Annotated in this window: 94 protein-coding genes and 4 tRNA genes (1 of these 98 running past the window's edge); 59 read left to right on the forward strand and 39 right to left on the reverse strand. The window is 70.9% G+C overall.

Features of this window, described 5'->3' with window-relative positions; all coding sequences use genetic code 11:
• Nucleotides 1–481: 481 nt before the first annotated feature.
• The gene (locus IM770_RS14220; protein ID WP_203581821.1) at nt 482–2,098 is read left to right on the forward strand and encodes a DEAD/DEAH box helicase; all 1,617 of its coding nucleotides are present in this window, start codon (nt 482–484) and stop codon (nt 2,096–2,098) included.
• Nucleotides 2,099–2,321: 223 nt separating this feature from the next.
• Nucleotides 2,322–2,618, forward strand: a complete 297-nt coding sequence (locus tag IM770_RS14225; RefSeq protein WP_203581822.1) for a GIY-YIG nuclease family protein — start codon at nt 2,322–2,324, stop codon at nt 2,616–2,618.
• Between the two features lie 142 nt (nt 2,619–2,760).
• Here IM770_RS14225 and IM770_RS14230 read toward each other — a convergent pair whose 3' ends face one another.
• The 8 genes from IM770_RS14230 to IM770_RS14265 all read right to left on the reverse strand — a co-directional run bounded on the left by IM770_RS14230 (nt 2,761) and on the right by IM770_RS14265 (nt 13,442).
• Nucleotides 2,761–4,539: a GMC family oxidoreductase gene (locus tag IM770_RS14230; RefSeq protein WP_307785471.1), complete on the reverse strand. Its 1,779-nt coding sequence runs from the start codon at nt 4,537–4,539 to the stop codon at nt 2,761–2,763.
• On the reverse strand, nt 4,536–6,350 hold the full coding sequence (locus IM770_RS14235; RefSeq protein ID WP_203581823.1) for an aldehyde dehydrogenase family protein: 1,815 nt from the start codon (nt 6,348–6,350) through the stop codon (nt 4,536–4,538). Before IM770_RS14235 ends, IM770_RS14230 begins: the two co-directional genes overlap by 4 nt.
• Before the next feature lie 126 nt (nt 6,351–6,476).
• Nucleotides 6,477–8,033 (reverse strand): MFS transporter, encoded by a 1,557-nt coding sequence (locus IM770_RS14240; RefSeq protein WP_203581824.1) that lies wholly within the window; start codon nt 8,031–8,033, stop codon nt 6,477–6,479.
• 432 nt (nt 8,034–8,465) lie between these two features.
• Nucleotides 8,466–9,758, reverse strand: coding sequence for a kynureninase (locus IM770_RS14245; RefSeq protein ID WP_203581825.1), 1,293 nt, complete (start codon nt 9,756–9,758; stop codon nt 8,466–8,468).
• Nucleotides 9,745–10,725, reverse strand: a complete 981-nt coding sequence (locus IM770_RS14250) for an amidohydrolase family protein (protein WP_203581826.1) — start codon at nt 10,723–10,725, stop codon at nt 9,745–9,747. The genes IM770_RS14245 and IM770_RS14250 overlap by 14 nt, the downstream gene beginning before the upstream one ends.
• Entirely contained in the window at nt 10,725–11,573 is an 849-nt protein-coding gene (gene kynA / locus IM770_RS14255; RefSeq protein WP_203581827.1) for a tryptophan 2,3-dioxygenase, read from the reverse strand. The genes IM770_RS14250 and kynA overlap by 1 nt, the downstream gene beginning before the upstream one ends.
• Before the next feature lie 61 nt (nt 11,574–11,634).
• A complete protein-coding gene (locus IM770_RS14260) occupies nt 11,635–11,910 on the reverse strand; it encodes a glutaredoxin domain-containing protein (RefSeq protein WP_203581828.1) in 276 nt (91 codons plus the stop codon).
• Between the two features lie 74 nt (nt 11,911–11,984).
• The gene (locus IM770_RS14265; RefSeq protein WP_307785472.1) at nt 11,985–13,442 is read right to left on the reverse strand and encodes a M1 family metallopeptidase; all 1,458 of its coding nucleotides are present in this window, start codon (nt 13,440–13,442) and stop codon (nt 11,985–11,987) included.
• Nucleotides 13,443–13,599: 157 nt separating this feature from the next.
• Between IM770_RS14265 and IM770_RS14270 the strand changes: the two genes are divergently transcribed.
• Entirely contained in the window at nt 13,600–14,757 is a 1,158-nt protein-coding gene (locus IM770_RS14270) for a glycosyltransferase (protein WP_203581830.1), read from the forward strand.
• 75 nt (nt 14,758–14,832) lie between these two features.
• Here the strand turns inward: IM770_RS14270 and IM770_RS14275 are convergent, their stop codons facing one another.
• Nucleotides 14,833–15,306, reverse strand: coding sequence for an FAD synthase family protein (locus IM770_RS14275; RefSeq protein ID WP_203581831.1), 474 nt, complete (start codon nt 15,304–15,306; stop codon nt 14,833–14,835).
• Nucleotides 15,307–15,503: 197 nt separating this feature from the next.
• Here IM770_RS14275 and IM770_RS14280 point away from each other — a divergent pair, with 197 nt between their 5' ends.
• The 7 genes from IM770_RS14280 (at nt 15,504) to IM770_RS18205 (ending at nt 28,113) form a co-directional block, all read left to right on the forward strand.
• Nucleotides 15,504–16,733, forward strand: coding sequence for a polysaccharide biosynthesis protein (locus IM770_RS14280; RefSeq protein ID WP_203581832.1), 1,230 nt, complete (start codon nt 15,504–15,506; stop codon nt 16,731–16,733).
• A 43-nt stretch (nt 16,734–16,776) separates the two neighbouring features.
• Complete coding sequence (locus IM770_RS14285) at nt 16,777–18,357, forward strand: hypothetical protein (RefSeq protein ID WP_203581833.1); 1,581 nt, start codon at nt 16,777–16,779, stop codon at nt 18,355–18,357.
• Complete coding sequence (locus tag IM770_RS14290; RefSeq protein ID WP_203581834.1) at nt 18,344–19,618, forward strand: O-antigen ligase family protein; 1,275 nt, start codon at nt 18,344–18,346, stop codon at nt 19,616–19,618. Before IM770_RS14285 ends, IM770_RS14290 begins: the two co-directional genes overlap by 14 nt.
• 54 nt (nt 19,619–19,672) lie before the next feature.
• Nucleotides 19,673–20,329, forward strand: coding sequence for a hypothetical protein (locus tag IM770_RS14295; protein WP_203581835.1), 657 nt, complete (start codon nt 19,673–19,675; stop codon nt 20,327–20,329).
• Nucleotides 20,330–20,468: 139 nt separating this feature from the next.
• Nucleotides 20,469–24,656 (forward strand): LamG-like jellyroll fold domain-containing protein, encoded by a 4,188-nt coding sequence (locus IM770_RS18200; protein WP_203581836.1) that lies wholly within the window; start codon nt 20,469–20,471, stop codon nt 24,654–24,656.
• Between the two features lie 143 nt (nt 24,657–24,799).
• Entirely contained in the window at nt 24,800–25,369 is a 570-nt protein-coding gene (locus IM770_RS14305) for a CDP-alcohol phosphatidyltransferase family protein (RefSeq protein ID WP_372430679.1), read from the forward strand.
• 248 nt (nt 25,370–25,617) lie between these two features.
• On the forward strand, nt 25,618–28,113 hold the full coding sequence (locus IM770_RS18205) for a right-handed parallel beta-helix repeat-containing protein (protein WP_203581837.1): 2,496 nt from the start codon (nt 25,618–25,620) through the stop codon (nt 28,111–28,113).
• A gap of 120 nt (nt 28,114–28,233) precedes the next feature.
• Here IM770_RS18205 and IM770_RS14315 read toward each other — a convergent pair whose 3' ends face one another.
• From IM770_RS14315 to IM770_RS14350, 8 genes are all read right to left on the reverse strand, one after another.
• Nucleotides 28,234–32,958 (reverse strand): LamG domain-containing protein, encoded by a 4,725-nt coding sequence (locus IM770_RS14315; protein ID WP_203581838.1) that lies wholly within the window; start codon nt 32,956–32,958, stop codon nt 28,234–28,236.
• Nucleotides 32,959–33,018: 60 nt separating this feature from the next.
• Nucleotides 33,019–33,708 (reverse strand): hypothetical protein, encoded by a 690-nt coding sequence (locus tag IM770_RS14320; RefSeq protein WP_203581839.1) that lies wholly within the window; start codon nt 33,706–33,708, stop codon nt 33,019–33,021.
• Nucleotides 33,681–34,898 (reverse strand): glycosyltransferase, encoded by a 1,218-nt coding sequence (locus tag IM770_RS14325; protein ID WP_203581840.1) that lies wholly within the window; start codon nt 34,896–34,898, stop codon nt 33,681–33,683. The genes IM770_RS14320 and IM770_RS14325 overlap by 28 nt, the downstream gene beginning before the upstream one ends.
• The gene (locus IM770_RS14330; RefSeq protein WP_239066267.1) at nt 34,895–35,839 is read right to left on the reverse strand and encodes a hypothetical protein; all 945 of its coding nucleotides are present in this window, start codon (nt 35,837–35,839) and stop codon (nt 34,895–34,897) included. Before IM770_RS14330 ends, IM770_RS14325 begins: the two co-directional genes overlap by 4 nt.
• Before the next feature lies 1 nt (nt 35,840).
• Complete coding sequence (locus tag IM770_RS14335; RefSeq protein WP_203581841.1) at nt 35,841–36,950, reverse strand: Gfo/Idh/MocA family protein; 1,110 nt, start codon at nt 36,948–36,950, stop codon at nt 35,841–35,843.
• Nucleotides 36,947–38,104 carry a DUF1972 domain-containing protein gene (locus tag IM770_RS18210; RefSeq protein ID WP_203581842.1) on the reverse strand — a complete coding sequence of 386 codons (1,158 nt, stop codon included), beginning with the start codon at nt 38,102–38,104 and terminating at the stop codon, nt 36,947–36,949. The genes IM770_RS14335 and IM770_RS18210 overlap by 4 nt, the downstream gene beginning before the upstream one ends.
• 198 nt (nt 38,105–38,302) lie before the next feature.
• Nucleotides 38,303–39,877 carry a sugar transferase gene (locus IM770_RS14345; RefSeq protein WP_372430680.1) on the reverse strand — a complete coding sequence of 525 codons (1,575 nt, stop codon included), beginning with the start codon at nt 39,875–39,877 and terminating at the stop codon, nt 38,303–38,305.
• Nucleotides 39,878–40,135: 258 nt separating this feature from the next.
• Nucleotides 40,136–41,302, reverse strand: coding sequence for a polysaccharide deacetylase family protein (locus tag IM770_RS14350; protein WP_239066269.1), 1,167 nt, complete (start codon nt 41,300–41,302; stop codon nt 40,136–40,138).
• Nucleotides 41,303–41,450: 148 nt separating this feature from the next.
• Here IM770_RS14350 and IM770_RS14355 point away from each other — a divergent pair, with 148 nt between their 5' ends.
• Nucleotides 41,451–41,813, forward strand: coding sequence for a hypothetical protein (locus IM770_RS14355; protein WP_203581844.1), 363 nt, complete (start codon nt 41,451–41,453; stop codon nt 41,811–41,813).
• 111 nt (nt 41,814–41,924) lie between these two features.
• Here the strand turns inward: IM770_RS14355 and IM770_RS14360 are convergent, their stop codons facing one another.
• Nucleotides 41,925–43,622: a hypothetical protein gene (locus IM770_RS14360; protein WP_203581845.1), complete on the reverse strand. Its 1,698-nt coding sequence runs from the start codon at nt 43,620–43,622 to the stop codon at nt 41,925–41,927.
• A 335-nt stretch (nt 43,623–43,957) separates the two neighbouring features.
• Between IM770_RS14360 and IM770_RS14365 the strand changes: the two genes are divergently transcribed.
• Nucleotides 43,958–44,629, forward strand: a complete 672-nt coding sequence (locus IM770_RS14365; RefSeq protein WP_203581846.1) for a DUF305 domain-containing protein — start codon at nt 43,958–43,960, stop codon at nt 44,627–44,629.
• 62 nt (nt 44,630–44,691) lie between these two features.
• Nucleotides 44,692–45,204, forward strand: coding sequence for a glycine cleavage system transcriptional repressor (locus tag IM770_RS14370; protein ID WP_203581847.1), 513 nt, complete (start codon nt 44,692–44,694; stop codon nt 45,202–45,204).
• 35 nt (nt 45,205–45,239) lie between these two features.
• On the opposite strand, the gene IM770_RS14375 is transcribed toward IM770_RS14370, so the two are convergent.
• The 3 genes from IM770_RS14375 to IM770_RS14385 are packed head-to-tail and all read right to left on the reverse strand — an operon-like array spanning nt 45,240 to nt 49,794.
• Entirely contained in the window at nt 45,240–49,076 is a 3,837-nt protein-coding gene (locus IM770_RS14375; RefSeq protein ID WP_203581848.1) for an SCO7613 C-terminal domain-containing membrane protein, read from the reverse strand.
• Nucleotides 49,073–49,318, reverse strand: coding sequence for a helix-turn-helix domain-containing protein (locus IM770_RS14380; RefSeq protein ID WP_109209632.1), 246 nt, complete (start codon nt 49,316–49,318; stop codon nt 49,073–49,075). The genes IM770_RS14375 and IM770_RS14380 overlap by 4 nt, the downstream gene beginning before the upstream one ends.
• Nucleotides 49,318–49,794: a DUF2975 domain-containing protein gene (locus tag IM770_RS14385; protein ID WP_203581849.1), complete on the reverse strand. Its 477-nt coding sequence runs from the start codon at nt 49,792–49,794 to the stop codon at nt 49,318–49,320. The genes IM770_RS14380 and IM770_RS14385 overlap by 1 nt, the downstream gene beginning before the upstream one ends.
• Before the next feature lie 134 nt (nt 49,795–49,928).
• Between IM770_RS14385 and IM770_RS14390 the strand changes: the two genes are divergently transcribed.
• From IM770_RS14390 to IM770_RS14455, 14 genes are all read left to right on the forward strand, one after another.
• A complete protein-coding gene (locus IM770_RS14390) occupies nt 49,929–50,486 on the forward strand; it encodes a dihydrofolate reductase family protein (protein ID WP_203581850.1) in 558 nt (185 codons plus the stop codon).
• 99 nt (nt 50,487–50,585) lie between these two features.
• Nucleotides 50,586–51,626: a LacI family DNA-binding transcriptional regulator gene (locus IM770_RS14395; RefSeq protein ID WP_203581851.1), complete on the forward strand. Its 1,041-nt coding sequence runs from the start codon at nt 50,586–50,588 to the stop codon at nt 51,624–51,626.
• A 157-nt stretch (nt 51,627–51,783) separates the two neighbouring features.
• A complete protein-coding gene (locus IM770_RS14400; RefSeq protein ID WP_203581852.1) occupies nt 51,784–53,154 on the forward strand; it encodes an ABC transporter substrate-binding protein in 1,371 nt (456 codons plus the stop codon).
• Between the two features lie 59 nt (nt 53,155–53,213).
• Nucleotides 53,214–54,251: a carbohydrate ABC transporter permease gene (locus IM770_RS14405; protein WP_203581853.1), complete on the forward strand. Its 1,038-nt coding sequence runs from the start codon at nt 53,214–53,216 to the stop codon at nt 54,249–54,251.
• A complete protein-coding gene (locus IM770_RS14410; RefSeq protein WP_239066270.1) occupies nt 54,248–55,144 on the forward strand; it encodes a carbohydrate ABC transporter permease in 897 nt (298 codons plus the stop codon). Before IM770_RS14405 ends, IM770_RS14410 begins: the two co-directional genes overlap by 4 nt.
• Nucleotides 55,141–55,887, forward strand: coding sequence for a hypothetical protein (locus IM770_RS14415; RefSeq protein ID WP_203581854.1), 747 nt, complete (start codon nt 55,141–55,143; stop codon nt 55,885–55,887). Before IM770_RS14410 ends, IM770_RS14415 begins: the two co-directional genes overlap by 4 nt.
• Nucleotides 55,884–57,992, forward strand: a complete 2,109-nt coding sequence (locus IM770_RS18215) for a glycoside hydrolase family 36 protein (protein ID WP_203581855.1) — start codon at nt 55,884–55,886, stop codon at nt 57,990–57,992. Before IM770_RS14415 ends, IM770_RS18215 begins: the two co-directional genes overlap by 4 nt.
• The gene (locus IM770_RS14425) at nt 57,985–58,884 is read left to right on the forward strand and encodes a family 43 glycosylhydrolase (protein WP_203581856.1); all 900 of its coding nucleotides are present in this window, start codon (nt 57,985–57,987) and stop codon (nt 58,882–58,884) included. The genes IM770_RS18215 and IM770_RS14425 overlap by 8 nt, the downstream gene beginning before the upstream one ends.
• Nucleotides 58,881–59,864, forward strand: coding sequence for a hydroxyacid dehydrogenase (locus tag IM770_RS14430; RefSeq protein ID WP_203581857.1), 984 nt, complete (start codon nt 58,881–58,883; stop codon nt 59,862–59,864). Before IM770_RS14425 ends, IM770_RS14430 begins: the two co-directional genes overlap by 4 nt.
• Nucleotides 59,865–59,893: 29 nt before the next feature.
• Entirely contained in the window at nt 59,894–61,483 is a 1,590-nt protein-coding gene (locus tag IM770_RS14435; protein ID WP_203581858.1) for a glycoside hydrolase family 43 protein, read from the forward strand.
• A 108-nt stretch (nt 61,484–61,591) separates the two neighbouring features.
• Nucleotides 61,592–65,080 carry an alginate lyase family protein gene (locus IM770_RS14440; protein ID WP_203581859.1) on the forward strand — a complete coding sequence of 1,163 codons (3,489 nt, stop codon included), beginning with the start codon at nt 61,592–61,594 and terminating at the stop codon, nt 65,078–65,080.
• Between the two features lie 157 nt (nt 65,081–65,237).
• Nucleotides 65,238–66,470, forward strand: a complete 1,233-nt coding sequence (locus tag IM770_RS14445; RefSeq protein ID WP_203581860.1) for an MFS transporter — start codon at nt 65,238–65,240, stop codon at nt 66,468–66,470.
• 30 nt (nt 66,471–66,500) lie between these two features.
• Complete coding sequence (locus IM770_RS14450; RefSeq protein WP_203581861.1) at nt 66,501–66,974, forward strand: SRPBCC domain-containing protein; 474 nt, start codon at nt 66,501–66,503, stop codon at nt 66,972–66,974.
• An 11-nt stretch (nt 66,975–66,985) separates the two neighbouring features.
• Complete coding sequence (locus IM770_RS14455; protein WP_239066271.1) at nt 66,986–67,303, forward strand: ArsR/SmtB family transcription factor; 318 nt, start codon at nt 66,986–66,988, stop codon at nt 67,301–67,303.
• Between the two features lie 66 nt (nt 67,304–67,369).
• On the opposite strand, the gene IM770_RS14460 is transcribed toward IM770_RS14455, so the two are convergent.
• The 4 genes from IM770_RS14460 to IM770_RS14475 form a co-directional block, all read right to left on the reverse strand.
• Nucleotides 67,370–68,362, reverse strand: a complete 993-nt coding sequence (locus IM770_RS14460) for a methyltransferase family protein (protein ID WP_372430681.1) — start codon at nt 68,360–68,362, stop codon at nt 67,370–67,372.
• Between the two features lie 229 nt (nt 68,363–68,591).
• Nucleotides 68,592–68,664 (reverse strand) — tRNA-Phe (locus tag IM770_RS14465).
• A 78-nt stretch (nt 68,665–68,742) separates the two neighbouring features.
• Nucleotides 68,743–68,816 (reverse strand) — tRNA-Asp (locus IM770_RS14470).
• Between the two features lie 20 nt (nt 68,817–68,836).
• Nucleotides 68,837–68,909, reverse strand: a tRNA-Glu gene (locus tag IM770_RS14475).
• 219 nt (nt 68,910–69,128) lie between these two features.
• Here IM770_RS14475 and IM770_RS14480 point away from each other — a divergent pair.
• Nucleotides 69,129–70,535, forward strand: a complete 1,407-nt coding sequence (locus IM770_RS14480) for a M23 family metallopeptidase (RefSeq protein ID WP_203581862.1) — start codon at nt 69,129–69,131, stop codon at nt 70,533–70,535.
• Nucleotides 70,536–70,619: 84 nt separating this feature from the next.
• Here IM770_RS14480 and ppa read toward each other — a convergent pair whose 3' ends face one another.
• Nucleotides 70,620–71,153: an inorganic diphosphatase gene (gene ppa / locus IM770_RS14485; RefSeq protein ID WP_203581863.1), complete on the reverse strand. Its 534-nt coding sequence runs from the start codon at nt 71,151–71,153 to the stop codon at nt 70,620–70,622.
• Nucleotides 71,154–71,302: 149 nt separating this feature from the next.
• On the opposite strand from ppa, the gene tilS reads away from it, so the two are divergent.
• Nucleotides 71,303–72,298: a tRNA lysidine(34) synthetase TilS gene (gene tilS, locus IM770_RS14490; protein ID WP_203581864.1), complete on the forward strand. Its 996-nt coding sequence runs from the start codon at nt 71,303–71,305 to the stop codon at nt 72,296–72,298.
• Nucleotides 72,299–72,304: 6 nt separating this feature from the next.
• Here tilS and IM770_RS14495 read toward each other — a convergent pair whose 3' ends face one another.
• Entirely contained in the window at nt 72,305–72,865 is a 561-nt protein-coding gene (locus tag IM770_RS14495) for a DUF937 domain-containing protein (RefSeq protein ID WP_307785473.1), read from the reverse strand.
• Between the two features lie 86 nt (nt 72,866–72,951).
• Between IM770_RS14495 and hpt the strand changes: the two genes are divergently transcribed.
• The gene (gene hpt, locus IM770_RS14500; protein ID WP_203581865.1) at nt 72,952–73,503 is read left to right on the forward strand and encodes a hypoxanthine phosphoribosyltransferase; all 552 of its coding nucleotides are present in this window, start codon (nt 72,952–72,954) and stop codon (nt 73,501–73,503) included.
• A gap of 31 nt (nt 73,504–73,534) precedes the next feature.
• On the opposite strand, the gene IM770_RS14505 is transcribed toward hpt, so the two are convergent.
• Entirely contained in the window at nt 73,535–74,593 is a 1,059-nt protein-coding gene (locus IM770_RS14505; protein ID WP_203581866.1) for a hypothetical protein, read from the reverse strand.
• 194 nt (nt 74,594–74,787) lie between these two features.
• Here IM770_RS14505 and ftsH point away from each other — a divergent pair, with 194 nt between their 5' ends.
• The 11 genes from ftsH (at nt 74,788) to IM770_RS14560 (ending at nt 84,570) form a co-directional block, all read left to right on the forward strand.
• The gene (ftsH, locus tag IM770_RS14510) at nt 74,788–76,794 is read left to right on the forward strand and encodes an ATP-dependent zinc metalloprotease FtsH (protein WP_203581867.1); all 2,007 of its coding nucleotides are present in this window, start codon (nt 74,788–74,790) and stop codon (nt 76,792–76,794) included.
• Nucleotides 76,795–76,803: 9 nt separating this feature from the next.
• Entirely contained in the window at nt 76,804–77,394 is a 591-nt protein-coding gene (gene folE, locus IM770_RS14515) for a GTP cyclohydrolase I (protein ID WP_203581868.1), read from the forward strand.
• Nucleotides 77,391–78,224: a dihydropteroate synthase gene (folP, locus tag IM770_RS14520; RefSeq protein WP_203581869.1), complete on the forward strand. Its 834-nt coding sequence runs from the start codon at nt 77,391–77,393 to the stop codon at nt 78,222–78,224. Before folE ends, folP begins: the two co-directional genes overlap by 4 nt.
• On the forward strand, nt 78,197–78,592 hold the full coding sequence (gene folB, locus IM770_RS14525; RefSeq protein WP_203581870.1) for a dihydroneopterin aldolase: 396 nt from the start codon (nt 78,197–78,199) through the stop codon (nt 78,590–78,592). Before folP ends, folB begins: the two co-directional genes overlap by 28 nt.
• A complete protein-coding gene (gene folK, locus IM770_RS14530) occupies nt 78,589–79,143 on the forward strand; it encodes a 2-amino-4-hydroxy-6-hydroxymethyldihydropteridine diphosphokinase (RefSeq protein ID WP_203581967.1) in 555 nt (184 codons plus the stop codon). The genes folB and folK overlap by 4 nt, the downstream gene beginning before the upstream one ends.
• Nucleotides 79,140–79,640 (forward strand): DUF3180 domain-containing protein, encoded by a 501-nt coding sequence (locus IM770_RS14535; RefSeq protein WP_203581871.1) that lies wholly within the window; start codon nt 79,140–79,142, stop codon nt 79,638–79,640. Before folK ends, IM770_RS14535 begins: the two co-directional genes overlap by 4 nt.
• 115 nt (nt 79,641–79,755) lie before the next feature.
• Nucleotides 79,756–80,256: a PH domain-containing protein gene (locus tag IM770_RS14540; RefSeq protein WP_307785478.1), complete on the forward strand. Its 501-nt coding sequence runs from the start codon at nt 79,756–79,758 to the stop codon at nt 80,254–80,256.
• Nucleotides 80,253–82,193, forward strand: coding sequence for a PH domain-containing protein (locus tag IM770_RS14545; protein WP_203581873.1), 1,941 nt, complete (start codon nt 80,253–80,255; stop codon nt 82,191–82,193). Before IM770_RS14540 ends, IM770_RS14545 begins: the two co-directional genes overlap by 4 nt.
• Nucleotides 82,190–82,906 carry a Rossmann-like and DUF2520 domain-containing protein gene (locus tag IM770_RS14550; RefSeq protein ID WP_203581874.1) on the forward strand — a complete coding sequence of 239 codons (717 nt, stop codon included), beginning with the start codon at nt 82,190–82,192 and terminating at the stop codon, nt 82,904–82,906. Before IM770_RS14545 ends, IM770_RS14550 begins: the two co-directional genes overlap by 4 nt.
• Complete coding sequence (gene panC, locus IM770_RS14555; protein WP_203581875.1) at nt 82,903–83,748, forward strand: pantoate--beta-alanine ligase; 846 nt, start codon at nt 82,903–82,905, stop codon at nt 83,746–83,748. Before IM770_RS14550 ends, panC begins: the two co-directional genes overlap by 4 nt.
• A gap of 27 nt (nt 83,749–83,775) precedes the next feature.
• Nucleotides 83,776–84,570, forward strand: coding sequence for an MBL fold metallo-hydrolase (locus IM770_RS14560; RefSeq protein ID WP_203581876.1), 795 nt, complete (start codon nt 83,776–83,778; stop codon nt 84,568–84,570).
• A gap of 27 nt (nt 84,571–84,597) precedes the next feature.
• On the opposite strand, the gene IM770_RS14565 is transcribed toward IM770_RS14560, so the two are convergent.
• Nucleotides 84,598–85,809: an MFS transporter gene (locus tag IM770_RS14565; RefSeq protein ID WP_239066272.1), complete on the reverse strand. Its 1,212-nt coding sequence runs from the start codon at nt 85,807–85,809 to the stop codon at nt 84,598–84,600.
• 243 nt (nt 85,810–86,052) lie between these two features.
• Between IM770_RS14565 and lysS the strand changes: the two genes are divergently transcribed.
• Entirely contained in the window at nt 86,053–87,585 is a 1,533-nt protein-coding gene (gene lysS / locus IM770_RS14570; protein WP_203581878.1) for a lysine--tRNA ligase, read from the forward strand.
• Nucleotides 87,586–87,637: 52 nt separating this feature from the next.
• Here lysS and IM770_RS14575 read toward each other — a convergent pair whose 3' ends face one another.
• Nucleotides 87,638–88,960 carry a DUF4192 family protein gene (locus IM770_RS14575; RefSeq protein ID WP_203581879.1) on the reverse strand — a complete coding sequence of 441 codons (1,323 nt, stop codon included), beginning with the start codon at nt 88,958–88,960 and terminating at the stop codon, nt 87,638–87,640.
• Nucleotides 88,961–89,166: 206 nt separating this feature from the next.
• Between IM770_RS14575 and IM770_RS14580 the strand changes: the two genes are divergently transcribed.
• The 3 genes from IM770_RS14580 to IM770_RS14590 all read left to right on the forward strand — a co-directional run bounded on the left by IM770_RS14580 (nt 89,167) and on the right by IM770_RS14590 (nt 91,823).
• Nucleotides 89,167–89,358, forward strand: a complete 192-nt coding sequence (locus IM770_RS14580; protein WP_203581880.1) for a hypothetical protein — start codon at nt 89,167–89,169, stop codon at nt 89,356–89,358.
• A 133-nt stretch (nt 89,359–89,491) separates the two neighbouring features.
• Nucleotides 89,492–90,958: a cardiolipin synthase gene (gene cls / locus IM770_RS14585; protein ID WP_203581881.1), complete on the forward strand. Its 1,467-nt coding sequence runs from the start codon at nt 89,492–89,494 to the stop codon at nt 90,956–90,958.
• 130 nt (nt 90,959–91,088) lie between these two features.
• Nucleotides 91,089–91,823: a hypothetical protein gene (locus IM770_RS14590; RefSeq protein WP_203581882.1), complete on the forward strand. Its 735-nt coding sequence runs from the start codon at nt 91,089–91,091 to the stop codon at nt 91,821–91,823.
• Nucleotides 91,824–91,868: 45 nt separating this feature from the next.
• Here the strand turns inward: IM770_RS14590 and IM770_RS14595 are convergent, their stop codons facing one another.
• From IM770_RS14595 to IM770_RS14605, 3 genes are read right to left on the reverse strand one after another with little or no spacing between them, the layout of a single operon-like run.
• On the reverse strand, nt 91,869–92,099 hold the full coding sequence (locus tag IM770_RS14595; protein ID WP_203581883.1) for a helix-turn-helix domain-containing protein: 231 nt from the start codon (nt 92,097–92,099) through the stop codon (nt 91,869–91,871).
• Nucleotides 92,096–92,701: a DUF2975 domain-containing protein gene (locus IM770_RS14600; protein WP_203581884.1), complete on the reverse strand. Its 606-nt coding sequence runs from the start codon at nt 92,699–92,701 to the stop codon at nt 92,096–92,098. Before IM770_RS14600 ends, IM770_RS14595 begins: the two co-directional genes overlap by 4 nt.
• On the reverse strand, nt 92,701–93,327 hold the full coding sequence (locus IM770_RS14605; RefSeq protein ID WP_203581885.1) for a hypothetical protein: 627 nt from the start codon (nt 93,325–93,327) through the stop codon (nt 92,701–92,703). The genes IM770_RS14600 and IM770_RS14605 overlap by 1 nt, the downstream gene beginning before the upstream one ends.
• A gap of 224 nt (nt 93,328–93,551) precedes the next feature.
• On the opposite strand from IM770_RS14605, the gene IM770_RS14610 reads away from it, so the two are divergent.
• From IM770_RS14610 to IM770_RS14620, 3 genes are all read left to right on the forward strand, one after another.
• A complete protein-coding gene (locus IM770_RS14610; protein WP_203581886.1) occupies nt 93,552–96,077 on the forward strand; it encodes an ATP-dependent Clp protease ATP-binding subunit in 2,526 nt (841 codons plus the stop codon).
• Nucleotides 96,078–96,291: 214 nt separating this feature from the next.
• Nucleotides 96,292–96,795, forward strand: a complete 504-nt coding sequence (locus tag IM770_RS14615) for an amino-acid N-acetyltransferase (RefSeq protein WP_203581887.1) — start codon at nt 96,292–96,294, stop codon at nt 96,793–96,795.
• 134 nt (nt 96,796–96,929) lie between these two features.
• Nucleotides 96,930–97,637 carry a hypothetical protein gene (locus tag IM770_RS14620; RefSeq protein WP_203581888.1) on the forward strand — a complete coding sequence of 236 codons (708 nt, stop codon included), beginning with the start codon at nt 96,930–96,932 and terminating at the stop codon, nt 97,635–97,637.
• A gap of 205 nt (nt 97,638–97,842) precedes the next feature.
• On the opposite strand, the gene IM770_RS14625 is transcribed toward IM770_RS14620, so the two are convergent.
• Complete coding sequence (locus IM770_RS14625; RefSeq protein WP_203581889.1) at nt 97,843–99,411, reverse strand: amino acid permease; 1,569 nt, start codon at nt 99,409–99,411, stop codon at nt 97,843–97,845.
• A gap of 186 nt (nt 99,412–99,597) precedes the next feature.
• Between IM770_RS14625 and IM770_RS14630 the strand changes: the two genes are divergently transcribed.
• The 6 genes from IM770_RS14630 (at nt 99,598) to IM770_RS14655 (ending at nt 105,178) form a co-directional block, all read left to right on the forward strand.
• The gene (locus IM770_RS14630) at nt 99,598–100,953 is read left to right on the forward strand and encodes a glutamine synthetase family protein (RefSeq protein WP_203581890.1); all 1,356 of its coding nucleotides are present in this window, start codon (nt 99,598–99,600) and stop codon (nt 100,951–100,953) included.
• A complete protein-coding gene (locus tag IM770_RS14635; protein WP_372430682.1) occupies nt 100,934–101,734 on the forward strand; it encodes a gamma-glutamyl-gamma-aminobutyrate hydrolase family protein in 801 nt (266 codons plus the stop codon). Before IM770_RS14630 ends, IM770_RS14635 begins: the two co-directional genes overlap by 20 nt.
• Nucleotides 101,731–103,104 (forward strand): aldehyde dehydrogenase family protein, encoded by a 1,374-nt coding sequence (locus IM770_RS14640; RefSeq protein WP_203581891.1) that lies wholly within the window; start codon nt 101,731–101,733, stop codon nt 103,102–103,104. Before IM770_RS14635 ends, IM770_RS14640 begins: the two co-directional genes overlap by 4 nt.
• Before the next feature lie 12 nt (nt 103,105–103,116).
• Nucleotides 103,117–103,890, forward strand: a complete 774-nt coding sequence (locus tag IM770_RS14645) for a 3-oxoacyl-ACP reductase (protein ID WP_203581892.1) — start codon at nt 103,117–103,119, stop codon at nt 103,888–103,890.
• Between the two features lie 116 nt (nt 103,891–104,006).
• Entirely contained in the window at nt 104,007–104,723 is a 717-nt protein-coding gene (locus IM770_RS14650) for a FadR/GntR family transcriptional regulator (RefSeq protein WP_203581893.1), read from the forward strand.
• Between the two features lie 44 nt (nt 104,724–104,767).
• Nucleotides 104,768–105,178 carry a dehydrogenase gene (locus IM770_RS14655; protein ID WP_203581894.1) on the forward strand — a complete coding sequence of 137 codons (411 nt, stop codon included), beginning with the start codon at nt 104,768–104,770 and terminating at the stop codon, nt 105,176–105,178.
• A 365-nt stretch (nt 105,179–105,543) separates the two neighbouring features.
• Here IM770_RS14655 and radA read toward each other — a convergent pair whose 3' ends face one another.
• The 4 genes from radA to IM770_RS14675 form a co-directional block, all read right to left on the reverse strand.
• The gene (gene radA / locus IM770_RS14660; RefSeq protein ID WP_203581895.1) at nt 105,544–106,914 is read right to left on the reverse strand and encodes a DNA repair protein RadA; all 1,371 of its coding nucleotides are present in this window, start codon (nt 106,912–106,914) and stop codon (nt 105,544–105,546) included.
• Nucleotides 106,915–107,099: 185 nt separating this feature from the next.
• A complete protein-coding gene (locus tag IM770_RS14665) occupies nt 107,100–108,278 on the reverse strand; it encodes a serine hydrolase domain-containing protein (protein ID WP_203581896.1) in 1,179 nt (392 codons plus the stop codon).
• A gap of 63 nt (nt 108,279–108,341) precedes the next feature.
• Nucleotides 108,342–109,295, reverse strand: a complete 954-nt coding sequence (locus IM770_RS14670; RefSeq protein ID WP_203581897.1) for an L-lactate dehydrogenase — start codon at nt 109,293–109,295, stop codon at nt 108,342–108,344.
• Between the two features lie 39 nt (nt 109,296–109,334).
• Nucleotides 109,335–110,750 carry an MFS transporter gene (locus tag IM770_RS14675; protein WP_203581898.1) on the reverse strand — a complete coding sequence of 472 codons (1,416 nt, stop codon included), beginning with the start codon at nt 110,748–110,750 and terminating at the stop codon, nt 109,335–109,337.
• A gap of 105 nt (nt 110,751–110,855) precedes the next feature.
• Here IM770_RS14675 and IM770_RS14680 point away from each other — a divergent pair.
• From IM770_RS14680 to IM770_RS14690, 3 genes are all read left to right on the forward strand, one after another.
• Nucleotides 110,856–110,946: transfer RNA gene (locus IM770_RS14680), tRNA-Ser, on the forward strand.
• A 145-nt stretch (nt 110,947–111,091) separates the two neighbouring features.
• Nucleotides 111,092–111,679 carry a hypothetical protein gene (locus IM770_RS14685; protein WP_203581899.1) on the forward strand — a complete coding sequence of 196 codons (588 nt, stop codon included), beginning with the start codon at nt 111,092–111,094 and terminating at the stop codon, nt 111,677–111,679.
• Nucleotides 111,680–111,738: 59 nt separating this feature from the next.
• Entirely contained in the window at nt 111,739–112,938 is a 1,200-nt protein-coding gene (locus IM770_RS14690; RefSeq protein WP_203581900.1) for a DUF4232 domain-containing protein, read from the forward strand.
• A 36-nt stretch (nt 112,939–112,974) separates the two neighbouring features.
• Here the strand turns inward: IM770_RS14690 and IM770_RS14695 are convergent, their stop codons facing one another.
• The gene (locus tag IM770_RS14695; RefSeq protein ID WP_203581901.1) at nt 112,975–114,180 is read right to left on the reverse strand and encodes a glycosyltransferase family 4 protein; all 1,206 of its coding nucleotides are present in this window, start codon (nt 114,178–114,180) and stop codon (nt 112,975–112,977) included.
• Between the two features lie 301 nt (nt 114,181–114,481).
• Here IM770_RS14695 and IM770_RS14700 point away from each other — a divergent pair, with 301 nt between their 5' ends.
• Nucleotides 114,482–114,691, forward strand: a complete 210-nt coding sequence (locus IM770_RS14700; RefSeq protein ID WP_203581902.1) for a heavy-metal-associated domain-containing protein — start codon at nt 114,482–114,484, stop codon at nt 114,689–114,691.
• A protein-coding gene (locus IM770_RS14705; RefSeq protein ID WP_239066273.1) for a DUF8832 domain-containing protein crosses the window boundary here: on the forward strand, nt 114,691–115,343 show its 5' portion. 358 nt of this gene lie beyond the right edge of the window; only the first 653 of its 1,011 coding nucleotides appear in the window; the start codon lies at nt 114,691–114,693; its stop codon lies beyond the right edge, outside the window. The genes IM770_RS14700 and IM770_RS14705 overlap by 1 nt, the downstream gene beginning before the upstream one ends.

The following is a 115,343-nucleotide window of genomic DNA, read 5'->3' on the forward strand; positions in this document are numbered from 1 at the left end:
GAAACGCCCCGGCGATCTCGAAACCTCCTGGCGTTTCGTCTGCGGGCGCCAGAGCGCCCTCCGCTCAACGACCGGGAGACCCGGTGCCGGTATCGGGCCGTTGAGCGAGCGAGGCGAACGTCCTCGCCCCCCCGGGTCTGGTCGTTGAGCGAGCGAGGAACGAGCGAGACGAAACGCCCCGGCGAGCCCGAAACCTCCTGGCGTTTCGTCTGCGGGCGCCAGAGCGCCCTCCGCTCAACGACCGACTTCCGGTCCCGTCCGCCCCGACGGGGCCGGCCGCACCGGCGAACGCCCAGGCGGGCCCTGATAGGGTGGTGGATCTTGCAGCGCTCCGTTGCGCTTCTCGCGTCGTAGAACGCTTCCCCTCCCGCCGCCGCCCGGCCCTCGCCGCGCGATGCCGGTGATGACTTTCGTACGGCGACCCGTGGGCGAGATCCGCCCCGGCCACCGACAGGGCACCACCGTGCCCGGAGATGTACCCATGACCGAAACCTCGTTCGGCGCGCTCGGCGTGCCGCAGCCCCTTGTCGACGCGCTCGCCGCGGGCGGCAAGACCACCGCGTTCCCGATCCAGGTCGACACGCTCCCCGACACGCTCGCCGGCCGCGACGTGCTCGGCCGCGGCAAGACCGGCTCGGGCAAGACCCTCGCCTTCTCGATCCCGATGGCCGCGCGCCTCGGCGGCAAGCTCGCCGGCGGCAACCGCCGCAAGGGCCGTCCGCTCGGCCTCGTGCTGGCGCCCACGCGCGAGCTCGCGACGCAGATCGACGCGACCCTGGCTCCCCTCGCCAAGGCGTACGGCCTCACGACGACCACCATCTTCGGCGGCGTGAACCAGAACCGCCAGGTGAACGCCCTCAACGCCGGCGTCGACATCGTCGTGGCCTGCCCGGGCCGCCTCGAAGACCTGATGAAGCAGGGCTTCGTGCACCTCGACGCCGTCGAGATCACCGTCATCGACGAGGCCGACCACATGGCCGACCTCGGCTTCCTGCCGGGCGTCACGCGCATCCTGAACGCCACGCCCGCCGGCGGCCAGCGCCTGCTGTTCAGCGCGACCCTCGACAACGGGGTCGACAAGCTCGTGAACCGCTTCCTGCAGAACGAGGTGCTGCACTCCGTCGACGAGGCGCACTCGCCCGTCGCCGCGATGACCCACCACGTCTTCACGCTCGCCGATGCCGACGCCAAGAAGGACGTCGTCAAGGCGCTCGCGTCGGGCATGGGCCGCCGCATCCTGTTCATGCGCACGAAGCACCAGGCCAAGAAGCTCGCGAAGCAGCTGACCGGTCAGGGCATCCCGGCGGTCGATCTGCACGGCAACCTCTCGCAGGCCGCCCGCGACCGCAACCTCGCGGCGTTCTCGTCGGGCGCCGTCAAGGTGCTCGTGGCGACGGATGTCGCCGCCCGCGGCGTGCACGTCGACGACGTCGAGCTCGTCATCCATGTCGATCCGCCGATGGAGCACAAGGCGTACCTGCACCGCTCGGGCCGCACGGCCCGTGCGGGGGCGGAGGGTGCCGTGGTCACGCTCGTGCTCCCCGAGCAGCGACGGGACGTCGCACAGCTGCTGCGCAAGGCCGCCATCTCGGTCGAGCCCATCGCCGTCACGGCGACCTCGTCCGAGGTCGTCGAGCTCGTCGGCCAGGTCGCGCCGTACGTGAAGCCGGTCCCCGTCGCCGAGACGCCGCGCGGCACCAGCCAGGGTGCGAACGCCCAGCGGAAGCGCGCTGCGCGCGAAGCGCGGGAGACGGATGCCGCCACCGCCGGCCGCCCGGGCGGCTCCGGTTCGGGCGGCGGCGGTCGCCGTCGTCGCGGCTCGGGCCAGGGCGGTTCGGCCCAGGGCGGTTCTGCCCAGGGCGCCGGCCGCCAGCAGGGTGCCGGCCGTCAGCAGGCGGGTCAGCGCCGGGATGCGGCATCCGCTCACGACAAGGCCTCGCACCAGCGGCACGACCAGAGCGCGGGCCACTCGCGTGCGGGTCAGCCCGCAGGCAACCCCCGCACCCCGGGCCGTCGCGCCTCGTCGTCGGGCACCGGCAAACTCATGGTCGGCTCGGTCGTCCGCCCCAACGGCACCAACCGCCGCGGCGGCCGCTGACCCGGCACTCACTGGTTCTGCAAACGCCCCGCCGCTTCCGCGGCGGGGCGTTTCCGCGTCCCCCCGGTCGTTGAGCGAGGGAGCGCCAGCGACCGAGACGAAACGCTCGAGGTTATCGAATGGCCTGCAACGGTATTCCTCCCCAGCCTTGCTCCCTGCTCGGTGATTCACAGATAGCTGGACTCTTGCCCGCGTCGACGTGATGCCCCGCGACACTGCAACAGTGGCGTTCCTCTATCTCCTCCGCTGTGCCGCCGGCACCTACTACGTGGGCAGCACCATCAACCTCACCCGGCGACTCGAACAGCACCGGGCAGGGGAAGGCGCCGCATACACGCGTCGCAGGCTCCCCGTCGAATTGGCGTGGCTAGGCGAGTTCGAGCGCATCGACGAGGCGTTCGCGTGGGAGAAGAGAATCCAGGGCTGGAGCCGCGCCAAGCGTGAGGCGTTCATGTCGGGAGGTCTCGAGGCCGTGACGGGGTGGAGCAAACGGGAGCGCGAGCGTCGTGCAAAGCCGTGAGGCGTTTCGTCTCGCTCGTTCCTCGCTCGCTCAACGACCGGGTGCGGGGTTCCGGTCGTTGAGCGAGTGGCGTCGGTGTATCGCCGCCGGGGCGCGCGTTTCGTCTCGCTTCGCTCGCTCAACGACCGGAGCACCGGCGGGGTCAGACGCGGCGGCGGAGGATGAGGTCGGCGGCGACCTCGCCGATGACGATCGACGGGGCATTGGTGTGGCCGCGGATCACGGTGGGCATGACCGAGGCGTCGGCGACGCGCAGGCCCGACACTCCGCGGACGCGGAGCTCGGGGTCGACGACGGATGCGGCATCCGTCCCCATTCGAGCCGTGCCGACGGGATGATAGAGGGTGTGCGAGTAGCGGCGGAGCGACAGCTCGGCGCGCTCGGCGGGCGTCAGGTCCTCGCCGTGCTCGGGGACCACCCAGCCGCCGGTCGTGATCTCGCGGAGCGCTGCGGTGTCGAGCAGGCGTTCGCATTCGGCGATGCCGGCCCGCAGCGTGGCGGCGTCGACGCCCTCGGCGTCGGACAGGTAGGCGGGATCGATCAGCGGCGCCGCCATCGGATCGGCCGACGCGAGGCGGATGGTGCCGCGGCTGAGCGGCCGCAGCAGGATCGCGGCCACCGTGAGTCCGTGCGCGGGCATCGGGGTCAGCCCCTCGCCGACGAAGGGCCCGGGGACGAAGATGATCTCGATGTCGGGGAGACCGTCGGGCACGCCGGCTGTATCGGCGACGGCGGTGCGCACGAACCCGTAGGCCTCTGCCGCGTTCGAGGTCAGCATCCCCTTCCGCGCGGTCAGGTACCTGACGAGCTCGACCGGTTTCGTGGCGTTGTACAGGGTGCCGCCCGCGGCGGCGGGCGCCAGGCCGGCGACGAGATGGTCCTGGAGGTTCGCGCCGACGTCCGGTGCATCGACCACCACGTCGATGCCGTGCTCGGCGAGGTGCGCGGCCGGGCCGATGCCGCTCAGCATGAGCAGCTGCGGCGTGTTGACCGCGCCGCCCGCCAGCACGACCTCGCGGCGCGCGCGGAGGTGCCGCGTGACGCCGCCGATGTCGACGTACACGCCGGTCGCCCGCGGCTCGGCCTCGTCGCTGCCGGTGGCGAACGTCACGCGCCGCACGTGCGCGTGCGTCACGACCTCGAGGTTCGGGCGCTTCTTCGCCGGCCGCAGGTACGCGTCCGCCGTCGAGGCGCGCGACCCGCGCCGCTGGCTCACCATGGTCTGCGAGAAGCCCTGGTCGGCGGGTAGATTCGGGGGGGTCAGCGGATGCCCCGCCTCGTGCGCCGCTGCCAGGAACGCGGCGGTGTGCGGCCGAGGGTCGCGCTGGTGCTCCACCGACTGCGGACCGTCCACGCCCTGAGTCGGGTCGGCGGGGTCGGCGGTGCGTTCCACGCGCCGGAAGTAGGGGACCAGGGCGTCCCACGACCACGTCGGGCCGGCGGCATCCGCCCACTCGTCGTAGTCGGCGGCGAAACCGCGAATCCACATCAGGGCGTTGAGCGACGACGACCCGCCCAGCGTCTTGCCGCGGGGCCAGTACACGGTGCGACCCTCGAGCTGAGGCTGCGGCACGGTGTCGTAGTTCCAGTCGAACGGCCCGCGGAACAGCTTCGAGAAGGCGGCGGGCACGCGCAGCTCGAGGGAGGTGTCGGGGCCGCCGGCCTCGAGCAGCAGCACCGAGACGTTCGGGTCGTCGCTCAGCCGGGCCGCGAGCGCAGCACCTGCCGACCCTGCGCCGACCACGATGTAGTCGGCCTCGAGACCGTCCGCACCGAATCCCGTCGCTCGGGCACGCGAACCCGGGCGACCCGACCCCGAGCCGCCGCGCCCGCGCGACCCCGAGCCGCCGCGCCCGCGCGACCCCGGGCCGCCGCGCGACCCCGAGCCGCCGCTCGCGCGGCGGCCGAACGCGGCGCTCACGCCTGCAGGGCCTTGGTCAGCGTCTTCACGAGTCCCGGAAGCTTGCCGTCGACGAGGTAGCGCGTCAGCCCGCCGCTCACTTCGGCGCCGGTGCGCGAGTTCACGAACCAGGGCGGCGTGGGCAGGATCGTCGCCTTCGCCGCGCGGCGGCGCCGGACGGTGTCGCCGACCGACCGCGGGAACGGCCGGAATGGTCCGCGTGCGACCGACCGCTCGACCCGATCGAGCAGCAGCGCGTTGTGAACGACTCCGATGCCGCTCGAGACGTCGGCGAGGGTCGCGCCCGGGAAGCCGCCCCACGTGAGGCGTGCGGTGGTGAAGATGAACGCCGTCCACGTGTTGATCGTGACCGCCCCGTAGCGCAGGTCGGCGATGGCCCGTTCGAAGCCGTCGCCGAGCGCCTCCTCGGTCGCGGGATCGATGAGGACGTTGGCGCCGAGGGTGCCCGCGAGCCGGTCGTTGGCGTGCGCGACCGCCGCGTCGAGGAACTCCTGCCCGGTGCCGGCGACCTCCGCGATGCCGAGGATCGGAGCGAAGTACTCGGTGGTCTCGACCGGTGCCGGCTCATCCCCGTCCACCCGCACGATCGCGCGGGTGCGGTCGGCCGACCATACGGCGCCGGGATACGCGGATGCCGCGTCCTCCAGCCGCTGCTCGCTCCGGGGATACCAGACCGGCCGCGGCGGCGCGGCGGCGTACGCGGCCTGCAGCTCGCGGAGGAACTCCTCGCGCTGCGGCCAGTCGGAGCTCACGATCACGACCTGGCCGGCGATGCAGTTGTGGCCGGCGTTGACCAGGCGCATGGTGGCGACGTGCGCGGCCTGGTACTTCAGGTCGGCGTCCGACCAGCGGCCAGGCACCACGATGATCGGCGAGACGCCGCCGAGCTCCGCCGTGATCGGGACGGTCAGCTGAGGGTCGTCCGATGCGCGGCGGGTCGCGGCATCCGTTCCCGTCCCCCACACGATCGCGTCGAAGGTCGCCGCCGATCCCGTGATGTGCACGTGCGAGAAGCCCGGGTGCGCCGTGAGGTAGGCGCCGGTCGCGGGGCCGCCGCGCACGATGCGCACGAAGCCGGGCTCGATGAGGGCCGCGAGCGCGCGCTCGAAGACCGGCACGAGCGCGTCCTGGGTCGGATTGACCTTCAGCAGCGCCACGCGGTTGTGCGCGAAGAGCTCGTAGAGCACGTCGCCGACGGGGATCGAGGTGACGTTGCCCGCGCCCAGCACGAGTCCCACGCCGCCGGGCTCGGTGGGGTGCAGCTGTCCGAGCCCCGCCGTGCGCCGGGCCTCGGCGGCGGTGACGCCGGGCTCGAACCACACCTCGCCGGTGAATCCCGAGAGCAGGAACTTCTCGGTGCCGTTCAGGGGGAAGGTGTGCGCCCGGAGCCGGCCGCCCGGCGCCTGGTCGAGCTTCACGCCGTCGAGCGGGCTCTTCCCGGCGGCGATCGCCTCGAGGGTCTCGCGCAGCGCGTCGAGGATTCCGATGATCGACCAGGGTCCGCCGAGCCACTCCTCTCCGGAGAGCGGATGCCCCGGCTCGAGGCCCTTCGACATCGTGGCGGCGTCCACCCATTCCTGGGCCACCGCTCCGACCGCGTCGCGCACACGCCCGAGCAGCCGCGCGCGCTGGTCGAGCGTGAGGGCGGTCCACACGCGGGAGCCGCGCCCGAGCTCGCCGACCGCGGCGTCGAGCGCCGCGCGCTCGTCCGCGGGGAGGGTCGTCGCGGCCGCGCGCTTCGCGGTCGACGTGCGCGGCTTCTTCGCGCTCTGGGCGGGCGTCGCCGGGGTTGCCGAGGAGGCGGGGGACATGTGTTCTCCTTCGAACTCGCACCCGCGACTCGGATCGGGTGAGTCCGTCTCGGGGCATCCTACGTCAACGGCCTCGGGCCGCGGCACGTGGTCTCATCCCACGTGCGACTCCGTCTCACCCCGACGTCAGTGGTCGACGTCGGCGCGGCGCAGCGGGTACCGCGCGAGCGTCACGAGGCTCAGGGCGATCAGGGCGGCCGGCACCAGGCTGAAGCTGACGACGATGCCCGTGATCGCGGCATCCGGCTGCTCCACCACCTGCCCGCCCACCGACGAGACGTACCCCGTCAGCGTGAGGATGAGGGTCAGCGTGGTCGCGCCGAGGGCGAACCCGACGGTCTCGCCGGCGGTCCAGATGCCGCTGAACGACCCCGCGCGGCCCGCCCCGTGCGTGCGCTCGTCGTGCGAGATCACATCGGGCAGCATCGCCATGGGCAGCGACTGCATGCCCGCGTACGCGATGCCGGCGATGCCGACGGGCACGTAGATCCAGTCGCCCGGTGCCCACAGCATGCCGAGGATCGACAGCGCGGCGACCGCGAACACGACGCTCGCGATCGCGAAGGTGCGCTCCTTGCCGAGGCGCCGCGCGGCGACGCCCCACGCGGGTGCCGCGAGCAGCGCCGGGGCGATGAGTGCGACGAACAGCAGCTCGACCGCCGCCTGCGAGTGCAGCACCCAGGTCGCGACGTACTGCGCTCCGGCGAGCATCAGGCCCGTCGCGAGCGCTTGCAGCACGAACGTCGAGAGCAGCAGCCGGAACGGACGGCTGCGCTGCAGCGCACGGATGCCCGACGCGAAGTGCTCCCGGACTCCCGACCCCGTCTCGCTCGTGGCGGCATCCCCGACGACTGCCGGGGCCTCGCCGCCGTCCGCCGGGGCTCCGCGTCCGTCCGCCGGTGAGGGTACAACCGGTCGCCGAGATGCGGGATGGTTCCCTCCCTCTCGTCCGTCAGCTGTACCCTCACCGAACGAGATCAGGCCCGAGGGCGAGGGCGAGGGCGACGGCGAGGGGACGGATGCCGCGGCGCGGGCGACGCCCGTGGCCACCAGCATCCCGATCCCGATCACCAGTCCGCAGACGACGCCCACGACGACGTACTGGACGAAGGGGTCGTCCGACACGCGGCGGAGCGCGGGTCCGCCGGCGCCGAACAGCAGGATCGCGAGGGTGAGCACCACCACCCGCCACGTCAGCAGCCGCGTGCGCTCGTCGTAGCGGGGTGTGAGCTCGGCGGGCAGGGCGATGTAGGGCACCTGGAAGAGGCTGAACGCGGTCGCCGTGAGCGTGAACGCGACCAGCACCCAGATGCCCGCGACGACCGGACCGAGCGACGGCGGCACCGCGAACGTCAGCGCGAACAGCACGGGCAGCGCGAGCGCTCCGATCAGCATGAGCCGACGGCGGCTGCCGTGACGGGCGAGGTCGCGGTCGGTGAGCGCCCCGATGACCGGGTCGATGACGACGTCCCACACCTTCGCGACGGTGATGACCGCGCCGGCCGCGAGCGCCGCGACGCCCAGCGAGTCGGTCAGGTAGTACGTGAGCACGAGCCCGGGCAGCGTGGCGAAGCCGCCGGTGCCGAGCGATCCGGTCGCGTAGCGCGCGATCGTGCCGCGGCTGAGACGGCCGACGGAGACGGATGCCGGAACCCCAGTCGCCGGCGGAGCCTCATTGCTCATCGCGCCAGTGTAGGTCAGCGGCGAAACGGCGTGAGCCCGCCTGTGGAGTGCGGGTGCTCAGCTTGGGTTGCTCGTCGGTGCGGGGCGTTTCGTCTCGCTCGTTCCTCGCTCGCTCAACGGCCGGGGCCCGCCGACGGGTCGTTGAGCGGAGGGCGCTCTGGCGCCCGCAGACGAAACGCGTCGGGGCTGCCCGTCGGTGCGGGGCGTTTCGTCTCGCTCGTTCCTCGCTCGCTCAACGGCCGGGGCTCGCGCCGACCGGTCGTTGAGCGGAGGGCGCTCTGGTGCCCGCAGACGAAACGCGTCGGGGCTGCCCGTCGGTGCGGGGCGTTTCGTCTCGCTCGTTCCTCGCTCGCTCAACGGCCGGGGCCCGCCGACCGGTCGTTGAGCGGAGGGCGCTCTGGCGCCCGCAGACGAAACGCGTCGGGGCGCGGGTCAGGACTCGGCGCGCACGGCCTCGGCGACCGCCTCGAGGCCGGCCAGGGTCTCGGCGAACGAGGTCGACAGCGGCGACAGGCCGATGCGCAGCCCGTCGGGGTCGCGGTAGTCGGGGATCACGTCCTGCCTCCACAGGCGCGCGGTGACCGCCCGCATCGCGGGGTGCGACAGGGTCAGGTGCCCGCCGCGGGCGTGCGGGTCTCGCGGCGAGGCCACGACCACCCCGAGGGGAGCGAGCAGCTCGTCCGAGACCTGCACCGCGAACTCGGTGAGGGCGATCGACTTGTCACGCACGGCCTGGATGCCCACCTCCTCGAGCAGGGCGACCGTGTCCTGCATGGCGAGCATGCCCACGATGGGCGGCGTGCCAGACAGGAAGCGGCGCATGCCGTCGGCGGGCCGGTACGACGGCCCCATCGCGAAGACGTCGGCGGCGCCCATCCAGCCCTGGATCGGCTGGGCGAGGCGATCCTGAAGACGCTCCGCCACGTAGGCGAAGGCCGGGGAGCCGGGCCCGCCGTTGAGGTACTTGTACGTGCAGCCGACCGCGAGATCGACCTGCCACGCGTCGGCCTCGACGGGCACGGAGCCGGCGGAGTGGCAGAGGTCCCACAGGATGAGCGCCCCCGCGTCGTGAGCGATGCGGGTCAGGGTCTCGGCATCCGCCAGATAGCCCGACCGGTACGCGACGTGCGACAGCAGCACGACCGCCGTCTCCGCGCCGACGGCGGCCCGCAGTGCATCGGCGGTGACGCCGCCGGCGAGGTCGACGTCGATCCACCGCACCCGACCGCCCCGCTCCGCGGCGATGCCCTCGACGAGGAAGCGGTCGGTGGGGAAATTGTCGCGGTCGACCACGATCTCGACCCGCGATGGATCGGCCGCCACGGCCGCGTCGAACGCCGCGCGCACGAGCTTGTAGAGCAGCACCGTGGTGGAGTCGCCGATGACCGTCTGACCGGGGGCGGCGCCGATCGCCGCGCGGCCGAGGGCGTCGCCGATGTCGAAGGGCAGCTGCATCCACGACTCGTCCCAGCCGCGGATGAGGCGGCCGCCCCATTCGTCGCGCGCGAACGCGGCGAGGCGCTCGACGCTCGCGCGCAGCGGGCGCCCGAGCGAGTTGCCGTCGAAGTACACCAGCGACGTCTCGGCGTCGACGAACGCGTCGCGGTGGGCGCGCAGCGGGTCGGCATCATCGAGGACGGATGCCGCAGCCGCGAGTCGCGCGTCAGCACCGGCGGCGGCGGAGCGCACGGCGGGGCGGGTGGTCACGGGGTCAGAGGTCGTCATGGACCAGCTCCTCGGTGGGGACGACGGTCGCGGCGCGCAGCCACTCGGGCACGTCGTCGAGTCGGGTCGGGGGCGCGCCGGGCACGAACGTGCTCACGCCCGACGGCCGCTCCGTCGCCGGCCACGGGTCCGCCATCGCGGCGACGAGCGCGGCACCGCGCACGCCGGCGCGGTCGAGCGCCGCGACCTCGGCGGGGTTGACGCCGACGGGCTGGTCGCCGTTGCCGAGGTCGGTGCCGTACAGCACACGCCCGCCCGCCGCCGCGAAGCCGGCGAGGTTCACGCGTGCGAACTCCGCGGCCTCGGCGTCCTCGTCGTGGATCGCGAGCGTCGAGATCCACACCTGACCCGCGGTGACGGCGTGGGCCGTGAGCGTGCGGCCGACGAACTCGCCGAACGGCGTGTGTGCGAACCCGTCGATGCCCGCGTCGAGCGCGAGACGCGGCATCCCGTCGCCCTCCGCGTGCGCGATGACGGGCAGCCCGCGTTCGCGCGCGACGTCCACCACGGCGCCGAGCGTCGCGGCGTCGAACACCGGGCCGGCGGTGCTGTTGAGCGAGATCTTGATGACGGATGCCCCGAACGACGCCTGCTCGTCCACCGCCGTGGCCGCGCCGCCGGGGACGCCCGGGTGCGTCGAGGGATCGGTGATCTCGCGCGCGATCTCGGGCGGCGCCCACGACCGCCCGACCGGATAGCCGCCCGGAGCGGTGAGGAAGGCGCCGGCATATGCCACGCGCGGAATGCCGTGGTTCTCGCGTCGTGCGAGTGCGACCGGGTCGCCGCCGAGGTCGACGACGCCGGCGATGCCGCCGGCGGCGAGGCCGGTCTCGTCGATGAGGTGCAGGTGCACGTGGTGGTCGGTGAACGGGGGCAGCGACACCCCGTGCTCACCCGTGATCGCGCGGCGGCAGAGGGCGGCCTCGGGGCCGAGCAGGGCGCGCAGCGCTTCGGGATCGTGCGACATCACAGCTCCGTCCGCACCGCATACAGCTCGGGGAAGAAGGTGAGGTCGAGCGCCCGCTGCAGGAACGGCACGCCGCTCGAGCCACCGGTGCCGGTCTTGAAGCCGATGATGCGCTCGACCGTCTTGAGGTGGCGGAAGCGCCAGAGCTGGAAGTTGTCCTCCAGGTCGACGAGCTCTTCGCACGTCTCGTACGCCGCCCAGTGCGTCTGCGGATCGCGGTAGATCTCGGTGAACACCGGCACGAGCTCGGGGGAGTAGGTCCAGGCGGCGGTGACGTCGCGCTCGAGCACCTCGGCGGGGATCGGGTAGCCGGAGCGCGCGAGCATCCGCAGGAACTCGTCGTAGAGGCTCGGCTGCTCGAGCGCGCTCTTCACAAGTTCGTGCGCGGACGGGTCCGAGGCGAAGACCCGCAGCATGCCGGCGTTCTTGTTGCCGAGGGTGAACTCGACGGCGCGGTACTGCGCGGACTGGAAGCCGCTCGCGTTGCCCAGCACGCCGCGGAACTGCCCGTACTCGGCGGGAGTGAGCGTCGCCAGCACCGACCACTGCTCGGTGAGCGTCTTCTGGATGTGCTTGACGCGCGCGATGCACTTGAGCGCCGGCGCGAGCTGGTCGTCGCGGAGCAGCCGGCACGCGGCGCCCAGCTCGTGGAGCACCAGCTTCAGCCACAGCTCGGTGGTCTGGTGCTGGACGATGAACAGCAGCTCGTCGTGGTGCTCGGGATCGCTGAGAGGGCGCTGCGCCGACAGCAGCGTCTCGAGGTCGAGGTAGCCGCCGTAGCTCATACGGTCCGCGAAGTCGGTGACGACGGATCCCTCGATCGCCCGGGTATTGCCTTCGACGCTCACGCGCTCAGCCTAATTCGGACGGATGCCGCGCCGTCAGGGCCAGGTGCGAACCGGACAGGCCTCAGATGAGGGAGAGCTCGCGGAGCTTGGCCTCGACGTCGGCGTTGGACGGCTCGACGTGGTGCGAGGCATCCGGATACACGACCACGGGGATGTTCGTGCGACCGGAGATGTCACGGGCGACGTCGGCGGCGGAGGGGTCGGCCACGAGGTCGACGTAGGTGTACGAGATGCCGAGCTCGTCGAGCTGCTTCTTGGTGCGGATGCAGTCGCGGCACCAGTCCGCGCCGAACATCGTGAGGGTGGACGGGGACGTGGGGGAGGTGGGGGAAGTCATCCTCTCCATTGTCCCCCGCCGATCCTGGGCAGGGGCCGGGCGCCCGCCGGGCGTCCGTCAGCGGCGAGTCGGGACTACCAGCTCGTGGGCTTGGGCGGCTGGTAGGCCCACACGTCGAAGAACGACGTGAGGTCCTGGCGCGAGATCTCCTCCGACAGGGCGATGAAGTCAGCGGTGGTCGCCGTGCCGCCGGAGAAGCGGGCCACCCACTCCTTGGCGACGTCGAAGAACGCATCGTCGCCGATCTTCACGCGAAGCGCGTGCAGCAGCGCGGCGCCGCGCGTGTACACCGGCGTGCCGAACAGCCCCGTGGGTCCGGGGTCGGCGAGCACGGTGTTCCATGGTGCCTGCGACGCCGAGGTCATCACCGCGTCGAACCGCGCCTGTGCGGTCAGCCCGCCGTTGTGCTCGGTCCAGAGCCACTCCGAATATGTGGCCCATCCTTCGTTGAGCCAGATGTCGGCCCAGCGACCCGGGCTCACCTGGTTGCCCATCCACTGGTGCGCCAGCTCGTGCGCCACGGTGCCGAGGCCCGCAGAGCCCGAGAAGAACGAGCGCGTCTGGGTCTCGAGGGCGTACCCCACGGAGTCGTTGTCGACGATGGCCCCGTACGAGACGAACGGGTAGTCGCCGTACAGGCCCTCGAAGAGCGTCAGCATCTCAGCCGTCCGCGCGAGATTGGCGTACTGGTTCGGCTGGCGCGTCACGTCGATGGCGTCGATGATCGGCGTTCCGTTGGGCGCGGTGTACTGCTGCAGCCGGAAGTTCCCGACGGTGGCCGTGGCGAGGTAGGCGGCCATGAGATCCGGCGCGTTCCACCGCCACGTCGTCTTGCCGTCCGCCGTCTCGGATCCCTCGAGCAGACCGTTCGCCACCGCCACGCTGCCCTCGGGCACGGTGATCTCGAACGTGTACGTGGCCTTGTCGGTCGGGTGGTCGCTGACGGGGAACCAGGTCGACGATCCGTCGGGCTCACTCACCACCATCGCGCCGTCGCGTGTCGTCACCCAGCCGTACAGCTCGCCCTCGATGTCGACCGGACGAGTCGTCGTCCCGCCGTACGAGACGACCACACTCGCCGCCTGGCCGGCCTTGAGCTTCGGGCGGGGGCTGACGACGAGCTCGTCGCCCTCGTGCGCGAACGCCATGCTCTTGCCGTCCACGACCACCGACGAGACGGTGAGCCCGCGCAGGTCGAGGTTGAAGCGGTCGAGGTCGGCGGTCGCGATGAGGTCGATCGTCGCGACTCCGGTGAGCTGTCCCTCCAGCGGCGCCGGCGCCGGAGCCGGAAGCGTGTAGTCGAGATCGAGGTCGTAGTGCTGCACGTCGTAGCCGCCGTTGCCGGCCAGCGGGAAGTACGGATCGCCGGCGCCGTCGGCCCCGGGCGCGTAGCGCGGTCCGGGTCCGTCGGGCGCGGCGGTGGCGGCGCCGGAGCCGGCGAGCGTGGCCAGCACCACCCCCGCGATCACGCCGCCGACGGCGATCGGCCGTGCGACTCTTCCAGACGGGCGGTGGATCAGGCGAGCGGGCACGGCATCCTCCCCGGAATTGCGAGCGTTATCGACGCCAGCATCGTCGCCTTTCCGCCGCGTGTCGAGACTTCGAGGCCGATCCGTCGTCCGCGTGGCCCCTCCCCGTCGAGGAATCCTCTTCACGATCCGTTCATCCCGCCGTGCGAGGATGATCGCGATGCAGCTGTCCATCGTCGTCCCGACGTACAACGAGGCTCCCAACATCGCGGAGCTCGTCCGGCGCGTCGCCGCCGCGGTGGCGAACCTCCCGGGCGACGTCGACGCCGAGATCCTGTTCGTCGACGACAGCACGGATGCCACGCCCGCCGCGGTCCGCGAGGCGGCGGCCACCGCCGCGCTGCCGGTGCGGCTCATCCACCGCGAGAAGCCCGAGGGCGGCCTCGGCGGGGCGGTGCTCGAGGGGCTGGCCGCTGCCCGGTCCGACGTGTGCCTCGTCATGGACGGCGACCTCCAGCACCCGCCCGAGGAGATCCCCGCCCTGTGGCGCCGGTTCTCGGCCGGAGACGTCGACGTCGTCATCGCTTCCCGGTACGCCGGGGGCGGAACGGCTCACGGTCTCGCCGACCGCACGCGGGTGCTCGTCTCGAAGGCCTCCACCTCGGTGACGCGCGCCATGTTCCCGATCCGGCTGCGGGATGTGACCGACCCGATGACCGGGTTCTTCCTCATCGACCGCCGCAGCGTCGACCAGGCGCTCCTCCGCCCGCGCGGCTTCAAGATCCTCCTCGAGATCCTCGCACGCCGCCCCATGCGGGTCGCCGAGGTTCCGTTCGACTTCGCCGACCGGCACGCCGGCGAGTCGAAGGCGTCGGTGCGGCAGGGCCTGCACTTCCTCGCGCAGCTGACCGCGCTGCGCTTCGGCAAGATGTCGCTCTTCGCCGTGATCGGCGGCCTCGGCGCCGTCGCCAACGTCGCGATCGTGTGGGCGCTCACGCAGCTCGGCGTGGACTACATCATCGCCGCGATCGTCGCCGCCGAGGCGACCATCATCGGCAACTTCCTGCTGCAGGAGCGCTTCGTCTTCGACGACATGCGCGAGAACGCGTCGGGCGTGTGGCTGCGCTTCGCCAAGTCGTTCACGTTCAACAACGCCGAGGCGCTCGTGCGCATCCCGATCGTGGCCCTCATGGTCTCGAGCGGCCACATCTCGGCGGTGGTCGCGACCGCGATCACGCTCGTGCTGGCGTTCTTCGTGCGTTTCCTCTTCCACTCGCTGGTCGTCTACGCGCCCCGCAAGCCGGGGGTCGAGCCGTCGCGTGCGCGCCGCATCCTGGAGGACATCGACGAAGAGGTCATGCAGCCCGGCGAGCTGTAGACGACGGATGCCGGGGGTCGCGGCATCCGTCATCCCCTGCGCGTGAGGGTGCCGCCCGCGCCGCCGCGTCCGAAGCTAGCCGTGCGTGACGGTGACGCCGTCCGGGAGCGCATCCTCGCGCGGATGCGTCGCGGCCATGATGTCCAGCGCGTGACGGAGGGCCGTGCTCGAGGTGTGCACCGTGTAGGGGAAGTAGACGACCTCGACACCCACCTCGGCGAACTCGCGCTCGAGGCGGGCTCCCTTCTCGGTGCCGCGCCAGTCGTCGCCCTTGAAGAAGTGCGTGAAGCGGAGCTGCCGCCACGTCTCGAGCTTGTCGGGCACGTCCTCGACGTGCACCTGGTCGACGTAGGTGATGCTCCGCACGATCTCGACGCGCTCGGCGGTCGGTATGACGGGCTCGACGTGTTTGACCAGCCGCAGCATCTCGTCGCTGACGACGCCCGCGATCAGGAAGTCGCAGTTCTCCTTCGCATGTCGGAGGACGTTGAGGTGTCCGACGTGGAAGAGGTCGAATGCCCCGGCGGCATAGCCGATGCGTACAGCCATGATTCCCCCATGTGACCCGCAGTGTCCCACACACCGGGTCTGTAGCGGTCACGATACCTCTCGCTTCCCCGGAACGGGAGGGGCATCGTCGGGATACGTGCGCACCATGACGCCACTCGCAGATCGGCTGATGGCGGTGGGGCGCGCGGGCGCATGCCTGGCAGGATGAGCCACGGATGCCGCGGAGAGGCGGGACGATGAGAAGCAAGGCCGTCGGTGCCGTCGCGGCGCAGTCGACGCAGGCGCTGATCAGCCTGACGCTGCAGATCATGGTGTCGCGGATCCTCGGCATCGCGGAATTCGGCCAGTTCGCGATCCTGTACGGCGTCATCGTCCTCGCGACCGCCGTCATCACGGGGCTGGTCGGAGACACGCTGATCGTCCTCGAGAGGTCACGCCGCAGCATCCGGGCGGCACTCGAAGGCATCCTCGCCGCCGTGACGGTCGCGGTGGCGGTCTTGGCGGGCTTCATCGCCTCGGTGACGGGGTTCGTCTCGACTCTCGAAGCCGTGGTCTTCGCGGCGGCGCTCGCCGTCTTCGCCGTCGAGGAGGTCGTGCGGCGCCTGCTGATGGCGTCCATGGCGTTCGGCCGCGTCATGGCGGCAGACCTGACGGGGTTCGCCATCGCGCTGATCGCCCTCGGCGCGGTATGGCTCGTTCGGCCGCTGACGCTCACTGCCTTCCTGGGTGCGATCGCGGCGGGGCAGGTCGTGGCGACGATCGTGGGATGGCTGCTGGTGCCGCGTGAAGACCGGTACCTGGTGGGGCTGCGAGGCGCGGACTACGCCGCCGTCTGGAAGTACGGCTCGTGGCGCGGCGTCCAGCAGACGCTCCGGCCGGCGATGTTCACGGTCACGCGGCTGCTCGTGCTGGGGTTCGCCGGACTGGTCGCCGTCGGCCAGCTCGAAGCGGCGCGGACGTACACGTCTCCGCTCATCCTCGTGGTGGGCGGGTTCTCGTCCTTCCTGTTCGTGCGGTTCGCGGGCAAGCGCCGGGAGGGCGCGGGCGGCTCGCTGCGCGAGGCGGATCTGACCGTCCTCGTGCTGCTCGGCCTCACCGTGGTGATGGGCGCCGTCGCGGTGCTCTGCGCGCCCTGGCTGGGGCCGCTCCTCTTCGGCGTGCCGCTCGATGTGGTCGCGGTCGTCGCCTGGATCGCGTACGGCACCTCCGTCGCGATGGTCACGCCGTACGGTGCGCTGAGCGCCGTGTCGGGGAGGCAGGCGGCGGTCTTCGGCATCCGTCTGGGCGACACCGTTCTCGGCCTGATCGCCGCGGCGCTGCTGCTCGCAGCGGGAGGAACGCCGTCCTGGGTGCCGATCGCGCTCGCGGTCGCGTCGCTCCTCGGCGGGATCGGCCTGCGCTGGCTCGCCGCGGCAGCGGATGAACCGCCCGTGCCGCGTTCTGATGACACTCCCCCCTCGGGGTGATATCATTCGTCCCTCACCTCGGCTGTCGAGTGGGGAGTAGACGGTGGAGGACGTTCCCTACGGGCGCATACTGCGTGAGGGCTGGCTGATCATGGTGATCGCCGCTCTCCTCGGCGGCGTGGCCGCCTTCGGCATCGCGAAGCTGCTGCCCGAGACGTACAGCGCGAATTCGACGCTCCTCCTTCAGGTCGAGTCGAGCGAGGCATCGCTGTTCGAGCGGAACCAGTTCAGCCTCGCGCGGATCAAGACGTACCCGGCGCTCGTCGACAGCCCGGACGTGGTCGACGGAGTGCGCGCCGACCTCGACCTGAGCGTCGACGCGTACAGCGACCGTGACATCCGCCGGATGCTGGTGGCCGAGAACGCCACCGACACCGTGCTGCTCACGATCCGGGCGGACGCTCCGACGGCATCCCTGGCGGCGGGCATGGCCAACTCGGCGGCACGCAACCTGTCGGAGTTCATCGAAGACACCGAGAACTCGGCGGGCGACGACCGCTACGACGTGAGCCTCGACCAGATGATCCCCGCCGTCGAGCCCGCCTCGCCGTCGTCGCCGCAGGTGCTCGCGATCACGGGGCTGGGCCTCATCGCCGGCTTCGCCCTCGGGGCGATCCTCGCGGTGTACCGGACGACCACGAATCGCCGGCTGCGGACCATCTCCGACGTGCGCCGGGCGGCGGGACTCTCGGTCGTGGGGCGGATCCCGCGCCGCCCGCGGCGCTCGCGCGCGCGGCGGCAGGGCCAGGAGGAAGTCGCGGAAGCGGCTGCCTACGCAGACGCGATCAACAGCCTGTTCGCGCTGGGCGGCACCGCGGTCTCGCGGTTCGTGCTGATCCCGGTCGCCGGTGCGATAGTCGACGGCTCGGTGCTGCAGGGCTTCCTCACCGCGTTCGCCGCCACCGGGCGACGGGCCTGCGTGCTCGACCTCCGCGGCGACACCGGCACGCCGGCGAACGCCCGCTCCCTGTCTGAACTGCTCGTGGGCGACGTGCCGCCGCGGACGCATCCCGCGCCACCTCATCCCGCACCGCCCCTCCCCGCGGCCGTATCGGACATCTACGCGATGACGACGGACATCCCGATGTCGACGCTCGAGAGCGAGGTGCCCGCCCTCGTGGTCAGCCTCGGCCTGGACTTCGACATCGTCCTGGTGGTCGCACCGCCCAGCGCGTCGGCGCTGGTCGAGGCGACGGCGCGCACGGGCGCGGGGGTCGTGCTCATCGTCCGGCACAACGCCACGTCGGCGACCGATCTCGTGGCGATCGCCACGAGGCTGCGCGTGATGGGCGTGCGCCCGCTCGGCGTGCTCATGACACACGTCGGCCCGCGTGACGTCGGCGTCGCGGCGGAGAGCTGGCGGGAGTCGGACCGCGTCGGAATCACCCCGACCGGGGCGCCGGAGCCGCGCGGAAGACACGACCTCGCCATCCCCGTGCCGTCGGAGGAGCCGATCACGCCCACCGATGCGCGCGACGCTCGGGATGCCGACGCCCCGGGGACCGCCCCAGGCGCCGTCGGGCCGGAGCCGACGTTCGGCGTCGACCCGGCGGGCGGGCTCGGCGGGGCATCGCCCGCACCGGCGTCCTATCGCGGGAGCCGCAAGGGCCGTGCTGCGCGCTGACCGCCCACCGCACGAGCACGGCGACGGCCGTCGCCCCAGCCGGCAGCGCGTCTTCATCGTCGGACTGCTCTTCGTCATGGTCATCCTGAGTGTCATCCCCTGGCGGAGCGACACGATCTACCAGGGCGGCGTCGATGCTGTCGTCGTCGGCAAGGCCGTCGTCGCTCTCTTCACGCTGGGTGCGGCGGTCATGCTGTGGATCCGCACGAGGGTCAGGATCCCGATCGGGCTCGGTCCGGCCGGCGTCCTCTGCGCGGTCCTGCTGGTCTCGCTGCTCGCCGCCCTCGTCGCCGGCAACGGCGTGCCCACCTTCGTGCTGGTCGTGCGGGTGCTCATCGCGATGGCGACGATCCTCCTCCTGCTGTCGTCGGTGCGGTGGGAGTTCGCGCTCGGCGGGCTCATGGGGGCGATGGCGTTCTGGGCGCTCATCGCCGCGGCGACGGGCGTCGGCTCGCTGCCGGCCGAAGGTCGCCTGGGCGGCGACGTGCCCGAGATCCATCCCAACGAGGTCGCGGGCCTCGCCGGGGCGCCGCTCGTCGCCCTGGTGGTGTGGATCCTGCGCACGAGGGCGCGTCCCTGGCGGGTGGCCCTCGCGGTCGTGCTCCTGGCCGTCGTCGTGGCGAGCGGATCGCGCACGGCCCTGCTCGGCGTCCTCATCGCGATCCTCGTCGCCTTCGTCGTGAACGGCGTCCACGATCGCGGCGTCGTCTATCTGCTCCTCGTGAGCCTGCCTGTCGCCTACGGCATCGTGTTCTTCACGGGGATCGTCGACAGCCTGGCGACCCGGGGCGGCTCGACGGATACGACCTCGGCGCTGGATGCCCGATTCGACGCGTGGCGCGTCGTGCTCGCGTGGGACTGGCGATCCTGGCAGAAGTGGATCGGGATGGGCCTGTCGGTCAAGAAGATCGCGGTCGACATCCGGTGGCGGGACGAGCAGGTGCTCGACAGCAGCTGGGCGTCCCTGCTCGCCCAGGCGGGACTCATCGGCACGATCCTCGTCGCCGGACTGGTCATCTGGTGTCTCATCGGTGCGCTGGTCTCGTCCTCGCGCCGCGGCGCGATCCTGCCCCTGCTCGTCCTGCTCGTGCTGCGGTCGACCACGGAGAGCGGGCTCGTCGACAGCGCGGTGCCGTTCGCACTCCTCGTCGTCATCGCCACGCTCCTCACGCGCCGATCCCGCCACGACGAAGACGGCGGCGTCGCCTCACCGCCTGTCGAGGACTCCCATCGACGGGCATTCGCCCGTGACTTAGGATGACCGTGATCACGCCGCTTGGGGAGGCGCGACGACCACGGTGCAAGGGATGCACTCATGTCTGACACTGACTCGTCATCCGACCGCCGCAACGGCTGGATGAGATGGCTCGGTCTCGGGGCGGTCGCGTTGCTGGCCGTCGTCGTCGTGGTCTGGGCGCTGCTGGCCACGCGCCCGGCCGCCGAGTCCTCGGCCCCGGTGCCCACCGTCAGCGAGACGCCGACGACCTCTCCGACGCCGACGACCCCGACACCGCAGCCCACCGAGTTCGAGACGCCGGAGCCCGGCGCGACCGAGCCGGTCACCAAGCCGGAGGAGGCGCCCGAGATCCCGCTCGATGCCCGCGCGACGGCGGGCGATGACGTCGTCGTCGAGGTGACCTCCATCGAGGCGGTGACCGCCGGACGCGACCTGCCGGGCGAGCAGAGCGGCGCCGCTCTGGCCGTCTCGGTGCGCATCACGAACAACGGCGATGAGGCCGTCGACACATCGGGATCGAACGTGAACCTCACCTTCGGCGGCGACGAGCGCGTTCCCGGCGCCGCGCTGACGGGGGACGAGACGGCGGACTGGCCCGCTTCCATCCCGCCAGGGGAGAACGCGACGGCGGTCTATCTCTTCTCACGATCCGGGGTTCCATCCGGCGAGATCCGTGTTATCGTCGACCTGCTGGCCACCGAGCCAGACGTCGTTTTCGTAGGGCCCGAACCCTGAGAACGCGACGCGCACTGGCCATCGAGCCAGATGTCGAGATCTCGGGACCCGAACCCTGAGACCGACGCACATTGGGGGAATGTAGTCGCTGGACTACACGGACGTAGTCCGAGCGACACCGCATCTGGGGAGATGTAGCGTGGGCGCCTTCACCACGACGCGCTTCGGCCGTACCCGCTCGGCGATCACCGCCGTTGCCACGACCATGGCAGTCATCATCGGTTCACTTGTCACACTGGCTCCGGCACGCGCCGACGTCAGCCCGCCGGAGGGTGTGCCGCCGACCCTCACCGCCGACGCCCTGCCGACGGTGCAGATCAACGGCATCGTGTGGGATCAGGCGATCGTGGGCAATACGGTCTATGCCGCCGGATCCTTCTCGAGCGCGCGCCCCGCGGGCGCCGCCGCCGGGACGAACGAGACGCCGCGCTCGAACCTGCTCGCCTACGACCTCACGACGGGTGCGCTGATCACGACGTTCGCGCCCACGATCAACGGCCAGGTGCGACAGGTCGAGGCGTCCCCGGATGGCTCGCGGCTGTACATCGTCGGCGACTTCACGATGGTCAACACCGCCGCGCGCAATCGCGTCGCCGCCTTCGATCTGCCGGGCGGCACGCTCGCGAGCTTCAATCCGAACTCGAACGGCGCGACGCTGGGCATCGACGCCACCGACACGACGGTCTACATCACGGGCACCTTCGGCCGGATGAGCAACCAGGATCGCTTCGGCGCGGCCGCCGTCACGCGCGCCGGTGCGCTCCTGCCCTGGGCTCCTGTGCTGGAGGGCCGGCAGGGGCGCGTCGTCGTGGTCTCCTCCGACGGCTCCAAGGTCGTCCTCGGCGGCAACTTCACGACACTCAACGGCAGCGGCAACCCGGGGTATGGACTCGCAATGGTCGACGCGACCAGCGGCGTGCTCCTTCCCTTCCAGACCAACGACGTCATCCGCAACGCGGGCAACGACGCAGCGATCCTCTCGCTCAAGTCCGACGGCGACGACATCTACGGCACCGGCTACGTCTTCGGCACCGGCGGCAACCTCGAGGGCAGCTTCCGCGCCTCGTGGAGCACCGGCCGGCTCACCTGGGTCAACGACTGCCACGGCGACCTCTACGACGTGCACCCCTTCGGCGAGGCCGTCTACCAGGCAGGGCATCCGCACTACTGCGGGAGCCTCGTCGACGGCTTCCCGCAGAGCGACCCCTGGACCTTCTATCGCGGCACGGCGGTGTCGAAGGCCGTCGAGCGGATCACCCCGTACGGCCTCAACCTCGGCTACTACGACTTCGGCGGCAATCCCGCCCCCCGGCTGCTCCACTGGTACCCGACGTTCAACGCGGCCAATGTGAGCGGCGCGTCCCAGGGCCCGTGGACGGTCTCGGCCAGCGGCGACTACGTCGTCTTCGGAGGCGAGTTCACGCGGGTCAACAACACCGGCCAGCAGGGGCTCGTGCGCTTCGCGATCCCGTCCAAGTCCACCAACGCGCAAGGACCGATCCTCTGGAACACGGCCTGGCCGGCGACGGCGCTGTCGCTGGGCGGATCCATCCGCGTCAGCTGGCCGCTGAACTACGACCGCGACAGCGAGTTCCTCAAGTACGAGGTGCTGCGCAACAACGTCGTGATCAAGACGTTCGAGAACGTCCGGTCCAAGTCTCCCGACTGGGGCCTTCCCCCGATGGCGTTCGTCGACACCAACGTGACCAGCGGAACGTCGTACACCTACCGCGTCCGCGCGACGGATGCCCAGAACCACTCGATCCTGGGCGGCACCGCAACCATCACGGCCTCCGGCACGACGACCGCAAGCGCCTATCGCGACGCGGTGCTCGCCGACACCCCGCTCGACTACTGGCCCCTGGACGACTCGTCACCCACGATCTCGTACGACTGGGCCGGTGCGTCCGACCTGGCGGTGCGCAGCGGAGTGACCCGGGGCGCCGATGGCGCGATCCTCGGCGACGCGCGTGACGCCTCTTCGTTCAACGGCGGCTCGCAGGGCTTCGCATCGACCACGAGCGCCATCGCAGGACCGAACACGTTCGGCCTGGAGGCGTGGTTCAAGACAACGACGACTTCGGGCGGCAAGATCCTCGGCTTCGGCAACAGTGCGACGGGCACGTCGAGCAACTACGACCGGCACATCTACATGGAGCCGAACGGGCGGATCACGTTCGGCGTCTGGATCGGATCCACGGCGACCGTGACCTCACCGGGCACGTACAACGACGGTCAATGGCACCATGTCACCGCCGGCGAGAGTGAGAGCGGTCTGGTCCTCTACGTGGACGGCGTCCGCGTCGGTCAGCGCACCGATGTGACCACGGCACAGCCCTACAACGGCTACTGGCGGGTCGGAGGCGACAGCCCCTGGTCGGGCGACGCCTTCTTCCGGGGCGACATCGACGAGGTGGCGATCTACGCGGCACCGCTTTCGAAGCAGCAGACGCAGGCGCACTACACCGCCTCGGGTCGCACGATCGCCGGGGCGACGCCGCCCCCGGCCGATGCGTACGGCCAGGCCGTGTACGCCCTCGAGCCTGCGCTGTACTGGCGCCTGAACGAGACGACCGGCAGCATCGCCGCGGACGCCTCGGGCTCGAACCAGCGGGGCACCTACTTCGGTGCGGTCAGCAAGGGTGCCGTCGGAGCACTGGTCGGCGTCAACGACAAGGCGGCCACCTTCGCCGGCGGACAGGTGATCAGCCAGGGCTCGTTCACCAACCCGCGCTCCTACTCGCTGGAGGCGTGGTTCAAGACGAGCACCACGACCGGCGGCAAGATCATCGGCTTCGGCAACAGCCCGGACGGCAACTCCTCGGGGTACGACCGGCACATCTACATGACGCCGGACGGCCACCTGATCTACGGGGTATGGGTCGGATTCACCGACACGCTGCAGACCTCGGGCTCGTACAACGACGGCCAATGGCACCACGTGGTCGCGACGCAGGGTCCTCCGGGCATGAGGCTCTACGTCGACGGCGCCCTGCAGGGCTCCAACGACCACACCGACGCGCAGGACTACACGGGCTACTGGCACGTGGGCGGCGACGTCACGTGGGGTCCCGGCGACTGGGAGTTCGACGGAGCGATCGACGAGGTCGCGGTGTACATGACCCCGATCCCGGCGGCCGACGTCGCCTCGCACTACACGCTGGGCTCCAACGCGCAGCCGCAGAACGCACCGCCGACGGCGAGCTTCGTCTCGTCGACGGCCAAGCTGCAGGCGAACGTCGATGCCTCGACCTCGACCGACGGCGACGGCACGATCACGGGCTACAGCTGGAACTGGGGCGACAACACGCCCACCGGTTCGGGGGTGACGGCCAGCCACACCTACGCGGCGGCGGGCGACTACGCCGTGACCCTGACGGTGACGGACGACGACGGCGCGACGGCGACCAAGACCGCCACGGTGACCGTGGCCGCGAACCAGCCGCCGTCAGCCTCGTTCACCGCGACCGCCACGAACCTCACGGTGGCCCTTGACGCCGGTGCGTCCAGCGATCCGGACGGGACCATCGCCACGTATGCGTGGAAGTACGGTGACGGCGCGACCGGTACGGGGGTGACGTCTTCCCGCACATATGCCACAGCGGGCACATACGTCGTCGAGCTCACGGTGACCGACGACAACGGGGCGACCAACAGCACCACCCGGTCCGTCACCGTCACCGCTCCGCCGGCCGGCACGCCGTTCGCCCTGGATGACTTCGGCCGTCCGAACGGGGCGCTCGGCACGGCTCCGACGGGCGGCGCGTGGACGCAGACGGCGGGCACGACCAACGTCGCCATCGAGAACGGGTCGGCGCGGTTCACGACGCAGTCGGCGGGTCAGACGCGCAGCGCCACCCTCAACACCGCCACATCGACCAGTACCGACCTGACCTTCTCGTTCACGACCCAGGCGACGCCGACCGGTGCGCGGATGTACATCTCCGCCCTCGGCCGCGTGGTCGGGGCGAACGACTACCGGGCCCGGTGGCTGATCGGTGCGAACGGCGCCGTCCAGGCGCAGCTGTCGCGCGGCGGCACCGTGATGGTGTGGCAGGACCTTCCCGCAGCGAACAACATCGTGCCGGGTGTGAAGTACAACGTCCGCCTGCAGGTGTTCGGCACGGGCACCACCACGATCCGGAGCAAGATCTGGGCACAGGGCGCCACCGAGCCGGTGGCGTGGCAGCTCACGACGACCGATACGACGGCGGCCCTGCAATCCGCCGGCTACACCGGGATGACGACGTACGCCGGCGGCGGGCTGTCGAGTCTCCCCTACATCGTCCTCTTCGACGACTATCGAGCGACGGGGGTCACGCCCTGAGCTTCACGGACTCGTACCAGCGCCTCGCGGCGGCTCAGAAGGGTCGCGCGCGGGGAGCCCCGGCGTACTCGGTCTACGTCAACCGGCCGGCGGGCCGGATCTTTGCGGCCGCCTCCCACTCGATCGGGCTCACGCCGAATCAGGTGTCGCTGATCAGCGCCGGATTCACGTTCACGGGGATCGCGCTGCTGGCTCTCGTGCCCGCGAGCCTGCCCCTCGGCGCGCTGGTGTGGCTGCTGCTCGCGGTCGGGTACGCGTGGGACAGCGCCGACGGCCAGGTCGCGCGGCTGCGAGGCGGCGGATCGCTCGCAGGGGAGTGGCTCGATCACATCCTGGACGCCGCGAAGCTCGTATCGCTCCACATCGCGGTCGCGATCGGGTGGTACCGGTTCTTCGACCTGGCGGACGTCGCATGGCTGCTCGTGCCGCTCGGATTCGCGGTCGTGTCGACCGTGACGTTCTTCGGCATGGTCCTCAACGATCTGCTCCGAGGAAAGCGCGGAGTGCCTCAGGCGGCCGAGTCCGGAGGCTCGTCTCCCGTGCGCTCTCTGCTGGGCCTGCCCATGGACTACGGCGTGTGGTGCCTGGCGTTCGTCTTCTGGGGCGCGACCGGGTGGTTCATGGCCGTGTACACGCTCCTGGCGCTGGCCGCGCTCGTGCATCTGGCGGCCGCCGTCATGGTGTGGTTCCGGAAGATGAAAGCCCTGGGATAGCTCGCCCTCCGGTGTGGCGCCTTGGCCCGCCCAACCGCACGCCGCCGTGAGAATCGTCTCATCCGTACCGGGTTACGACGCGCCGACTGTTATCGTTTTGCAACATTTCCTTTCCCCGGTATGCCTCCTCGCCCCAGTGCGCCTCGTCGTACGGCATCCGGGATACCCGATCCCGGAGTTCCATCCTTTTGCGTTCCACCCTGCCCAGAATCGCCACTGCCCTCACACTCGCCCTCGCGCTCTCCGGCGTGGCTGCTGTCACCGCGGTGCCGGCCGCCGCGGCGGACGCCACGACCTTCACCTCGACCCCGGTGTTCTCCGATGAGATGAGCCGCACCGTCTCGTCCGGCCTCGGGACGTCGACGAGCGGCGGCACGTACGCCGTGACCGACGCCTCCGCGTTCTCGGTGTCGAACGGGACCGCGCGCGCGAACGTCCGCACACCCGGCACCTCGGCCTCCGCCGTCGTCGCAGGGGTCTCACTCGCCGATGCGGCGACGTCCGTCGAGTTCACCCTCGACCAGCTGCCCCAGTCAGGAAGCGGCATCTACCTGAGCGTCCAGTCCCGCCAGACGAGCGCCGGCTACTACCACGTCCAGGTGCGCGTCGACCCGCAGGGGCGCACGCTCCTCGAGATCATCCGGGTCGCGGGCGGCCAGCAGACCTCGCTCGGCCGCCTCTACGTCCCCGGGTTCACCGCCGCCGCCGGAGTCCCCCTCCGCCTCGACACGCAGGTCACCGGCACCTCCCCGGTGTCGGTCGATGCCCGCGTGTCGCCGGTGGACGCCGTGCGGTCCGACTGGAACCTCTCCGTGGAGGACACCGGCGCCGCGCGCCTGGCCACGTCCGGCTCCGTCGGCGTGCGCGCGTACGTCTCGTCGAGCTCGCCGGCGCAGGCCGCACGCTTCGACGACCTGAAGGTCGCCCGGCTGACGGAGGTCGACGAGGGCACCGAGCCCGCCCCGACTCCCACGCCGACGCCGACGCCGACGCCGACGCCGACCCCGCCCACGTCGCCGGTGCCGCCCACGACCGGCACCGGCACGGCGCCGGTGTGGAACGAGGCCGGCGCTCGCAACAACGCCGGGGCGCCGCAGATCGGATCGACGAGCTATCCGGTTCCTGCCGGCGCGGTGTTCGTCGACGCCGCCGCGAGCGCGGGCGGGACCGGCTCCGCAGCCGCGCCCTACAACTCGATCCAGACCGCGATCGATCGCTCGGCGAGCGGCTCCGTCCTCGTGCTGCGCGGCGGGACCTACCATCAGACCGCGACCGTCCCCGCGGGCAAGGCCGTCACGATCCAGTCCTACCCCGGCGAGCCCGTCTGGCTCGACGGCTCCGAGAAGATCTCGGGGTGGACCGCCTCCGGGAGCGCCTTCTCCAGCCCCGGCTGGACGTACGACTTCGACGCGACCCCCTCCTTCACCAAGGGTCAGGCTGATGGCACCGCTCCGGGCTGGCAGTGGGTCAACCCCGCTCACCCCATGGCGGCCCACCCGGAGCAGGTCTGGATCGACGGCGTGCCGCAGCGCGAGGTCGCGTCGCTGGCGCAGCTGACGGCCGGCACGTTCTTCACCGACACGGTCGCAGACCGTCTCTACCTCGGCACCGACCCGTCCGGCCACGAGGTCCGCGCCAGCACGCTCACCAAAGCGCTGTCGCTGCGCGGCGAGGGCACGGTGGTCCGCGGCATCGGAGTGCGCGGCTACGCCACGTCCATCTGGATGATGGGAACCATCACGGTCGAGGCTCCGAAGATCCGCGTCGAGAACGTCGAGGTGTACGACAGCGCGAGCACGGGACTCTTCGTCGGCGCGGCCGACGCCGTCGTCCGCAACGTCACGCTCGCCCGCAACGGCCTCATGGGGCTCGGCGCCAACTACGCCGACCGACTCACCGTCGACGGTCTGCTGGCGGTCGAGAACAACAGCGAGCACTTCAACCACGCTCCCGTCTCGGGCGGCCTGAAGATCGCCAAGTCGCGCGGCTTCATCGTGAAGGGGTCCGCGTTCCTGCGGAACGACGGCCCCGGGCTGTGGACCGATCAGTCGGTGTACGACATGGACATCTCGGGCAACGACATCGTCGCCAACCGCGGCGCGGGCGCCTTCCTCGAGATCTCGCACAAGGTGGACTTCGTCGACAACCTCGTGCTCGACAACCTCGGCAACGCCATCAAGATCAACAACACGGGCGACGTCAACATCTGGAACAACACGATCGTGGGCGGCAACCGCGTCCTCAACATCGTGCAGGACGAGCGTCGCGCGACGGATGCCTCGGTGCCCGGGCACGATCCGCGTCAGCCGTTCCCCGACCCGACGATGCCCTGGGTGATCCGCAACATCTCCATCGGCAACAACGTCATCGCCGAGAGCACCGGGAACTGCACGCTCTGCGTCGAGGACTACTCGCACACCTACGCCGCCAGCGACCTGAACATCAAGTCCAACGGCAACATCATCCAGCGGGATGCCGCGACCAGGCCGACCTGGTTCGTGGTCTGGTCGCGCGGCGCGGCGAACGTGAACCCCTACGTGTTCTCCACGCTGGCCGACTACCGCTCGGTGACCGGCCAGGATGCCCGATCGCTCGGCATCGAGGGACGAGCGGCGACCGACGCCGGCGGCCGGATCCTCTCCGACGTCGCGTCCCAGGCGACGAACGTCGCGCTCGCGCCGCCGTCGTCCGTCGTCGGGCTGCTCGGCAGCAGCGCCGCGACGATCGGTGCGCGGTTCCCCTGAGCCGACCGCTGACGTACCGCGGGTGAGACCCGCGTCCGAGGGGTGGGGCTGAGCGATCAGCTCCGCCCCTCGGGCGCTTCACGCCGCTGGGGCGCTCCGCACGCGTCGGGTGGGCTCGGCTTACTGGGCGGGGCCCGCGAAGAAGCCGTCGAAGCTGTACACCACCGGGACCGTGGTGGCACTCGACGACAGGTAGCTGTTGATGCCGACGTAGCCGGGCGCCTGCAGGACGGCCGTGCTGTCGGTCGCCGTCAGCGCCCAGGCGGTGGGTTCCGCCGTTCCCGTCCGCCAGATCTTGGCTCTGAGAGTGGTCGTCCCGGTGCCCGCCACCTGCAGCCGCACGTTCAGGCTGTCGGGTGTCGTGACCGACAGCCCCGGGATCGTGAGGCTGGTGAGCACGGTCTCGACGCCGCCCACCGTGCGAGTGAGCCACAGTGCGACCGCCCCGGTGGCGGAGACACGGAACTTCGCCCGGTAGTCGTTGAGGTTGTCGATCTGCCTGCCGATGCCCGAGAAGTAGTAGCCACCGCCCGATGACGGCTGGTTGACCGCCACCGTGAAGCGCTCCTCGGTGTTGGTGGACGCGGTGGCCCCGGGCAGCGACGCCGTGTAGCTGTTGCCGGGGGAGAGCGTGACCTTCCCCGCACCGCCCGAGACCGAGAACTTGCTCAGCGCCGTGGCGGTGCCCGGGTTCATCGCCCAGGTCCCGCCGACGCCGGCGGCCCCCCAGCCGCTGATCGTGGAGCGCTCGAACGCGTCCGTCGCCCACACGAGCGGCGCGTTCGCCGCCACCTGCTTCGCGGCGGTGTTCGTGGCTCCGCGATCGTCGGTCACCGTGAGCGTCACGGTGTACGTGCCCGGCGCCGCGAACGGGTGGGACGTCGTGACGCCCGATCCGGTCGTGCCGTCGCCGAAGTCCCAGGCGTAGGACGTGATCGTCCCGTCGGCGTCGGTCGATCCGCCGGCGTCCAGTGCCGTCGTCAGATCGGTCGTCGTGGCGGTGAAGGATGCTGTCGGCGCCTGGTTGGCAGCGACCGTCACCTCATGCGCCACCGTCGCCACCGCACCCCGGTTGTCGGTCACGGTGAGCGTCACCTCGTATGTTCCCGCAACGGCATATGTGTGGTCCGCGGTGCGGCCCGTGCCCGTCGACGCATCGCCGAAGTCCCATGCGAAGCCGACGATCGTGCCGTCCGGGTCGCTCGATGCTGTCGCGTCGACGGCGGCCGTGAGCAGATCGGCCGACACGGTGAACGCGGCGACCGGGGGCGCGTTCGGACCCTCCGTCACCGTCACGCTCTTCGTGAGGGTGTCGATCGCCCCGTCGTCGTCGCTGACCGTCAGCGAGACCGCATACGTGCCCGCCGAGGCGTACACATGTGAAGGAGTGACTCCCGTCCCCGTCTGCCCGTCGCCGAAGGTCCACGAATAGCCCGCGATCGTGCCATCGGGGTCGGCGGAGGCGCCGCCGTCGAAGACGACCGACAGATGCGTCCCCGTCGCGGTGAAGGCCGCGGCCGGCGCCCGATTCGGTGCGACCGACACCGAGCGCGTCGCGGTGCTGCTCAGCGACGTGGCGTCGACGACCTTGAGGGTGACGGTGTACGTGCCCGCCTGAGCGTAGGCATGCTCCGCCGTCGGACCCGTCGCGGCGGCGCCGTCGCCGAACGTCCATTCGTACGTCGTGAGGTTGCCGTCCGCATCGCTGGACGCCGTCCCGTCGACACTCACCGTCAGCTCGTCCGTCACCGCGGTGAACGTTGCGACAGGCGCGCGTTCGCCCGGCGCGCGCCCGCTCGCCGCGAAGTGCGCACGGATGCGCTGCTCGCTCAGCACTCCCGGATACACGGCGGCCTCATCGAGCGTGGCGTTGATGTAGTTGCTCGCGGTGCTGCCGAAGGTCCGGTCGCCGCCGATCCGCCAGAAGCCTCGATAACCCTGGGATCCGGTGACGGAATTGCCTCCCACGAGCTTCGTGTCCACCCACAGCTTCATGCCGTCGGCGCCCTGCGTCGCGACGACATGGTGCCATTGCCCGTCGTTGTAAGACGTCGGGCTCACGACGCTGACCTGGGCGCCGTTGTTGACCCCGAAGCTCAGGCGGCCGTTGCTCTGCATCACGATGTGGCGGTCGTAGCTCGTGCTCAGCCCGGTCGTGGCATTGCCGAAGCCGATGAGCTTGCCGCCGCTCGTGCTGGTGGTCTTGAACCACACCTCAGCCGTGTAGCTCTTCGGCGAGTTCCACGCCTCCTGCGCGACGACGAGGCCCGACGAGCCGTTGAAGCCGGTCGCCGTATTGCCGGCGATGGCTCCGGTCTGTCCGCGCGTGACCGTTCCCGTCTGGTTCCCGGTCGTGCCGCCGACCGCGAAGTCGCGGACGATCCCGGATGCCGTCTCATCGAGTCGCCAGTACAGGTCGGGCTGATCCGCCGAGACCTCGGTGCCGTAGGCATCGGTCGGCGCCGCCGCCCACGCGGCCGCGCGGCCGCTGGCCAGGTAGTGAGCCTGGATGTCGCCCTTGCTCAGGGCCTTGTCGTAGACCGCGACATCGTCGATGCTGCCCGCGAGGCCGGCATCGCTCGGCCGGTTGGCGAAGCCGCCGGTCTGATCGGCGCCGATCCGCCAGTAGCCGTCGTAGGTCTTCGGCGTCGTGTAGTTCTGTTCGCGGCCCACCCGCACGCCGTCGACGTAGAGCTCCATGCCTGCGCTTCCGACCGTGCCGACGAGGTGGTGCCATTGCCCGTCGTTGACGCTCGACCGACTGAACAGGGTGCGATACGCCCCGTCGTTGATGGCGAAGTTCACCCGCCCGGACGCGTCGAGGTAGAGCACCCGATCGGTCATGCCCGAGGTCGACGTGCCCGTCGAGGAGCTGCCGTGGCCGATCACGCGACCGCCGCGTGTGCTCGTCGTCTTGATCCACGCCTCGACGGATGCCGCGTTCGCGGCCGCAGCCGGATCAGTCGTCGTCATGCGGGGGTTGCTGCCGCCCGGCGACGTCACCGCCGCGTCCGAGTCGTTGAGGAGCGCGCCGCCGGCGCCGAGGGTCAGGCCGAGCAGTGTTCCGGGCGCATCGCCGACGTCGTCGTACAGCTTCGTTCCGGTGGTCTCGTCGAGACGCCAGAAGTGCGTGGCGCCGCTGGCGCGGATCGCCGAGCGATAGGCGGACGCCGCTGCCCCCGAGACGGTGAGGTAGGGCGACCACGCGCTCCACTGGATGTTCCCGTCGCCGTCCTTCGCGCGCACCTGATAGCGCACCTGCGCGCCGGGCGTCTGACCGATGTCGGCGATGCTGAGGCTGGGCAGCTTCCAGAACTCGCTGTCGGAGCGCGTGAACGTCGCGATCTTGGTGGCGGGGCTGCGGAACACGTCGTAGGTGATCGCGACGCTGTCACGGTCCCAGACACTGCCGAACGGCACGCGCACGACGCCGGCCTCGTTCGAGAACGGCGCGGGCGTGAACACCGAGTTGTTGATCGGCGCGACCGCGTGCGGCGAGATGGCCCGCTTCGCGAAGCGGACGAGCCCCTGCTGGGCGGTCGTGTTGACCTTCGGGAACTCGCCGCCCAGCACGATGTAGCTGTCATTGCCCGTCACCGACCACGCCGCCTGACGGGCGGCCGTGTACGTCCCGAACTCGAGGTCGGGGTACCAGTGCAGCAGTCCTGAATAGGGCAGTCCCGTGAAGTCCCACCCGTAGGCGTCCTTCCTGGTGATCGTGCCTATCGGAAAGGTGCGCTCGGCCGTCGCCTTCTGCCAGCGTGAGCGCGGGCTCGTATCGGGGAACCCGCCCACGACGGTGCAGTCATGGCGGTGGCCGACGGAGTAGAGCACCTCGCCCTGCGGGAAGCTCGAGTAGGTGTCGCCGAGGCAGTCGTTGACCCAGTTGAGCTGCCCCGTGTACGGATCGGCGGCGAATGTGCCTTCGAACGACGCGCCGGCGCCGAACGCGTAGCCCGTGCCGTACACCTGGCTGCCGTCCGTGCTGAGGCTCGAGATCGCCCCGTTGAGTCCAGCCGATCTGATCCTGTCGACCGCGGCCCACGGCTGCGTGCTGCCGGTGACCGCATCGATCGCTCCCATGCCATACGCGGTCTGCCCGTTGAGCAGCGTGAACGACCCCCCGATGATGACGCGGGATCGGTCGGGGCTCGTGACCATGTCCCACACGAAGCCGTCGCCCCCGGCCTCGGGGGCCCAGGCGGTCAGCGTGCCGGTGGTGGAGTTCCACGCCGCGAGCTCTGTGCGAGGCTGGCCGCCGCTCGAGCGGAAGTTGCCGCCGACGTAGACGGTGTTCCCCGCGAAGGCGAACCCGCGCACCTGTCCGTCGGTGCGAGGCGCCCAGGGGAGGAGAGCGCCCGTCGCGACGTCGAAGGCCGCGACGTGCGATCGCGCCTGTCCGTCCGCCGACGTGAAGTCGCCGCCGAAGTACACGGTCCTGCCGTCCGGTGAACCGCGCACGATGAGGCCCTGCGCGTCGAGGGAGTGGCTGAAGTTCGGGATCGGATTGCCGGTCGTGATGTCGAACGCGAAGATGTTGCCGGCGTCGATCTCGCCGGCACCGCCGGCCGGCACCCCCGGAGGACGCGCCTTGGTGAAGCTGCCGGTCACGTAGACCGTGTTTCCCACCACCGTCTGGCTCCACACGACGCCGTTGATCTGCCACGTCGGCAGCACGTCGGCGGTGACCGTGTCAGGAGTCGCGGGGGGATCGGCGGCCGCTGCCGGCGCCGAGGGGATGACGACGGAGGCGAGCGCGGCGATGGTCATCGCCGCTGCTGCGAGCGTGGCGACGGTGCGGCGGACCATGCCGCGTTCCCCGTCGCGACGGGTGATGCCGTTCATGCGAGGTCCTCTCGTAGTCGTCGGTGCGTCGTCGCGGTGGTGTGCAGACGCGCGGACATGTCAGTTCAGCCCTCCGCGGAAGACGGCGGACGTGTGCCCGGCGTCGAAATCCACCACGAGGGTGATCTGGGAATGCGACTCCTCAGGAATCGCGAAGGCGTAGACCGCCGTCGCGGTCTCGCCCGAGGCCAGGGTCCCCGCGAAATCGCGAACGCGGGCGTCGTTCGCGTACACGGGCTGAACTCGGCTGTCGTCCCTGTCGAGGACGGTCAGGACCGAGGTGCCGAGGTCGATCGTGTCGGGGGAGCCGTTGGCCAGCTCGAGCGTGAGCCGGGCGTAGCCCCGGCCCGGGAAGCTGCCGGGACCCTGAGCGGTCTCTTCGCCGAACGAGACCTCCGCGATCCGGACGGTCACGCCATCCGGATAGGTGACGGCCTCGGTCGTCGACCCGGGTTCGGCCGACTGGGCGGGCTCGACCGGGGCGCCGGGTCGTCCGACTTTGGGAACCGGCTGATCGGGGTCGGCGCTCGAGTCGGCATCCGCCCGCGACCCGGGCTCCGTTCCCGGGGCCGGTTCGACGTCCGGGGCGAGGGGTGATGTCGTGGGCGCCGGGGCCGGGGATGCGCTCGTCATCGGGCGCGTGTCGTCGGCCCCGGGCGCAGCGGCGCACGCCGCGAGACCGATGCACAGCGACGTCGCTGCGATCGCGGCCAGCCGGCGGCTCAGCCGAGCGTTTCGCGGGGCCACCATCGCACGTCCTCGGCTGGGCTCGGGGCGGGGTGCGCCCGCTCCTCGAGCGCTTCTGACAGGTGGGCGTGGAAGTTGCCGACACTGTGCACTCGCCGCGCCCGCACGGCATCGCTGCGCGCCGCGAGCCGGTACTCCGCCCATCTCTCGTGCACGCGTCGCAGGCCCGAGGCGAGCGCCTCCTCATCGTCAGGCGCGACGCGCAGTGCGGCGGTGAAGCCGCTGGCCGCCTCGGCGAGGCCGCTGTGGTCGGCAACGACCACCGGCCGTTCGCTCAGGAGCGCCTCGATCACGACGTTGCCGAACGACTCGTCCAGCCGCGACGGCACGACGGCGACGTCAGACGCGGCGAAGTCGTCCCACACGACCTCGTGGAACCCGGCGAACCGCACCGCGTCGGTGAGATCGAGTTCCTCGACGAGCGCGCGCAGCTGCGCCTCGTACCACTCGTATCCGGGGTAGACCGACCCGACGAGCCGGACGTCCGGCTCGATGCCGGAATCCCGGAGACGGGCCGCCGCCCGCACGACGAGATCCACGCCCTTGCGAGGCGACAGCCGTCCGACGTAGACGATGCGGAAGACGTCGCCGAGCTCTTCGCGCGACGGTCGGACCACGGAGGGGCCGGTCACGCCGTTGTGAATGACCCGTCCGCGGCCGCGTCGCTCCAGCCCGGCCCAGCCTGAGACCCGGCGACTGGTCTCCGAATTGAAGATGACCCCGTCCGCCAGCCGGAGCGGAGCAGTGAGCAGGGCGCGAGCGGGTCCCGACAGCGCTGCTTCAGCCTCGTGCACGTACACGATGACCGCCTCGCGGCGGGAGCGGGCGGCCAAGGTCCAGAGGGGCAGCGTCACCGTGTTGGCCAGCATGACGTCCGGACGGACCTCCTGGATGAGCTGCCGCATGCGGGGGAGTTGCGTCACCACCTCGCCCAGCAGCGACAGCATTCCCCGCACGTTCAGAACGCTCTTGCGCAGGACCGGCACGCCGAGGATGACGACGTCGGCGCCGGCGGCACGCAGCTGCGGGACGAGCGGTCCGTCGATCGAGCAGGTGACGACGGTGCGCCACCCGAGCGTCACGAGTCCGCGGGCGGCCTCCAGCGCCATCCGGTCCGACCCGTACAGGTCTGCAGAGGGGTTGGCGATGAGGACGGTGCCACGGCGGGCCGACAGTTCGCTGGGATGCGTCATGTCGGCCTCCCCGGCCAGTACTCGTCGACGAGGGCGACCGTCGAGGCGATGTGCGCGCGGCTGGAGGCGCCGAACACGATCGATTCGAGGTTGGGCAGGGTGCACACCCACTCGATCGCCTCACGGGGCGGCAGTGCCCCGCTCGCGAACACCGACATGGCGACCGCACGGAAGGGGCGCTTCTCGAGTGCGTCGAGATATCCCTCCATGCCTCCCGACATCCGGAATCCGAGCTTGTTGATGTTGGAGCAGACGAGGGGGTTCACGACGCCGACCCTGTCGAGGTCGTCGAGGAGCCGTGGCAGGTTCATCGTGATGAACCCCGGCTGCGCGTCGTACCGCGTCCGCACGTGATCGGCGAAGATGCGCAGCGCCTCCGTGAAGCCGAGCCCCGACAGCAGGTCGACGACGACGTTCTGCATCCAGATGACCGGCGTGTCCAGGCCGGCGAACATCTTGAGCTCGGCGTCGACCAGCAGGGTGGACACGCCCTCGATGTCCTTGCGCGCGAAGGAGGTCGCACCCCGCGAGATGCTGTCGAGCAGACCCTCCTCGGGGAGGAACCTGCGGATGGCGCCCAGGAAGCCGTCATCGGTCACGGCGTTGGCGTACTTGTGCGCGTAAGGCATGCCGGGAAAGAACTTCAACCCCTCGTAGTGGCCCGGTTCGGCACGCACCCGGTCGCAGACCTCCGCGATCCGATCGTGCGTGGTGCACATGAAGGTCCGGATCCCCTCCGCGTACGCGGCGTCGATCACCTGCATGATCGCGTCGGTGTCCTGGAAGCGGATCTGCTGCGCGCGGGCCTTCTCCTCCGACATGTGGTTCACGCCGAAGAACTGGTTGTCGCCGAACAGCAGCCGGTCGATCGTCCTGGTGGCGGTGGCGGTCACGCCGCCGCCCGCGGCGGCGGTCATGTCAGCGCTCATGCCGGTGGTCATGTCAGCTCCCCACCCTCAGCCCGCGCAGTGCGGCACCGATGCCGCGCCGGGCCGGCACCTGGGCCCGGATGGAGCTCGTCCGCGTCAGCCGCAAGCTCTCGTGAGACGCATCCTCGCTGATCATCGACAGGACCCGGTCGGTGACGGATGCCGAGGCGAAGTCGTTCTCGCCTTCGACCGATCCGTCGAGGACCCGCCGGACGAACGCGTCGAGCTGCGCGCTGTACTCCTCGCCGCGGAGATAGAACCACGGTGCCCCGGTGAGCTCGGTGGTGTACCGGACGTTCCAGCCCACGCGATACCCGTCGGGGACGCGAGCGGTGTCGCGAAGGTACACCTGGATCTCCTGGCGATCGGCATGGATCCGGCCGTGCGCACCCCACAGCGTGACCGTGGTCGTCATCTTGCGCTGCGACTCGTCGGACCAGTTCGCGGTGAGCTGCGCCGTGCCGCCCGCGTAGTGCAGGGTGGTCGCGACCGCGTCGTCGATCTGGGCCGAGAAGATGCTCGTCAGCTGACTGCCGCTGACCGACTGCGGAGCGCCGAGGTACCACGTCATGAGGTTGAGCGGATGAGCCGCGTAGTCGTAGAGGCACCCGCCGCCCGTGGCCCGCTGGCTGCGCCAGGTGTGCCCGGAAGGCTTGAGCACCACGGGGCCGTACGCCTCCGCGAGTGCCGTGTTGACTGGGCCGATCGCGTCGAGCGCCAGCAGGCGGTGCACTTCGCGGAAGGCCCCCACGAAGCGGTTGTGATACCCGACCTGCGTCACCAGCCCCCGCGCAGCGGCAGCGTCCGTCAGCATCGCACTCTCGGCCGGATCGAGCACCAGGGGCTTCTCGCAGAAGACATGGATGCCGCGCTCGATCGCCGACCCGATCATGCCGGCGTGCAGGTGAGTCGGCGTCGCGACGATGAGCGCTTGCGGACGCGCCTCGTCCAGCATCCGACCGAGATCCTTGAACGTGCGCACGCCGGTGTACTTCGCGAGCACATCGAGCAGATAGCCGGTGGCATCGCAGACGCCGACCACATTAACCTCGGGGTGTGCGGTGATCATCGCGAGATGGGACAGACCCATCTTTCCGAGTCCCACGATTCCGACGTCGATCATGCGACGGCTCCTATCTTCTCGGGCACGCGCCCCCTTCGGGTGAGGGCGTCGACCAGGGCCTGCTCGTATTGCGCGCCGATCTTCGTCCACGTGAACTCGGCGCGGAACCGGTCGCGGGCGGCAGCGCCCATGCGGGCCCGGCGACCCTCGTCGGGAAGCAGACGACTGAGCAGGCTGTCCAGGCCGCCGGCACCGGAGAAGTAGGCGTTCTCCGGGCCCGCGACCCACGTGTTGTAGGGGTTGTCGTGCGCCACGATCGCGTTGCCGGCCGCCATCGCCTCGACGAGGGACGGGTTGGTGCCTCCGACCGTGTGGCCGTGCAGGTAGACCGCGGCATGGAATCTGAGAGCGCGGAGGCGGTCGGCATCGAAGATGGCACCGGGGAAGAGGACCTCATCGGATGCCGCGGCCCTGACCCGTGTCTGATACGGGTCGTCGTCGAGGTAAGGCCCGACGACGACGAGGGGCATGCCGCGGCGCTCCGCAGACCATGCCGACACGATCTCGAGCACCGAGTTCTCGGGAATGGGGCGGCAGACGACGATCCCATAGGCGCCCGGAGTGAGTCCGAGCTCCTGAGCGGCAGTCGCCGGGGCGTGCGTGACCTCGTGGGCGCCGTAAGCGATGGTCTGCACCCGGGAGCGGCCGAAGTGTCGTTCCAGGTACGTCGCGATGACGGGATGGTCGGCGATCAGCACGTCGCCGACCCATCCCGCGAGCCGCTCGTTCGCGAGCAGGATGCCCTGCTTGGCGAGTCCCCAGCGCCGCCGGGTCCACTCCATCCCGTCCATGTTCACGACGTTCGGGATGCCTCGAAGCCGGGGGATCACATCGAAGACCCCGGTGTTGTATCCGAAGGTGAGCCAGACGTCGCCTGGCTCGTGCACCGTCATCGCGTGCCGGACGGAGGCGAGATCGAAGGCGGACGTGCCCCGCCAGCCCTCCCTGGGCTCGGGGATCATCGTCCGCGTGACGCCGTTCCACTGGTCGGTCTGGATCGGACCCTCGCCGGTCAGCTGGCAGTACACGTCGACGGTCCATCCCCGGTCGCGGAGGTGCAGGGCGATGTTCTCCGCCGCGGTCTCGAAGCCGCCGTAGTTCGCCGGCACCCCATGGGTGCCGAGGATGCGCACCGTGGGCGCCACGATGCTCACGAGACCTTTCCCCGCGAGGACCGGGGTCCCCGGTGCGCACGCGGCTCTCGCCGACCTGGCTGCGCCGCCCGCCCGCCGTCATGGGAATGACACCTGCGCGGCCGCGTGATCCCGGCTGTGGGGCTGCAGCTCGGGTGCGTGCCGCGCGGTCGCAGGCGAGCGACGCAGGGACCGGTGGATCGGGAAGACTCGGTCATCTCAGTACGCCCCCCTCGGCGTGATCATGACCTTCGCGGTGCGCCACATGATCTGGAGGTCGGTGGCGATCGACCAGTTCTCGACGTAGCGCAGGTCCAGCCGCACGCTCTCGTCCCACGACAGGTCGCTGCGACCGCTGATCTGCCACAGCCCGGTGATGCCGGGCTTGATGTAGAGGCGGCGGTAGACCGTGCCGTCGTACGCCGTCACCTCCGTCGGGAGGGGTGGGCGCGGACCGACGATGCTCATCTCGCCCCGCAGCACGTTGACGAACTGGGGCAGCTCGTCGATCGAGAACTTCCTCAGCACCGCTCCGACGCGCGTGACGCGCGGATCGCGCTTCAGCTTGAACAACGGTCCTGCGCCCTCGTTCGCGGCATGGAGCTCGTCGCGCCGGGACTCGGCATCCGCGCACATCGTCCGGAACTTCAGCATCCAGAACCGGCGCCCGTCGCGGCCCACCCGCAACTGGTGGAAGAGTACCGGACCGGGAGAGTCGAGCTTGATCGCGATCGCGATGAAAGGGGTGACGAGCGCGATCGGCACGAGCGCGAGCAGGGAGAGCACGACGTCCATGCCGCGCTTGATGGCGTGGACGCCTCCCTCGAAGTCGGGGATCTTCACCTGCACGAGCGGAAGACCGTCGAGCGGGCGCAGCGACAGTCTCGGGCCGGCCACGTCGGTGAGCCGGTTGCAGAGAACGAGCTCCGCCGCGGTCCCCTCGAGCTCCCAGCCGAGCCGTCGCACGAAGTCGCGATCGCCCTCGGGCGTGCTTGCGACGACGATGGCGTCCGCGCCCGAGGCGCGGCCGTGGGCCGCGGTCGAGTGGATGGAGCCGATGACGGGGTAGATGACGCCCGCGACGAGGATCGGCTGGGTCGAGGCGTCCGTCGTGGTGGCCCCGATCACGTGGTAGGCGTGGTGCGGGTCTTCGACGAGCTTCTCGATGACGTACTCGACGTCGTCCCGGGTGCCGGCGACGATCACGCGCGACACGCACTCGCCGTGCACGCGGTCGAGGATCAGCTGCTTGCGCCACAGCCAGCGGCTGAACACGAGGGCGATGAGCCCGGCGGGGAGGGCGACGATGAGCTGCGCACGCAGTCCGGGCAGCTGCGCGAGGATGAAGACGGTCGACAGGATGCCGAAGGCCAGGCCCGTCGCATGTCCGATGCGCTTGTACTCCGCGGAGCCGGCACCGAGCACGGCGGGCTCGCGGGTGTGCGCGAGCCACAGCAGCGTCAGCCACGCGCACACGACGAAGACGCCGATCCGGGCCGGGCCGGCGAGCTCGGCGGGGCTCACCACCGGTCCGGTCTCGAACATCATCGCTGCCGCGGCGGCGAACGTGACGCTGACGGAGTCGGTCAGGTCCAGCCGCCGTCGGTAGCGCCGCTCCCAGAGTCGGCGGCGCTCCAGCGACGGCTGGACCCGTGGGGCTGTTGCAGCGGGAAGGACCTCGAAGGCCGGGCGCGACGGGACTGGGCGTCGGCGGAGCGTTCGGGTCACTCCACCGGCGCCCGCGGGCGCCGCGTCAGACGCGGTCTGATTCAGACCGCGGTCCACCGCGCGCACGACGACGCGTCCCTAGCAGACATCAACTTCCCCTGGTCGGCGCGACGTCGTCGTCGGGCTCCGTTGTCGAGTCGACCACCCCAAGTGCGCGAACCCGGCCGGGTTGTCGGGTCGATGGGAACGTCAGTTCGGGTACTGCGCCCCCCCGCGCGTTTGTCACTGTACGCCCGAGAAGCGGAGACCGGAAGACTTTTTTCTGAAAAGCCTTGACACCGCTATCTCACCTCCGATAGTGGACTCGGAGTCTCTTCGGGAAGCTCACCCGATCAGGTTGATCAGGGCGTCCAGCCCCATGCCGTAGTTGATGCGGATCGTGGGCAGCGCGAGCTTGTCGGCGCCGATCGTGACGTAGCCGGGCTCGATGGTGCGCGCCATCTCCCAGCCCGCCTGTCGCAGCCCTTCCTTCGCGGTGTCGTTGTAGTGCCCGAACGGATAAGCCACGATCTCCTTCACGCCGAGCACCCCGTACGACGCCTCCATGTCGGCCACGATCTCGGGCACGCCGAGGTTCGTGATGAGGCCGTCGCCGTTGGCGCCGGCGCGGTGCATGTCGTGCGTGTGCGAGCGGCGCAGCACGTACGGGCTGGGCGCCGGGTCCTGGCGCCAGGCCGTGATCATGAACGAGGTCGAGAGCACCTTGTACTTGTCGACCACCGGGACGGCGAGATCGAACCAGCTCTGGTCGGCGTCGTCGTCGGTCACGATCACCGAGTGGGTGGGGAGGAACAGCCGCCCGTCGATGAACGCCGACAGCTCGTCCCACGTCGGCAGATAGAAGCCGGTCGTGGCGATGTGGTTCAGGTGCGCGTCGAAGTCTCCGATGAAGGCGTAGTTGCCGCGCAGCCAGCCGCTCTCGCCCTCGGGGTTCGCGGTGAACTGGTGGTACATGAGGATCGGGATGCGGGCGTCCTCGGCCGCGTTCTGCTCCGGACTGACCCACGCGCCGTGCAGTGTCACCCGCCGGTCGGTGCACACGACCGGCTCGGACCCGTTGATCCGTGCCGGAATCGCGAGGCTTGCGGCATCGGCCGGGGTCGCGTACCAGCCGGCGAAGACCAGGCCGTCCCGCGTCGGGATCGGCAGGCCGGTGTAGAGGGCGCCCTGCGTCTGCAGCATGGGGGCGTCGGAGATGCCGTCGCCCGCGAAGCTCACCGCGCACGCCGCCGGGTCGGTGGTCGCGGCGAGCAGCTGTTCCTCCGCGGTGAGCGGCGTAGGGGTGGGGGACGGCGTCGGCGGCTCCGACGCGGCGGGCACGGCATCCGACTCGTCCGCGTCCGCGTCGCTCCCGGCCTGTGCGAAGCCGATCGCCGCGACGGTTCCGCCGATGACCGCGAGCACGACCACGGCGCCCGCGATGCCCGCGAACAGTCGTCGCCGGCGCACCCGCGCCGACGGCCGCGTGCTGCCCGTGCCGAAGGTGGCCATGCGACTCCCTGAGTCCCGGACCGCGCATCCCCACGTGCGATCTCCGAGGGGATGCTATCCGGATGCCGCACCCGCGCGCGCGACCGCGACGCGCGTTGTGGAGAACCGGCGTGACTTCCGGTGCGCCGGATCGCTACGCTCGGTTGCCATGCTCCCTGCCGACTGGATCGAACACCGCCGCGCCGACGGCGAGCTCGTGGGCTGGATGCGCGCCGACGGCGCCGGCTTCCGGGTCTACGATCTGCTCGGCCGAGACCGCACGCCGGCGCCCGGCGACCCGATCGACTGGCTCGACGCCGAGGAGCTGCTCGATGAGCTCGGCATCGGCTACCTCGCCGATCGCTGGACGCTGCGCCGCGAGGGCGCGGAGCGCCCGGTGCGGATCGCGGAGGCGAGCCCCCGGGGCGTGACGGTCGTCGCCGACGAGTACGGGGCGGCGTCGGCCGTCGGGGCGGTGCTGGAGCGCTTCCGGCTGCCCTTCCCGGTCGGCGACGATCTCCTTCCGGCCTGATCCCGGACGTCGCGGCGCGGGCAGGTGCGGGGAGCGTTCTTCCGGGCCCCGACGTGACGATGCCCGGCGGTCCGAAGACCACCGGGCACCGTCGTGCTGTCGCTGCGGGTGTCAGCCGAACGTGGCCGACAGAGCCGCGATCGCCTGCGCCAGGTCGGAGTCGGGTGCCGCACCCGACTTGCGCGCCGCGTTGGCGAGGTGATCGACGACCGACCCGCCGTTGCCCTTCGCGGCGAGCATCTCGGCCTTGTCGAGATGGCCGCGGGCGTCGGTCAGCGCCTTGCCGGCGAGAGTGCCCGCCCGCTCGGCCTGATCGACGTAGGACCGCACCACCGCGAAGCTGGGCGCGTGCTCGTACCGCGGCTGGGCCTGCGCGTTGAACAGGCCGACGGAGTACTCACCCGCGGCCGTGATCTCGTTGGCGCTCAGGTGCGCGCTCGGCTGCAGCGCGAGGCTGTCGAACCCGCGGCCGATCTCGTTGCCGTAGACGTTGCCGTTGTACCAGTAGGTCGACCAGTAGCCGCCGGTGACGAGGCTCGTCGCGCTCATCGGGCCGCGGTCGAAGTACGCGATCTCGACCGGGTTGGCGCTGTCGGTGAAGTCGAAGATCGACAGTCCGCCCTGGTACCAGGCCTGCACCATGATGTCGCGGCCGGGCACCGGGATGAGCGAGCCGTTGTGCGCGACGCAGTTCTCCTGCGCCGTCTGGACCGCCGGCATCTTGTAGTAGCTGCGGAACTCGAGCTTGCCGTCCACGATGTCGAAGATGGCGTTGGCGCCCCAGTTGTCGGGGTCCTGCTCGCGGCATCGTGCGCCGCTGCCGCCGCCCCACTCGTCGGTGAAGACGACCTTGGTGCCGTCGTTGTTGAACGTCGCCGAGTGCCAGTACGCGAAGCGCGGGTCGGTCACGGCATCGATGCGGACCGGGTTCACCGGGTCGCTGATGTCGATCAGGATGCCGTTGCCCTCGCATGCTCCGGCCGCGAGGCCGATCGCGGGGTAAGCCGTGATGTCGTGGCACGCGTCGGTGGCCGACGTGCTCTGGAAGCCCTCGCCGTGGCTGCCGCCCGGCCAGAGGCCCGCGGGGCTGCCGCTCTCGGCAGTGAACAGGCGCGCCTCGTTCACGACCGCCGCCGACGCCGGGTCGGCGAGCGGCACCTTGATGACCTCGACCTGGAAGCGGGCCGTGTCGATGGGGTTGCCGTTCGCGTCGAGGTAGGCCTCCTCGGTGTTGGCGTTCGTGGGGTTCACGCAGCCTTCGAGCGCGGTGGTCGTCGTGCGGACGCCCGCGGTTCCCGACACGTAGACGTACACGTTCTCGGTGTCGTCGGGGTCTTCCACGACGGTGTGCGTGTGCGAGCCGCGGCACGTCTGCACCGCGGTGACCTGCACCGGGTTCAGGATGTCGGAGATGTCGAAGACGCGGACGCCGCGGAAGTTCTGCGGGTCGGTCGCCGAGACGTTCGTCGTGCCGCAGTCGAGGCGGCCCGGGGCCGACTCGACCGACATGAAGAGCAGGTCGCCGAAGACCGAGACGTCGCCCTGCCCGCCCGGGCACACGAAGGTGCCCTCGAGGCTCGGCGACGCGGGGTCGCTGACGTCGTAGATCTGGAATCCGTAGTAGTTGCCCGCGATCGCGTAGTCGCCGGTGAACGCGAGATCGGAGTTCGTCGTGAAGGGCGAGGTCTTCTGCTGCGCCGACAGCAGGGCGATGTTGCTCGCCGCCTGGCCGGCGTCATGCAGTCCGGCGGTCAGGCCTTCGCGGGGGTCGGGGTCGGCGGCGTCGGCCAGCGCGGTGGTCGCCGTCATCATGGAGAACCCGAGCGCCAGCGTGCCGACGGCGGCAAGCGTGCGAGTGCGCCAATGCGATCTGTGGGGAGATCGTGTCTTCATGCAGGTGTGGCCTTCCAAATCAGCATTGCATCATCGATATGTCGGTTTGTTGCTCACGCCGAAGTGCATTCCGCGCCGTCTGGGGGCGGAGCCGATCGCACTTCGCATACTGCGTCGGTATGCAGTTATATGAATGGAACGTATCGGTGACGTGTGAGCCACCGCTACAGCAATCATTAACTTTCTGTTTCGTCGGTCGTCAGGGCCCCTCGGCCGCGCATGATGGAGCAATCCCTACGAGAGGTTCGATCATGTCGACGCCGACCCCGACCCGATTGGTCTTGCTCGGTGCCGCGGCCCTCCTCATGGTCGGGCTCTCGGCGTGCACGGCAGAGCCGGATGAGGTCGCGCCGCTGCCGACCAGCCCCGTCGTGCAGCTGGGCGCGCCGGGCGAGCCGAACCGCACGCTGTCGCCGGAGGAGGCGGCCGAGCTCGACTCGCCGACCTACGTCGAGCAGGACGTGCTCTTCGTGCGTGACATGCTCCACCACCACTCGCAGGCGATCGAGATGACCGGCTACGTCGACGAGCGCACGACCGACGACGACATCCGGCTGCTGGCCGAACGCATGGCCGTGAGTCAGACCGATGAGATCACCCAGCTCGAGACCTGGCTGCAGACGCGGGGCGAACCCGTGCGCGATCCCGACGAGTCCCACGCGCATACGTCCGAGTCGATGCCCGGGCTCCTCACCGAGGCCGAGCTCGCCGAGCTGGAGGGCGCCGAGGGCGAAGAGTTCGACCGGCTCTTCCTCACGTACATGATCAAGCACCACGAGGGAGCGATCCAGATGGTGACCGACCTCTACGCGGAGGGCGGCGGTCAGGAGTCCGACATCGATGTCTTCGCCCGTCATGTCGAGGCCGACCAGGGCATCGAGATCGCCCGCATGGAGGAGCTGCTCGCCCAGCGCGAGGGCTGATCCCACGACGTCGCACGGGTCTCCGAGGACCGCTGCTGCGGCACGGTCGGTACAGTGAGCCCATGACGACGCTCGTGCTCACCGTGGTCGGCGACGACAGGGCAGGACTGGTCGCGGCGGTCGCAGATGTGGTCGGCAACCACGGCGGCAACTGGGAGAACAGTCAGCTGGCCGAGCTGTCGGGGGCGTTCGCCGGGATCATCGAGGTGTCGATCGCGCCGGAGCGCGCGGCCGAGCTGCGAGAGGCACTCGGCGTGCTCGACGGCCTGCTCAAGGTCACCGTGCACGCCGGCACCGAGGAGCCGCCCGCGACCGATGCCCGGCCGCTGACGATCGAGGTGATCGGCAACGATCATCCCGGAATCGTGCGCGACGTCTCGGCCGCGCTCCGCGCCCACGGGGTGAGCATCGACCACCTGAGCACCCGCACCACCGAGGCGGCGATGTACGGCGGCCGACTGTTCGAGGCGACGGTCGTCGCCCGGGTTCCGGCATCCGTCGATCTCGCGAAGCTGACCGGCGACCTCGAGCGCCTCGCGACCGAGATCCAGGTCGACGTCACCCTCGGCTCCTGACCGGGCCGCGCCCGCGCGTGTCGCTGCGGGTCCGCTCAGGCGAGGTCGCGCAGTCGCGCGGCGAGGCCGGTCTCGTCGCCGGCGCGGCGCTCGTAGCCGACGGCGATGATGAGGAGCACGACGCCGACGACCGACAGGGTGATCCACCACGGCATCGCCTCGATGCCGCGGCCGATCTGCACCATGAAGGCGAGCACGTTCTCGACCGGCAGCACGACGATGCCGATGAGGAACGGCGCCGCGAGCCGCTGCGTCGCGCCGACCAGGATCGCCGCGAGCGCGATCGCCATCACGAGGATCGCGCGCCACGTGCGCGGGTCGGTGTAGGTCGCCGCGACCGAGGCGCTGAGCATCGTCACGAGCCCGGGAGCGAGCAGTGCCCACGACCCGGTCCATCCCGCGGGCCACGAGTCGAGCGTCCGCCGTGGCGCGCCGGTCGCCGGCCGGCCGGAAGGCCCGCCCGCCGGTCGCCGCAGCGCGAGCGCGCCGGCCGCGAGGAGGAACGCCCCCAGCGGCAGTGAGAACCACTCCACCCGCAGGTCGCGGGGGCTCCAGGCGACCACCGCCGTCACGAACGACACCGCGAACACGAACCACACCGGCGGCAGCCCGGTCGGCCCCCGCAGGCTCCGCGCCGCGACCACGACCATGAAGGCGAGCAGCGCCAGCAGCAGCGCCCACATCGTCCAGATCACGAACCAGTCCCGCTCGATCGCCGGCCACGTCGCGACGCCCAGGATCAGCACGGCGGGGGCCCCGAGCCATCGCGTCTCGGCGAGGGGCGAGTCGGCGGGGGTCTGCCGGCGCAGCAGCGCGGCGGCGCTCGCCGCGGCGCCGGTGCCCAGCAGCCCGAACGCGAGCGCGGCGACGACCGCGGGATCGCTGGGCGCCGCATCGAGCCCGACGCCCCAGCGCACGCCCTGCACCGCGGCGGCGGTGGCCGCGAGCACCGCGGCGGCGAGCGTCGGCACGCGCAGCGCGCGGAGGCGCCTGATCCGCGGGCGGGCGGTCTTCGTGACGACGACGGATGCCGCGACCAGCAGCCAGGCCGCACCCACGAGCCCGTACGCCCGGGCGGGAGAGCCGCCCCCGAGTGTGAGCACCGGCGGCTCGGCGTACGTCCCCGCGAGGGCGAGCGCGACCAGCACGGGCACGACGGCGACGCCGAGCCCGGCGGCGTACAGGCCCGGAGCCGGGCGTCCGCGCGCCGTGAGAACCGCCGCGACGAGCGCGGCGACGAGCGCCGGCGGCAGGAGGTACGGCTCCAGGCCCGTGACGCCGGCGATGCCCCACGCGCTCCACAGCGCCCCCGTGAATGCTGCGCCCGCGAGAGGCCACGCGGAGCGCCGCGGTGAGAGCAGCGCCTCGGCGACGAACCCGATGCCGAGGATCAGGAGCACGAGCAGCGTCGTGGGAAGTCCGGCCGACGCGCGCACGAGCGACAGCAGCACCGCGATGACGGCGGTGAGGAGAGCGGATGCCTCGACCGCCACCACGGCGAGGCGCGCGTGCCGTCGAGGTACACGCCGTCGGAGCGCCTCGCGCAGCGCGTCCGCCGATGCGAGCACGCCCGCGACGAGCGCCGCGATCACCGGCAGCACGACCGGCGAGCCGCTCATCGGCAGGAGCTCGGCACCGAGGCACACGGCCACCACCGCGGCCGCGGGCACGAGGGTCGCGGCCGCGAGCGTGCGGACGACGACGCTCAGACCACGCCTCGTCGTCGTGACGAGCGTCAGAGCCAACAGGAAGACGACGGTCGTCGACAGTGCGGTCCACCCGCTGCGCTGGATCACGACCTGCAGCACGCCGATCGCGAACGGCACGGCGGTCACGGCGAGGACGGCGTACCACTCGCGCGAGGGCACACGACGGATGAAGGTCACCGCGATGGCGACGGCACCGGCGACGCAGGTGGTGAGGCAGACCACCACGATCGCGTCGGCACCGCTGCGGGCGAGCGCAGTGGCGAACACCACCAGCGCGTACGCGAAGGCGACGCCGACGTGCACGAACCGCGCCGCGCGCGGCACCGTCGTGGCGAGGACCGCCGTGGTTGCGACGACGGCGGCGCCGGCCCACACGGTCAGCGCGTCGTCATGCCACGAGAGCACGGCGGCGAACACCACGGCGGCGTGCGCGCCCGCCACGAGGGGCATGCGGACGGCCGCCCCGGCGTCGCGCAGCCCTGCGGCCACGACCGCGCTCACGACGACGGCCGCGCCCAGCGCGATCGCGATGCGGGCCGACACCTCGATCTGCGCGAGGGTCAGCACGGTGAGAAAGGCGAGCACGGCGAACCAGGCCCCGACGAACCCGAGCCGGCGCGTGCCGAGCGGTCGCGGCATCCGGATCCCGTCCGGCTGCTCCGGTCCGTCGGGTTCTTTCGCGGCAGGGAGATCGGATGCCGCAGCCCCGGCGCCGTCGTCGGTGACGGCGTCACGCGGTGCCGTGAGGGCGGCGAACGCGGCGAGGCCGAGCGCGAGGGCGGCGAGTCCGGCGGTGAGGCTGAGAGCGGCCGTTTCGGGGAGGATCACGACATCGGCCGACGGGCGTGCCAGCGTGCCCGCGAGCGTGAGGAGCGCCGTCATGGTGGGGACGACCGCGACGGCCGCCACGACCACGACGGCCCCGCCGAACAGCGGACCCGCCGGCACGGCGCGATGCAGCGGCGACAGTGCTCCGAGGACGACGAGTCCCAGGGCGGTGGCGACCGGGAAGGCGCCGAGCCACCCGGCCATGGCGGATGAGGGGACGGCGAGCGGCAGCACCGCGAACGCCGCCACGATCGCCGCGCCGGCGGCGCCCGTCCACACCGCGCCGGCGGGGTGCCGGGCCGAGGCCACCGCGAGCGCCGCGACGCACACGAAGACCGCGGAGGCGAGGACGGCGACCGGGACGCCGGCGGCGGCATCCGTCCCCCACACGACCAGGAGTGCCGCGGCGGTGAGCCCGAACTGCGCGACGGTCAGGGTGACGCGCTCAGTCGTCAGCGGTCGTGCGAAGCCGGCGTCCCCGCGACCGGCGAGCGCGACCAGGGCGCTCGCCGCCGCCGCGGAGGCGAGGCATCCGGTCGTCGCCGCCAGCGGGGAGCCGGCGGCGAGCGACAGCATCAGCGGCGCGAACGCGAGGGCGAGCGTGCCGCTCCACACCCAGGCGCGGATTCCGACGCGCGGACCGAGCACGCCGAGCGTGCCGCCGGCGACGAGCGCCGCGAGTCCGGCGAACGCCCACGCGTGGAACGCGGGCGGGAGGAGCGGCAGCGCGGCCGTGACAGTGAGCGCGAGGAAGACCACCCCGAGCGCGCCGATGGCCTCGGCCGAGAACCGCAGGCGGCGGCGCGACAGCAGTGCCGAGCCGCCGAGGAAGGCGGCCGCGATCGCGCCGATGATGGCCGCGCGCGGCAGGGGATCGGCGAGGTCGGGGTTGAAGAACGTGAACACGACGGCCGCGATCGCGACGAGTCCGGCACCCGCGACGGCGAGCACCGACTGCACCGTCGCGGAGGCGCCGGAGGGGAGCGCCGCGGATTCGGCGTCTGAGGCGGGTGCGGCCGTGGCGCCGGTGGTGGTCGCGGCGTCAGATGCGGTGGCCGCGGCGTCCGCCGCGGCGCTGCGGGCGACCCCGTACGTCGAAACGGGCACCTGCTCGAGCAGCGTCTGCCGCGCGCGCAGTGCATCGACGGCCCGCTGCGATGCCACCCAGAGGTCGTGTCCGATCGCGCCGGTGAAGTCGGCGCCGCACACGGGACAGCGGCGTTCGGCCACGATGCCCCGCGTGCACACCGGGCACCGCGCGACGTCGAGCAGTTCCGCGATCGCGGCGTCGTTCCACGCCGGTGCGCTCCAACCTGCGGCCGCGACCGTGCTCATGCCCCGGCCTCCGTGGCGGCGATCGCCGCCGGGTGATCGTCGGGCACCCACTCGAGGATGTCGCCCGGCTGACACTCGAGCACCCGGCAGATCGCGTCGAGCGTCGTGAACCGCACCGCCTTCGCCCGGCCGTTCTTCAGCACCGAGACGTTGGCGGGCGTGATGTCGATCGCAGCGGCGAAGTCGGTCACCGACATCTTCTTCTTCGCCAGTTGCACGTCGAGGTTGATGATGATGGGCATCACACCACCTCCGAGAGGTCGTGCTCGAGCTGAGAAGCCTTGCGGAGCAGCCCGCGCAGCACCACCAGCAGCAGCGACAATCCGCAGCCGACCACGATGCCGAGGAGGCACAGCAGCACGACCGACGGCGAGCCGGACGGCGCGGTCCAGATGAAGGCGAGGGTCGCGACGACCAGCACGGTGGCGATGACGACGGCGGCGAGGCTCACGTCGACCCAGACGAACGCGCGCGGCGTGAAGATGCTGTCGGCGCGCACGAGCGTGAGAAGGCGCCAGACGCACACGAGCACGACCTGGGCGCACAGCGTGAAGATCACGCCGATGATCACGCCCGGCACCTCGAGGTAGGCGAGGTACGGGTACATCCCCGCGAGCGAGCGGGCCATGCCGGGCAGCACCGCGAACTGGCACACCAGGAGCAGCGCGATCAGCACCGCGATGAGCGCCTTCAGAATCACGATCGTCGTACCGCGCATGTTTCACCTATCGATAAACGGCATGTAGCTATCGAAAAACAATAGCCCTAGCATCCGCCCCCGCCGCAAGTGGCGTCGCCGAGGATCTGCCGAGGGGTGGTCGGCGCGTCGGGTGCCGGGTAGCGTGCGGGAGCGTGGGCTCGCTGATCTACTTCAACGCCGCGTCCCTCGACGGCTACATCGCCGGACCCGACGGCCGCTGGGACTGGGCCACGCCCGACGCCGAGGTGCACTCGTTCGTCAACGATCTGTTCGCGCCGGCGAAGACGCACCTCTACGGGCGGAACGTGTACGAGGTCATGAAGGCGTGGGACGACTTCGACCTCGACGAGCTCTCGCCTGCCGAGCGGGAATTCGCCCTGCAGTGGCGCGACATCGACAAGGTCGTCTACTCGGCGAGTCTCGATGCGGTCTCGACCCGGCGCACCGAGCTGCGCCGCTCGTTCGACCCCGTCGAGGTGCGGCAGATGACGGATGCCTCGCCCACCCCTGTCGCGATCGGCGGCGGTCGCCTGGCCTCGGCGGCGGCGCGCGCCGGCGTGCTCGACGAGATGCACATCGTGGTGGCCCCGGCCGTCGTCGGTGGTGGCACGCGGTTCCTCGACGAAGGGCTGCGCCTCGATCTCGAGCTGCGTGACGAGCGCCGCTTCGGCAACGGCTCGGTATACCTGGCGTACCGCGTGCGGCGGTGACGCGTCGACTGCGGGGCGGGGCTGACCGTGGCCCGCGCTCCCCGCAGTGCGTGTGGCATCCGCGATACTGGATAGCGTTATCAGCCGCGGAAGGACGACATGACGCACGCAGCCAAGCCGCCCACCCTCGCCGACGTGGCGCGCCTGGCGGGCGTGTCGGTGCCCGCTGCCTCCCGGGCCCTCAACGGCGGGGTGCGGGGAAAGCAGAGCGGGTCGCCCGAACTGCGCAGTCGTGTGGAGGAGGCGGCACGCACCCTGGGCTACTCCGTCAGCCCCGCTGCGCAGGCCATCAAGGGCGGTCGCGCCCGCACCGTGGCCTTCATCGTGGGCGACATCGACGACTTCGGCTCCGCGACGATGATCTCGGGCATGATGCACGCCGCCGAGGAGCGAGGCATCTCGGTCGCCGTGCGCACGACACGTGACGACTCGACGCGCGAGCTCGACATCCTCACTCAGCTCCGCGGCGAGCGCCACTTGGCGGTCGTGATGGCGACGAGCCGCACGACGGACCCCGCGCGCGAGGCATCCGTCAAGGAGCAGCTGATGGTGCTGCGCGACCATGGCGCGAAGATCGTCGTGATCGGCGACAACGACCTCGGTTTCCCGACGGTGACCGTCGACAATCGGCATGCGGCTCGCCTGCTGGCCGACGGGCTGGCGGATGCCGGCAAGCGCCGGTTCGCGATCGTCTCCGGGCCCGCGGGCGAAGTCACCGCACTCGAACGCGTCGGCGGGTTCGTGGAGGGGCTCGCGGACCACGGGATCCGGATGGCGGAGGAGGACATCGTGCACACGGAGTTCTCGCGCGACGGCGGATACCGCGCGGTCGATCTTCTCCACGATCGGCTGGGAGAGGTCGAGGTCATCGCGGCGATGAGCGACGCCATGGCCGTCGGGGTCATCGCCCGGCTTCGCGAGCTCGGCGTCGCGGCTCCGGACGGCATCGAGGTCACGGGGTTCGACCACGTGCCCATGCTCGGCGACGTGCTTCCGGCGTTCAGCACGGTGGAGGTGCCGCTCGAGGAGTTCGGCGGCGCAGCGCTCGCGCTCGTGCTGGACGAACCCGCTCCGGCGAGGGAGACCGTCGCCCTGACGGCGATTCCGATCCTCCGGGGCGAGCCGCTCGTGCGGGCGTGACGCCGCCGCAGCGCTCCGCCGGTGGGCGCCGTGCGGGCGTCCGGACGACCCGTGCGGGGCCTCCGAAAGCCGATTTCGGAAAGAGTGGCAAACGTTGTCCACTTTGAGGTACTCTCTCCGGGACGGAAACGTTCCGGCACGAATCAAGGGAGATCACATGCACGAGGAAACGACGCGGGCAGGGGTGCGCGCCCGGCTGCGCCGCCGCTCACAGTGGGTCGTCGGTGGCGCCGCGCTGGCCGCCGCGACGCTCACGCTGGCGGGCTGCACGAGCGCGAGTGGCGACGGCGACGGCGGCGCGGCTGCCGAGAAGACGACCATCCGCTTCCTGTACGCCACGGGGGACGAGACCTGGAACTCGGTCGTCGACGCGGTGGTCGAGGCATTCAACGAGCAGAGCGACACCACTTCGGTGCAGCTGGACCCGCTGCCCGCCGGCAGCGACTACGCCACCGCGCTCAAGACCATGGACGCCACCGGCAACTGGCCGGCCGTCGTCGACATGCGCGACACCCTGACGTACATCAACGCCGGCAAGCTCGCGCCGATCCCCGAGTCGGTGACCGAGCTGATCGAGCCCGAGGCCGTGGGCAGCGCGTCGGACGGAGAGGTGTACACCGTCCCCTACAGCGCGCTCAACGGCGAGATCGGCCTGAACATCGTCTACAACAAGGACTACTTCGAGGAGAACGATCTCGAGGTGCCCGAGACCTACGACGACTTCCTCGACCTGCTGGCCGAGATCAAGGCGAACGGCGATGCGCCCTTGGCCACCGCGGCCGCCGAGGTATGGCCGAGCGACCAGCTGTGGAAGCAGCTCGCCGCGCCGTACTTCGCTGAGTACGGCGACGAGGGCGGCTTCTGGACTGCGGCGCAGAACGGCGACGCGACCATCGACGACCTGCGCGAGCCCCTGCAGGAGCTTCTCGACATCACCAACGAATACGTGCTCGAGGGCTGGCAGTCCACGGCCGATGCGCAGACCACCACGCTGCTCGTGAACGACATGGCCGTCATGGCCACGTCGTCCGCCGGCATCGGCCGGCTGAACGACATCAACAAGGTCGACCCCGACTTCAACGCGGGGCTGTTCATCGTCCCCGACCAGGACGGCACCATCAACGTGCTGAAGAACGCGGTCAACGGCGACACCGCGGGCGGGCTCGCCATCTCGGCCCAGGCGGAGGAGGACGACGCCGAGTACGCCTCGGCGACGGAGTTCCTCGAGTTCTTCTATCAGGTCGACACCGCGAACCTCATGGAGGAGAACGGCTGGCTCGCGCCCAACATCGTGGCGGCCGACGAGATCGAGCGCAATACCTCGATCCCCGGCGCGGCGGACTACTTCGCACTGCTCGAGAACCCGAACCTCGCCTGGTACGAGAACGTGTCGAACCTCACCACGTTCAGCGCGTTCAACACCTTCTTCCGCCAGGCGCGGATCGAGATGCAGGACGGGCAGAGCTCGATCGACGACACCATCGCCAAGGTGCAGGCGGAGTTCGACAAGACGGTCGCCGCGGGCTGACCACATGGTCGGGTGCCCGAGCTGTCGCCCGGGCACCCACCGGAGCCGAGGAGGTCTCCATGACAGATCAGAGCGCCCTGCAGGGCCAGACCGCGGTAGTCGGCACGGCCGTCCGCCTCAGCGGCGAGGGACCGCTCGACGGCGCACCCGATGGCGCCGCCGACGACGTCCCCTTCGTGCCGCACGGCTCGCAACGGGAGAAGCGGCGCACCGGACGGTTCCGGTCGGCGCGGTGGGTGATGCTGGGCTTCATCGCACCGGCGCTGGTGATCTACCTGCTCATGGTGATCATCCCCTCGATCCAGTCCCTCCAGCTGAGCTTCACCGACTGGGACGGCATCAGCCCCGACTACGACTACGTGGGCACGCGCAACTACGAGGAGATCCTCACGAGCGGACGGTTCTGGAACGCCGTCAAGAACACGCTCATCCTGGGTCTGGGGTCGGCCGTCATCGTCAACGCGATCTCGCTCGCGGTCGCGCTCATGCTCGACAAGGTGGTGGGACGGTGGCAGGGGCTCTTCCGCACGGCGGTTTATCTGCCGTCGCTCGTGAGCGCCTTCATCCTCGCGACGGTCTGGAAGTACCTGCTCAACTACAACTTCGGCGCAGTGAACACCTTCCTCCGTGACGCGGGGCTGCCCGAGTGGGCCCGTGACTGGCTGGGCGACAGCACGATCGTCGTCTGGGTCATCCTCTTCATCACGTGCTTCACGCTCGGCGGCAACACGACGCTCATCTACCTCGCCAACCTGCAGTCGGTCCCGCAGGAGCTCGTGGAAGCCGCGCGCATCGACGGCGCGAACAGCCGGCAGGTCTTCCGCCATGTCACGTGGCCCATGCTCGCCGGCGCGGTGACCGTCAATATGACGCTCGCGATGATCGCCGGATGGACCATCTTCGACCAGGTCATGGTGCTGACCTCGGGCGGGCCCGGGTTCGTCAGCGAGACCATGGCGTTCTTCATCTACAAGGTCGGCTTCGGCGAGTACCGCGCCGGCTTCGGCAGCGCCGCGGCCATCGTGCTGTTCCTCGTCGTGATCGTCAGCACCGTCGCGGCCAACGCCTACATGCGCAAGAGGGAGATCCAGGCATGAGCACCCAGACGGAACTCGTCGTTACGCCCGAGCGCGAACGGCGACGCGGGCGGGGCACCTCGCGGAAGAAGAAGGCGACTCCCGGGCAGATCGTCGTGATGACCGTGCTCGCCGTCCTGGTGGTCATCGTCGCGAGCCCCGTGCTCTACGCGCTGCTCAACTCGTTCCGCTCGTACTCCGAGATCACGATGGACCCGATGGGGCTGCCCACGCAGTTCACCCTCGACAACTATGTGCAGCTGTTCCAGCAGACGGACTACGGCGAGGCGCTGGTGAACACGCTCATCATCACGGTCGTCACCGTCGTGCTGCTCGTGGCCATCGTGCCCATGGCCGCGTACGGCATCGAGCGCATCGGCGGACGGAGCGCACGCTGGATATACATCCTGTTCATCGCCGGCCTCATGATCCCGTTCCAGGTGCGGATGATCCCGCTGGTCAAGGGCTTCGATGACGTCGGGCTCTACAGCACTCTGGCGAGCGTCATCCTCGTGCATCTGGGCGGCGCGGCGAGCTTCGGCATCCTGCTCTACTGCAGCTTCATCAAGGGCATCCCCGTCGAGGTCGAGGAGGCGGCATTCGTGGACGGTGCCGGGCGGTTCCGGACGTTCTGGTCGATCGTCTTCCCGATGCTGCTGCCGGTGACCTCGGCGTTCGTCATCATCCAGGCCCTCGGCCTCTGGAACGACTTCTTCATCCCGCTGGTGTTCCTCGACTCGTCCTCGGCGGGGACGATCAACGTCGCCATCAACCGCATGGTCGGCCTGCTCACCTCGCAGTGGCAGCTCATCTACACCGGCGCGATCCTGGCGATCATCCCGTCAGTCGCGATCTTCGCGGCGTTCCAGCGCTACTTCATCAAGGGCATGTCGATCGGGGCGGTGAAGGGATGAGCGCCACGTCCAACGCGACAGGCCGGACAGGCACAGCCGGCCGCGTCCGCGTGCTCCTCGCGCTGGACGGCCCGGTCGCCGCGACGATGCTGACCGTCTTCCAGTATTTCGTGGTGTCGATCTCGTTCATCGGATGCCTCGTCCCCGTGGTGGCGTTCACTGCGCTGGTGGGCTGGCAGCCGACGCATCTCGCGCTGTGGCTGGGGGTGCTCTCGCTGCTGCCGCTCGTGCCCGCGGGGTACGCCCTGCTGCGCAGCAGTCGACGTCTGCTGGCGGACCGCGCCGACGCGCAGGGCGGGCGCCTGTACTGGCGCTCGTTCGTCGTCGGCTGCCGGACCCTGTGGTGGGCGGCAGCCGGCGCGAGCGCCGTCGCGCTGCTGCTGGCGTACGACCTGGCCCTGTTCGGGGACTCCGACGCGATGCTGCTGTTCGTGGCGGCCGGCGCGGCCGTGGCTGTCATGCTGCTCATCGCCGTGTGCGTCGTCGCGGCCGCAGGCGTCGCGGCGGGCGTCGCCCGTCGCCCTATTGAGACGCTCAGCGTCGCCGCGCGGGCCGTCGCGCGGCGGCCCCATATCGGACTCGCCTGGCTTCTCATCATCGCGCTCGGCCTCATCGGGGCCGGCCTGCCGATCATCGGCTCGGCGTTCGCGCTGTTCCTGCCGGCCCTGCTGGGTGCCGCCATCCACATCTGCAACGACGCCCTCTGCCTGCCGCTGACCGATGAGACGAGACGAACTCCGTGACCGACACATTCCTCCCTCCCACCGTCGAAGACCAGACCGACGCCCGCCCGAAGTCCGCCATCGCGTCGCAGCGCACCCCCGTGGGCGGGTTCGAGCTGCGCTGGAACTCCGACGCGCCGCTGTCGCTCGTCGTTCCGTCATCGACGCACGTCGGGCGCGAAGGGATCGGGCTGGTCGAGGTCTTCACTGCGGCCGAGCAGCGCGCGCGCACGAGTCAGGCATACTGGCGGTCCGCGGTCGGCGAGCGGCTGCGGGTGCAGGGCTCGCAGGTCACCACCGATGCCTCCGCAACGCGAGCGGTCGTGGTGCAGAGAGACGCGGTCAGCGGGATCGAGGTGCGCACGACGGTCACGGCGCCGGCCGGCGCGGCCGTCGTGCGGATCGAGAGCGAGGTGCGCAATGCCGGCCGCGAGGCGGTCGTGGTGACCGCTGTGACCTCGGCGACGGTGGGCGTCGGAACGGCGAGCGATGTCGGCGACATCAGGTGGGGGCGTGCGGCGAGCGAGTGGCTCGGCGAGGCCCGGTGGAGCGAGATCGCCCTGCGCGATGAGCTGCCCGACCTCTCGCTCGACCTCCACGGACAGGACGGGCGCGGCCACGCGAGCCTCTCCAGCCACGGTGCGTGGTCGAGTGGGGAGCACGTGCCGTGCGGCTACCTGGTGCGCGGCGACGGCGAAGCGCTGGCCTGGCAGATCGAGACGAGCGCCGGCTGGCACGTCGACCTGTGCCAGACCCGTGAAGGCGCCATCCTGTCGCTGCTGGGGCCGACCGACCTCGAGCACCAGTTCGCCCATGCGCTGCTCCCCGGTGAGACATTCACCGCGGTGCCGGTCGCGCTCGCGGCATCCGTCCACTCCCGCGACGGCGCGATCGGCGAGCTGACCGGTTACCGCCGGTGGCTGCGCGGACCCGCCCAGGACGACGAGCTGCCCGTCGTGTACAACGACTTCATGAACACGCTCATGGGGCAGCCGACCACCGAGAAGCTGCTCCCGCTGGTGCGACGGGCCGCCGAAGCGGGCGCCGAGGTGTTCTGCATCGACGCGGGCTGGTTCGCCGACCCCGAGATCGGCGACTGGTGGTCGACCGTCGGCGAGTGGCGCGAAGCGCCGACACGGTTCCCCGACGGTGGGCTGCGCCGGGTCGTCGAAGAGATCCGGCGCGCGGGAATGGCCCCCGGGCTCTGGCTCGAGCCCGAGGTGGTCGGCATCGACAGTCCGGCCGCGGCGCGGCTGCCGGACGAGGCGTTCTTCGAGCGGTTCGGGCAGCGCGTGCAGGAGGACCGTCGGTACCACCTCGACTTCCGGCATCCCGCCGCTCGCGCGCACCTCGACGCGACCGTCGACCACCTTGTCGAGGAGTTCGCCGTCGAGTACCTGAAGCTGGACTACAACATCAATCCCGGGGCGGGCACGGAGCGCAACGCGACGACCGCCGGGCATGGCCTGCTCGGGCACACGCGCGCGTTCCGCGACTGGCTGGTGGGCGTGCAGCAGCGGCATCCGTCTCTCCGCATCGAGAACTGCAGCTCCGGCGCGATGCGTGCGGATTACGCGCTGCTCGCCGTGACCCACCTGCAGTCGACCAGCGACCAGCAGGACTTCCGGCTCTATCCGCCGATCGCCGCGTCCTCGCCGGCGTCGATCCTCCCCGAGCAGTGCGGCAACTGGGCGTATCCTGCCGCCGACATGGGCGACGAAGAGACCGTCTTCACGCTCGTGACCGGCCTCAGCGGGAGGCTGTACCTGTCCGGGTTCCTGGACGACCTGCGTCCGGATCAGCGCGCCCGTGTCGCCGAGGCGGTGGAGCTGCACAAGGCGCTGCGCGACGACCTCGCCGAGGCGACGCCGTTCTGGCCGCTGGGCCTTCCGGAATGGGATGCCGCGACCGTCTGCCTCGGCCTGCGCACGAGCGGGCGCGACCTGGTGTTCGTGTGGGATCGGGATGCCGAGCCCGCGGCCTTCGTGCTGCCGGGCGTCGCCGACGCCGAGGCGATCTTCCCGGCCGGCGGCGAGCCCTGGCGGTTCGCTGCGACCGGCGACGGCCTTTCGATCACCACCCCGGCGGGCATCGGCGCGCGGGTGCTGCAGGTGCGTCGTGGCTGAGCGGGGCGCGATCGCGCCCGGCCGCCTGTTCGTCGACGACCGTGGCCGCACGGCGCAGCTGCACGGCATCGGGCTGCAGCGCGTCGGCGACCGCTGGTTCGCGTGGGGCGAGGACAAGACGGCCGGCGACCGGTTCACGGCCGTCGCCTGCTATTCCTCGGCCGACCTCGCCCGCTGGCGGTACGAGGGCGATGCGCTGACCTCCGGCGACGGTGAGATCGGCGCCGACCGGGTCATCGAGCGACCCAAGGTGCTGCAGCGCCCGGACGGGCGCTGGGTCATGCTCCTCCATGTCGACACCGGCGATTACTCGTTGGCGCGGGTCGGCTACGCGATCGCCGATCGACCCGAGGGACCCTATGAGTACGTCGGCAGCGAACGACCGCTCGGCAACCTCAGCCGCGACATCGGCGTCTTCCAGGAGGCCGGCGTGGGCTACCTCCTCTCCGAGGACCGCGACGAGGGCCTGCACCTCTACCGGCTCCGCGACGACTACCTCGGCGTGGCTTCGGTCGTCGCCACGTTGCGCCAGCAGGCGCGGCCCGACATCGGCTACGAGTCGCCCACCCTGGTCGCCCACGACGGGCGCTATTACCTGTTCGGCTCGGACCTCACCGGCTGGAGCATGAACGACAACATGTGGACGAGCGCGCCGGCCCTCGAGGGACCTTGGGGCGACTGGCAGCTCATCGCGCCGCCCGGGACGAACACCTTCGAGTCCCAGGTCAGCGTCGTCGCGCCGGTGGGCGACGGTTTCGTGTACATCGGCGACCGGTGGACACCGGAGCACCTCGCCGAGTCCGCACCGGTGTGGCTGCCACTGCAGATCGAGGACGGCCGGGTGCGGCTCGAATGGCGCGAGACCTGGACCATCGAGGAGCTGGGCGCATGAGGGCGGCGCTGCTGATGGATCCCGCGCTGGTGCCGTTCGTCTTCGGTGCGGAGGAACGGGCGCGGCTGGAGGATCTTCTCGAGATCGACATGACGGATGCCGCCACCTTTCTCACGGGGGTCGCGTCGCCGTCGCAGGTCGTGCTGCTGATCACCGGCTGGGGCGTGCCGTCGATCGGCGACGGCGACCTCGACGCCTTCCCGGCCCTGCGCGGGATCGTCCACTGGGGCGGCGGGATCGGATTCCTGGACGCGGCGGCGTCGGCACGCGGCATCCGCATCTCCTCCGCACGCGCCGCCAACGCCGTGCCCGTCGCGGAGTTCACGCAGGCGATGATCACGCTCGCCGCGAAGGACGCGTTCTGGCTGTCACGGCGGTACTGCGCCGAGCAGGCGTTCGTGAACCGCGAGGCGGCGGCCCCGCGAGCCGGGCTCTTCCGCACGCGGGTGGGCATCGTCGGAGCCTCCGCCATCGGGACCATGGTGATCGAGAAGCTCGCGGCGAGCGACGTCGAGGTGCTGCTGTACGACCCCTACGCGACGCGGGAGGCCGCGGAGCGACTCGGAGCCACGCTCGTGGACGACCTGGAGGAACTCGCGCGTCGCAGCGACATCCTCTCCCTCCATGCGCCCGAGATGCCCGCCACCGTCGGCATGATCTCGCGCGCCGTGCTCGCCGCGCTCCCCGACGGCGCCACTCTCGTGAACACCGCGCGCGGCGCGCTCGTGGACCAGGACGCCCTCGTGACGGAGCTCCAGGCGGGGCGGCTGCGCGCCGTGCTCGATGTCACCGAGCCGGATGTGCTCGAGCCGGGGCATCCGCTGTACAGCCTTCCGAACGTGTTCCTCACGCCGCATCTCGCGGGATCCATGGGCGTCGAGCTGCGGCGGCTCGGCGAGGCCGCCCTCGCCGAGGTCGAGCGCTTCGTCGCGGGCGCGCCGTTCGCGCACCCCATGACGCCCGCGCCATCCCAGCCCTGATCGTCCGACCTTCCGGAGGAGCGACCGCCGTGCCGGTGATCCACAACCCCGTCCTGCGGGGGTTCAACCCCGACCCCTCGATCCTGCGGGTCGGTCATGACTACTACCTCGCCACAAGCACCTTCGAGTACCACCCGGCCGTCCGCATCCATCATTCGACCGATCTCGCGCAGTGGACCACCCTCGACCACGCGCTCGCTGACGGGTTCGACCTGCGCGGCGTCCCCGATTCCGGCGGTGTGTGGGCCCCGAGCCTGTCGTATGCCGAGGGCCGGTACTGGCTCGCGTACTCGATCGTGCGAAGCATGGACGGCGACGACAAGGACATCGACAACTACCTCGTGACCGCCGACGCGGTGACGGGGCCGTGGAGCGAGCCCGTCCACCTCGGGTCGCGCGGATTCGACTTCTCGTTCTTCCACGATCCCGACGGAACGCACTGGATCGTCGGCGTGCAGTGGGACCAACGGCCGGAGCATCCATCGTTCTCGGGGCTCGTCGTCGAGCAGTACCTTCCCGACGAGGGACGGACGACCGGGGAGGCCACCGTCATCTACCGCGAGGACGGCCTCGTGGAGGGCCCGAACCTCTACCGGATCGGCGAGTGGTACTACCTCCTGATCGCTGCCGGCGGCACGGGGTGGAACCACGGCATCACGGTGGCGCGATCGCGCCGCCTCCTCGGTCCGTACGAGCGGGACGAGAGGGAAGCCGTGCTGACGACCCGCGATGCGCCGGGACACCCTCTGCAGAAGGCCGGCCACGGCGAACTGGTGCAGACGCCCCACGGCGAATGGATCCTCGCGCACCTCGCCAGTCGTCCGACGCTCCACCTCGGAGAGCGCTACAGCACCCTCGGGCGCGAGACGTGCCTGCAGCGCGTGGTCTTCGACGACGACGGGTGGCTTCGCCTCGGCGGCGGCGGTCACCACGCGAGCACGGAGGTGGTGATCGGCGCGGGAGCGGATGACGTGACGGATGCCGCTGCCGCCGCCCGCGCATGGGTCGACGACTTCGACGGGCCGGCGTTGGATTCCCGTCGCTGGTCGACGCTTCGAGCGGCGCTCCCGCCGGGCGCTGCGGACCTCGACGCCCGGCCGGGATGGCTGCGGCTGCGCGGCGGCCACTCCGCGGCATCCGTCTTCGATCAGTCGATGATCCTGACCCGCGTCGAGGAGCGGACGGCCGTCTTCGAGACGACGCTCGAGGCTGACCCGCGAACTCCACGCGAGGCCGCCGGGCTCATCGCCTGGTACGACCGGTCGGGGTGGATCTGGCTGCAGGTGACCTTCGATGCCGAGCATGGACGGCATCTTCGAGTGGTGCGGCGGGACGGATCCGTCACCATCCGCTCGGCGCCGGCGGTGGCTCCGGATGGCCCGCTGCGGCTGCGCGCGGCGCTCGACGGCCCGGCGCTCACCTTCGCGGTCGCTGGTGCGTCGGGGGAGTGGCAGGACGTGCCCGGCACGTTCCCCGCGTGGACGCTCTCGGACGACCACGGCCCGCGGCTTCGCTTCACCGGGATGTTCCTCGGCGTGCGCGCGGACGATCTGGACGGCCGCGGATGGACCGTCGACGTGCGACGCGCGGGGGTTCGCTTCGATCCGTCGACGGCCTGAAACCCGGTCTTGACGTCGCGAACCGATGACGCCATCGTTAACTGGCAAACGATATCCACTTCCGATGACGACGGTCGCAGGCCGCCCACGGGACGAGAAGAGAGATCGATGAGGATCGAACAACGACACTGGACGCACCGTGCGATCGGCGCGCTCACGGCGGGAGCACTGGCTGTGGCCGGCGCCCTGACCGCCGCGCAGCCGGCCGCCGCCGAAGAGACCACGACACCCCCGCCGATCGTCCGCGGGGTCAGCGACGCGGGCTTCGCCCACCCGGGTATCGGCTTCACGGCCGACCACCTCGAGAACATGCGCACCCAGGTGCTCGCCGGCGTTGACCCGTGGTCGAGCTACTACGAGGCGATGACGCAGTCCCGGTACGCGGCCCGCGACTTCCGGGCCGAGAACGCCCAGACGGGCACCGACACTCCCAAGAACGACGCCTACGCCAGCGCCGGGATGCGGTCGAGCGCGCTGCGCGACAGCCTCGGCGCGATGGCGCAGACGCTCGAGTACGTCGTGACGGGCGACGAGCAGTACCGCGCGAACGCTCTCCATGTGCTGCGGACGTGGAGCGGTCTCGACCCCGAGAAGTACGCGTACTTCGCCGACGCGCACATCCACACCGGTGTGCCGCTGTACTACATGCTGATCGCCGCCGAGGTGCTGCGCGGCACCGAGCCGGCGAACGAGACGCTCGACGGCTACGACCTGCGGTGGACCGCCGAAGACCAGCAGCGCATCGAGGGCAACCTCGTGCGGCCGGTGCTCGACACGTTCCTGTACTCGAAGAACCGCCTGTGGAACCAGCACCTCTACGGCGTGATCGGCATGATCGCGGCGGCGATCTTCCTCGACGACGCCGACCTGTACGCCGAGCGCGTCGAGTGGTTCACCGTCAACGCCGGCTACGAGAGCGAGCACGACCTGTACGGCGGCGACGTGAACGGCGCACTCGCGTCGCTTTTCCGCGAGATCCCGGCGGACGATCCCCGCAACACCACCGGCGAGTCCTTCGTCCAGCACATGGAGATGCTGCGCGACCAGGCGCACGGCCAAGGCGACGTCGACCTCCTCGTGGCGCTGGCGCGCCTCGTCGACAACCAGGGAACGACGATCGACCCCGTCGCCGGCACCGTCTCCGACGCGGCCGACGCGGTGTCGCCGTATCACTTCCTGGACAACCGGATCCTCGCCGGAGCCGACACGTTCACCGCGTTCATGATGGGCGAGGAGGTGCCGTACGTTCCCGCGAACGAGGGCGGCACGATCTCGCAGGCGTATCGTGGCCGCCTCGTGGACCCGCTCAGCGAGACGTATCTGCAGTACCGCTACGTCGCGGGGGTGGACGTCGAGGCGGAGGCGCCGCACGTCGCCGATCTGTACGCGCATCGCGACGGTCCGCTGTTCTACAACGGCACAGCGGTGCAGAACTTCTGGAACGATCGCGGCTCGGACTACACCGGCGCCGAGTACTGGGTCGCATTCCCGTCGGAGCTGGCAGACGTCGCGGGCTCCGTCGCGCCGCGCGGCGACAGCCCCCAGCTCCCGCTCGCCAAGTTCGGCACTGCCCTCGGCGCGGGCGCGCAGCACCAGGCAGACGATGGAGGCATGGGATTCGTGCGCCTGGATGCCGCCGCCGAGGACGCTGAGGTGGCCGTCCGCCGCGCCGTCTGGGGCGACCGCTCGAAGACGTCGCTGGTCGGCATCAGGCTCCGCAGCGACGGGTCGGCGACGCTGCAGGCGTCGCGCACCGCGGCTGCGGCGCCCTTCGCTGAGATCGTCGTGCCCGACACCGGCGGCGAGTGGCGGTACGTGTGGGTCGACCTGCACGTCGACAAGACCCCCGGAGCTGTCGGCGACAACATCCTGTTCCTGCGTGCGACCGGATCGGCCGCGCAGGTGGATGTGTCCGGCGTACTCGCGCAGGCGAACGGCGTGCTCACACCTCCGGTGTTCACCGACGCGCCCGCGGTCGATGTCGTGGCCGTGAAGGGCGAGCAGTGGACCCGCAGCTTCGAGGCGACGGATGCCGCGAACGACGCGATCGCGCTCTCGCTGCAGAGCGCACCCGAGGATGCGCGGCTCACGGGTGCGGAGGTGGCCTGGACACCCGCCAGGCCCGGCGCCGAGGAGCTGCTCGTCGTCGCGTCGGACGGCACCGCCGTGACCGCTCTGCCGGTGAAGATCACGGTCGCGGCGACGCGCGCGGCCGCGATGGGGACGCTCCTCGATCGCATCGGCGACGAGGCGAGCTACACGGCTGCGAGCTGGGAGCGCGTCGACGCGCTGTTGGCACAGGTGAAGGACAAGCGCAAGACGGCCGGTGTCTCCGAGTTCGCAGACCTGCTCGCGCAGCTGGGGCAGGCGATCGCCGAGCTCGAGCTGCTCAATCCGACGCTCTCGGACGGCTCGCTCGACTTCACCGGCCTTGTCAGCGCGCCTCCGCTCGGCGGCTCGCAGCTGCGTGCCCTGACGGACAGCGACAACCAGACGTCGTGGGGTGACCAGCGGGTGTCCGCGATCGCCTTCGACTTCGGTCCGGCGTTCCGCGTCAGCGCCGACGCCTTCGGCTTCCAGGCGCGTGACACATTCCCGAACCGCGCGGAGGGCACGAACGTCTACGGCTCCGACGACGGCAGCAGCTGGACGCTCCTCACCGAGCATCCGAACGCCGGCCAGGATGCCCAGGTCGAGTGGATCGCCACGCGCGAAGAGGTGCGCGATCACCGCTTCCGGTTCCTCAAGTTCCAGGTCGACGAGCCCGGTGTTCCGTCGGACCCTGCCTACCCGGGGATCTGGAGCATCGCCGAGATCCGCATCGACGGAACCCGCAGCGAGGCTGTCGGGCTCATGGCCACCGTGTCGATGTCGTCGCCCGACGCCCTCGCGGGGCGAGTCGTGACCGGGGATCGGGTCGAGCTCCGCATGACCGGACCCGTGGGCAACACCGGCGTGAGCGTGACGCTGCTCGGCCAGGACGCGCAGGTGACCTCGCCCGCTCCCGGGGAATGGCTCGCCGTTGCGCCGGTGCCGGACGGCGCCGAGGCGGGCGGTGCCATCGGATTCGCCATCTCGTTCACGACACCGGACGGGAGAGCTGCCGATCCGATCGCCGCGACGACCGACGGATCGAAGCTGTTCCTGTCGACGGACGTGGGGCTGCTCGACGCGGCGTTCCGCGACGCGCGCGTGCTGCGTCCCGACGGGGTGGCTGACGCCGCGTGGACGCAGCATGCCGCCCGCATGCTGGACGGTGACGCCGCGACGCACTCCGACACGCGGCTGAACGGCGGCATCTACGGCCACGTCTGGGACTTCGGCGAGGACCGCGTGACGCTCACGGGCACCGAGCTGCTCGTGCGCCAGGACGGGTACGGCACCTCGCGCATCGCCGACATGCGCCTGGAGGGTTCGGACGATCTGCAGACCTGGACACGGCTGACGCCCGTCGCTCCGGCGAAGACGCTGGAGTGGCAGCGGTGGGCGGTGCAGGGCGACGCCGGCTATCGCTACATCCGGATCGCCAACGGGCAGATCCTCGGCGTCGCCGAACTGCGGCTCTTCGGAGACGTCGGCCCGGCGACCGTGGACTGAGGCAGCCTCCACGGCTTCGGCCCGGCCTCTCGCGAGGATCCGGGCCGAAGCTTCCGGCGGCGCGCCATCGTCAGCACTGCAATCGAAGGGTTGCAATAACGCTCCGATCGTGTCACGCTGAGTGCAACCGAAAAGTTGCATACCGCTGGAGGTTCGGATGCCTGGCCGACGGAGTCCCGCCGAGACGAGTAGCGCACGAGTCGCGATCACGCTGAGCGTGCTGTTCGCCGGAACGTTCGTGATGGGGTGCGCCGAGGTGCTCGTCGCCGGCATGCTCGATCTGATGGCCGTGGACCTGGCCGTGCCGCTTTCCGCAGTGGGTGTGCTGGTTTCGGCGAACGCTCTCGGGATCGCCATCGGCGGGCCGCTGCTGACGTTCCTGACCGCCCGCGTGGACCGTCGGCCGGTGCTGCTGGCCGCGCTCGCCGTGTTCACCGGGCTGAATCTGCTGCCCGCACTGGGGGTCGGACTGGAGGTCTTCACCGCAGCACGGCTGGTGATCGGCGCGGTCGAGGGGCTCTTCATCGCGGCTGCCATTACGACGGCGACCTCGATCGTGCCGCGTGACCGGTCCGGCCGTGCGATGGCGGTGGTGATCTCCGGATTCGCCGTCTCCGGCGCGGTCGGGATGCCCCTCGGTCGGCTGCTCGGCGCAGCCGTCGGCTGGCGCGCCGCGTTCTTCGCCGTGGTGCTGGCAGCCGTCATCGTTCTCGTCATCGCCATGGTCGTGCTGCCGCGCGCGCCCCACGACGGCGAAGTGGGGATGCTGGGCCAGCTGCGGTTCGCGCTCGCCCCGCGCGTCCTCGCGGTCCTCGCCGTCGGAAGCCTTCTGTTCGCGGGCGTATCGGCGTCGCAGACCTACCTCGTTCCCTTCCTGGACCAGGTCTCGGGGGTCTCCGGAGCCTGGATCGGGGCATGCCTGACAGGTTTCGGCGTCGCCGCCGCGATCGGGTCGTTCGCCGGCGGCCGGTTCGCCGACGCCGGAGCGGCACGGGCGCTGATCCTCGGCGCCATCGGCGTCGCCGTCTCGCTCGCCGCGATGGCGCTCTGGGGAGCGCACACGGCCGTCGTCGTGGTCGCGCTGCTCGTTCTGGGCCTGTGCAGCGCGGGCATCACGAGCCCCTGGCAGCACCGCGTCGAGCACCTCGCCGGACCGGGCGCGATCCTCGCAGCATCGCTGCCGGCGTCCGCTGCGAACCTCGGCGACGCATTCGGGGCGTTCGCCGGCGGGCGGGCGATCGATATCGTCGGTGTGCCCGCGGCCGTGGTCGCGGCCGCGATCCTCGGCAGCGTGTCCGTCCTCGTCGCGATCGCCACCCGCGCGCTGCGCCCGGCATCCGCCCAGGCGGCGGCAGCATCCCGAGAATCCGCGCCCGCGACCGATCACTGACCCCCGCAGACCCGCAGAATGGAAACGCTCATGGAGAACACGCAGAACCCCCCGGCCGCGATCGACGCCGATACCTTCAGCGTGCGCCGCACGATCCACATCAGCGCGCCCCTCGAGAAGGTCTGGCGCACCGTCACCGAGCCCGAGCTGATCTCGCAGTGGTTCGGCCAGATCACCCTCGCCGGCGAAGGTGTCGGCGCCGTCGGCACGATCGGCTGGCCGGGTGAGCGGCGGATCCCGATCCGGGTCGAGACCTTCGACCCGCCCTCGGAGGTGTCGTACCGCTGGTGCAACGACGAAGACCCTCTCCCGGCGACGGTCGACGAGCAGCGCGCGACGATCTTCACCTTCACTCTCGAAGCCACCGCCGGCGGCACGCGGCTCACGGTCGTCGAGACCGGCTTCGAGCACGTCGGCAACCCCGCGCACGTCATGGCCGATCACCGCGGCGGCTGGGACGGCGAGCTCGACAAGCTCGTCGCCCTCCTCGAGCGCAGCGCATGAGCGGCCGGGCGATGCTGGACGGAACCGTGGTCGCCATGTGCAATGCGCTCGGCGAAGAGACGCGTTGGAGCATCCTCACCGCCCTCGGCGAGGGTGACGCCTCGGCGTCGGCGCTCGCCCGGCGCCTGCCCATCACCCGGCAGGCGATTGCCAAGCACCTCGCCGTGCTGCACGAGGTGGGTCTCGTCGAGACCGTCCCCGCGGGCCGTGAGGTGCAGTACCGGGTCGTCGGTGCACAGCTCACCGCCGTGGCCCGGCGCCTCGACGCCATCGGCGACGAATGGGACCGCCGCCTCGCCGCCATCAAGAACATCGCCGAGTCCCTCTGACGCCCGGTCCGAGGCACCCGGTCTTGTCGTGGAGACACGGACCAGGCGGTGGGTCGGGAAGCAGGGTCAGGGAGCCGGAGCGTTCGAGGTCGTCGAGGGCTTTCGACTCGCCGGCGAACCGGGGATCCAGCAGCGCACCGTGTCGCGGTAGCGGCGGAAGTCGTCGCCGAACCTTGCCTCGAGGTCCGCCTCCTCCAGCGGGCGGACGGCGAAGTTCCAGAGCAGCGAACCGAGGACGGCGTAGACGACCACCATCCAGGACGACAGCACAAGACCCACCGCGACGCCCTGCACGAACCCCGACACCGCCATCGGGTTGCGAACGAAACGGTACGGTCCTGCCGTGACGAGCCGATTGGCCATCGCGGCGGGCAACGGCGTGCCGTCGCCGTTGACGTTCATCGCCGCCGCGGACCACAGCCCGAGAACGCTGGCCAGCGCGAAGAGCGCCCAGCCCGCCGAGACGACCGCCGATGGAAAGGGGATCTCGAGACCCCAACGGGCCTCGAGGGCGGAGACGACTACAGGGATCACGCCGAGGAACAAGCCCCAGAAGACGAGGATCTGTGCCGCGGTGAGCAGGATGTGCATGCCGGGACTCGCTCGCGACCGGGCGGGTCGGAATGCGAAGGGCCCCGCCAGCGCCCACGCGGTCGGAATACGCCCCACCCAGAGCAGGCAGGCTGCGCCGATGGACCCGACGGATGCCGCGGTCATGAGAAGCACGCCCCATCCGGCTTCGCCGGTGAAGGTCGCGTATCCCGCCAGCAGCACGGTCACCGTGAGGGTCCATGCGGTGGCGATGGTCGCCGACCCGAATGCCCAGCGGCCCGCCGTCGCGGCAGCGATTCCCGACGCGATGACGAAGAGCGGGATGTCGACGAGCGCAACAAGGACCGCGTCGAGCGAGCCCAGGGTCGTCTCGCGCACGAACGGAACAGTGAAGACGCCGACCCACCACGCGGCGCCGGCCACAGCCTGCGCAGCGAAGTACAGCCGCGCGAGGGCGGGGGCGGCGGGCAGCATGCGAAGCGGCCAGGTTCCTCTGCCACGCTCCACCGCTCCAGCATGACAGCGAAGCGCGCAGGCGCCTTCACCTCGGGGCGACATCGCCCAGGGCATGCTCGACTGCGATTCGCAAGGTGCGCGGCGCGCGCCGTGCTTCACGACAGGAACGAACCGGGCGCTTCGCGTCACCTATCGACGCGATGTGATCCGGGAAAGACGAAACCCCCGCGATGTAGAAGCTACGCGAGGGTTCCTGGGGTGACTGTAACGATCACCCTTGTGGCTCCGACCGGCATCGATCCGGTGACCTTTCGATTTTCAGTCGAACGCTCTACCAACTGAGCTACAGAGCCGCACGGTGGTTTCTCTTGCAAGACCTGCCGCGTCCTAGACGAAAGGCCCTCTTCGAGAAAAGGGCCCGTCGCTCGGAGCGACCCTGACGGGACTTGAACCCGCGACCTCCGCCGTGACAGGGCGGCACGCTAACCAACTGCGCTACAGGGCCATGCTTATTGAATTGTGGAGTGACCCCAACGGGATTCGAACCCGTGCTACCGCCGTGAAAGGGCGGCGTCCTAGGCCGCTAAACGATGGGGCCGGGTGAACCTTTGGGGGCTCACTGCCGAGGACCAAGCATACGTAATGGATCACGAAAACGCGAATCGAGGGCGTGGCGCCCTTGTGGAACGGCGTTGCCGAGCGCAGACTGACCGGGTGACCGCTGCCCGCGGCGGCGGCCGACATGCGCCACTGGGGGTTGCGCATGTTACGCATGTTGCTACTGTGAAACGAGTTGTTGCCGCGAGGGGAGGACCCGGTGCAGCCCGAGAACAACACCGCGAAGACCCTGGCCGACGACGCGTCTGCGGACTGCGGATGCGCTCCTACTCCCGCTGAGCAGCGGCGGCTCTGGCCCGCGATGAACCGACGCACCGCGCTCGGTCTCGGCATCCTGGGGGTCGCGGCGCTGGGCGCCGTCGGCATCGCCGCGAGTCCTCTCGCCAGCCCGGCATTCGCCGCCGAGTACCCCTCGTGGGACGACGTCGTCGCCGCGATGAACAACGAGGCCGCCAAGCAGGCCGAGATCACGAAGATCCAGCAGCTCATCGCGGGGCTCGAGGCCGACGTCACGGCAAAGCGGCTGGTCGCCCAGCAGCTCGCCGACGAGTTCTACGTCGCGCAGCAGGCCTACTTCGACGCGGCGCTGCGCGCCGACCAGCTGCAGCAGCAGGCCGACGAACAGGCCGCCGCAGCGGTCGATGCCGCGAACAAGGCCGGTCGAGTGGCCGCTCAGCTCTATCGCAACGGCGGCGACGACACGTCGCTCGAGCTCTTCTTCGCCGGTTCCGCCGCCGGCGCCGACGACCTCCTCGCGCGCCTGGGCACGATGGACAAGCTCGTCCAGCGCAACCAGGACGTCTACGCCCAGGCTGTCACCGCGCGTGACTCGGCGCAGAGCCTGAGCGATCAGGCGGCGGTGCAGCGCGCCGAGCGCGACCGGCTGCAGAAGGTCGCCGAAGAGAAGATGGTGGCCGCGCAGAAGGCCGCCGACGAGGCGCAGGCCGCCCTCGACGCCCAGAACGCGAAGCGCGGCGAGCTCGAGGCGCAGCTGGCCGCCCTGCAGGACACGGTCGCCAAGACCGTCGCCGACTACGAAGAGGGCGAGCGCATCCGCAAGGAGCGCGAGGCGGCTGCGGCTGCCGCGGCAGCGGCAGCGGCGAAGGCCGAGGCCGACCGTCTCGCCCAGCAGGGCGGCGGCGGTGGCGGAGGCGGTGGCGGAGGCGGTGGCGGCGGCGCGGTCGTCGGATCCGGCTGGGCCCGCCCGTCCTCCGGCTGGCGCAGCTCCGGCTACGGACCCCGGACGGTCCAGTGCGGCAACAGCTACTGCTCCAGCGGCTACCACTACGGCGTCGACCTCGCGGCGGGCTGCGGTGCGGGCATCTACGCGGCGTCGGCCGGGCGGGTCGTCTACGCGGGCGGCAACGGCGGCTACGGCAACTACATCAAGATCGACCACGGCGGCGGCATCGGCAGCGGCTACGGTCACATCCGCTCCGGCGGCATCTTCGTCGGCGTCGGCCAGTGGGTCAGCGCCGGTCAGCTCATCGCGAGCGAGGGCAACACCGGCAACTCCTTCGGCTGCCACCTGCACTTCGAGACCTACGTCAACAACTACCCGGTCAACCCGATCGACTTCATGGGCGCTCGCGGCGTCTCGGTCTGAGCCGCGAGCCGCGCGAGTTGGGCGGACCCCGTAAACGACGAGAACCGGATGCCGCGGCATCCGGTTCTCGCATGAGACGACAAGTCAGAGCGTGCTCGGCGCGACGCCCTCACCCTGCGTGCGGGTCTCGGCGTCGTGCTCCTTGAAGCGGTCGAACGCCTCGGCGACGAGGCGCTCGGCCTCGGCGGCGTCGGCCCACTGGTCGACCTTGACCCACTTATTGGGCTCGAGGTCCTTGTAGTGCTCGAAGAAGTGGGCGATCTCCTTCTGGAGGTACTCGGGGATGTCGCCGACGTCCTGGATGTGCGCCCAGCGCGGGTCCTTGGCCAGTACCGCGACGACCTTGTCGTCGCCGCCGGCCTCGTCGCTCATCTTGAGCACGCCGACGGGGCGCACGCTCGCGAGGATGCCGGGAGCCAGGTCGACGTCGAGGATCACGAGCACGTCGAGCGGGTCGCCGTCCTCGCCGAGGGTGTTCTCGAAGAAGCCGTAGTTGGTGGGGTAGCCCATCGGCGTGTACAGGATGCGGTCGAGGAACACGCGGCCCGTGCCGTGGTCGACCTCGTACTTCACGCGGCTGTTGCGCGGGATCTCGATGACGGCGTCGTACGCGCCCATAGTGGTGCTCCTTCGAAGACTGTGGATTTCCGCGACAAGCCTAGTCGCGCCCTTCTCGCGTTCGAATCGCGCACTTTGCACCTCTCGCGTGCCCGGAACTGCAAAGTGCGCTACTCGAAAGGTCGGAGCGAGCCCGGTAGCGTGGGCGGGTGAAGGAGCGCAGACCCGGACTCGACCCCGCCGTCGCGGAGGTGCGGCTCGCCGTACGCCGGGCGCTCGCCGGCCTCGAGCCCGGAAGCACCGTGGTGGTCGCGCTGTCGGGCGGCGCCGACTCGCTCGCGCTCGCCGCGGCGACGGCCTTCGAGGCTCCGAAGCTGGGCCTGCGGGTCGCCTCGCTGACCGTCGATCACGGTCTGCAGGAGGGATCGACGGATGCCGCCACCGCCGCCGCGGCCAAAGCCGGCGCCCTGGGCATCGACGCCCGCGTCGCGCGCGTCGAGGTCGGGGGCGCGGGCGGTCCCGAGGCGGCCGCGCGCGACGCGCGCTACCGCGCCCTCGTCGACGGAGCGCGCGAACTCGGCGCGGCCGCGATCCTCACCGGTCACACCCTCGACGACCAGGCCGAGACGGTCCTGCTCGGCCTCGCGCGTGGAGCGGGCGGCACGAGCCTGCAGGGCATGGCCGAGGCATCCGCCCTCGACGGCGTCGCCCTGCTGCGCCCACTGCTGGGGGTCCGCCGCGCCACGACGCGGCTCGCCTGCACCGCCGAGGGGCTCGACGCATGGGACGACCCGCACAACCTCGAGCCGCGCTTCGCGCGCGTGCGCGTGCGCGAGAAGGTGCTGCCGGTGCTCGAGGCCGAACTCGGACCGGGCATCGCCGAGGCGCTCGCGCGGACGGCCGCTCAGCTGCGCGAAGACGCCGAGGCCTTCGACGAGATGATCGACGAGACGATCGAAGACATCGTCGAGCACGCCGAGGCGGGCATCTCGGTGTCGGCGGCGGCACTCGCCGCGAACCCGGCGGCGCTGCGCCACCGCATCATCCGGCACGTCGTCGCGAGCGAGTTCCACGAGAGCCTCACGCGCTGGCAGACCCTCGAGGTGGCACGGCTCGTGACGGACTGGTCGGGGCAGGGCCCGATCGATCTTCCCGGATGCCGCGCCCGCCGCATCGGCGGACGCGTGGAGTTCACCGCGCGCTGAGCGGGCCTACTTCTTGCCGCCGAACAGGCCGCCCAGCAGTCCGCCGATGTCGATGCCGCCGGCGGACGACCCGCCGGACGACGAGCCGCCCGAGCCGCCGAGCAGGCCGCCGATGAGGTCGCCGATCCCTCCGCCGGATGACGAGCCGGATGACGAGCCGGGGGCCGCGGCATCCGTCCCGCCCTGCTTGTTCTTGGCCAGCAGGCCCATCACGATCGGGGCCAGCATCGGCAGGAGCTTGGCGAAGTCGATGCCCGCCGTCTGCGGCTCGTCGGTGAGCTTTTGCTCCACCGCCTCCTTCTGACCGCCGAAGATGTGGCCGAGGATCTTGTCGCCGTCGGCGGTGTCGATCTGATCCACTCCGGTGGGAAGGGCGCCGGCGTGCCGGTCGAGCGCCTTGTCGATGGAGGCGGCGCCGTCGGGCGTCTGCGCGTTGCGCTGGAGGCCGCTCAGGATCGTCGCACCGCCCTCTTCGACGGCCTGCGCCGCGACGGCGGGATCGACCCCGAGCTTCTCGGCGATCTGATCGAGGGGCAGGGACTTCAGGATGTCTTCGATGCCGGCCACGGCGGCCTCCCTTTCGTCGAACGGCGTCGTCCGGTTCCGCGGCTCATCTTAGGGTCGGTGCGGCGAGCCCCTCTAGACTCGTTCGCATGCGCGCGGCCGACGTTTCCAGCGACATCAGCGAAGTCCTCGTCACCGAGGAGGAGATCCGAGCCAAGCTCGACGAGATCGCGGCGCGGGTGGATGCGGACTACGGCGACCAGGATCTGCTGCTGGTCGGAGTGCTCAAGGGCGCGATCATGGTCATGGCCGATTTCTCGCGGGCGCTCGAGAAGCACGTGACGATGGACTGGATGGCCGTCTCGTCGTACGGCGCCGGCACGAAGTCCAGCGGTGTGGTCCAGATCCGCAAGGACCTCGACACCGACATCCTCGGCAAGCACGTGCTCATCGTCGAGGACATCATCGACTCGGGCCTGACCCTCAGCTGGCTGCTGGAGAACTTCGCGGCTCGCGGCGCGGCATCCGTCGAGGTCTTCGCGCTCCTGCGCAAGCCCGAGGCCGCGAAGGTCGAGGTGCACTGCAAGTACGTCGGCTTCGACATCCCGAACGAGTTCGTCGTCGGCTACGGCCTCGACTACGCCGAGAAGTACCGCAACCTGCGCGACGTGGCGGTGCTCGCCCCCCACGTGTACAGCTGACGCGCGTCCCCGGCCCTCGGCCGAGCAGGTCTCAGCCGCGCAGCAGGTCGACGAGGCCGGCCGGCGCCGTGTACGTCGAGAGGGCGTCGACGATGAGCCGACGGCAGCCGTCGAGCTCCACCGTGATCGTCGCCAGCCCGCCACCCGGGTGGAGCACGACGAGCGAGCCCGGCAGGTCGTCGCACGGCTGCGGAAGCGGCTGAGCGGATGCCGCGGCCTCCAGCACGGCGCGCGTCGCGGCCGCGTCGAGCGTGCGGCTGCCCGTGAACCACGCCTGACCGTCCACCTCGACCGTCACCCACGTCGTGGCGCCGGGTGCGGGCGTCGCCGTCGGGTTCGCGCTGTCGTCGGTGGAGTAGGCGCAGAGGCGAAGCTCGTCGACCTCGCCGGGCGCCGGCGTCCGCGGCGGCTCCCACGGGATGGTGGTGATGCCGTCGGAGGTGGGAGCGGGCTGCGGGGCCACGCTCGTGCCCTCCCACTCCCCGAGCTGCTCCGGCGTGGCGAGCTGCAGCGGCCGGGCCGACCAGGTGGCCTCGCAGCCGGCGTCGATCGCCGCGCTCGGCTGGGCGAGGGTGCGCTGCTCCTCGTCGGTGCGCACGACTGCGAGTCGGGCCAGCGCGTCGCCGATCAACTCGACCTTCGGCTGACCGCAGCCGTCGACCGGATAGCGCAGGCGGACGCCCTGGCCCGCGGCATCCGTCAGCCACACCAGCGGCGCGATGGTCGCGATCGCCGGGCACGCGCCGAGCGAGCGAGGCTCGTCGGGCTCGGCCTGCGCGCGCAGCACCGCCGCGAGGTCGCCCTCGAGCCGCTCGCGCAGCACGACCGACCAGATGCCCTCGTCATCCTCGACCGTCTGGAACGGCACGCAGCGGACGGCGGCGACGGGCTCGAAGTCGTCGGGGACGGGCCCGGCGTCGGTCTGCGGGTCACCGCCGAAGGGGTCCATGCCTGCGCAGGAGATCTCGGCGACGGTCGCCGCGGGTGGCAGCGGCGTCGGCGGCCCGATCGGCGTGGTCGCGCAGGCAGCCAGGGCGAGCACGGCGACCGCGGTCAGAGAGGCGGCGGCGAGGGCGCGGATGCGGGGCACGGGGTCCTCCTCGTCGTGGGCTCGTGCGACGCTCCGGCCCACGCTAGCGCGAACCCCCGTCGCCCGCGATTACGCCCGAGGCGAATGCACAGACAGCGCCTAGGAAGCGCGCGATACCCTGATTCAACCGTCGACGGGGGTTTTCCTGTCTGCGGCGGCACGTCGACGAAAGGGGTCGGGCTCGGGCCCGCGCCATGGACTTCAAGAAGATCACCCGCAACCCGCTCTTCTACGTCCTCCTGATCGGGGTCTTTCTCATCGTCGGGTTCTCGCTCATCTCGAGCCTGAACGGCGCGAAGCAGATCTCCACGCAGGAGGGTCTCGAACTGCTCTCCGGTGACACTGTCGCCGAGGTCGTCAACACCGACGGCGACCAGCGGGTCGACATGAAGCTCTCCAAGGAGTACGACGGCGCCAGCGACGTGCAGTTCTACTACGTCTCGGCACGTGCCGACGAAGTCGTCGAGGCGATCAACGCCGCCGACCCGAAGGACGGCTTCAACGACGCCGTGCCGCGCGCGACGTGGTTCGACGGGTTCATCTCGCTGCTCCTGCCGATCCTGCTGCTCGGTCTGCTCTTCTGGTTCCTGCTCTCCAGCGCCCAGGGCGGCGGCAGCAAGGTCATGCAGTTCGGCAAGTCCCGCGCGAAACTCGTGACCAAGGAGATGCCGCAGGTCACCTTCCAGGACGTCGCGGGCTCCGACGAGGCGATCGAGGAGCTCGAGGAGATCAAGGACTTCCTCAAGGACCCCTCGAAGTTCCAGGCCGTCGGCGCCCGCATCCCGAAGGGCGTGCTGCTGTACGGCCCTCCCGGAACCGGCAAGACGCTCCTCGCCCGCGCGGTCGCCGGCGAGGCGGGCGTGCCCTTCTACTCGATCTCGGGCTCGGACTTCGTCGAGATGTTCGTCGGCGTCGGCGCCAGCCGTGTGCGCGACCTCTTCAACAACGCCAAGGACAACGCCCCGGCGATCATCTTCATCGATGAGATCGACGCCGTCGGCCGTCACCGCGGCGCGGGCCTCGGCGGCGGACACGACGAGCGCGAGCAGACGCTCAACCAGATGCTCGTCGAGATGGACGGCTTCGACCCCAAGGCCAACGTCATCGTGATCGCGGCGACCAACCGCCCCGACATCCTCGACCCCGCCCTTCTGCGCCCGGGCCGCTTCGACCGCCAGATCGGCGTGGATGCGCCCGACCTCAAGGGCCGCCAGAAGATCCTCGAGGTGCACGGCCGCGGCAAGCCGCTCGCCGACGGCGTCGACCTCGAGGTCGTCGCGCGCAAGACGCCCGGCTTCACCGGCGCCGACCTCGCCAACGTGCTGAACGAGGCCGCCCTCCTCACCGCCCGCTCGAACGCGCAGCTGATCGACAACCGCGCGCTCGATGAGGCCATCGACCGCGTGCTGGCAGGGCCCCAGCGCCGCACGCGCGTGATGAAGGACAAGGAGAAGCTCATCACGGCCTACCACGAGGGCGGTCACGCGCTCGCGGCGGCGGCGATGAACCACACCGACCCGGTCACGAAGGTCACGATCCTGCCGCGCGGCAAGGCCCTCGGCTACACGATGGTGCTGCCGCTGGACGACAAGTACTCCGTCACGCGCAACGAGCTGCAGGATCAGCTCACGTATGCGATGGGCGGTCGCGTGGCCGAGGAGATCGTGTTCCACGACCCGACCACGGGCGCCTCGAACGACATCGAGAAGGCGACCAGCATCGCCCGCAAGATGGTCACCGAGTACGGCATGACCGGCGACATCGGCCCGGTCAAGCTCGGCCAGTCGTCGGGCGAGGTCTTCATGGGCCGCGACATGGGCCACGGGCGCGACTTCTCGGAGCGCATCGCCGAGCGCGTCGACCGCCAGGTGCGCGACCTCATCGAGCAGGCGCACAACGAGGCCTACGAGGTCATCAACGCCAACCGCGACGTGCTCGACAAGCTCGCGCTCGCGCTGCTCGAGAAGGAGACGCTCGACCACCTCGAGCTCGCCGAGATCTTCAAGGACGTCAAGCGCCTGCCGCCGCGCCCGCAGTGGCTCTCGAGCGAGCAGCGCCCGCCGTCGACGCTCCCGCCGGTCGACGTGCCGCAGCGCCGCGACGAGGCGGGTCTCGCCGCGAGCGTCGAGGCCGAGCAGCCGGCCGCCGAGAAGGCGGCCAAGCGTCGCCCGAGCGGGCAGGCGCGCCCCGCGACCGCGTAGGCTCGGCCCGTGGCCGTCGATCGTGAACGCGTCGCGGCGCTCGTCCGCGAGCTGCTCGAGGCGATCGGGGAGAATCCCGAGCGCCCCGGTCTGAGGCAGACGCCCGAGCGCGTCGCCGACGCGTACACCGAGTTCTTCTCGGGAGTGGGGGAGGATGCCGCGGCCCCGCTCGCGCACACCATCTCGGTCTCGCGCGGCCCGGCGCCCGACACCCTGCCCTCGGGCGCCGTCATCCTTCGCGACATCATCTTCCGGTCGGTGTGCGAGCATCACCTGCTGCCGTTCCGCGGCCACGCGCACCTCGCCTATCTCCCCGGCGAGCAGGTCGTCGGTCTCGGCGCACTGCCGAAGGTCGTCGAGATCCTGTCGTCGCGGCCCCAGGTGCAGGAGCGGCTCGGCGAGCAGATCGCCGACGTGATCGCGGCATCCCTCGACGCCCGCGGCGTGCTGGTCGTGCTCGACGCGACGCACGAGTGCGTGACCATGCGCGGGGGACGACAGCCGGATGCCTCGACCGTGACCATCGCCGCCCGCGGCGAGCTCGCCGAGTCGGCGGCCCGCGCCGAGCTCGTCACGTTGATCGGGGCCGGTCGCGGATGACCCTCGTCATGGGGATCGTGAACGTCACGCCCGACTCGTTCAGCGACGGCGGACGATACGCGGATGCCGATGCCGCCGTCGCCCACGCGCTCCGGCTGCGGGCGCACGGCGCCGACATCCTCGACGTCGGCGGCGAGTCCACCCGCCCGGGCGCGGAACGGGTCGATCCGTCGATCGAGCAGGACCGGGTGCTGCCCGTGGTGCGCGCGCTGACGGAGGCGAGTCTCGTGGTCAGCATCGACACCATGAACGCCTCCACGGCGGTCGCTGCCGTCGAGGCCGGGGCGCGCATCGTCAACGACGTGTCGGGCGGGCTCGCCGACCCCGGACTGCTCGCGGCCGTCGCCGCGACGGACGCCGACATCGCCATCGGCCACTGGCGCGGGCATTCGACCGACATGTACGCGCGGGCCGAGTACGGCGACGTCGTCGACGACGTGATCGCCGAGCTGCGCGGCCGGCTCGAGGCCGCCGCGTCCGCCGGCATCGCGCCGTCGCGGATCATCCTCGATCCCGGCATCGGCTTCGGCAAGAAGGGCGCTCAGAACTGGGCCGTGCTGCGGGATCTCGACCGCCTGGTCGGGCTGGGCCCGCGGGTGCTCGTCGGCACCAGCCGCAAGAGGTTCCTCGCCGAGGCGCTGGCCGACGACCCCGCCGACGCGGACGAGGCGCGGCGCGACCTGGCGACCGCCGTGACGAGCGCGCTGGCGGCGCAGGCCGGCGTGTGGGCGGTGCGGGTGCACGATGTCGCCGGTACGCGCGACGCTCTCACCGTGGCGCGCAGCTGGCAGGAAGGGAGCCGATGGACTTCATCGACGAGATCACACTGACGGGCGTCCGCGCGTTCGGATACCACGGCGTCTACGAGGACGAGCGGCGCGACGGCCAGGAGTTCGTGGTCGACGTGACGCTGTACGTGAGCACAGCGCGAGCAGCGGCATCCGACGACGTCGCCGACACCGTGCACTACGGTCAGGTCGCCGAGCGCATCGTGGAGCTCGTCGGCGGCGAGCCGCTGAACCTCATCGAAGGGCTGGCCGCGCGGATCGCCGACGATCTCCTCGCGCACGACCTCGTGCGCATGGTCGCGGTGACCGTCCACAAGCCGCAGGCGCCCATCTCGGTGCCGTTCTCGGATGTGTCGGTGACGATCCGCCGCGCCCGGCAGGAAGAGCCGACGTGGACGGCGGGCTCGTGAACCGCCGGTTCGCGGACGGCTTCGAGGGCGGGGCCGAGCGCCACCCGCGCGAGGCGGTCGAGGCCGTGGTCGCGCTGGGCGCGAATCTCGGAGACCGCGCCGAGACGCTGGCCGCCGCCATCAAGGATCTCGCCCGCGTGCCGCTCGTCGACGCGGTGCGCGTGTCGGAGCCGATCGAGTCGGTCGCCATGACGCCGGAGGGGCCCGACGACTCGGCCCCGGGGTACCTCAACGCGGTCGCGATCCTCACCACCCGGCTCGCGCCGACGGTGCTGCTCGGCTACCTGCACGCGATCGAGCAGCGGCACGGCCGCATGCGCTCGACGCAGCGTTCGGCCCGCGAGGGCGGCTGGGAGGACCGCACCCTCGATCTCGATCTCATCGCGTACGGCGAGGTCGTGAGCGACGACGACGCGCTGCTGCTGCCGCATCCGCGCGCCGCCGAACGCGACTTCGTGCTCGGGCCGTGGCTGGCGGTCGATCCCGACGCCGTGCTCCCCGGCGTCGGCCGGGTCGACGAGGCGCTGCGACGGCTGCGAGGGGACCGATGAAGCGCACCGGCGCCGGCGTGCTGGTCGTGGCCGCCGTCCTCGGCGTCGCGGCGGGCTTCGTCGTCGATCAGCTCCTCACGTCGGCCGGGCGCCCCACCTTCACGCCCGCGGTCACGCTGCCGATCCTGCTGGTGCTGCTGGGTGCGGTCGTGGTCGGCCTCGCCGTGCCGATCCGCCGCGCGACGCACGGCGCCTCGAAGGCGAAGGTCGATCCGTTCCGTGCGGTGCGCATCGCCATGCTCGCGAAGGCGTCGAGCATCGTCGGAGCGGCGATCGGCGGGCTCGGCGCGGGCCTGTGGATCTTCCTCGCGACGAGGCCCGTCCCACCCTCGCTAGGCTCGTTGGGGACGGTCATCGCGACGACCGTGTGCGGCGCGCTGCTGGTCGCCGCCGGTCTGGTCGCGGAGCACCTGTGCACGATCCGGAAGGACGACGATGACGAACACCCCGGAGGAAGCGACGACCCGGGACTGGAACCCCGCCTCCGCGACCACTGACGCGGCCGGCGGGACGGTCCAGGGCGGCGGGACGGTCCAAACCGGCGGGACGCTCGAGGGCGGCGGAACGCTCGAGGGGAGCGGAACGCTCGAGGGGAGCGGGACGTTCGAGCGGATCGTCGAACCGCGGTCCGAGAACCGCCTCGCACTCGAAGGCGGCGTCTGGCACCAGATCTCGCCCAAGTACGTGACGGTGCAGCTGATCTCCACCGGGTCGTTCCTCGTGCTCGTCATCGCGGCGACCCTCGTACTGACGCTGCTGATGCACCAGCTGTGGGCCTGGATCCCCGGTGGCATCCTCACGGTGATCCTCACGTGGACCCTTGTGATCCTGCCGCGGCAGGCCCGCTCGATCGGCTACCAGCTGCGGGCGGACGACCTCGTCTTCCGCCGCGGCATCCTCTGGCAGCGGTTCGTCGCCGTGCCTTACGGGCGCATGCAGCTCATCGATATCACGCACGGACCGCTCGACCGCGGTTTCGGCATCGCGCAGCTCAAGTTCGTCACGGCCGCCGCCGCGACGGGCGTGGTGATCCCGGGCCTGGAGCAGTCCACGGCCGAGACGCTCCGCGACCACCTGGTCGCGGTCGCTGAAGCCCGGCGCACGGGACTATGACGTCGATCTCCGGACCCGCGGACGGCACGCCCGTGCCGCCGGAGCCGAACGCCCCCGAGTTCACGGAATCGCCCGCCTTTGCGGATCCCGCCGCGGAAGCGCCGGTCGGCCCGGCCGGCGATCCCGATGCCGCGCCTGCGGCCAGTCCGGCCGCGCCGCCGCCGCAGCTCGTGCGCTCGCCGCTGAGCGACGGCGAATGGCACCGGCTCCACCCGCTCACGCCGCTGCTGCGGGGCGGCCTGTTCCTGATCGTCGTCATCGGCATCGTCTTCGCGAACCTGCGCGACCGGCTGTTCTTCGTGTTCCTGCCGTGGCTCGCGCCCGACATCGAGGACGAGGTCGGCGACTGGGAGAGCGCCGGCGGCGATCCGATCGACTTCATCATCGTCAACAACCTCTACGTCCTCGCCCTGCTCGCGGTGCTGGCCGCGCTGATCGTGATCGTCGCCGTCTTCTACACGTCGTGGCGATTCCACACGTTCCGCATCACGGGCGACGACGTCGAGGTGCGCAGCGGGATCCTGTTCCGCACGCAGCGCCGGGCTCCGCTCGACCGCGTGCAGGGCGTCAACCTGACGCGGCCGATGATCGCGCGGCTCCTCGGCATGGCGAAGCTCGAGGTGGTGGGCGCCGGCGCGGACGCCAACGTCAAGCTCGAGTACCTGTCGACCTCCAACGCCGAGGCGGTGCGCGCCGACATCCTGCGACTCGCCTCCGGCCGTCGGCTGGCGATGGCCTCCGGCTCAGCGGCCCCGGCGGGCCCGGCCGGCACGCCGGTCCACGGCAGGGTCGCATCTCTCGGCCAGACCGTCGGGCGCGAGCTCACGGGCATGATCGAAGGCCCCGAGGCACCGGTGGCCGAGCTCGAATCGGTCGTGCACATCCCGGTCGGGCGGCTCGTGGCATCCCACGTCCTCAGCGTGTCGACCGTGGCGCTGCTGATCGCGATCGTCGTGATCGTGGTGGGCGTCAGCCAGGGGGCCGCCTGGATGCTGTTCGGCTTCGTCCCGGCGATCATCGGTTTCGGCGCGTACTGGATCCGCTCGATCGTACGGTCGCTGCGCTACTCGATCGCCCCGACGCCCGACGGAGTGAGGATCACGTTCGGTCTCTTCACGACCATCACCGAGATCGTGCCTCCGGGCCGGATCCACGCCGTCGAGGTCACGCAGCCGATCCTCTGGCGGCCGGCGGGCTGGTGGACCATCCGCATCAACCGGCTCACCGGCCGGAGCGCCGCCGATGCCAACACCGATCAGTTCACGACGGTCCTGCCGGTCGGCACCGCCGACGACGTCGATCGCGTGCTGCGGCTGCTGCAGCCGTCGCTTCCCGACGACGAGCGGGCGCTCATCGTGCAGGAGGGCATGCTCGGCCCGGGCGACGTCGACACCTTCACGAACACGCCGAAGCGGGCGTGGTGGATCCGACCGCTGTCATACCGTCGCAACGGCTTCCGCCTCAGCGGCGACGTGCTGCTGATGCGCCGCGGCGTGGTGTGGCGCAAGCTCGTGATCCTGCCTCTCGCGCGCCTGCAGAGCTTCGGGCTCTACCAGGGCCCGCTCGATCGGGCATCGGGGGTGACGAACGTGCGCGCGCACGTGGTCACCGGCCCCGTCTCGCCCTTCCTCGCCGCGGTCGACCGCGACACCGCGCTCCGGCTCTTCGACGACGTCGCCCGCGGCTCGGTGCGCGCCGCGCTCATCGATCGCACGCATCGCTGGGCTGCGGAGGAGACGGATGCCGCGGCCGCCGCTGTCCTCAGCGCCGAGCCGTTCGTCGGCCCCGCCCCGGTCGCGCCTGCGTCCGCCGCGCCCGGGCTCGCCGCGCCGGCCGCGCCCGCGCCGGCCTCGCCGGTCGCGCCTGCGCCACCCGCGTCGGTCGCGCCGGCGCCCGCGAGTCCGGGTCCCGTCGCCGGAGCGGAGGAGCGCGCATGACCCGCGAGGGCCGCCTCGGCGTGGGAGTCATCGGGGCCGGCCGGGTCGGACCCGTGCTGGGCGCCGCGCTCGGCGGCGCAGGCCACGCGCTCGTCGGCATCACGCCGGGATCCGACCCCGAGCGAGTCGAGGCGATCCTCCCCGGCGTCCCCGTCCTCGATGCGACCGAGGTGGCGCGGCGGAGCGAGCTGGTCATCGTCGCCGTGCCGCACGATCAACTCGAGGGACTGGTGACCGGCCTCGCCGAAGTGGGGGCATGGCAGCCGGGGCAGCTCGTGGTGCACACCGATCCGGCCTGGGGCACCGGCATCCTGTCGGCCGCCGTGGCGAAGGGCGCGATCCCGCTCGCGGTGCACCCGGCGATCGAGTTCAGCGGCACGTCGATGGATCTGCGCGCCCTCGCGAGTGGGTACGCGGCGGTCACCGCGCCCGGCCCGGTGCTGCCGATCGCGCAGGCGCTGGCGGTCGAGCTCGGCTGCGAGCCGGTGGTGGTGGATGAGGCCGCGCGCCCCGCGTACGCGGAGGCGATCGCCACCGCGCGCGACTTCTCGCGGTCGATCGTGCAGCAGGCGACGTCGCTCCTGGCGGAGGCCGGCGTGCCGCATCCGGGCTCGTTCCTCTCCGCGCTGGCCCACACCACGATCGACCACGCCCTGGCGGAGGCGGGCTCCGGTCCGGGACCAGCCGAGCCCCCCGCTACGATCCAAGGATGATCAGCACCATCGACGGGCTGCGCGCCCGCCTGGCAGAGGTCCGCGCGGCGAATCCGGGTGTCCGCATCGCGCTCATCTCGACCATCGGCTCGCTCCACGACGGGCACATCGATCTCGTCCATCGCGCGCGCGAGGTCGCCGATGTCGTGGTGGTGTCGATCTTCGTGAACCCGCTGCGGTTCTCCTCGCCCGCCGAGCTCGCCGCGTACCCGCGCACGCCCGACGACGACGCCCGCCTGCTGGAGTCGCTCGGGGTGGAAGTGGTGTTCGCGCCGGATGCCGCTGAGCTGCTGCCGCACGGGTCGGCGACCACCAAGGTGAGCGCCGGCGATCTGGGCCTGCGCTACGAAGGGCGCAGCCGCCCGTTCTACTTCGACGGCCTCCTCACCGTCGAGGCCAAGCTCTTCCATCTCGTGCGGCCCGACGTCGCCGTGTACGGCGAGCGCGACCGGCAGCGCGTCTTTCTCGTGCGCCGCATGGTCCGCGACCTGTTCTTCGACCTCGAGGTCGCCACGGTCGAGACGGTGCGCGGCGATGACGGGCTGCCCGTCTCGACGCGGGTCGGACTGCTCGAGGAGCGCGATCTCGCGGCCGCCGTACTGCTGCCGGCCGCCCTCGACGCGGCCGCCGCCAACGCCGACCGCGGCGTCGATGCGTGCATCGCGGCCGCCCAGTCGACGCTGATGGGGGAGCCCCGCATCCGGCTCGAGTACCTGAGCGTGGTCGATCCCGCGACGTTCCTGCCCGTCGACGAGGGGAGCAGCGGCCCCGCGCTCGCGCTCATCGCCGCAACGGTGGCGGGCCACCGATTCATCGACAACGCCGAGATCTACCTCGGCTGAGCCCGGGCTGCGGGGCTGGGAGGCGACATGCGCGTCACACGGATCGGCGGCCCGACGGCCCTCGTCGAATGGGAGGGGTGGCGGATCCTCACCGACCCCACCTTCGACCCGCCGGGGCGGACCTACGCGTTCGCGTTGGGCACGAGCTCTCGCAAGACGGCGGGCCCCGCACTGTCGCCCGACGAGATCGGCGAGGTGGATGTCGTGCTGCTCAGCCACCATCACCACGCCGACAACCTCGACGACGCCGGCCGCGCCGCGCTGTCGTCGGTCCGCACGGTGCTGACTACGGTCGCCGGCGCGAAGCAGCTGTCGTCCTCGGGCGGCCACCCCGACGCCCGCGGACTCCGAGCCGGAGACACCGTCACCCTCACGGCGGAGGGCAAGCCCGATCTCATGGTCACGGCGACCCCCTGCCGGCACGGCGCGCCGCTCACCCGGGCCATCGTCGGCCCGGTGGTGGGCTTCGCGCTCACGCTGGACGGCGCCGCGCGCCCCGGCCTGTGGATGACGGGTGACACGGTGATGTACGGAGCGCTGCGCACGGCGGCGCGGGGTCTCCGGCCGGACGTCGCGCTCGTGCACATCGGTGCGGTGAAGTTCCCGCTCACCGGGCCGCTCGCGTACACGATGAACGCGGAGGACGCCGTGGAGCTGATCGCCCTGGCCGAGCCCGGCGTCGCGGTGCCGATCCACGTCGAGGGATGGAGTCACTTCTCTCAGCAGGAGCAGGCGGCCGCCGCGGTCTTCGAGTCGGCGCCGGGTGGGGTGCGCGATCGCGTGAAGTGGGCGCCGCTGGGGGAGGCCGTCGACCTGCGCTGACGAGGGCGTCCGCTCGGACACCGCTCGTCAGGGGGCGCGTTCCGCTGACGAGCGGCTCGCCTGTGGCGAGGTGCGGCGCATGGCGGAGCCCGCGACGAGCGTCGCGATCAGCACGACCGCCGAGAAGACGAGCAGCACGGTCGCCTCGCCCCAGAAGGCGAGGCTGAGCCCCACGAGGAGCACCGGCGCGACGAGCCCTCCGTAGGCGATGAGGAAGAGGAGCGCGAGCGTCTCGCCCCGTCGTTCGGGGCCGGTGAGCGCGCCGGCCACGGCGATCGCCGACCGGAACATGATGCCGGCGGCGGCACCGGCGACCACGCCGCCTCCGATGAAGAGCGCAAGGGCGGGGATCAGCGCCCCCGCTGCGATCGCTGCGAGTCCGACGGCGAAGCCCACGATCGCGATGAGGAGCTGCGTGCGCTGGGCGACGCTGACGAGAAGCAGCTGGGCGAGGGCCGCAGCTCCGAAGACCGCGAAGACCGTTGCTCCCTCGACGAGGTGGTCCGACACGTCGAACGTGTCGCGCAAGAACGTCGGAGCCAGAGACGTGAACAGCGCGAAGAGGGCGAACGAGGCGGCGGCGCCCGTGCTCGCCGCGGCGAATGCCGCGCGATACGTCGGCGGGAACGCCAACCGCTGCGGCCGGTACGCCGGATGAGCGGCGGCCGTGTCCACGGTCTCGGGTACGTGGCGCAGGACGACGGCCGCCGTGACGAAGATCGCCAGGAACGTGATGTGCGGCAGCTCCAGAGGGTCGGGCGCGAACTCGGCGAAGAGTCCCCCCACGAGCGGCCCGAGCGCCAGCCCGCCGAGATTGGCAGCTCCCGCGACCGACGCGGCGACGACGGCTCTCTCGCCAGGTCGCGCCCTCGCACGCAGCTCGGCGAGGTGAGCCGTCGCCGCGGCGCTGATGATGCCCACGCCGACCCCATCGATGAACCGGGCCGCGACGAGGCCGGGCACCGAGTTCCACGCGATGAAGACGATCGCCGCGAGCGCCGACACGAGCACGGCGATCACCGTCATCCGCCGTCGCCCGGCCCAGTCGCTGATGTGACCGACGAGGAAGAGGCTGAAGACGACCCCGACCGCGAACGCGGTGAAGATGACGGTCACCACCTCGACGGGGAACTCGTCGGCCGCCTGATAGAGCGGATACAGCGGAGTCGGGACGGTCGCGTAGGCGGTGACGGTCATGAAGGCGGCTGCGACCACCCAGAATCCCGTGAGATCCGACATCGTGCGACGAGCTCGCGACATGACGCCGTCCGATCTGGTCGAGGTGACCCCAGGGCGCCCCCGACCATACTCGCGTGCGCCGGCGCGGCCAAGAGCCCGGATCTCGTGCTGCGGGTGCCACGGGGGCGCGGCGCGGCATCCGGTGCAGCCGTGCCATCGGCTGTTCAGAAAGGCCGGAGCCGCCCGCCGATAGACTTGGGGGTCCGCATTCTGCGGAGAACACCGCACCGAGGAGCACATCCCGTGACCGACACGACCTCGCCCGCCGAGACCGCCGAGCCGACCGAGCTGTCCGAAGACGACGTCTTCGAGCAGAAGGCCGTGCGGCTGGCCAAGCGCGAGCGGCTGGTCGCGGAGCGGACCGATGCCGCGGGCGGTGCCTACCCGGTGAGCGTGCCGATCACCGACACGATCCCCGCGCTGCGCGAGCGCTACGGCGACCTCGAAGCGGGCGCCGAGACCGGCGTCACCGCGGCGGTCGCCGGCCGCGTCGTCTTCAGCCGCAACACCGGGAAGCTGTGCTTCGCCACGCTGCAGGCCGGGGACGGCAGCCGGATCCAGGCCATGGTGTCGCTGGCCGCCGTCGGCGACGAGTCGCTGCAGGCGTGGAAGGAGCTGGTCGACCTCGGCGACCACGTCTTCGTCTCGGGCGAGGTCATCTCCAGCCGCCGCGGCGAACTGTCGATCATGGTCGGCGAGTGGCGCATCGCCTCGAAGGCGGTGCTGCCGCTGCCGAACCTCCACACCGAGCTGAGCGAGGAGAGCCGCGTCCGCAGCCGCTTCCTCGATCTCATCGTGCGCGACCGCGCGCGCGAGACGGTGCTGGCGCGGGCGAAGGTCAACCAGAGCCTGCGTCAGACGTTCGCCTCGCACGACTTCGTCGAGGTCGAGACGCCGATGCTGCAGGTGCAGCACGGCGGCGCGTCGGCGCGCCCCTTCATCACGCACTCGAACGCCTTCGACGCCGACCTGTACCTGCGCATCGCGCCCGAGCTCTTCCTCAAGCGCGCCGTCGTCGGCGGCATCGACCGCGTGTTCGAGATCAACCGCAACTTCCGCAACGAGGGCGCCGACTCCACGCACAGCCCCGAGTTCGCGATGCTCGAGGCGTATCAGGCTTACAGCGACTACAACGGGATCGCCGACCTCACGCAGGAGCTCATCCAGAACGCCGCGGTCGCGGTGTCGGGCTCGACCACGGTCACGTGGGCCGACGGCACCGAGTACGACCTCGGCGGGCAGTGGGACCGCCTCTCGATGTACGACTCCCTGTCGGAGGCGGCCGGCCGGTCGATCACGCCCGAGACGCCCTTCGACGAGCTCGTGACGCTCGCCGAGGCCGAAGGCGTCGACCTGCCTCCGCACGCGATCCACGGCAAGCTCGTAGAAGAGCTGTGGGAGCACTTCGTCAAGCCGGGCCTGCACCGGCCGACGTTCGTGATGGACTTCCCCCTCGACACCAGCCCGCTGGTGCGCGAGCACCGCTCCATCGCGGGCGTCGTGGAGAAGTGGGACCTCTACGTCCGCGGCTTCGAGCTGGCGACCGGCTACTCCGAGCTCGTCGACCCGGTCATCCAGCGCGAGCGCTTCGTCGAGCAGGCCAAGCTCGCGGCGCGCGGCGACCTCGAGGCCATGCGCATCGACGACGAGTTCCTGCGCGCTCTGGAGCACGGCATGCCCCCGACCGGCGGTATGGGCATGGGCATCGACCGGCTGCTCATGGCGGTCACCGGGCTCGGCATCCGCGAGACGATCCTCTTCCCGCTCGTCAAGTAGCGCGAGCGGCGCCGCGGCGCAGGTAGCGCGGGCGGCGCTGCGGCCGCACACGTCACCGCCCGCCCGCGCGGCGGAAGGCCCAGTCGGGCAGGTGACCGGCGGCCACGAAGGAGAGCACGATCTGCGACAGCCCGTGCTCGGGCTCGATCTCGCAGGCCCGTTCGGCGTAGGCGGCGGCGTGCGTCGAGCGTCCGAGCGCCCACGACAGCCACGCGCACATCGCGAGCGGTCCCGGTCGCGCGTTGCGCGGTGCGACCGCGGCCGCATGCCGGGCGAGCGTGAGCGCCGTCTCGAGCCGGGAGACGTCCGGTGCGTCGCCCTCGCCCCACATGCGCATCGCAAGGTGCGCGGGGTACTCCTCGCCCGACTCCCACCGCAGCTGCGCGTCGAACGCCTCGTCGCCCTGCGCGAGGTCGCCGCTCCACTGCACGAGCGCGACGTCGCGCAGCGACGGGCGGGCCAGGCACCAGACGAGCGCGGCGGCGTCGTAGGCGTCGGCGTCCTCCGGCGACCGCGACAGGGCCTCCTCGAAGAAGCCCGGAAGGTCGTCGAACCGGCAGACGGTTGCGAGGGCGCGCGGGTCGACGCGATCCGCCGATGCGGTCATGGATGCCGCGTCCTCGACCTCGCCCGACACCGGCGCCGGAACGGGCCCCAGGTCGTCGGCGCACGCCGACGGTGTGGTCGTCGCCGCACGGGGCGTCGTGCGCACCGGGTCGCCGGCACGGCACGTGGCATCGGCCGCAGGCCCGAACGCCGAGCGTGCCGGGTCCGATGAGCGCGGTGCCGCGAGGTCTGCGGTGTCCCGTCCGCACAGGACGTCGACGGCCCGCTGGAGGGCGTCCATCGCCCGCGCGACGTGGTCGCGCTCCTCGTCCGTGCAGTGCGGCAGGTCGGCGCCGGCGGACTGGTCGCCGTCGGGCTCGGGCACGTCGGCGGGGCCGCTCCAGGTCAGGTCTTCCAGCGCGCGTCCATCGCCGGGGCAGTCGGGGTCGAGGAGCGACGCCCACGCGTCGCCCGCCACGCACAGCAGGTCGGTGACGCGCAGGCCGCACGCGTGGGCGCGGCGCTCGAACGCGGCGAGGACCCCGCGGTGCGGCATCCGCCCCTCGTCCTCGAAGCGCGCGTCGGTGTATGCGATCGCGGCGACGGCGTCCGCGTCGGGGAGCCGGCACACCATGCCGGTCACCGTGGCCGCGACGCTGTCGATCGCGTCGTCGTCGCCGTCCGGCAGGTCGAACCGCATGGCGCCGAGGCTGCGCGCGCCGTCGAAGGGGATGACGACGAGGCTCTGCGTCGGGTGGTAGCCGAGCATGCGGGGGATGAAGGACAGGAACTGCGCGGCGTCCGCGGCTTTGACGACAGTGGGGGTCATGGAGGACGACTCTCCCGAACTGCGGGGGCGCGTAGGACGACGGATGCCGCGACCGTGGGCACTGCCTCGCCAGCCGCCTATCCGGCGGGATGTGGAGGAATGGTGGGGCCTTCCCGAGGCCGCTCGGCCTGTGGAGAAGCCGCGGAATCCGGCCCTTGCGGCCACCTGTGGAGGAGGCGCCGCCGGCACCGCGTATCCTTGAAGGCATGGATTACTGGGTCGCGGTGCTGTGGACGCTCCTGCCGACCGTCGTCGTCTCGCTGATCTTCTTCTTCGTGATGCGCAGCGTGATCCGTGCTGACCGCACCGAGCGTCGCGTCTATGCGAAGCTCGAGGCCGAGGAGCGCGCGAAGCGCGGACTCCCGCCGGTCGCACCCACCGCTTCCGCGGACCGCTGACACCGCCCCACGCCGCAGGCCGCCGGTGCCGGGCGCCGTCGGCCCTCCCCGATAGTGTGGGCACACTGTCCCATCCGCCGGTCGTCCGATCGTCCCGATCCGCGCGACCCGTGCCGACGAGAGGCCTCGCCCGGTGATCACCATCACGTTCGATGCAACGTGGTGGGTGGTGCTCGTCTTCGTCATCGACCTCGTCATCCGCGTGACGGCGATCATCGTCGTCCCGCGCAACCGCCGGCCGACCGCGGCGATGGCCTGGCTGCTCGCGATCTACTTCATCCCGATCATCGGCGTGTTCCTCTTCCTCCTGATCGGCAACCCGCGGCTGCCCCGCAAGCGGCGCCGCAAGCAGGAGCGCATCAACGAGTACATCCACGACACGAGTGCGTCGCTCGACTTCGGAACGCTGCGCCCCCACGCGCCCGGCTGGTTCACGTCGCTGGTCACGCTCAACCGCAACCTCGGCGCGATGCCGCTGGCGGGCGACAACGCCGCGGAGCTGATCCCCGACTACCAGGAGAGCCTCGACGCGATGGCGGACGCCATCCGCGACGCCGAGCGGTTCGTCCACGTCGAGTTCTACATCCTGCAGGCGGATGCCGCGACCGACAACTTCTTCCGCGCGCTCGAAGAGGCGGCCGGCAGGGGGGTGACGGTGCGGGTCCTGCTCGATCACTGGGCCAACCGCGGCAAGCCGTTCTACAAGCGGACGCTCAAGCGCCTGGACGCGATGGGCGCGCAGTGGCACCTGATGCTCCCGGTGCAGCCGCTGCGCGGCAAGTACCAGCGCCCCGATCTCCGCAACCACCGCAAGCTCCTCGTGGTCGACGGCCGTGTGGCGTTCACCGGCTCGCAGAACATCACCGATTCGACGTACAACCTGCGCAAGAACATCCGTCGGGGCCTGCACTGGGTCGACCTCATGGCCCGCATCGAGGGCCCGGTCGTGGCATCCGTCAACGCGGTCTTCCTGAGCGACTGGTACAGCGAGACCGACGAGGTGCTCACCGACGACATCGACCTGTTCGACGTCACCAGCGGACCGGGCGACCTGGACTGCCAGATCATCCCCTCGGGGCCGGGGTTCGAGTTCCAGAACAACCTCAAGCTGTTCGCCGGCCTGCTCTACGCGGCGCAACGGCAGATCATCGTGGTCAGCCCGTATTTCGTGCCCGATGAGGCGATGCTGCTGGCCATCACGACGGCCTGCCAGCGCGGCATCCATGTCGAGCTCTTCGTCTCGGAGGAGGGCGACCAGGCGATCGTCTACCACGCCCAGCGCAGCTACTACGAAGCGCTGCTGCGCGCCGGCGTGAAGATCTGGATGTACAAAAAGCCGTTCATCCTGCACACGAAGAGCCTCACCATCGACGAAGAGGTCGCGATCGTCGGATCGAGCAACATGGACATGCGCAGCTTCGGTCTCAACATGGAGATCTCGATGCTGGTGCGCGGCGAGGAGTTCGTGCGCCAGATGCGCGTCGTCGAAGACATGTACCGCTCACTCAGCCGCGAGCTCACGCTCGAGGAGTGGGAGAAGCAGCCGCTCCGGTCGACCGTCCTCGACAACCTCGCGCGGCTGACGTCCGCGCTGCAGTGAGGCGATGGGGCGATCTCCCGGCTGATCGTGACCATCGCGTGATCGAAGTGCTGAGATTCCGGGGCGATCTGCGACACCATAGGGGTGACGGATGCCGGGGACGGCGTCCGCGGATGCCGAGGAGGCGCGCATGCCCGTTCACTCCCGTTCACTCATCGCCGCTGCCGGTCTGGCACTCTTGACCGCAGGACTTCTGACGGCTTGCGCGAGCCCCGCCGGCTCCGAGCCGAACTCCTCCTCCCCGTCGTCGTCGGCGCCGGGCACCGACGACTCCGATGACATGGATCTGGAGGCGGCCTGGCTCGACGGCGGGCGCATGATCGGCCTCGTCACGTACGGCTCGTCGACCTGCGTGCCCACGGCCGGCGACGTCTCGTACGCCGACGGTGTGCTCGAGGTCGAGCTCGTCGACCCCGCCGGCGACACGGCCTGCACGAGGGACATGGTCCCGCGGGCGACGGTGGTGGGCCTGCCTGAGGAGGCCGATACGACCCAGGAGTTCGAGGTCCGCGTCACCGGCGCCTACAGCGGTGAGGCCGACCTCGACCCCGTGCCGGGACTCGACCAGACCGGTGAGACCGACTACCTGCCGAGCGCCGGGTGGACCGACGCCGACGGCCAGTTCGTGATCCTCACGTGGGGTTCGTCGACGTGTCCTCCGGTGATCGAGAACGTCGAAGGCTCCGGCACCGAGGTGACGGTCACGTTCGCCACCCCGCCGGCCGACCAGGCCTGCACGATGGACATGGCGCCGCGCGGCGTCGTCGCGCAGGTCAGCGGCATCGACGACGACGCCGAGGTGTTCGCCATCCTCACCGGCGCCGAGTACGACGACGTCCGCATTCCGATCATCGGCCACGACTGACGCCCGCGAATCCGGATGCCGCGGCCCGCGGCATCCGGAATCTGCTCAGTCTGCGCGCACGAGCAGGTCGCCGATCTCGCAGTCGAGCGCGCGGCAGATCGCGGAGAGCGTCGAGTAGCGGATCGCGCGGGCGCGGTCGTTCTTGAGGATCGACAGGTTCACGACCGAGACGCCCACGAGCTCCGACAGACGTGTGAGGGTCATGCCGCGCGCCTCGAGCAGCTCGTCGAGCCGGCAGTGGACGCCGCTCGGGCCGTCGTCCTCCGCGGGGGTCACACGAGTCCTTCCGTGTCGCGCTGCAGGCGCTCGCCGTGCGCGAAGGCGCCGGCCAGCACACCCGCCACGAGCGCGGCGATCCAGGCCGGCGCGTACGCCACCAGGTCGAGCATCGCGAGCGGCTCGTAGTCGAGGCCGAGCGCCTCCATGGCGCTGCGCCGCGCCATCGCGTCGCTGAGCATCACGAGGACGGCGGTCGCCAGGATCGTCGTCCCCACGACGGTGAGCGCGCGCGTCACGCGGCGCGAGAAGACGCGGCCGGCGCGGAACTCGAGGGCGAGCCGGACGATGGCGGCGACCGTCACCAGCGTGCCGAGCAGCACCAGGACGGCGGAGGTCACGAGGAACGCCTGGCCGGCGGGGTCGAGGCCGGGCACGCGCACCGCCGCTTCGGTGAGCGTCTGCGGCGCGGGTGCCGACTGACCCTCCAGCGTCACCTCGACAGGGGCCTCCGTGACCGGCAGGGTGAAGGGCACCCCGGCGGCGTCGAACACCCCCACGATGCGCACGATGGTCCACAGCGCCACGCCGGCCGCGGCCGCCACGGCGTAGAAGACGAGATCGAGCGTTCCGGTCAGGCGCGGGGCGGCATCCGTCGTCATCACACGAGTCCTTCCGTGTCGCGCTGCAGGCGCGAGCCGATCTGGAACGCCCCGGCGACGAGTGCGAGCGCGAAGCCCCAGCCGATCGGCGCCAGGTCCAGCTGCAGCAGGAAGATCCAGAAGACGTCGGTGACGGCCTCGTCGGTGGCGGCGAGGTGCTCGACGAGCATCGCGCGTCCCCAGGCACCGGCGAACTGGCCGAACAGCCCGCCTGCGATCACCAGGCACGCGACCACGCCGATCGCGGTGGGCATCGAGGCGCGGAACGGCCGTGCCCGGATCAGCGACACCCCGAGCCACCAGGCGATGGCACAGACGCCGATCGTGGCGAGGGCGGGCAGTGCGACCTCGAGCAGCAGCAGCCAGCTGACCCCGGCCGGCAGCGAGGCGAAGGTGACGTCCGCAGAGGTGTAGACGGCGGCCGTGATGTCGCTGACGCCGTCCAGGGCCTCCACGTCGCCGCCGGTCACGGGCATGGCGACGGTGGCGTCTGCGCCGAAGATCTCGACCGCCGCCCGGACGCCGGCGACCAGGGCCGCGACCGCGACGCTGACCGCGCCGGTGGCGATGACGCCGAGAGCGACCGCGTCGCCCGTGCTCACGGTGCTGCGCTGAATCGCGTACATCTCGCGGCTCCAATCCATATCGATAAACGTTGTTATCGAAAAACGATAAGGGAAACGGATGCCGCAGCGCAAGGCATCCGTCATCGCGAATGCCGTCCACGAATGTCGTGGCCCCGCGCTATGCCCACGGCGAACACGGCCGTGGGCTCTCGACCCTCTCGTTACCCTCGATGTAAGGCGCCAGACGTGCATCACCGCACCGGGGTGCCCCGGAGGAGTGAACGATGTTCGAGAGATTCACCGACCGTGCCCGTCGTGTGGTCGTCCTCGCCCAGGAAGAGGCGAAGATGCTGAACCACAACTACATCGGCACCGAGCACATCCTGCTCGGTCTCATCCACGAGGGCGAGGGCGTCGCCGCGAAGGCGCTCGAGAGCCTGGGCATCTCGCTCGACGCCGTGCGCGAGCAGGTGCAGGACATCATCGGCCAGGGTCAGCAGCAGCCGACCGGCCACATCCCCTTCACCCCCCGCGCCAAGAAGGTGCTCGAGCTGTCGCTGCGCGAGGCGCTGCAGCTCGGCCACAACTACATCGGCACGGAGCACATCCTTCTGGGCCTGATCCGCGAGGGCGAGGGCGTCGCCGCCCAGGTGCTCGTCAAGCTCGGCGCCGACCTGAACAAGGTGCGCCAGCAGGTCATCCAGCTGCTGTCGGGCTACCAGGGCAAGGAGCCCGCGGGAGTCGCCAGCGGCGCAGGAGAGCAGACCCAGGGCACCACGCAGGGCGGCTCGCAGGTGCTCGACCAGTTCGGCCGCAACCTCACGCAGGCCGCGCGCGACAACAAGCTCGACCCGGTGATCGGGCGCGAGAAGGAGATCGAGCGCGTCATGCAGATCCTGTCGCGCCGCTCCAAGAACAACCCCGTCCTCATCGGCGAGCCCGGCGTCGGCAAGACCGCCGTCGTCGAGGGCCTCGCGCAGGCGATCGTCAAGGGCGACGTGCCCGAGACGCTCAAGGACAAGCAGCTCTACTCGCTCGACCTCGGTTCGCTGATCGCCGGCTCCCGCTACCGCGGTGACTTCGAGGAGCGCCTGAAGAAGGTCACCAAGGAGATCCGCACGCGGGGCGACATCATCGTCTTCATCGACGAGATCCACACCCTCGTGGGTGCCGGTGCCGCCGAGGGCGCGATCGACGCCGCGTCGATCCTCAAGCCGCTCCTGGCCCGCGGCGAGCTCCAGACGATCGGCGCGACGACGCTCGACGAGTACCGCAAGCACTTCGAGAAGGATGCCGCGCTCGAGCGCCGCTTCCAGCCCATCCAGGTCGCCGAGCCGAGCCTTCCCCACGCGATCAACATCCTGAAGGGCCTGCGCGACCGCTACGAGGCGCACCACAAGGTGCAGATCACCGACGGCGCGATCGTCGCGGCGGCGAACCTCGCCGACCGCTACATCTCGGACCGCTTCCTGCCCGACAAGGCGATCGACCTGATCGACGAGGCCGGCGCCCGCCTGCGGCTGTCGATCCTGTCGAGCCCGCCCGAGCTGCGCGAGTTCGACGACAAGATCGCCAAGGTCCGCGAGCAGAAGGAGCAGGCCTCCGAGGGCCAGGACTTCGAGAAGGCCGCGTCGCTGCGCGACGAGGAGAAGTCGCTCCTCGCCGAGCGCCTGCGCCTCGAGAAGCAGTGGCGCTCGGGCGACGTCGCGTCCCACGCGGTGGTCGACGAGGGCCTGATCGCCGAGGTGCTCGCGCAGGCCACCGGCATCCCGGTCTTCAAGCTGACCGAGGAGGAGTCGAGCCGTCTCGTCTTCATGGAGAAGGCGCTGCACCAGCGCGTCATCGGCCAGGAGGAGGCGATCGCCGCCCTCTCGAAGACGATCCGCCGCCAGCGTGCGGGTCTCAAGGACCCGAAGCGCCCGTCGGGCTCGTTCATCTTCGCCGGCCCGACCGGCGTCGGAAAGACCGAGCTCGCCAAGGCGCTCGCCGAGTTCCTCTTCGACGACGAGGCCGCGCTGATCTCGCTCGACATGTCGGAGTTCGGTGAGAAGCACACCGTCTCGCGCCTGTTCGGTGCCCCTCCCGGATTCGTCGGGTTCGAAGAGGGCGGCCAGCTCACCGAGAAGGTGCGCCGCAAGCCGTTCTCGGTCGTGCTCTTCGACGAGATCGAGAAGGCCCACCCCGACATCTTCAACTCGCTGCTGCAGATCCTCGAAGAGGGTCGCCTGACCGACGGTCAGGGTCGCGTCATCGACTTCAAGAACACGGTGATCATCATGACGACGAACCTCGGTTCGTCGGCGATCGCCGGTGGCCCGGTGGGCTTCCAGGTCGAGGGCAACAGCGGCACGACCTACGAGCGCATGAAGGGCAAGGTCAACGAGGAGCTGAAGCGCAACTTCAAGCCCGAGTTCCTGAACCGCGTCGACGACATCATCGTCTTCCCGCAGCTCGACAAGGACGAGCTGCGCCAGATCGTGGGTCTGTTCACCAAGCGCCTCGGCGAGCGCCTGCTCGACCGCGACATGACGGTGGAGCTGACGGATGCCGCGAAGGACAAGCTGATCGAGATCGGCTTCGACCCCGCACTCGGCGCCCGGCCCCTGCGTCGTGCGATGCAGCGCGAGATCGAGGACCGCCTGTCGGAGAAGATCCTCCACGGCGAGCTCGACGCGGGCGACCACGTGAAGGTCGACGCGCAGAACGGCGAGTTCGTGTTCGAGCACGGCCCCCGCGGCGAGAAGGTCGCCGTCGGCGTCGTGCACAACGGCGAGATCACCGCGACACCGGATCTGGCCGCGAACGCGTAATCCCTGATTCGCACGAGAGCGGATGCCGCGACCCCGGGTCGCGGCATCCGCTCTTCGTCGTTCCCGTGCTGGACTGTGCTCGTCGAGCGAGCGAGCGAGGAACGAGCGAGACGAAACGCCTGCACCCGGCGCAGTCGTCGATCCGAGGCGTTTCGTCTGCGGGCGCTGGAGCGCCCTCCGCTCAACGGCCGGGGCGGCGCTCTACGCTGGACGGGTGGCAGAGTTCACCGTCCGGCCCGCGCGCACGCGCGACGTCCGCCGCATCCAGGCGCTGCTGGAGCCGTTCGTGCAGCGGCGCATCCTGCTCGGCAAGGACCTCGTCGTGCTGTACGAGGCGACGCAGCAGTTCGTCGTCGCGGAGGACGCGAACGGCGACCTCATCGGCTGCGGGGCGCTGCACGTGATGTGGGAGGACCTCGGCGAGGTCCGCACCCTCATCGTCGCGGACGGGTGGCTGCATCACGGTGTCGGCCGCGCCATCGTCGAGCGCCTGGAAGAGAACGCGCGCGAGCTCGGGCTGTCGCGGCTGTTCTGCCTCACGTTCGAGGTGGACTTCTTCACCCGGCGCGGTTTCGAGCAGATCGGCGAGCAGGTCGTCGATCCCGACGTGTACTCCCAGCTCATCCGCTCGCCCGACGAGGGCGTCGCGGAGTTCCTCGACCTCGCGCACGTGAAGCCCAACACCCTCGGCAACACCCGCATGCTCAAGCGCCTCTGACCGGCGCCCGGCGCGCCGGGTCGCGGCTGACCGGGCTGAAGACGCGCATGGGGCCGCGACAGCCGCGCGTACGGGGTCGCGGCATGCGGGGCGCGCCGACCGGCGAAGCGTCCGCCCGCGGTTACCCTGTCAGCATGACCGGCACCACTCAGCGACGTCGCCACTCCCCGGCGGTCTACCGCCGCCGGCGCATCGTCCTGCTCATCGCCGTGCTGGCGATCGCGGGCGTCGTGTGGCTGCTCATCGTCCAGCCGTGGGCGGGTGCGGCGACCGCGTCGTCCGACGACGACGAGAAGCAGCAGCCGCAGAACACCGCCGAATCGCTTCCTGTGCCCTCGAACCAGGCGACCGCGGGCGGCACCGAGACGGGCGCCGTCGAGGGCGCGGTCGTCGAGGGCGCCACCCCGACTCCCACCGCAGGCGCGACGCCGACGGCGCAGCCTTGTGTCGCGAGCGAGATCGCGGTGGCGGCGGTGACGTCGGCCGACACGTACGCCGGCGACCAGAACCCCCAGTTCACGATCAGCCTGACGAACAACGGCCCGGACTGCGTCCTCAACGTCGGCACCACCGCCCAGTCGTACACGGTCACCAGCGGCGACGACATCTGGTGGCGGTCCACCGACTGCCAGAGCGAGCCCAGCGACATGGTCGTGCTGATCGCCGCGGGCCAGACGGTCTCGAGCGCCACGCCGCTCTCGTGGGACCGCACCCGATCGGCCGTCGGCACCTGTGCCGACGAGACGCGCGCCCGTGCGCCGGGCGGCGGTGCGTCGTACTTCCTCTCCGTCGAGATCGGCGGCATCGCCTCGACCGAGCCGAAGCAGTTCCTGCTCTACTGAGCCGAACCCCCTCGGCAACCCCGACACCGACCCTGACCCCGACGCCGCGCGAAGCGGAGCGCCGACGCAGCACGGAGTAGTCGTACCCCGTCGCCACGGACGCGCGGCGGACGCGGCATCCGTCATCTCATCGTCTGGAAACGACGGAGCGGGGCGCCCCCAGGTCGCCCCGCTCCCCTTCCCCCACTAGGGTCTCTGGCCGAACCTAGGGCTTGTCGCCGAACACCTCGGGCTCCATGGCGTCGTAGCCCTCGGCCTGCGGGTCGCCGTGGCTGCCGCCCGATATCGCGTACTCCTCCTCGGGGGAGAGCACCAGGCGATGGCGGAAGAAGAGCCCGAAGCCGAGCAGGAGCACCACATACACGACCGCGATGGCGATGATCGCGGGCAGGAACGTGGGGTTCAGCAGGAATCCGACGAAGATCAGCAGCGCGATCGCGGCCGCGATGACCGCGCCGGTGATGCCCCACGGGCTGCGGTACGGGCGTTCGACGTTCGGCAGCTTCTTGCGGAGGATGATGAACGACACCATCTGCAGGAAGTACGCCAGCACTGCGCCCCACACCGCGATGTTGAGGACGATGGCGCCCGCGACGCTGCCCGACCCTCCCGCGAACTCGATGACGAGCAGCGCGATGAAGCCGATGACCGCACCGACGACGAGTGCGACCCACGGGGTCTTGCGCTTGCCCGTCAGCGACAGGAACTGCGGGTAGTAGCCCGCCCGCGAGAGCGAGTACATGTTGCGCCCGTAGGCGAACATGATGCCCTGCAGCGATGCGAGGAGCCCGACCAGGGCGAAGAGTGCGAGCAGCGCAGCGAGCTGGTCGCCGACGATCGCGCGGAAGCCGTCGAGCAGGGGCTCGGCGGCGACGCCGGTCGCTTCGGCCCCGAGCACGCCGGTGTTGAGGAACAGCACCAGCAGGCCGGTCACGATGAGCGTGCCGCGCGCCCAGAACCCCGCACGCGGGATGTCGCGCACCGGGTTGTGCGACTCCTCGGCCGCCAGAGGCAGCTCCTCGATGCCGAGGAAGAACCACATCGCGAACGGCAGCGCGAAGAGGATCGGCAGCACGCCGTGCGGCAGGAACTCGGTCTGGCCGGGGTCGGGGGCGATGTCCCACAGGTTCGCCCACTGGAACGCTCCGGAGAAGAGCGCCATCGCCGAGAACACGAGGATGATGCCGATCGAGATCACGGAGACGACGATCGCGAATTTGAACGAGATGCTCGCGCCCGCGGCGTTCAGCGCGATGAAGATCGCGTAGAGGATGATCCACCACACCCAGCCGGGCAGCGACACGTTCAGCAGCTCGGACGTGATCGCGTCGGCGTACGAGGCCGAGAAGAAGACGATGACCGCGGTCGTCGCGACGTACTCGATCGTCTCGGCGGCACCGGTGATGAGGCCTCCCCAGGGCCCCATCGCCGACCGCGCGAACGAGTACGCGCCCCCCGTGTGCGGCATCGCCGCGGCCATCTCGCCGATCGAGAAGATCATGCCGTAGTACATCGCCACGAGGATCACGAAGGCGATGAGCATGCCGCCGAAGCCGGCGAAGTCGATGCCGAAGTTCCAGCCCGAGAAGTCGCCCGATATGACGGCGGCGACGGCGAGTCCCCACAGGCCCCACACGCCGGCCGCGCGCTTGAGGCCGCGTTTCTCGAAGTAATCCTGTCCCGCCCGCGTATAGGTCGCTCCCGCGACCTTGGCGGAACCGCCCGCGGCCTGCGATGCGGGTTTCGGCTGGGGTGCACTGCTCGCTTGGGACATCGGTCCTCCAAGGAAGGGCAAAGGAAGTGCGCTCGGGTCGCAGATGCGCTTTGCGCTGATTGTGGCGCCTATTGGTCGGCTGTGTCTACCTTTGAAGCGGATTTTGGTTAGAGTGAGCGGGTGAGCGCGGTTCGGGGGGACCGCGCTCACGACTTGCGACGCACGTCGGTACAGGAGGAGGAGCGGATGCCGGGCAACCTCACCGTCGAGCAGCTGAACGAGGGCATCGCCGCCGGTGACATCGACACCGTCGTGGTCGCGTTCACCGACGCCCAGGGACGCCTGGTCGGCAAGCGCGTCTCGGCGCGGCTCTTCCAAGAGGAGGTGCTGCCGCACGGCGCCGAGGCCTGCAACTACCTCCTCTCGGTCGACGTCGACATGAACACCGTCGAGGGCTACGCGATGTCGAGTTGGGAGACCGGCTACGGCGACATGTTGCTGCGTCCCGACGTCGCGACGCTCCGGCGCATCCCGTGGCTCCCGGGATCGGCGCTGGTCATGGCCGACCTCACGTGGGAGGGCGGCGACCCGGTCGTGCAGTCGCCGCGCGACATCCTGAACCGCCAGCGGCAGCGGCTCGCCGACCGGGGTCTCGTCGCGTACTCCGGCACCGAGCTGGAGTTCATCGTCTTCGATGACACGTATCGGGATGCCTGGGCCAAGGGCTACCGGGACCTCACCCCGTCGACCGACTACAACGTCGACTACGACCTGCTCGCGTCGGGCCGGCTCGAGCCGCTGCTGCGCGACATCCGCCTGTCGATGGACGGCGCCGGGCTGTACACCGAGGGCGTCAAGGGGGAGTGCAACCTCGGCCAGCAGGAGATCGCGTTCCGCTACGCCGAGGTGCTCGAGACCGCCGACCAGCACGCGATCTACAAGAACGGCGCGAAGGCCATCGCCGAGCACCACGGCAAGGCGCTGACGTTCATGGCCAAGTTCAACGAGCGCGAAGGCAACAGCTGCCACATCCACCTGTCGGTCCGCTCGGCGGCAGGCGACGCCGTCATGGCCGGTGACGGCGAGTACGGGTTCAGTCCGCTCATGGAGCACTGGATCGCCGGTGTGCTCGCGACGCTGCGCGAGTTCACGCTGCTGTACGCGCCGAACATCAACTCGTACAAGCGGTTCGCGAAGGGCTCGTTCGCCCCGACGGGCATCGCGTGGGGCGTCGACAACCGCACGTGCGCGTTGCGCGTGGTCGGGCGCGGGTCTTCGCTGCGGGTCGAGAACCGCGTGCCGGGCGGCGACGTGAACCCCTACCTCGGGATCGCCGCCATCATCGCGGGCGGTCTCCACGGCATCGAGCACGAGCTGCCGCTGCCGGAGCGGCTGGAGGGCAACGCGTACACCGCCGGCGTCGGCCACCTTCCCACGACGCTGCGCGAAGCGGCGCAGCTGTTCGACCAGTCGGCGATCGCTCGCGCGGCGTTCGGCGGCGACATGGTGGACCACTACCTGAACCAGGCGCGCATCGAGGTCGAGGCCTATGACGCGGCCGTGACCGATTGGGAGAGGGTCCGTGGCTTCGAACGCCTCTGAACTCGACGCGGCGCCCGTGCGGCGACGCGATCCGGCGCGAAAGCCCGTGATCGGGCTGACGACGTACCTCGAGCAGGCGAAACAGGGGGTGTGGGACGTGCGCGCCGCGTTCCTGCCGCAGCAGTACTTCGACTCGGTGACGGCGTCGGGCGGCATCGCGGTGCTGCTGCCTCCGCAGCCGGATCCGGATGCCGCCGCCGACGCGGCGCTCGACGGGCTCGACGGCCTCATCCTCACCGGGGGCCTGGACGTCGAGCCGTCGCTGTACGGCGCGGAGCGGCATCCGCTCACCGATCCTGCGCGCCCTGACCGCGACGCGTGGGAGTTCGCGCTGTTCCGCGGTGCGGAGGAGCGACGGATGCCGGTGCTCGCGATCTGCCGCGGGCTCCAGCTCGTGAACGTCGCGCGCGGCGGCACCCTGCACCAGCACCTGCCAGAGGCGCTCGGAACCGAGCGGTATCGCATCGGCGGCGGCGTGTTCGCGACCAACGAGGTCGCGGTCGACGAGGGTTCGCGGCTCGCCGCACTCGTCGGGACCGGCAGCCTCGACGTGCACAGCTACCACCACCAGGGCATCGACCGGCTCGGCGCCGGACTGGTCGCGACCGCCCGCACCGACGACGGACTGGTGCAGGCGTTCGAGTCGGAGGGCGAGGGATACGTCGTCGGCGTGCAGTGGCACCCGGAGGAGAACCGCGAGGATCGCCGCCTGTTCGCGGGGCTCGTGGCCGAGGCATCCGCCTTCGCCGCGCGCTCGATCCGGCACGAGGTGGGCGCATGAGCACCTTCACCGTGATCAACCCGGCCACCGCGCGACCGATCCGCGAGATCGCCCGCACGGCGGTCGAGGACGTCGACGCCGTCATCGCCCGGGCGAAGCACATCCAGCGCGCCTGGGCGGGCATCGCACCGGTGGCGCGGGCGGACGCGCTGCGGCGGTTCGCGCGCGTGGTGGAAGAGCACGTCGAGGAGCTCGCGCAGCTCGAGGTGCGGAACTCGGGGCACCCGATCGAGTCGGCCCGGTGGGAGGCGTCCCACGTCGCGCAGGTGCTGAACTTCTACGCCGGTGCGCCGGAAAGGCTTTCGGGACAGCAGATCCCGGTGTCGGGCGGCCTGGATGTGACGTTCCACGAGCCGTACGGCGTCGTCGGGATCATCGTGCCGTGGAACTTCCCGATGACGATCGCGTCGTGGGGGTTCGCTCCGGCGCTCGCCGCGGGCAACGCGGTGGTGCTGAAGCCTGCCGAGCTGACGCCGCTGACGGCGATCCGCCTGGGCGAGCTGGCGCTGGAGGCCGGCCTGCCCGAGGGGCTGTTCTCGGTCGTGACGGGGTCGGGGTCCGTCGTCGGGCAGCGGTTCGTGTCGCACCCCGACGTGCGCAAGGTGGTCTTCACCGGCTCCACGGAAGTGGGGACGGATGTCGCGGCCGGCTGCGCGCGCGAGCTCAAGCCGGTGACCCTCGAGCTGGGTGGCAAGAGCGCGAACATCGTCTTCGCCGACGCCGACCTCGAGAAGGCCGCCGCCTCGGCGCCCGGCGCCGTGTTCGACAACGCCGGCCAGGACTGCTGCGCGCGCAGCCGCATCCTCGTCGAGCGGTCGGTGTACGACCGATTCCTCGAGCTGCTCGAGCCGGCGGTACGCGGCTTCACGGTCGGCGACCCGGCGCTCGAGACCACGCAGATGGGACCGCTGATCTCGGCATCCCACAGGACCACCGTCGAAGGATTCCTCGAGGGCGCGAACGTCGCGTTCCGGGGTTCGGCGCCGTCGTCGGACGATGCCGCATTCGGCGACGGCTTCTGGTTCGCGCCGACCGTGGTGCTCGCCGATCGCGGCGACCGCATCGCGCACGAAGAGGTCTTCGGGCCAGTGGTCGCGGTGCTGCCGTTCGACGACGAGACCGACGCGGTCCGGCTCGCGAACGACACGATCTACGGCCTTGCGGGATCGATCTGGACCGAGAACCTCGGCCGCGCGGTGCGCGTCGCGCGCGGCGTGAAGAGCGGCGTGCTGTCGGTCAACTCGCATTCGTCGGTGCGGTACTGGACGCCGTTCGGCGGGATGAAGGCCTCCGGCCTCGGCCGCGAGCTGGGCCCTGACGCCGCCGAGCACTTCACCGAGACCAAGAACGTCTTCTTCGCGACGGACTGAGAGGGAACACGCATGGATCTGACGCAGCGCCTGAAGGACAGGGTCGCGATCATCACGGGCGGCGCCTCCGGGATCGGCCTCGCGACCGCGCGGCGCTTCGCGGCCGAGGGGGCGCGCGTCGTCATCGCCGACCTCGATCCCGCCACCGGCGAGGTCGCCGCGGATGAGGTCGACGGCGTGTTCCGCCAGATCGACGTGGCCGACGAGGTTCAGGTGAACGCCGTGTTCGACGGAGTCGCGGCGGAGTTCGGGCGACTCGACATCGCCTTCAACAACGCCGGCATCTCGCCCGCCGACGACGATTCGATCGAGACCACCGAGCTGCCGGCCTGGGACCGCGTGCAGGACGTCAACCTCAAGAGCGTGTACCTCTGCTCGCGGGCGGCGCTGCGGCACATGGTGCCGGCGGGGGCGGGCTCGATCATCAACACCGCGTCGTTCGTCGCGCTGCTCGGATCGGCGACGTCGCAGATCTCGTACACCGCGTCCAAGGGCGGCGTGCTGGCGATGACCCGCGAGCTCGGGGTGCAGTTCGCCCGCCAGGGCGTCCGCGTCAACGCGCTGTGCCCAGGACCCGTGAACACGCCGCTGCTGCAGGAGCTGTTCGCGAAGGACCCCGAGCGCGCGCAGCGCCGACTCGTGCACGTGCCGATGGGCCGCTTCGCCGAGCCGGAGGAGCTCGCGGCCGCGGTCGCCTTCCTCGCCTCGGACGACGCGTCGTTCATCACCGCCACGGCGTTCGTCGTCGACGGCGGCATCACCAACGCCTACGTCACGCCGCTGTAGGGTCTGGCCATGTTCGCAATTCCGGAAGAACGACGAGATCGGATGCCGCGCCCGCGGTTTTCTGCGGGCTGCTGTTCATCCATCCGGAGTTGCGGACGAGATCAGCCGGTGGACCGATGACGGACGCGCCGCTGCGGGAGGTGCGCAAGGCCGTCTACCGGCCGGTGCGCGAGGGCAATGCGCTCGAAGACACCGTCGCCCGCCTCGCGCAGACGATCCGCCTCGGGGTCGTGGCACCGGGGGAGTCGCTGCCGTCCGAGCGTGAGCTCGCCGTGCTCTACGCCGTGAGCCGCGACACCGTGCGCGAGGCCATCCGCGAACTCGCCGACACCGGGTACCTCGTCCGCCGGCGGGGTCGCTACGGCGGCACCTTCGTCGCCGACCCGCTGCCGCAGCCGCCGCATCCGCGCGACGTCGCGCCCGCCGAGCTCGAGGACGTCCTCGGCCTGCGCCGCGTGCTCGAGGCGGGTGCCGCCCGCGCCGCGGCCGCGCGCGCGCTCGACGCCGCCGCCCGCGATGAGCTGTGGGCGCGGTACGAGCTCGTGGCGGAGGCATCCGAATCCGACTATCGCCGGCTCGACACGCTGCTGCACCTGACCATCGCCGAGCTCGCCGGCATCCCGTCGCTCGTCGCTCTCGCCGCCGAGAACCGCGCGCGCGTCAACGAGTGGCTCGACACTTTCCCGCTGCTGCCGCGCAACATCGAGCACTCGAACGCGCAGCACGAGCGCATCGTGACCGCGATCCTCGCGGGACGACCGGATGCCGCGGAAGCCGCCATCCTCGAACACCTCGCCGGTTCGGAGGCCCTGCTGCGCGGCTTCCTCGCCTGACGCCTGCGCCGGGCTCCGCGCCTGCGGGCGATTACGCTGGACGGGTGGCAGGCAAGAAGCGCGCGAAGAAGGCGAAGGAGCCGCTGGAGTTCCGCAACACGCAGCTGAGCGACGCGCTCCAGACGCAGGACATGGCCGCGGTCGCCTTCGCGCTGCGCCACGGCCCCACCGTCGTGCCGCTCATGCGCCCCGGCCAGCGCGACAACCCGCTCGACGTCGGCGAGGTCTGGACCTACCGCGACCCGAACACCGGCGACGTCGCGCTGCTCCTCTTCAGCGACGCCGCCCACAAGCCCGCGACGCTGCCGCCGGGCGTCGCGCTGCAGTCGCCCGGGTGGCTCCGCGCCTTCCTCGGCGCGCACGAGCAGGAGATCACCACGGTGTTCTTCGACATCGCCGGGCCGCACCCGCTGCAGGCCTCACCCGCCGACCTCATCGCGGCACTCGACGCCTGAGCTGACGGCGGACGCTGATGCCCGCCCGGTTCGGGGCGCGTCGCGTGCGTTCGGGGCAGGCGGCGTGCGCTCCGGACGCCACTGCTGCGCCCCGAACCCCGCGACCCAGCCGCGCGCACGCAGGAGTGCGCGGGGAGGCGGGCCGCCAGGAGGCGAAGTCCGACACTCCGAGCGGAGGGTTTGCGTCGTCGGGGGCGACGAGGGAGACTCGCCGGGTGGACTTCCTGCTCGTGGGCATCATCTGCGCCGCCGGACTCGTGGTTCCGATCGCGCTCGGGTTCGCCGATCCACGCCGGCGCCGGCGACCGCGCGGGCGCTGACCGCGGTGCCGCTCGCCTGGGCGGTCGCGTGGCCGGGTCGCCGGGTCAGAAGTCGGGGATGTCTTCGCCCGGCCGCCCCTTCGACCGCGTGCGCACGTCGCGGACCGCTCCGCCGAGCGAACCGGAGCGATGGTCGATCACGTCGCGATATCCGAGGCGCGCACCCTCGCCCCGGCGCTGCGTCGCTTGCGTGACGGGCCGCACTTCGCCCGCCAGACTGAGCTCGCCGACCGCGGCTATGTGGCGCGGGATGGTCCACCCTTCGACCGCGCTGGCGACGGCGAGGGCGATCGCGAGGTCGGCGGCGGGTTCGGCGAACCTGACGCCGCCGACGGTGGAGACGTAGACGTCCTGATCGGAGGTCTTGATCCCCATCCGCTTCTCGAGGACCGCGAGCACCGTGGCGACACGGGCGGCGTCGACGCCGTTCACGATGCGGCGAGGATTCCCCGACTTGCTGTCGATGGTGAGCGCCTGCACCTCGACGGGCAGCGCGCGACGCCCCTCGAGGGCGATCGACACGCACGTGCCGGGCTCGGTGCTGCCGTGGCCCAGGAACAGGGCGCTGGGGTCGGGCACCTCGGCGATGCCCGCGCCCGTCATGTCGAAGCACCCGACCTCGTCGGTCGGGCCGAAGCGGTTCTTGAGCGCGCGCACGAAGCGCAGCGACGTCTGCCGGTCGCCCTCGAACTGGCACACCACATCGACGAGGTGTTCGAGGATGCGGGGGCCGGCGATCGAGCCGTCCTTGGTGACATGGCCGACGATGATCGTCGGCAGTGCGCGGTCCTTCGCGACACGGATCAGCGTGGCCGCGACCTCGCGCACCTGCGACGGATGCCCCGCCATGCCCTCCGACAGGGCCGACGACACCGTCTGCACAGAGTCCACGATCAAGAGGTCGGGAGCCACGTCGTCGATGTGCCCGAGGATGGTCGCGAGGTCGGTCTCGCTCGCGAGGTACAGCTCGTCGTGGAGCGCTCCGGTGCGCTCGGCGCGGAGCCGCACCTGCGCGGTCGACTCCTCGGCGCTCGCGTAGAGCACGCGGCGCCCGGCCTGGGCGGACTGCGCGGCGACCTCGAGCAGGAGCGTCGACTTGCCGACGCCCGGTTCGCCCGACAGCAGGATCGCCGCCCCGGGCACGACCCCTCCGCCCAGGACGCGGTCGAACTCGCCGACGCCGGTCGTCCGGCGGGGAGCGTCGGACGTGTCGATGCGCGTGATGGGCTGCGCGGCCCGAGCGGCCCCGGGCGCCACCGGGGTCACGGAGCGGAGGATGCCGGTCTGCTCGGCGGCCTCGACCACCGTCCCCCACTGCTGGCACTCGCCGCAGCGCCCGACCCACTTGAGGGTGGTCCACCCGCACTCGGTGCACCGGTAGGGCGCGGTCTGCGTCGGGCGTCGGGTCGCGGCCATGCCCCCAGCGTAGGCGGGACGCCCGACATCTCCCGGAGCCGCGCGCCGGAGCCCGACCCGCGGAGCTGGCAGCCGCGCGCCGGGCCCGGCCCGCGGAGCAGGGAGCCGCGCACCAGCGCCCACCCGCCGACGCGGAGGCCCGAGTGCGGCGGCGGCGGGGGCCGCCGGCATCCGTCCCCCGATGCTCAGCCGAGTGCGGCCGCGAGCTCCTCGAAGAGCGTGGGCGCCGGCTCGCCGCCGCCGTCGAAGGCGATGTCGCTCGACGTGACGACGATGATCGTGGCCTCTTCGTCGTAGGAGTGGAAGACCGAGGTCGTGAAGCCCGGGATCGTGCCGGAGTGGCCCCACCACCCGTCGGGGCGCTGGCCCCAGCCGAGTCCGTAGCCGCCTTCCGGCGTGTTGGGCGGCGGCGCCGAGAGGATCGAGTCGCGTCGCAGCTGCTGCAGCTCGGGCGTCAGGACGCCTTCGCCGGTGAACAGGGCGTGCGCCCACAGGGTGAGGTCGTCGAGCGTCGAGACGACTTCGCCGGCCGTCGATCCGAACGAGGGGCTCCAGTCCGTCGCATCGACCGGCGTGTCGTCGGGCTGTCCCTGCACGGTGATGCCGCGCAGGTGCGGCTCGTCGATGGCGGGCGAATCGCCCGGATAGACGGATGCCTCCATCCCGAGCGGTGCGAAGAGCCGCTCGTCGAACACCTCGGCGATGGGCTGGCCGAGCACCTGCTCGATGACCATCCCCAGCAGCACGTAGTTGGTGTTGGAGTACACCCACGTCTCGCCCGGAGCCCCGTCGAGCGGCAGCCCCTTGGCGTAGTCGAGCAGCTGCTGCGGTGTGAAGACGGCGGACGGATCGGTGAAGTACATCTGCTCCCACGCGGGGTCGAGCGAGTACGACGGGATGCCGCTCGTCATGTCGGCGAGCTGGCGCAGCGTCGCAGCCCCGTTGGGTGAATCGGGCACGTACTGAGAGATCGGATCCTCGAGCGTCACGAGGCCCTCACCCACCAGCTGCAGCAGGATGGTCGCCGTCATCGTCTTGGTGAGGCTGCCGATGCGCGTGCGGTCGGCCCCCGACGGTTCGACGTCGGAGCCCAGCGCCACGCTGCCCGCTGCCCCGGTCCAGACGCCGTCGGCCGTGACGACCCGCGCGACGACCCCCGGCAGGCGATCGCCGATCGGCGCACCGTCGAGGACGTCCTGCAGTGCGGATGCGGTCTCGGTGGGAAAGGACTGCGCGGTGTCCGTCGCGGTCGGTGTGGCGACCGGTCCGGCCGCCGGCGCGGCGCACCCGGTGACCGTGAGAACGACAGCGGCTGCGGCTGCGGCGAGCGCGCCCCGAGCGCGCGCGGTGAAGCGTGTGTGCACGATGACCCCCGAAATCGTCGATGCAGGACGAGACTAGCGGCCCCGGCATCCGTTCGGGCGAAGTCAGCCGCGCAGCGAGTCGGCGACCTTCTTCAGCGCGTCGGCGGAGGCGTGGAGGAGGTCGAGCTCCTTCGCGTCGAACTGCGTCTCGCGGATCGGCTCGGCACCTGCCGCGCTCACGACCGCCGGCACCGACAGCGCGACGCCGTCGACGCCGTGGAAGTCGTGCAGCACCGGCGAGACCGGCATGACCGCCCGCTCGTCGTTGAGGATCGCCTCGATGATGCGCGCGCTCGACAGGCCGATGGCGTAGTTGGTCGCGCCCTTGCCCTGGATCACCTTGTAGGCGGCGTCGCGCACGTCGACGGCGATCTGGTCGAGCTCGTCGGCGGTCATGCGGTCGCCGCGCGGGGTGACCCACTCGAGGATCGGCACGGTGCCGATCGTCGCCTTCGACCACAGCGGGAACTCGGTGTCGCCGTGCTCGCCGACGATGTAGGCGTGCACGCTCGAGGTCGAGACGCCCGCGCGCTCGGCGAGCTTCCAGCGCAGGCGCGAGGTGTCGAGCACGGTGCCCGAGGCGAAGATGCGCTCGGGCGGCAGTCCGGTGTCTTCCTGTGCGAGCACCGTCAGCACGTCGCACGGGTTCGTGACGATGACGTAGATGGCGTTGGGCGCGGCCTCGAGCAGCTGCGGCATCATTTTCTTCATGATCCCGGCGTTGACGCCGGCGAGCTCGATGCGCGTCTGGCCCGGGTCCTGCTTCGCGCCGGCCGTGATCACGACGACGTGCGATCCCTCGACCACCGACAGGTCGCTGCCGCCGATGATGTCGCTCGAACCCGTGAACTGCGTGCCGTGGGCGAGGTCGAGCACCTCGGCCTCGACCTTCTGCGTGGCGATGTCGTAGAGCGCGACGTGGCGGGCGGATCCGCGGATGAGCGCGGCGTACGCGGTGCTCGCGCCGACGCTGCCGGCTCCGACGACGGTGACTTTCGAGTTCTCGATGACGGCCATGCGGCCAGTCTTGCAGGGCACGGATGCCGCGGGCCAGGGTCACGCGCCGGGAGAATGCATCGCGTCGGAGTCTCGGTCGGGATTGCGGATGCCGAGGAACGAGGTGATCCCGCCCGCGATCATGAGCGCCGCCGTGACGATGGCGGCGCGGTGGAATCCCTCGAGGTCGAGAGCGCCGCCGACGATGGTCGCGAGGAGGGCGATGGCGATGAGTCCGGCGACGCGGGCGACGGCGTTGTTGACCGCGGAGGCGATGCCGGAGCGCTCCGGACCGATCGCTCCGAGGATCGCCGACGTGAGCGGCGCCACCGTGAGTGCGAGCCCGGCACCCATGACGATCATGCTGGGGAGCACCTGCCACCAGTACGAGAACTCGTGGTCGACGGTGAGGAGGAGCAGGGCGCCCGCCCCCATCAGGACCGGGCCGACCGTCATGAACAGGTGTGGGCCCCACTTGCCGCTCAGGGTGCCGATGCGGGAGCTGAAGAGGATCATCAGGATCGTCATCGGCAGGCTCGCCAGGCCGGCCAGGGTCGCCGGGAGACCGGCGCCCTCCTGCAGGTAGACGACCACCACCAGGCCGTTGAGGGCCAGGGCGCCGTAGATGAAGGTCGTGGCGACGTTGCCCGTCCAGAAGTTGCGGACGCGGAAGAGGTCCAGCGGCAGGATCGGGTGGCTGACGACTCGCTGGCGCAGGATGAACGCCGTGAACAGGGCCGCGCCGCCGAGGAGGGGGATCCAGATCGCCGGCGACCCCCACCCGAGGTTGGGCTGCTCGATCAGCGCGTAGACCATGCCGCCGAGCCCCAGCGTGCACAGCGCGGCGCCGATCCAGTCGATCGTGGCACCTTCGCGCCGGCTGTCGCGGATCCCGCCGCGCGCGAGGAGCAGCAGCGTGATGCCGATGGGCAGCACGTTGATGAGGAACGCGAGCCGCCACGATGCGAGGTCGACGAGGACGCCGCCGATGAGCGGGCCGACGATCATGGCCGAGGTCGTCATCGCGGTCCAGATGCCGATGGCGCGCCCCTGCGCGGCGCCGGAGAAGTTCGACGTGATGAGCGCGAGCGAGCTCGGCACGAGGAAGGCGCCCGCCGCACCCTGCACCGCCCGGGCGACGATGAGGAACTCGGCCGTCGGCGCGGCCGCGATGGCGATCGAGGCGATGCCGAACCCGATGAGCCCGATCCGCAGCACGAGCACACGGCCGTACGCGTCGCTGACCGAGCCCGCCACGAGGATGAGCGCGCCGAGTGTGATGAGGTACGCGTCGACGACCCACTGCTGCGTCGTGATGCCGCCACCCAGTTCGTCGCTGATCGCGGGGAGCGCGACGTTGACGATGGTGCCGTCGAGGAACGCAACGAACGATCCGAGTACGGCGATCCAGAGCACGAGCCGCTGGATCGTGGTCGTGGGGTTCGCGAGAACGGGCGGTGCACCGTCGTCGGCCATGGTCCCCACGCTAGCGCCGCCCGGCGACGCCGGGGCCGGTGGGTGGCGGCGTGAGCGCGCTGCGCCGATTCGCGGCATCCGTCGACGTGTCGTAAGCTTGTCGGCGGTGACGTGTCCGAGCGGCCGAAGGTGCAACTCTCGAAAAGTTGTGTAGGGTAACCCCCTACCGTGGGTTCAAATCCCACCGTCACCGCCATTTTCACCAGATCAGCCTCGCTTTCAGCGGGGCTGATCTGCTTTCCGGGCCGACCGGCGGCGTACGAAGCGGACCGGACCGACCCGCCGGTTCGCGGCAGGTCGCGTCGCACCCCTACGGTGGGCGTATGCAGCGTCGCCCAGCCTTGGCAGTCGGTTCGCTCCTCCTCGTCCTGTTGCTGGCCGGCTGCGCGACGCCCGTGGCCGGCGCGGGCATCGCGACGCCCGAGGTGATCAGCGAGCCCGGCGCGTCGAGCGAGCCGAGCGCGTCGAGCGAGCCCACCGCACCGCTGGACGCCGAGGTCGCGGCAGCGCAAGAGCAGGCTCAGGCGTGGCTCGACGCGGCCACCCTCCCCCCGGGCGCCGTCCGCTCCGACGTGACGATCGGCGGCTTCACCTCTTACACCGGATGGCCCTGCGGTCCCGTCGAGGAGATCGAGGCGTTCTGGACGATCCCGGACGCGACCGTGAGCGACACCGCGAACTGGCTGAGAGAGCACCCCACCGCGGACCTCATCACGACCGCCTTCGCCCCCGCTCCAGACGACCCGGCGATCGATTCCGCGATGGTCGGATACATCCCCGCAGCGGACTCCCAGGAAGGCATCGTCTACACGATCGTCAAGAAGGACGGCGGCGTCGCGGTGAGAGCCGAGATCGCGGCTCAGACCGAGTCCGCGGTCTGTCCGCCCCTCCCCGACGGTGCGATGTACGGAGCACCGGGACAGGGATGACGCCACCCAGCACACGCGCGCGCCGCTGGGCCCGCTTGTCATGATCTGAGGAGAAGAGAGTGCGTCGAGGCCTGATCGGCGGCGTTGTGCTGGCCGCCCTGTGGTTCGTGTGCGGGTGGGCGCCGTTCCTGCTCCAACCCGCGGGCGGGAGTCTGGCGACCCTGGCGCAGGCGATACCGTCGCCGATGCGCTACGGCATGTTCGGCCTGCCCGTGCCGTGGGCGATCGTCGTGCAGGTGCTGATCGGAGCTGTGCTCATCGCCGGCTACGCGGTGCTCGCCACACGGCTCGCTCCCGGGAACCGTGGGTCGTTCGCCGCAGGGTGGCTGGCCGCGATTCTCAGCGCGTTCGTGATCGGCGCGAGCCTCGACCTCGGCGACTTCTTCGTGTGGGTCGGTCAGTTCGGGATCCGTGGCGCCCTCGGCACCATGGGTGCCGCGCCGCTCACCGTGTGGTGGGCCGTGCTCGTCGGCTGGATCCCCGCGCTGGTGGTGAGCGGCCGCCGCGCAGAGCGCGCAGAAGCCGCCGCGGCCCAAGCCGATTCGGCCGAAGCCGCCGCGGCCGAGAACGTCCGGAGCCCCGAGGCGGTCACCGCGGCGGCAGCTCGCTTCGGAGCGTCGCGGACCGTGGTGGCGGCGACGGCGGTCGCCGTGGTCGCGGCGATCGCCCTGCCGTTCGCAGCGGAGGCCGGCCACGCCGCCGCGCAGGATCAGCTGCGTCAGGAGCAGGCCGCCGCGCAAGTCAGCGCCGACCCGGACGGCGCCGCACCGCCCGATCCCACGGCAGCCGGCGACCCGGTGCCGACGGTCGCGCCCACGGGCATCGAGCTTCCCGAGGGGGCGTGCACCGCCGAGAACACGACGATCCTGGCGCCGGCCGCCGATGCGGCGACCGGCCATCGGGGACAGCTGCTGCAGCTTGTGAACACCTCCGACGAGCCGTGCGTCGTCGACGGCTATCCGGACGTCGCCTACGGCGACCAGAACGGCCACCTCCTGGCGGTCACGGTCGAGCACGGCAGTTCCTTCATGGCCCAAGACCCCGGCCCGCAGCCGCTCACCGTCCAGCCCGGTGATACGGTCTTCGCCGTCATCGGCTGGGACGCCAATTCGGTCCACGGACAGCTCGCCGCGCGCAGCCTCTGGGTCGCGGTGCATCCCGGTGCGGCCCGCCTCACGTGGGAGGTCTCGCTCGACATCATCCCCGGCACCACCGTCGAGGTGACCGCGTGGCAGGTTCGCAATCCGGCCGGCGGATGACGAGCGGCGTCTGCCGAGCGCCGGGCCGGGTGCCGGTCATGCCGCGACGCGTCGCGGCTGCACCAGCCCCCGGGTGATGGCGGCGTACTCGTCGATCATGTGCGCGCGGTCGAGGCGCGGGCGCGCGGCGAGCGCGGCCGCCCGCAGCTCCGCCCGCGCGCCGAGGACGTGCTCCCACGTGGTGGCGATCTCGTCGGGGTCGCGTGTCGTGACGCGGCCGAGCCCCGAGACACGGCGGGCGGCGTCTCCCACGTCGGTGGTCACGGGAGTGGCGCCGCAGGCTGCGCCCTCCAGCAGGCACAGCGGCGACGCCTCGCCGTAGGCGCTGGTGAGCGCGACGATGTCGGCGCCGCCGTAGACGGCCGGTATGTCGTCGACGATGCCGAGCAGCCGCACGCGCCGCCGCAGGTCGGGGGCGCGGTCGCAGATGCGGTCGAGCATGTCGCGGAGTGAGAGGTTCTCCCCGATCATGCCCGCACCGCACAGCACGTAGTAGGTGTCCGGCCGCCGGCGCTGGTGCGCCGCGACCGCCCGGAGGAACAGCTCCGGATCCTTCATCGCGTCGAACCGTGCGGCGAAGGCGATCACCGGCGCGCCGCGGGGGATCTCGAGGCGAGCTCGGGTCTGCGCGCTCTCCACGCGTGTCGCCGGGCGGAACCGCTCCGTGTCGATGCCGTTCGCGACGACGTGCTGCGCCGGTGCCCCCGCGCCCGCGCGTCGGTAGGCGCGCCGGGTCGTCTCGGCGCACGAGATCGTCGCGGTCACCAGCCCGGCGTCGGTCGCGCTCCTGAGCCAGCCCAGTGCCGGCCCGGAGTGCAGCGGATCCGAACGGTGTAGGCACACCGCGACGGGCACGTCGGGCATGAGTCCGTGGCCGTGGAGGGCGAGCAGCAGCCCGAGCGGCTGCTCCTTCAGCGAGAGGATCAGATCGGCGTCCCGCAGGGCGGCAGCCGCGGCATCCAGCTCCTCCGGCGAATAACTCGCCGGCTCGAGCGGGCGGTCACCGGCCGTGCGGCTCAGCGTGCGCACGCCGACGCCCTGCGCGACGAGCCGCTGATACCGGAGATCGTCCTCCATGCGCTGAAGGACCGACTCGCGGCGGGCCCGGCTCGCGATGCTCAGCACCGAGTGGCGCTGGGTGCCCGAGCCGTGCAGGCCGGCGACCACGTCGGAATGGAGGATCCTCGCACCGCCGGCGAAGAACCCCTCATAGAGCGACACGACGCGGGTGACGTCTTCCATCGCGCAACCTCCCACCAGAGGTGGCCGCGAGCCCGGGTCAGCGTCGCGGTCACAATCGATCGAATGGCGGCATCGGCGCCGGTGGCACCATCGTGCGGTCCCGCCGCGCCGAAGTCGATGACGCGCGGGTGTGCAGTGGGTGAACGGCAGCCGCGCCCTTCGCGGGGGCATGGTCGCCGCGCCTGCCTGAGCCCCCACCTGTGGTCATCGAGTCGCGCTGCCTCCGGGGTATACCCCAACCGGGTATGTGTTTGCTACGATGGACTGCATACCCAGCGGGGGTACCGATGAAGGAGTGAGAATGACGACCACCGAGTACCAGGTGACGGGCATGTCGTGCGGGCACTGCGAGAAGTCCGTCCGCGACGAGGTGACGCAGATCGCGGGCGTCCAGGGTGTCGACGTCAGCGCGCAGAGCGGCAAGCTCTTCGTGACCAGCGACCAGGCGATCGACGAGGCCGTCGTGCTGGCGGCCGTCGACGAGGCCGGCTACTCCGCCGTACGCGTCTGATGAACGCCGCGGGACGGCTGGGCCTCTTCACCGCCGGAGCGGCGCTGGCGTTCGCCGCGGCCTTCGGCGTGGCTGCCGCGGTCGTCCCCGATGACGTCGTCGCAGGCTCGCCGGACGAAGGAGCCGACGCGATGGAGGGCCACGGCGCGATGGACGCGAGTGCGGAGAGCTCCGCCGCCGTTCCGACCGGGCTGTCGCTCTCGGACGGCGGCTACCTGCTGTCGCCCATTGCGGCGCCGGCGTCGACCGCCGCGGCGGGCGAGCTCAGCTTCCAGATCCTGACGGACGCGGGGGAGCCGCTCACCGAGTACGCCGTGGCGCACGAGAAGGAGCTGCACCTGATCGTCGTCCGCAGCGACGGCGCGAACTTCCGCCACGTGCATCCCACGCTCGACGAGCGCACCGGCACGTGGTCGCTGCCGTGGCAGTGGGACGCGGCGGGGACGTATCGCGTGTACGCGGACTTCACGCCGGCGGATCCGGATGCCGCGGCACTGACGCTCACGCGCACCGTCGAGGTCGCCGGCGACCACCGGCCGGTCGTCGCGGAGCCCGTGCGGACGGCCGAGGTCGACGGGTACACCGTCTCGATCGCGGGTGACCTGCGCGCAGGCGCCACGAGCGACCTCACCATCTCGGTCGCCCGGGACGG

Origin of the sequence: Microbacterium hibisci (assembly GCF_015278255.1) — a bacterium.
Lineage (GTDB): Bacteria > Actinomycetota > Actinomycetes > Actinomycetales > Microbacteriaceae > Microbacterium > Microbacterium hibisci.

What these genes read in the sequence shown, in the direction of transcription:
- IM770_RS14220 (WP_203581821.1), top strand. Translation starts at nt 482, where the DNA reads ATGACCGAAACCTCGTTCGGCGCGCTCGGCGTGCCGCAGCCCCTTGTC.
- IM770_RS14235 (WP_203581823.1), bottom strand. Translation starts at nt 6,350, where the DNA reads ATGTCCCCCGCCTCCTCGGCAACCCCGGCGACGCCCGCCCAGAGCGCG.
- IM770_RS14240 (WP_203581824.1), bottom strand. Translation starts at nt 8,033, where the DNA reads ATGAGCAATGAGGCTCCGCCGGCGACTGGGGTTCCGGCATCCGTCTCC.
- IM770_RS14245 (WP_203581825.1), bottom strand. Translation starts at nt 9,758, where the DNA reads ATGACGACCTCTGACCCCGTGACCACCCGCCCCGCCGTGCGCTCCGCC.
- IM770_RS14250 (WP_203581826.1), bottom strand. Translation starts at nt 10,725, where the DNA reads ATGTCGCACGATCCCGAAGCGCTGCGCGCCCTGCTCGGCCCCGAGGCC.
- IM770_RS14260 (WP_203581828.1), bottom strand. Translation starts at nt 11,910, where the DNA reads ATGACTTCCCCCACCTCCCCCACGTCCCCGTCCACCCTCACGATGTTC.
- IM770_RS14270 (WP_203581830.1), top strand. Translation starts at nt 13,600, where the DNA reads ATGCAGCTGTCCATCGTCGTCCCGACGTACAACGAGGCTCCCAACATC.
- IM770_RS14275 (WP_203581831.1), bottom strand. Translation starts at nt 15,306, where the DNA reads ATGGCTGTACGCATCGGCTATGCCGCCGGGGCATTCGACCTCTTCCAC.
- IM770_RS14280 (WP_203581832.1), top strand. Translation starts at nt 15,504, where the DNA reads ATGAGAAGCAAGGCCGTCGGTGCCGTCGCGGCGCAGTCGACGCAGGCG.
- IM770_RS14295 (WP_203581835.1), top strand. Translation starts at nt 19,673, where the DNA reads ATGTCTGACACTGACTCGTCATCCGACCGCCGCAACGGCTGGATGAGA.
- IM770_RS14315 (WP_203581838.1), bottom strand. Translation starts at nt 32,958, where the DNA reads ATGAACGGCATCACCCGTCGCGACGGGGAACGCGGCATGGTCCGCCGC.
- IM770_RS14320 (WP_203581839.1), bottom strand. Translation starts at nt 33,708, where the DNA reads ATGGTGGCCCCGCGAAACGCTCGGCTGAGCCGCCGGCTGGCCGCGATC.
- IM770_RS14325 (WP_203581840.1), bottom strand. Translation starts at nt 34,898, where the DNA reads ATGACGCATCCCAGCGAACTGTCGGCCCGCCGTGGCACCGTCCTCATC.
- IM770_RS14330 (WP_239066267.1), bottom strand. Translation starts at nt 35,839, where the DNA reads ATGACCACCGGCATGAGCGCTGACATGACCGCCGCCGCGGGCGGCGGC.
- IM770_RS14335 (WP_203581841.1), bottom strand. Translation starts at nt 36,950, where the DNA reads ATGATCGACGTCGGAATCGTGGGACTCGGAAAGATGGGTCTGTCCCAT.
- IM770_RS14350 (WP_239066269.1), bottom strand. Translation starts at nt 41,302, where the DNA reads ATGGCCACCTTCGGCACGGGCAGCACGCGGCCGTCGGCGCGGGTGCGC.
- IM770_RS14355 (WP_203581844.1), top strand. Translation starts at nt 41,451, where the DNA reads ATGCTCCCTGCCGACTGGATCGAACACCGCCGCGCCGACGGCGAGCTC.
- IM770_RS14360 (WP_203581845.1), bottom strand. Translation starts at nt 43,622, where the DNA reads ATGACGGCGACCACCGCGCTGGCCGACGCCGCCGACCCCGACCCCCGC.
- IM770_RS14365 (WP_203581846.1), top strand. Translation starts at nt 43,958, where the DNA reads ATGTCGACGCCGACCCCGACCCGATTGGTCTTGCTCGGTGCCGCGGCC.
- IM770_RS14370 (WP_203581847.1), top strand. Translation starts at nt 44,692, where the DNA reads ATGACGACGCTCGTGCTCACCGTGGTCGGCGACGACAGGGCAGGACTG.
- IM770_RS14375 (WP_203581848.1), bottom strand. Translation starts at nt 49,076, where the DNA reads ATGAGCACGGTCGCGGCCGCAGGTTGGAGCGCACCGGCGTGGAACGAC.
- IM770_RS14380 (WP_109209632.1), bottom strand. Translation starts at nt 49,318, where the DNA reads ATGCCCATCATCATCAACCTCGACGTGCAACTGGCGAAGAAGAAGATG.
- IM770_RS14385 (WP_203581849.1), bottom strand. Translation starts at nt 49,794, where the DNA reads ATGCGCGGTACGACGATCGTGATTCTGAAGGCGCTCATCGCGGTGCTG.
- IM770_RS14395 (WP_203581851.1), top strand. Translation starts at nt 50,586, where the DNA reads ATGACGCACGCAGCCAAGCCGCCCACCCTCGCCGACGTGGCGCGCCTG.
- IM770_RS14400 (WP_203581852.1), top strand. Translation starts at nt 51,784, where the DNA reads ATGCACGAGGAAACGACGCGGGCAGGGGTGCGCGCCCGGCTGCGCCGC.
- IM770_RS14405 (WP_203581853.1), top strand. Translation starts at nt 53,214, where the DNA reads ATGACAGATCAGAGCGCCCTGCAGGGCCAGACCGCGGTAGTCGGCACG.
- IM770_RS14410 (WP_239066270.1), top strand. Translation starts at nt 54,248, where the DNA reads ATGAGCACCCAGACGGAACTCGTCGTTACGCCCGAGCGCGAACGGCGA.
- IM770_RS14415 (WP_203581854.1), top strand. Translation starts at nt 55,141, where the DNA reads ATGAGCGCCACGTCCAACGCGACAGGCCGGACAGGCACAGCCGGCCGC.
- IM770_RS14430 (WP_203581857.1), top strand. Translation starts at nt 58,881, where the DNA reads ATGAGGGCGGCGCTGCTGATGGATCCCGCGCTGGTGCCGTTCGTCTTC.
- IM770_RS14440 (WP_203581859.1), top strand. Translation starts at nt 61,592, where the DNA reads ATGAGGATCGAACAACGACACTGGACGCACCGTGCGATCGGCGCGCTC.
- IM770_RS14445 (WP_203581860.1), top strand. Translation starts at nt 65,238, where the DNA reads ATGCCTGGCCGACGGAGTCCCGCCGAGACGAGTAGCGCACGAGTCGCG.
- IM770_RS14450 (WP_203581861.1), top strand. Translation starts at nt 66,501, where the DNA reads ATGGAGAACACGCAGAACCCCCCGGCCGCGATCGACGCCGATACCTTC.
- IM770_RS14455 (WP_239066271.1), top strand. Translation starts at nt 66,986, where the DNA reads ATGCTGGACGGAACCGTGGTCGCCATGTGCAATGCGCTCGGCGAAGAG.
- ppa (WP_203581863.1), bottom strand. Translation starts at nt 71,153, where the DNA reads ATGGGCGCGTACGACGCCGTCATCGAGATCCCGCGCAACAGCCGCGTG.
- hpt (WP_203581865.1), top strand. Translation starts at nt 72,952, where the DNA reads ATGCGCGCGGCCGACGTTTCCAGCGACATCAGCGAAGTCCTCGTCACC.
- ftsH (WP_203581867.1), top strand. Translation starts at nt 74,788, where the DNA reads ATGGACTTCAAGAAGATCACCCGCAACCCGCTCTTCTACGTCCTCCTG.
- folP (WP_203581869.1), top strand. Translation starts at nt 77,391, where the DNA reads ATGACCCTCGTCATGGGGATCGTGAACGTCACGCCCGACTCGTTCAGC.
- folB (WP_203581870.1), top strand. Translation starts at nt 78,197, where the DNA reads ATGGACTTCATCGACGAGATCACACTGACGGGCGTCCGCGCGTTCGGA.
- IM770_RS14535 (WP_203581871.1), top strand. Translation starts at nt 79,140, where the DNA reads ATGAAGCGCACCGGCGCCGGCGTGCTGGTCGTGGCCGCCGTCCTCGGC.
- IM770_RS14545 (WP_203581873.1), top strand. Translation starts at nt 80,253, where the DNA reads ATGACGTCGATCTCCGGACCCGCGGACGGCACGCCCGTGCCGCCGGAG.
- IM770_RS14550 (WP_203581874.1), top strand. Translation starts at nt 82,190, where the DNA reads ATGACCCGCGAGGGCCGCCTCGGCGTGGGAGTCATCGGGGCCGGCCGG.
- panC (WP_203581875.1), top strand. Translation starts at nt 82,903, where the DNA reads ATGATCAGCACCATCGACGGGCTGCGCGCCCGCCTGGCAGAGGTCCGC.
- IM770_RS14560 (WP_203581876.1), top strand. Translation starts at nt 83,776, where the DNA reads ATGCGCGTCACACGGATCGGCGGCCCGACGGCCCTCGTCGAATGGGAG.
- IM770_RS14565 (WP_239066272.1), bottom strand. Translation starts at nt 85,809, where the DNA reads ATGTCGGATCTCACGGGATTCTGGGTGGTCGCAGCCGCCTTCATGACC.
- IM770_RS14575 (WP_203581879.1), bottom strand. Translation starts at nt 88,960, where the DNA reads ATGACCCCCACTGTCGTCAAAGCCGCGGACGCCGCGCAGTTCCTGTCC.
- IM770_RS14580 (WP_203581880.1), top strand. Translation starts at nt 89,167, where the DNA reads ATGGATTACTGGGTCGCGGTGCTGTGGACGCTCCTGCCGACCGTCGTC.
- IM770_RS14590 (WP_203581882.1), top strand. Translation starts at nt 91,089, where the DNA reads ATGCCCGTTCACTCCCGTTCACTCATCGCCGCTGCCGGTCTGGCACTC.
- IM770_RS14600 (WP_203581884.1), bottom strand. Translation starts at nt 92,701, where the DNA reads ATGACGACGGATGCCGCCCCGCGCCTGACCGGAACGCTCGATCTCGTC.
- IM770_RS14605 (WP_203581885.1), bottom strand. Translation starts at nt 93,327, where the DNA reads ATGTACGCGATTCAGCGCAGCACCGTGAGCACGGGCGACGCGGTCGCT.
- IM770_RS14610 (WP_203581886.1), top strand. Translation starts at nt 93,552, where the DNA reads ATGTTCGAGAGATTCACCGACCGTGCCCGTCGTGTGGTCGTCCTCGCC.
- IM770_RS14620 (WP_203581888.1), top strand. Translation starts at nt 96,930, where the DNA reads ATGACCGGCACCACTCAGCGACGTCGCCACTCCCCGGCGGTCTACCGC.
- IM770_RS14625 (WP_203581889.1), bottom strand. Translation starts at nt 99,411, where the DNA reads ATGTCCCAAGCGAGCAGTGCACCCCAGCCGAAACCCGCATCGCAGGCC.
- IM770_RS14630 (WP_203581890.1), top strand. Translation starts at nt 99,598, where the DNA reads ATGCCGGGCAACCTCACCGTCGAGCAGCTGAACGAGGGCATCGCCGCC.
- IM770_RS14640 (WP_203581891.1), top strand. Translation starts at nt 101,731, where the DNA reads ATGAGCACCTTCACCGTGATCAACCCGGCCACCGCGCGACCGATCCGC.
- IM770_RS14645 (WP_203581892.1), top strand. Translation starts at nt 103,117, where the DNA reads ATGGATCTGACGCAGCGCCTGAAGGACAGGGTCGCGATCATCACGGGC.
- IM770_RS14650 (WP_203581893.1), top strand. Translation starts at nt 104,007, where the DNA reads ATGACGGACGCGCCGCTGCGGGAGGTGCGCAAGGCCGTCTACCGGCCG.
- radA (WP_203581895.1), bottom strand. Translation starts at nt 106,914, where the DNA reads ATGGCCGCGACCCGACGCCCGACGCAGACCGCGCCCTACCGGTGCACC.
- IM770_RS14670 (WP_203581897.1), bottom strand. Translation starts at nt 109,295, where the DNA reads ATGGCCGTCATCGAGAACTCGAAAGTCACCGTCGTCGGAGCCGGCAGC.
- IM770_RS14675 (WP_203581898.1), bottom strand. Translation starts at nt 110,750, where the DNA reads ATGGCCGACGACGGTGCACCGCCCGTTCTCGCGAACCCCACGACCACG.
- IM770_RS14695 (WP_203581901.1), bottom strand. Translation starts at nt 114,180, where the DNA reads ATGGAAGACGTCACCCGCGTCGTGTCGCTCTATGAGGGGTTCTTCGCC.
- IM770_RS14700 (WP_203581902.1), top strand. Translation starts at nt 114,482, where the DNA reads ATGACGACCACCGAGTACCAGGTGACGGGCATGTCGTGCGGGCACTGC.